The 115,343-nt window shown below is 38.6% G+C and carries 81 protein-coding genes and 4 tRNA genes (1 of these 85 running past the window's edge); 28 read left to right on the plus strand and 57 right to left on the minus strand.

Features of this window, described 5'->3' with window-relative positions; genetic code table 11:
- The first annotated feature begins 493 nt into the window (after nt 1–493).
- From ppk1 to ACWIB3_RS12845, 3 genes are all read left to right on the plus strand, one after another.
- Nucleotides 494–2,626: a polyphosphate kinase 1 gene (gene ppk1, locus ACWIB3_RS12835; protein WP_214648411.1), complete on the plus strand. Its 2,133-nt coding sequence runs from the start codon at nt 494–496 to the stop codon at nt 2,624–2,626.
- A gap of 55 nt (nt 2,627–2,681) precedes the next feature.
- Entirely contained in the window at nt 2,682–3,752 is a 1,071-nt protein-coding gene (locus ACWIB3_RS12840) for a PA0069 family radical SAM protein (RefSeq protein ID WP_185212226.1), read from the plus strand.
- A gap of 117 nt (nt 3,753–3,869) precedes the next feature.
- Nucleotides 3,870–4,262, plus strand: a complete 393-nt coding sequence (locus ACWIB3_RS12845) for a hypothetical protein (RefSeq protein ID WP_254527272.1) — start codon at nt 3,870–3,872, stop codon at nt 4,260–4,262.
- A 79-nt stretch (nt 4,263–4,341) separates the two neighbouring features.
- On the opposite strand, the gene ACWIB3_RS12850 is transcribed toward ACWIB3_RS12845, so the two are convergent.
- Genes ACWIB3_RS12850 through ACWIB3_RS12860 form a run of 3 tightly spaced genes read right to left on the minus strand, consistent with a single transcriptional unit; the run spans nt 4,342 to nt 8,023 of the window.
- Nucleotides 4,342–4,950 carry a hypothetical protein gene (locus tag ACWIB3_RS12850; protein WP_454291794.1) on the minus strand — a complete coding sequence of 203 codons (609 nt, stop codon included), beginning with the start codon at nt 4,948–4,950 and terminating at the stop codon, nt 4,342–4,344.
- A gap of 9 nt (nt 4,951–4,959) precedes the next feature.
- Nucleotides 4,960–5,586, minus strand: a complete 627-nt coding sequence (locus tag ACWIB3_RS12855; RefSeq protein ID WP_254527274.1) for a DUF502 domain-containing protein — start codon at nt 5,584–5,586, stop codon at nt 4,960–4,962.
- A gap of 1 nt (nt 5,587) precedes the next feature.
- Nucleotides 5,588–8,023 carry a bifunctional UDP-N-acetylmuramoyl-tripeptide:D-alanyl-D-alanine ligase/alanine racemase gene (locus ACWIB3_RS12860; protein WP_454291795.1) on the minus strand — a complete coding sequence of 812 codons (2,436 nt, stop codon included), beginning with the start codon at nt 8,021–8,023 and terminating at the stop codon, nt 5,588–5,590.
- A 69-nt stretch (nt 8,024–8,092) separates the two neighbouring features.
- Between ACWIB3_RS12860 and ACWIB3_RS12865 the strand changes: the two genes are divergently transcribed.
- The 3 genes from ACWIB3_RS12865 to ACWIB3_RS12875 all read left to right on the plus strand — a co-directional run bounded on the left by ACWIB3_RS12865 (nt 8,093) and on the right by ACWIB3_RS12875 (nt 8,811).
- Nucleotides 8,093–8,584, plus strand: coding sequence for a regulatory protein RecX (locus ACWIB3_RS12865; protein ID WP_185212230.1), 492 nt, complete (start codon nt 8,093–8,095; stop codon nt 8,582–8,584).
- 64 nt (nt 8,585–8,648) lie between these two features.
- Nucleotides 8,649–8,721: transfer RNA gene (locus tag ACWIB3_RS12870), tRNA-Gly, on the plus strand.
- Between the two features lie 5 nt (nt 8,722–8,726).
- Nucleotides 8,727–8,811: transfer RNA gene (locus ACWIB3_RS12875), tRNA-Leu, on the plus strand.
- A gap of 106 nt (nt 8,812–8,917) precedes the next feature.
- Here the strand turns inward: ACWIB3_RS12875 and ACWIB3_RS12880 are convergent.
- The gene (locus tag ACWIB3_RS12880; RefSeq protein ID WP_185212231.1) at nt 8,918–9,304 is read right to left on the minus strand and encodes a hypothetical protein; all 387 of its coding nucleotides are present in this window, start codon (nt 9,302–9,304) and stop codon (nt 8,918–8,920) included.
- A gap of 455 nt (nt 9,305–9,759) precedes the next feature.
- Here ACWIB3_RS12880 and katG point away from each other — a divergent pair, with 455 nt between their 5' ends.
- Nucleotides 9,760–12,039, plus strand: a complete 2,280-nt coding sequence (gene katG, locus ACWIB3_RS12885; RefSeq protein WP_454291796.1) for a catalase/peroxidase HPI — start codon at nt 9,760–9,762, stop codon at nt 12,037–12,039.
- A 209-nt stretch (nt 12,040–12,248) separates the two neighbouring features.
- Here katG and ACWIB3_RS12890 read toward each other — a convergent pair whose 3' ends face one another.
- The 4 genes from ACWIB3_RS12890 to ACWIB3_RS12905 form a co-directional block, all read right to left on the minus strand.
- Nucleotides 12,249–12,506 carry a hypothetical protein gene (locus tag ACWIB3_RS12890; protein ID WP_254527279.1) on the minus strand — a complete coding sequence of 86 codons (258 nt, stop codon included), beginning with the start codon at nt 12,504–12,506 and terminating at the stop codon, nt 12,249–12,251.
- Nucleotides 12,507–12,570: 64 nt separating this feature from the next.
- Nucleotides 12,571–13,833, minus strand: a complete 1,263-nt coding sequence (gene icd, locus ACWIB3_RS12895) for an NADP-dependent isocitrate dehydrogenase (RefSeq protein WP_313259379.1) — start codon at nt 13,831–13,833, stop codon at nt 12,571–12,573.
- A gap of 17 nt (nt 13,834–13,850) precedes the next feature.
- Nucleotides 13,851–15,986, minus strand: a complete 2,136-nt coding sequence (locus tag ACWIB3_RS12900; protein ID WP_185212235.1) for a cation:proton antiporter — start codon at nt 15,984–15,986, stop codon at nt 13,851–13,853.
- A 108-nt stretch (nt 15,987–16,094) separates the two neighbouring features.
- Entirely contained in the window at nt 16,095–17,312 is a 1,218-nt protein-coding gene (locus ACWIB3_RS12905; RefSeq protein WP_454291797.1) for an ABC transporter permease, read from the minus strand.
- Between the two features lie 92 nt (nt 17,313–17,404).
- Here ACWIB3_RS12905 and fmt point away from each other — a divergent pair, with 92 nt between their 5' ends.
- Nucleotides 17,405–18,337: a methionyl-tRNA formyltransferase gene (gene fmt, locus ACWIB3_RS12910; RefSeq protein ID WP_454291798.1), complete on the plus strand. Its 933-nt coding sequence runs from the start codon at nt 17,405–17,407 to the stop codon at nt 18,335–18,337.
- Here the strand turns inward: fmt and ACWIB3_RS12915 are convergent.
- Nucleotides 18,334–18,540: a helix-turn-helix domain-containing protein gene (locus tag ACWIB3_RS12915; protein ID WP_093096784.1), complete on the minus strand. Its 207-nt coding sequence runs from the start codon at nt 18,538–18,540 to the stop codon at nt 18,334–18,336. The two genes, fmt and ACWIB3_RS12915, sit on opposite strands and share 4 nt — an antisense overlap.
- Before the next feature lie 301 nt (nt 18,541–18,841).
- On the opposite strand from ACWIB3_RS12915, the gene ACWIB3_RS12920 reads away from it, so the two are divergent.
- Nucleotides 18,842–19,702: a sigma-70 family RNA polymerase sigma factor gene (locus ACWIB3_RS12920; protein WP_093096797.1), complete on the plus strand. Its 861-nt coding sequence runs from the start codon at nt 18,842–18,844 to the stop codon at nt 19,700–19,702.
- Nucleotides 19,703–19,837: 135 nt separating this feature from the next.
- On the opposite strand, the gene ACWIB3_RS12925 is transcribed toward ACWIB3_RS12920, so the two are convergent.
- From ACWIB3_RS12925 to ACWIB3_RS12950, 6 genes are all read right to left on the minus strand, one after another.
- Entirely contained in the window at nt 19,838–20,167 is a 330-nt protein-coding gene (locus ACWIB3_RS12925; RefSeq protein ID WP_093096800.1) for a helix-turn-helix domain-containing protein, read from the minus strand.
- A gap of 106 nt (nt 20,168–20,273) precedes the next feature.
- Nucleotides 20,274–21,644, minus strand: coding sequence for a UDP-N-acetylmuramate--L-alanine ligase (locus tag ACWIB3_RS12930; RefSeq protein ID WP_185212238.1), 1,371 nt, complete (start codon nt 21,642–21,644; stop codon nt 20,274–20,276).
- Nucleotides 21,645–22,487: a 50S ribosomal protein L11 methyltransferase gene (gene prmA / locus ACWIB3_RS12935; RefSeq protein ID WP_454291799.1), complete on the minus strand. Its 843-nt coding sequence runs from the start codon at nt 22,485–22,487 to the stop codon at nt 21,645–21,647.
- A 3-nt stretch (nt 22,488–22,490) separates the two neighbouring features.
- Nucleotides 22,491–23,258, minus strand: a complete 768-nt coding sequence (gene tpiA, locus ACWIB3_RS12940) for a triose-phosphate isomerase (RefSeq protein ID WP_185216414.1) — start codon at nt 23,256–23,258, stop codon at nt 22,491–22,493.
- A gap of 23 nt (nt 23,259–23,281) precedes the next feature.
- The gene (locus ACWIB3_RS12945) at nt 23,282–24,484 is read right to left on the minus strand and encodes a putative sugar nucleotidyl transferase (RefSeq protein ID WP_454291800.1); all 1,203 of its coding nucleotides are present in this window, start codon (nt 24,482–24,484) and stop codon (nt 23,282–23,284) included.
- A gap of 75 nt (nt 24,485–24,559) precedes the next feature.
- Nucleotides 24,560–24,808, minus strand: a complete 249-nt coding sequence (locus ACWIB3_RS12950; protein WP_093096812.1) for a type B 50S ribosomal protein L31 — start codon at nt 24,806–24,808, stop codon at nt 24,560–24,562.
- Between the two features lie 269 nt (nt 24,809–25,077).
- On the opposite strand from ACWIB3_RS12950, the gene lysS reads away from it, so the two are divergent.
- Nucleotides 25,078–26,796: a lysine--tRNA ligase gene (gene lysS, locus ACWIB3_RS12955; protein ID WP_454291801.1), complete on the plus strand. Its 1,719-nt coding sequence runs from the start codon at nt 25,078–25,080 to the stop codon at nt 26,794–26,796.
- 68 nt (nt 26,797–26,864) lie between these two features.
- Here the strand turns inward: lysS and ACWIB3_RS12960 are convergent, their stop codons facing one another.
- The gene (locus ACWIB3_RS12960; protein WP_454291802.1) at nt 26,865–27,851 is read right to left on the minus strand and encodes a hypothetical protein; all 987 of its coding nucleotides are present in this window, start codon (nt 27,849–27,851) and stop codon (nt 26,865–26,867) included.
- Nucleotides 27,852–28,055: 204 nt separating this feature from the next.
- Between ACWIB3_RS12960 and ACWIB3_RS12965 the strand changes: the two genes are divergently transcribed.
- Nucleotides 28,056–28,454 carry a hypothetical protein gene (locus ACWIB3_RS12965; protein ID WP_185212244.1) on the plus strand — a complete coding sequence of 133 codons (399 nt, stop codon included), beginning with the start codon at nt 28,056–28,058 and terminating at the stop codon, nt 28,452–28,454.
- 499 nt (nt 28,455–28,953) lie between these two features.
- On the opposite strand, the gene ACWIB3_RS12970 is transcribed toward ACWIB3_RS12965, so the two are convergent.
- Both ACWIB3_RS12970 and ACWIB3_RS12975 read right to left on the minus strand, forming a co-directional pair.
- A complete protein-coding gene (locus ACWIB3_RS12970) occupies nt 28,954–29,118 on the minus strand; it encodes a hypothetical protein (RefSeq protein WP_454291803.1) in 165 nt (54 codons plus the stop codon).
- Between the two features lie 96 nt (nt 29,119–29,214).
- A complete protein-coding gene (locus ACWIB3_RS12975; RefSeq protein WP_454291804.1) occupies nt 29,215–32,073 on the minus strand; it encodes a M16 family metallopeptidase in 2,859 nt (952 codons plus the stop codon).
- 122 nt (nt 32,074–32,195) lie between these two features.
- On the opposite strand from ACWIB3_RS12975, the gene xerD reads away from it, so the two are divergent.
- Entirely contained in the window at nt 32,196–33,089 is an 894-nt protein-coding gene (gene xerD / locus ACWIB3_RS12980) for a site-specific tyrosine recombinase XerD (RefSeq protein WP_313259404.1), read from the plus strand.
- A 98-nt stretch (nt 33,090–33,187) separates the two neighbouring features.
- Here xerD and ACWIB3_RS12985 read toward each other — a convergent pair whose 3' ends face one another.
- Nucleotides 33,188–33,373 (minus strand): hypothetical protein, encoded by a 186-nt coding sequence (locus ACWIB3_RS12985; RefSeq protein WP_254527292.1) that lies wholly within the window; start codon nt 33,371–33,373, stop codon nt 33,188–33,190.
- Nucleotides 33,374–33,543: 170 nt separating this feature from the next.
- On the opposite strand from ACWIB3_RS12985, the gene ACWIB3_RS12990 reads away from it, so the two are divergent.
- The 4 genes from ACWIB3_RS12990 (at nt 33,544) to ACWIB3_RS13005 (ending at nt 38,297) form a co-directional block, all read left to right on the plus strand.
- Nucleotides 33,544–35,853: a TonB-dependent receptor gene (locus tag ACWIB3_RS12990; protein ID WP_454291805.1), complete on the plus strand. Its 2,310-nt coding sequence runs from the start codon at nt 33,544–33,546 to the stop codon at nt 35,851–35,853.
- A 12-nt stretch (nt 35,854–35,865) separates the two neighbouring features.
- Nucleotides 35,866–36,498 (plus strand): hypothetical protein, encoded by a 633-nt coding sequence (locus ACWIB3_RS12995; protein ID WP_454291806.1) that lies wholly within the window; start codon nt 35,866–35,868, stop codon nt 36,496–36,498.
- Nucleotides 36,499–36,587: 89 nt separating this feature from the next.
- Nucleotides 36,588–36,659 (plus strand) — tRNA-Arg (locus ACWIB3_RS13000).
- A 1,317-nt stretch (nt 36,660–37,976) separates the two neighbouring features.
- Nucleotides 37,977–38,297: a hypothetical protein gene (locus tag ACWIB3_RS13005; RefSeq protein WP_454291807.1), complete on the plus strand. Its 321-nt coding sequence runs from the start codon at nt 37,977–37,979 to the stop codon at nt 38,295–38,297.
- A 563-nt stretch (nt 38,298–38,860) separates the two neighbouring features.
- Here ACWIB3_RS13005 and ACWIB3_RS13010 read toward each other — a convergent pair.
- Nucleotides 38,861–39,313 (minus strand): hypothetical protein, encoded by a 453-nt coding sequence (locus ACWIB3_RS13010; protein WP_454291808.1) that lies wholly within the window; start codon nt 39,311–39,313, stop codon nt 38,861–38,863.
- 173 nt (nt 39,314–39,486) lie between these two features.
- Nucleotides 39,487–40,320, minus strand: a complete 834-nt coding sequence (locus ACWIB3_RS13015; protein ID WP_454291809.1) for a hypothetical protein — start codon at nt 40,318–40,320, stop codon at nt 39,487–39,489.
- 397 nt (nt 40,321–40,717) lie between these two features.
- Between ACWIB3_RS13015 and ACWIB3_RS13020 the strand changes: the two genes are divergently transcribed.
- A complete protein-coding gene (locus tag ACWIB3_RS13020) occupies nt 40,718–46,789 on the plus strand; it encodes a hypothetical protein (protein ID WP_454291810.1) in 6,072 nt (2,023 codons plus the stop codon).
- A 116-nt stretch (nt 46,790–46,905) separates the two neighbouring features.
- On the opposite strand, the gene ACWIB3_RS13025 is transcribed toward ACWIB3_RS13020, so the two are convergent.
- Nucleotides 46,906–46,979: transfer RNA gene (locus ACWIB3_RS13025), tRNA-Ile, on the minus strand.
- Between the two features lie 86 nt (nt 46,980–47,065).
- On the opposite strand from ACWIB3_RS13025, the gene ACWIB3_RS13030 reads away from it, so the two are divergent.
- The 5 genes from ACWIB3_RS13030 (at nt 47,066) to ACWIB3_RS13050 (ending at nt 50,273) form a co-directional block, all read left to right on the plus strand.
- A complete protein-coding gene (locus ACWIB3_RS13030) occupies nt 47,066–47,698 on the plus strand; it encodes an HAD family hydrolase (RefSeq protein ID WP_454291811.1) in 633 nt (210 codons plus the stop codon).
- Nucleotides 47,699–47,780: 82 nt separating this feature from the next.
- Complete coding sequence (gene rpsU / locus ACWIB3_RS13035) at nt 47,781–47,972, plus strand: 30S ribosomal protein S21 (protein ID WP_093097788.1); 192 nt, start codon at nt 47,781–47,783, stop codon at nt 47,970–47,972.
- A 577-nt stretch (nt 47,973–48,549) separates the two neighbouring features.
- Nucleotides 48,550–48,693 carry a hypothetical protein gene (locus ACWIB3_RS13040; protein WP_454291812.1) on the plus strand — a complete coding sequence of 48 codons (144 nt, stop codon included), beginning with the start codon at nt 48,550–48,552 and terminating at the stop codon, nt 48,691–48,693.
- Between the two features lie 302 nt (nt 48,694–48,995).
- Nucleotides 48,996–49,982, plus strand: a complete 987-nt coding sequence (locus ACWIB3_RS13045) for a lipoate--protein ligase (RefSeq protein WP_454291813.1) — start codon at nt 48,996–48,998, stop codon at nt 49,980–49,982.
- Nucleotides 49,983–50,066: 84 nt separating this feature from the next.
- Entirely contained in the window at nt 50,067–50,273 is a 207-nt protein-coding gene (locus tag ACWIB3_RS13050; protein ID WP_454291814.1) for a hypothetical protein, read from the plus strand.
- A gap of 146 nt (nt 50,274–50,419) precedes the next feature.
- Here ACWIB3_RS13050 and ACWIB3_RS13055 read toward each other — a convergent pair whose 3' ends face one another.
- The 6 genes from ACWIB3_RS13055 to ACWIB3_RS13080 all read right to left on the minus strand — a co-directional run bounded on the left by ACWIB3_RS13055 (nt 50,420) and on the right by ACWIB3_RS13080 (nt 61,339).
- Nucleotides 50,420–52,945: a tetratricopeptide repeat protein gene (locus ACWIB3_RS13055; RefSeq protein ID WP_454291815.1), complete on the minus strand. Its 2,526-nt coding sequence runs from the start codon at nt 52,943–52,945 to the stop codon at nt 50,420–50,422.
- 297 nt (nt 52,946–53,242) lie between these two features.
- Entirely contained in the window at nt 53,243–54,376 is a 1,134-nt protein-coding gene (locus ACWIB3_RS13060) for a TlpA family protein disulfide reductase (protein WP_454291816.1), read from the minus strand.
- Nucleotides 54,377–55,102, minus strand: a complete 726-nt coding sequence (locus ACWIB3_RS13065; RefSeq protein ID WP_454291817.1) for a DUF4369 domain-containing protein — start codon at nt 55,100–55,102, stop codon at nt 54,377–54,379.
- 205 nt (nt 55,103–55,307) lie between these two features.
- Nucleotides 55,308–55,781: an LIC11966 family surface protein gene (locus ACWIB3_RS13070; protein WP_254527301.1), complete on the minus strand. Its 474-nt coding sequence runs from the start codon at nt 55,779–55,781 to the stop codon at nt 55,308–55,310.
- A gap of 215 nt (nt 55,782–55,996) precedes the next feature.
- Nucleotides 55,997–59,977, minus strand: coding sequence for a LamG-like jellyroll fold domain-containing protein (locus ACWIB3_RS13075; RefSeq protein ID WP_454291818.1), 3,981 nt, complete (start codon nt 59,975–59,977; stop codon nt 55,997–55,999).
- A gap of 240 nt (nt 59,978–60,217) precedes the next feature.
- Nucleotides 60,218–61,339, minus strand: coding sequence for a hypothetical protein (locus tag ACWIB3_RS13080; protein ID WP_254527304.1), 1,122 nt, complete (start codon nt 61,337–61,339; stop codon nt 60,218–60,220).
- A 212-nt stretch (nt 61,340–61,551) separates the two neighbouring features.
- On the opposite strand from ACWIB3_RS13080, the gene ACWIB3_RS13085 reads away from it, so the two are divergent.
- Nucleotides 61,552–62,847 carry a CitMHS family transporter gene (locus tag ACWIB3_RS13085; RefSeq protein ID WP_454291819.1) on the plus strand — a complete coding sequence of 432 codons (1,296 nt, stop codon included), beginning with the start codon at nt 61,552–61,554 and terminating at the stop codon, nt 62,845–62,847.
- A 108-nt stretch (nt 62,848–62,955) separates the two neighbouring features.
- On the opposite strand, the gene ACWIB3_RS13090 is transcribed toward ACWIB3_RS13085, so the two are convergent.
- The gene (locus tag ACWIB3_RS13090; RefSeq protein WP_454291820.1) at nt 62,956–63,480 is read right to left on the minus strand and encodes a hypothetical protein; all 525 of its coding nucleotides are present in this window, start codon (nt 63,478–63,480) and stop codon (nt 62,956–62,958) included.
- A 225-nt stretch (nt 63,481–63,705) separates the two neighbouring features.
- Between ACWIB3_RS13090 and ACWIB3_RS13095 the strand changes: the two genes are divergently transcribed.
- The gene (locus ACWIB3_RS13095) at nt 63,706–64,266 is read left to right on the plus strand and encodes a hypothetical protein (RefSeq protein ID WP_454291821.1); all 561 of its coding nucleotides are present in this window, start codon (nt 63,706–63,708) and stop codon (nt 64,264–64,266) included.
- Between the two features lie 82 nt (nt 64,267–64,348).
- Here the strand turns inward: ACWIB3_RS13095 and ACWIB3_RS13100 are convergent, their stop codons facing one another.
- From ACWIB3_RS13100 to ACWIB3_RS13220, 25 genes are all read right to left on the minus strand, one after another.
- Entirely contained in the window at nt 64,349–65,317 is a 969-nt protein-coding gene (locus tag ACWIB3_RS13100; protein ID WP_454291822.1) for a discoidin domain-containing protein, read from the minus strand.
- Nucleotides 65,318–65,328: 11 nt separating this feature from the next.
- Nucleotides 65,329–67,158: a RagB/SusD family nutrient uptake outer membrane protein gene (locus ACWIB3_RS13105; protein ID WP_454291823.1), complete on the minus strand. Its 1,830-nt coding sequence runs from the start codon at nt 67,156–67,158 to the stop codon at nt 65,329–65,331.
- Nucleotides 67,159–67,166: 8 nt separating this feature from the next.
- A complete protein-coding gene (locus ACWIB3_RS13110; protein ID WP_454291824.1) occupies nt 67,167–70,337 on the minus strand; it encodes a SusC/RagA family TonB-linked outer membrane protein in 3,171 nt (1,056 codons plus the stop codon).
- Between the two features lie 867 nt (nt 70,338–71,204).
- The gene (locus ACWIB3_RS13115; RefSeq protein WP_454291825.1) at nt 71,205–72,293 is read right to left on the minus strand and encodes a dipeptidase; all 1,089 of its coding nucleotides are present in this window, start codon (nt 72,291–72,293) and stop codon (nt 71,205–71,207) included.
- Between the two features lie 7 nt (nt 72,294–72,300).
- Complete coding sequence (locus ACWIB3_RS13120) at nt 72,301–73,407, minus strand: D-TA family PLP-dependent enzyme (RefSeq protein ID WP_454291826.1); 1,107 nt, start codon at nt 73,405–73,407, stop codon at nt 72,301–72,303.
- Nucleotides 73,408–73,409: 2 nt separating this feature from the next.
- A complete protein-coding gene (locus ACWIB3_RS13125) occupies nt 73,410–73,880 on the minus strand; it encodes a RidA family protein (RefSeq protein WP_185212326.1) in 471 nt (156 codons plus the stop codon).
- A gap of 27 nt (nt 73,881–73,907) precedes the next feature.
- Nucleotides 73,908–75,236 (minus strand): gluconate:H+ symporter, encoded by a 1,329-nt coding sequence (locus tag ACWIB3_RS13130; protein WP_454291827.1) that lies wholly within the window; start codon nt 75,234–75,236, stop codon nt 73,908–73,910.
- Between the two features lie 163 nt (nt 75,237–75,399).
- A complete protein-coding gene (locus tag ACWIB3_RS13135) occupies nt 75,400–76,788 on the minus strand; it encodes an ATP-binding protein (protein ID WP_454291828.1) in 1,389 nt (462 codons plus the stop codon).
- On the minus strand, nt 76,778–78,133 hold the full coding sequence (locus tag ACWIB3_RS13140; RefSeq protein ID WP_454291829.1) for a DUF6851 domain-containing protein: 1,356 nt from the start codon (nt 78,131–78,133) through the stop codon (nt 76,778–76,780). Before ACWIB3_RS13140 ends, ACWIB3_RS13135 begins: the two co-directional genes overlap by 11 nt.
- A 50-nt stretch (nt 78,134–78,183) precedes the next feature.
- Nucleotides 78,184–79,506, minus strand: a complete 1,323-nt coding sequence (locus ACWIB3_RS13145) for a contractile injection system tape measure protein (protein ID WP_454291830.1) — start codon at nt 79,504–79,506, stop codon at nt 78,184–78,186.
- Nucleotides 79,507–79,510: 4 nt separating this feature from the next.
- Nucleotides 79,511–85,846, minus strand: a complete 6,336-nt coding sequence (locus tag ACWIB3_RS13150; protein WP_454291831.1) for a hypothetical protein — start codon at nt 85,844–85,846, stop codon at nt 79,511–79,513.
- A gap of 15 nt (nt 85,847–85,861) precedes the next feature.
- Nucleotides 85,862–90,310 (minus strand): hypothetical protein, encoded by a 4,449-nt coding sequence (locus ACWIB3_RS13155; RefSeq protein ID WP_454291832.1) that lies wholly within the window; start codon nt 90,308–90,310, stop codon nt 85,862–85,864.
- A 27-nt stretch (nt 90,311–90,337) separates the two neighbouring features.
- The gene (locus tag ACWIB3_RS13160) at nt 90,338–90,763 is read right to left on the minus strand and encodes a GPW/gp25 family protein (RefSeq protein ID WP_093096902.1); all 426 of its coding nucleotides are present in this window, start codon (nt 90,761–90,763) and stop codon (nt 90,338–90,340) included.
- 11 nt (nt 90,764–90,774) lie between these two features.
- Nucleotides 90,775–91,068 carry a PAAR domain-containing protein gene (locus ACWIB3_RS13165; protein WP_185212334.1) on the minus strand — a complete coding sequence of 98 codons (294 nt, stop codon included), beginning with the start codon at nt 91,066–91,068 and terminating at the stop codon, nt 90,775–90,777.
- A gap of 16 nt (nt 91,069–91,084) precedes the next feature.
- The gene (gene vgrG / locus ACWIB3_RS13170) at nt 91,085–92,860 is read right to left on the minus strand and encodes a type VI secretion system tip protein VgrG (protein ID WP_454291833.1); all 1,776 of its coding nucleotides are present in this window, start codon (nt 92,858–92,860) and stop codon (nt 91,085–91,087) included.
- Nucleotides 92,860–93,582, minus strand: a complete 723-nt coding sequence (locus tag ACWIB3_RS13175; protein ID WP_185212336.1) for a CIS tube protein — start codon at nt 93,580–93,582, stop codon at nt 92,860–92,862. The genes vgrG and ACWIB3_RS13175 overlap by 1 nt, the downstream gene beginning before the upstream one ends.
- Nucleotides 93,572–93,742 carry a DUF5908 family protein gene (locus ACWIB3_RS13180; protein ID WP_185212337.1) on the minus strand — a complete coding sequence of 57 codons (171 nt, stop codon included), beginning with the start codon at nt 93,740–93,742 and terminating at the stop codon, nt 93,572–93,574. Before ACWIB3_RS13180 ends, ACWIB3_RS13175 begins: the two co-directional genes overlap by 11 nt.
- A 2-nt stretch (nt 93,743–93,744) precedes the next feature.
- The gene (locus ACWIB3_RS13185) at nt 93,745–94,203 is read right to left on the minus strand and encodes a phage tail protein (protein WP_454291834.1); all 459 of its coding nucleotides are present in this window, start codon (nt 94,201–94,203) and stop codon (nt 93,745–93,747) included.
- A 10-nt stretch (nt 94,204–94,213) separates the two neighbouring features.
- On the minus strand, nt 94,214–94,678 hold the full coding sequence (locus ACWIB3_RS13190; protein WP_093096915.1) for a phage tail protein: 465 nt from the start codon (nt 94,676–94,678) through the stop codon (nt 94,214–94,216).
- Between the two features lie 17 nt (nt 94,679–94,695).
- Nucleotides 94,696–95,619, minus strand: coding sequence for a hypothetical protein (locus ACWIB3_RS13195; RefSeq protein ID WP_185216552.1), 924 nt, complete (start codon nt 95,617–95,619; stop codon nt 94,696–94,698).
- Between the two features lie 44 nt (nt 95,620–95,663).
- Nucleotides 95,664–96,689, minus strand: a complete 1,026-nt coding sequence (locus tag ACWIB3_RS13200) for a hypothetical protein (RefSeq protein WP_185216554.1) — start codon at nt 96,687–96,689, stop codon at nt 95,664–95,666.
- A 35-nt stretch (nt 96,690–96,724) separates the two neighbouring features.
- Nucleotides 96,725–98,146 carry a phage tail sheath family protein gene (locus ACWIB3_RS13205; protein WP_185216556.1) on the minus strand — a complete coding sequence of 474 codons (1,422 nt, stop codon included), beginning with the start codon at nt 98,144–98,146 and terminating at the stop codon, nt 96,725–96,727.
- A 37-nt stretch (nt 98,147–98,183) separates the two neighbouring features.
- A complete protein-coding gene (locus tag ACWIB3_RS13210; RefSeq protein ID WP_454291835.1) occupies nt 98,184–99,506 on the minus strand; it encodes a hypothetical protein in 1,323 nt (440 codons plus the stop codon).
- Nucleotides 99,507–99,510: 4 nt separating this feature from the next.
- Nucleotides 99,511–100,107 carry a DUF4255 domain-containing protein gene (locus ACWIB3_RS13215; RefSeq protein WP_454291836.1) on the minus strand — a complete coding sequence of 199 codons (597 nt, stop codon included), beginning with the start codon at nt 100,105–100,107 and terminating at the stop codon, nt 99,511–99,513.
- Between the two features lie 1,083 nt (nt 100,108–101,190).
- Complete coding sequence (locus ACWIB3_RS13220; protein ID WP_214648416.1) at nt 101,191–101,904, minus strand: response regulator transcription factor; 714 nt, start codon at nt 101,902–101,904, stop codon at nt 101,191–101,193.
- A 499-nt stretch (nt 101,905–102,403) separates the two neighbouring features.
- Here ACWIB3_RS13220 and ACWIB3_RS13225 point away from each other — a divergent pair, with 499 nt between their 5' ends.
- On the plus strand, nt 102,404–102,946 hold the full coding sequence (locus ACWIB3_RS13225; protein WP_454291837.1) for a hypothetical protein: 543 nt from the start codon (nt 102,404–102,406) through the stop codon (nt 102,944–102,946).
- A 51-nt stretch (nt 102,947–102,997) separates the two neighbouring features.
- Here ACWIB3_RS13225 and ACWIB3_RS13230 read toward each other — a convergent pair whose 3' ends face one another.
- Both ACWIB3_RS13230 and ACWIB3_RS13235 read right to left on the minus strand, forming a co-directional pair.
- Nucleotides 102,998–104,509: a RagB/SusD family nutrient uptake outer membrane protein gene (locus ACWIB3_RS13230; RefSeq protein WP_454291838.1), complete on the minus strand. Its 1,512-nt coding sequence runs from the start codon at nt 104,507–104,509 to the stop codon at nt 102,998–103,000.
- 15 nt (nt 104,510–104,524) lie between these two features.
- Entirely contained in the window at nt 104,525–107,599 is a 3,075-nt protein-coding gene (locus ACWIB3_RS13235; protein ID WP_454291839.1) for a SusC/RagA family TonB-linked outer membrane protein, read from the minus strand.
- 398 nt (nt 107,600–107,997) lie between these two features.
- Here ACWIB3_RS13235 and ACWIB3_RS13240 point away from each other — a divergent pair, with 398 nt between their 5' ends.
- Both ACWIB3_RS13240 and ACWIB3_RS13245 read left to right on the plus strand, forming a co-directional pair.
- Nucleotides 107,998–110,172 carry a DPP IV N-terminal domain-containing protein gene (locus ACWIB3_RS13240; RefSeq protein WP_454291840.1) on the plus strand — a complete coding sequence of 725 codons (2,175 nt, stop codon included), beginning with the start codon at nt 107,998–108,000 and terminating at the stop codon, nt 110,170–110,172.
- 152 nt (nt 110,173–110,324) lie between these two features.
- Nucleotides 110,325–112,772, plus strand: a complete 2,448-nt coding sequence (locus tag ACWIB3_RS13245; protein ID WP_454291841.1) for a TonB-dependent receptor — start codon at nt 110,325–110,327, stop codon at nt 112,770–112,772.
- Here the strand turns inward: ACWIB3_RS13245 and ACWIB3_RS13250 are convergent.
- Nucleotides 112,769–113,578 (minus strand): AraC family transcriptional regulator, encoded by an 810-nt coding sequence (locus tag ACWIB3_RS13250; protein ID WP_454291842.1) that lies wholly within the window; start codon nt 113,576–113,578, stop codon nt 112,769–112,771. The two genes, ACWIB3_RS13245 and ACWIB3_RS13250, sit on opposite strands and share 4 nt — an antisense overlap.
- 303 nt (nt 113,579–113,881) lie before the next feature.
- On the opposite strand from ACWIB3_RS13250, the gene ACWIB3_RS13255 reads away from it, so the two are divergent.
- Nucleotides 113,882–115,343, plus strand: partial view of an alpha-L-fucosidase gene (locus ACWIB3_RS13255; RefSeq protein ID WP_454291843.1) — the 5' portion only. The gene runs 368 nt beyond the window's last position; 1,462 of the gene's 1,830 nt are visible here — the first part of the coding sequence; its start codon is at nt 113,882–113,884; its stop codon lies beyond the right edge, outside the window.

Here is a 115,343-nt window from a genome sequence, read left to right on the forward strand (position 1 = left end):
AAATAAAATATTTAACAAACAATAATTTAACCTAAAGATGTTTATTGGATGACAAAGGCCATTCTTAAATTCATTAAAGCAGGAAAATAGCTGTTGTTAAATTGCATTTTATTTATTGCGATTATAGTAGTAATGACAGCATCCAGGTTTTCTTGGATGCTCTTTTATTTTGTCAGTTTTATTTCTTCCTATGTTATTCGAAAATTATTGACCAATCCATCACGATGTTACCAAATAGTTTATTTATTAATTATTATTTACAGTTATTTTATCTAATTTTAACCGACAATTAATTGAAGGTAATTATTAATCCGTAAAATACATAAAAAGTTCAAGCTAAAATCTGGCAAATAGTTATAAAAATCAAGTTTAGAGAGGCTAAAGAGGTAGAGACCCTTAGATTAAATTAATATCTTTTGTCTTCCCTGATTATTTAATAATTTGATATTAATTTATTAACTTTTACCAAATAAAGCTCGAACATCTTTGAGCTATGATGATAGATAGAGAAATGGCAAGCAAGTTTATCCCGAGAGATATTAGTTGGTTAAGTTTTAATGGTCGAGTTTTACAAGAAGCTGCGGATCCAACAGTCCCCTTACATTTAAGAATTAAGTTTTTGGGAATCTTTTCCAATAATCTCGATGAATTTTTCAGGGTTCGGGTAGCCGCACTAAAAAGGGCAGCTGAAATAAACACGAAGGAGTCCAATGGCTATTTCTACAAAGCTCCAGCGATCATTCTGGAGAAGATTACGGAAATCGTGATCAAGCAACAGCGGAAGTTTGACAAAATCTGGAACCAAGTGCAGCGAGAAATGGCCAAACAAAAGGTCTATATCAAGTCTGCAGAGGACTTAAGTCCTACACAATTGGAGTTTGTCAAGAATTATTTTGATGAAGAGGTGGAAACCAATATTATTCCTTTGATATTGGATGAGAGTAAACCTATGCCGTACTTAAGGGACAAAAGTCTATACCTAGGGATTGCCATGTATAAAGATGATTGGCAATATGACACCAAATTTGCCATTATCGAACTTCCATCCCGTCAACTTGGTCGATTTGTAATCTTGCCTTCGGCAAAAAACCAAAAGGACATTATCCTGGTAGAGGATATTGTCAAGGTAAACCTACCGTATATATTCTCCTACTTTGGGTTTGATGAGTTTGTGGCAAACACCTTTAAGGTAACCAAAGATGCCGAGTTTGATTTAGATAACGATGTCAACACTTCTTTTGCGGATAAAATCAGTAAAGGAATCAAGACCAGAAGAAAGGGTAAACCGACCAGATTTGTTTTCGATCAGGAAATGGACCCTAAATTATTGGATCTATTGATCAAGAAATTGAACTTTAGCAAGAAGGACTCCATCATTCCAGGTCAGAAGATCCATAACTTTAAACACTTCATGGATTTCCCAGATGTGTTCAAGTCCTATCAGAAACCGGAAGAACGCCGATCATTTGAACATCCCGATTTCACGGGGCTGGACCGAGTAACCGACATTATACAGAAGAAAGATGTCCTACTCTCCTTCCCTTACCATGAGTTCCGTCCGATGATTGATCTATTGCGTGAAGCGGCGATGGACCCCGATGTAAAATCGATCAAGACTACCATCTATAGGATGGCCAGCAATTCCAAGATTGCCAATGCCCTAGTCAATGCGGCAAGAAATGGCAAGGAAGTTACGGTTATGCTGGAACTACGTGCAAGATTTGATGAAGAGCATAATCTGGAGTGGAAGGAGCGCTTTGAGATGGAGGGGGTGAAAGTTTTGGTAGGTGTGCCAAACAAGAAAGTACATGCCAAACTTTGTATCATCAAAAAAAGGGTGCAGAACAAGACCATCCAGTATGGTTTTGTGAGCACGGGCAATATCAATGAAAAGACCGCCAAACTATATGGAGATTATTGCCTGATGACCAGCAACAAGGGGGTAATGGCTGACATCAACAAGATTTTCAATGCTCTGCAAAAACCGAAGGTCCCAATAGAACAACAGATCCATCACAATAAACATCTGATGATCTGCCCTTTTGATATGCGATTGCAATTATCGGCCCTGATCGACAAGGAAATTGCAGAGGCAAAGGCAGGAAGGCCAGCACGAATTATCATAAAGATCAATTCACTGAGTGATAAGGAATCTATCAAAAAGATCTATGAGGCTTCTTCTGCGGGAGTTCAGGTGGATTTAATCGTTAGAGGGATATTCTGTGCAGTGAACCAGCGAAAATTTGCAGTTCCATACAATGCAATAAGCATTGTTGACGAGTTCCTGGAACATGCCCGCGTATTCTATTTTTATGCGGCAGGAAAGGAACTGACCTATATTTCTTCCGCTGACCTGATGACCAGAAACCTCGATCATCGTATTGAGGCTGCAGTTAAGATCAGCAGTAAAAAGCTAAAACATGAGCTTTTGGATATGCTCGAAATCCAATTGCGCGATAATGTCAAGGCTAGGGTCCTGAACAACAAACAGAACAATGAGTATGTCCGCAACGATGACCCAATCTGTAGGTCCCAGATCGAAATCCACAATTATTTAAAGGCAAAAACTGATGACCAAGAGATCAAACAAGTGGAAGCCACGGTATTAGAACCCGTAGAAGAATAAAAGACATTTTTTATTTTGCTAATATTTTTAGTATTTTAGTAAAAATATTGGTGAGATGGAACATGGATTTATTTCAGGGAGAGGTGCGCAAAAGAATATACACAATGTATTTTCTAAGCTTAGTTATACACAAGATCATACAGAAGGGATCGATGATTGGGAACAGGATATTCCGAATACCCAGTTTACCATCATCCACCCGAAGACCATAGTCAACAAGGTAAGCAGTCCTGATGTGGGGATGGAATATTCCGCCAATCCATATCAGGGCTGTGAACATGGTTGCATTTATTGCTATGCAAGAAACTCCCATCAATATTGGGGCTACAGTGCTGGACTAGATTTTGAAAGCAAGATTTTAGTCAAGTCCAACAGCCCAAAACTGTACCGTGATTTTATAACCCGAAAGAATTGGGACGGAACCCCTATTTCACTTTCTGGCAACACAGATTGTTACCAACCCTTAGAGCGCAAGTTTAAGCTCACCAGAGCTATCTTAAAAATTTCGCTGGAACATGGTCAACCTGTAGGGATCATTACCAAAAACAGCCTAGTATTGCGTGATCTGGACATCTTAATGGAGATGGCGCAGAAAAACCTCTGTATGGTCTTTGTTTCCATCAATTCCTTGACCAAGGAGACCCGTTCAAAAATGGAACCTCGGACGGCTACTGCCCAACAACGGCTCAAAGTGATCGAAACCCTTTCGAGCAATGGCATCCCTGTGGGAATCATGTGCGCTCCGGTCATACCTGGCCTTACTGACCATGAAATACCCAAGGTATTAAAAGCTGCTGCTGCTGCAGGTGCACAATGGGCAGGATATACCGTGGTCCGCTTAAATGGTGAAATTTCAAAGATCTTTGAAGAATGGCTGAACAAAGCCTATCCAGATCGTGCCAATAAGATTTGGCACAGCATTCAGGCATGCCATAACGGTAAAGTAAATGATAGTGAATTTGGAAACAGGATGAGAGGTACAGGACAGATTGCTGAAATTATCCGAGATAGTTTCAGACTTCATTGCAAGAAGAATAAATTGAACCAAAGTATGTTTGAATATGACCTCTCACACTTCAAAAAGCAACAAAATCCCCAATTAAACCTATTTGAAACATTAGGTTAAGGAATGTTAAAATAATGTTAAAATAATGTTGTAACAGCTATGTTGCGACCTGCTTGGCATATCCTTTGGACATAGTGTAGCGATAAACTATAGAAAAACGATAAAATAATTTGCACTATGAAAAAATCAATGAAATTACTGAGTCTATTGTTTGTGGTATTGTTCGCAGTTTCTGCATGTTCAAAGGACGATGATCCGGCAGATAACGACATATTTGTGGATGAATACAAAGGAAAAATCAGTTATGTTAACAAAAACGATAGTGAGAAAAACGTACCTTCAACAGATGGTAAAGTAACAGTCACCAAAGTTGGTGGTTCTAATTACTCCTTTATCTTTGATAGTGACATTCCAGATATCTTGAATGTTAAGATGCAAAAAGGGGATAACAATAAACTGTTCTTAGAAGACGGAAAACTTGGACTGATTTCCATTGATGCTGATCAGTTGACAATTGGATACACTACGGATGAAGGAGAAACTTGGACAGCCAATTGTAAAAGAGACTAAAACTTCGATATATACAGATTAATTTAACTTAAAAAGAGCAATCAGATTGATTGCTCTTTTTTTGTATGAGTAAATGTTATCAGTCTATTTTAAGCTTTATCAGTAGGGTAATTTTAAAAAGATTGGAATTGCTATTGATAAAGAGATTGTAATCATCTGCATACTCCAAGAACAACCTACTTTCCAATTGCTTGACCCTAGGATCATCAGCCTGATTGCTTAGGTAATGGTTTACGCGGTTACTGACCTCTAGACTTAGCTGCTGTGCCTTTACCTTTAACTTTAGTTTCATGGGAAAATTCTGCATGCTATTGTATCCATTGATCATTGCATTCTGCACAATCGGAAAAAGCAGCAACGCTGGTATTTTAGCCTCAACATCTTCAATAGCTATATCTACCATATGGTAATGTTCGGAACTGGAAAGTCCGGCATACAAGTCAATAAATTTTGAGAGCAATTTGCTTTCTTCATCTACCGAGTGTTTGGTGTTTTTTGAAATGGCCAATACCTCCTGTTGGTATTCCTGGTACTTGCTTTTCAGGATTCCATTCTCAGTCGATTGATTGTAATACAACTTCGAAAGTTCCCTTTCGGTCTGCGCATTCAAAAAACTAAGTTCAGCATCTGAATACAAGAGTTTGTATTCCAGATCCTTGATGTTTTTTGAATTATTTTTCCAAAACATGGTTTTCTATTAATTCTGTTCTTTCTTGGACTCCTTTTTACCTTCCAAACCGCTTACCCCTCCAGAAACCACTAATTTCATGGCATCAGTAGCGGAAATATTCAACTTGGTCACTTTCTCCGAGGAAACAACCACGACCTGTCCGGCTACGGAGTAGGAATAAGGAAAATAAACGATTACTTCACCAGGGAGGTTGATGATATGTAAATCTTTCTGGGTCAAGAAACCAATTTTTTTAAGGCCAAATTCGTTTACTTCAACCAAAACAGGTTCATTGAATTTTTTGGCATCTCCCACAAAGGCTTCCGTAAAATCCTTGATAGAAGAATATAAGGTATTGAACAATGGAATCTTACTGATCGTCCTGCTCAACCAATTCCGGATGGGTGCAGTAACCAATGTAGTAAAAATAAAACCTATCAATGTCAATAAAAGAATGACCGAGACAATCCCTAATCCTGGTATATAAAGCGGTTTCCCGGTTTCATCAACCAAAAAATGTTCTGTAATATTTAATGCGCCATCCAATGTCGCCACCAACCAAACAATCACGAAAATCGCTCCGGCAACAGGTGCTACGACCAGTGTTCCTTTAATGAGGTAATAAAAGAATTGTTGAAAAAATTTAGTTATCATTTTACTCGTAATAATAGACTCTTTTTACTCGACTTGAAATATTGACCAGCAGTTCATATGGAATAGTACCGATATCGGAGGCTGCTTGCACTATGCTTGGAAAAACCAGGACCTCATCTCCTACCTGAACATTTTGTCCGGTAACATCCAACATGCACATATCCATACAGATATTGCCGACTGTGGGTGCAAGGAAACCATTAATTTGCATTTTTCCAACTGAATTACCAAATCGGCGGGAATAACCATCCGCATAACCGATTTTTACCGTAGCGATTTTACTGTCCCTAGATATAACACCTTTTCGGTCATAACCAACGGTCTCCCCTGCCGGTAAATTCTTGATCTGGGTCACGGTAGTCTTGAGACTACTGACCTGTTCAAGGGTAGGCAAATTCTTATCCATATCCACACCGTAAAGCCCTATCCCCAAGCGGACCATATCCAGGTGTGCCTGTGGCCAACGGACAATCGCTGAAGTATTGGCTACGTGTTTTATAAAGGTATAGCCCAATCCACTTTCTAATTGCTTTGCTGCAGCTAGATAGGTTGAGATCTGTGATTCGGTAAAGGGATCTTGGCCTGGATCGCCTGATGCCACTAAATGGGTAAAGAACGACTGCACCCTGACCTGATTTTGACCATTGAGTTTTTCCAGCACTGCGGGAATCTCTGAAGGAAAGAAGCCAAGTCTGTGCATTCCGGTATCCAATTTCAGGTGAATTTTGAAATCGCTGATGTTCTGTTCCTTCAGGAATTCTAAAAACTCATCCAGAAAATCCATACTGTAGACTTCGGGTTCCAGATTATTCTGGATCAAAGATTGGAAGGTATCGCGATCTGGGCTTAAGACCATGATTGGTAATGCGATGCCAGCAGTCCTTAATTCTACGCCTTCATCTGCAAAGGCAACAGTCAGGTAATCGACCTTGCTGAATTGCAAGAGATTTGCCACTTCAAAACTTCCACTTCCATAAGAGAAAGCCTTTACCATGGCCATAAGCTTGACGTTCTTAGGGATCAATGAGCGATATAACATCAGGTTGTTTGAAATCGCATTCAAATTGATCTCAAGAACCGTCCCATGAGACCTTAAGGCCAACCTTTGTACTACACGTTCGAATTGATATTTTCGCGCACCCTTGATCAGGATACTTTCATTACTGAGATCCAATTCGGCCAAATGGTCCAGAAATTCTTCAGTACTGGAATAGTCCTTTATGAGATCTATTTCAATATCCTTAAACCATGGGTATCTGTTACCAACCCAAATGAACTTTTGGAGTTGGGAAGAATTCAGCAAGGCAATCAGTTTTTGCTGTAATTTTTCACTTTCAGCCAATCCTTCCATTTCAGAAAGGATTAGCGATTTGCTGCTGTGTTGGTTCTGTTGATTTAAAAACTCCAGGGAAATCTTTAAAGATGCGAGGTCATTGGAATAGGAATCATCGATAATCGAACTATTATTGATCCCTTTCTTTAATTGCAGCCGCATTTCCAGTGGCTTAAGGTTTTGGATCCTTTCGACGATGGTCTCTGGATCGTAACCCATAAAATACATGCAAGCTATACAGCTCATTATGTTTTCGATGGATGCGCGGTCGGTAAAAGGAACCTGGCATATGCAGATAACCTCACCTATCCTGATCTTTAGTTTACTGAGTTGGCTATGGGTCTCTTCATGGATCAATTTGATCTGATCCATATCCGTTCTTCCCCAGGTTACCAAGCGGATTTTGGGATCGATATCTTCTCTTTCGATATATTCAGATCCGGCTATCAAGGTTTCCACCTCGGAAAAAAGTTTCATTTTTTCCTTTAATTTCTCTTGCTTGCTTGAGAAATTCTGGGAATGCGCCACTCCAATATTAGTGAAAATTCCAATATTAGGTTGTATCATCTGTTGTAAGCTGGACATTTCACCAGGTTCACTGATTCCAGCTTCAATTAGGGCAAGATCATATTGTGGTCCCAAGTTCCATAAGGATAATGCGACCCCAAGTTGGGAATTATAGCTTTTGGGACTTTGGTAAACTTTCTTTTCTGGAATCAACAGCTGAAATAACCAAGCTTTGACTATAGATTTACCATTACTGCCGGTAATTCCAATTATCGGGTAATAGAATTGCCTTCTATGGTATGCAACCAGTTCTTGCATAAAATGCAATACATGATTGACCTGAATGATATTGACATCGTTTTTATCCTCCAGAAAGGCTACGAAATGGGAGACAACGAAGTTACGGATCCCTTTCTTATAGGCATCTGGAATAAAATCATGACCATCACGAGTGGCTTTTAGGGCAAAGAATAGAGATTCATCAGGATTGTTTACCTTACGGCTATCGTATACTAGTTCGCTGATTTTAGACGTTAAATCATTTGATATCAAAGGTTTTATATTTAATTCCTCGCAAATAAATTTAATAGTATACATGATTCTGCAAATAAAGAACGAAGTTCATCATTTTTTTTAAAAGTTCATCATTTTTTGAAGATTTGCATTATGGATGATCCTATTAAAAAACAGAGAACCTATACTCCCCTGGAAGCCAAACGGAAAGCCGAATCCTATTGTGCTTATCAAGAGCGATCACAACAGGAAGTTCGTGACAAATTATACCAATGGGGTTTACATAGTAAGGATGTTGAAAATATTATCAGCTACCTTATAGAAAATAATTTCCTCAATGAGGAGCGTTTTGCGAAGGCCTATGTCCTGGGGAAGTTTAGGATAAAAGGTTGGGGCCGCATCAAGATCATGCAGGGATTGAAATTGAAACAGGTTTCAGCTCCCTTGATCAAGATTGCGATGAAGGAGATCGACCCGAACGATTATTTTGAGAAATTGAGGTCGATCTTGGAGAAGAAATCGGCCTTAATTAAAGAGTCAGACCCCTATAAACATAGAAATAAACTCTATCAATATGCCTTGGGCCGAGGGTATGAAAATAATTTGATCTTAGAGATACTGAAAGACAATGGATTGGGGGATTAATGAAATATTTTTGAAAAAATAATTTTAGGATTTCAATTTTCTCTCTATATTTGCACCACGTCAAGCGAAAGTAGCTCAGTTGGTAGAGCACAACCTTGCCAAGGTTGGGGTCGCGAGTTCGAATCTCGTCTTTCGCTCAGTTGCCTAGGTGGTGGAACTGGTAGACACGCAGGACTTAAAATCCTGTTCCCGTTAAGGGAGTGCGGGTTCGATTCCCGCCCTAGGTACAGAAAAAAGCCGCTATAAGCGGCTTTTTTAGTATAACAGTATTTAGTACTTAGTATTTAGACCTGAACCTGCTATTCTTATTCCTCCTATTGTTTATGTAAGATGCTAGAATTTTTGCCAAGTCGAGTTGGTATCTATCCCCTTCTTTTGCCTGTTCTTTTCGATATTTTCCCAATCCTTATATTCAAAATGTATAGATTTTTTTAGATAATTGTTCCACCTCCAAAAACATAACGGATTAATTTTGTACAGTCGGTACAGCTTTTGATTTTCTTTTGCTGGAGATGTTTCTTTAATAAATTGATTAAATCCAAACATTGAAAACGCTGGGCTTTTAAATGAAAAATGCTGTGTCGTTGTATACGACCCATCTAAGTTAGCATATCTGAAATGCCCCTCATCCAATCGATGAGCGACATACTTATTGATTACAGGTAAATTGGGAATCAAGAGAATAGTGACAAGAACTATAACAATTGGTTTCTTTTTCATAGCATTTAATTTAGTTATATAGAGCAATATTAATCGGGGCTTATCATACTGTCATTGAAATACCATATAAAATAACGAAAAAGCGCTTATTATATTTTGATTTTGCAATGGAGTATTAACTAATTTTTAAACCTGATAGCTCTACTCTTGCCTGATCTTCTATCCTTACCTTAGACCTTCTATTGTACCTGAGACCTCTATCTTATCTGATCCTCTTGAGCATTTCCTAAGTGCGTTTTCCAAAGTTTAACTATATTAAAATTCATCTCAAACTATTAATTTTTTCATTGATGTTACATAGATAAAATCTATCAAGACGCATGATAATCTTAGGTTTTATTTATCTATCTTTAGTTAAATTTAAAGCAGAGGGCAGAGAATTTATGTCGATGCACCTTGATGTTCAATTAAATACGATTTAACTTAAATATTATATAGAAAATAAATTCAGAGATATGGAAAATGGAAATGACATCAGCAAATGCCCATTTCATAATGGAAGTGCTAAACAGAATCTGACGGTTGCGGGCGGAGGAACCACAATTTCAGATTGGTGGCCAAAAAAATTAAAGGTTAGTTTATTGCGTCAGCATTCAAGTCTATCTGATCCGATGGATCCAGATTTTGATTATGCTGAGGAATTCAAGAAATTGGATCTAGAGGCAGTAAAACAGGATCTTCATGCTTTGATGACCGATTCGCAGGATTGGTGGCCTGCCGACTTTGGTCATTACGGTGGTTTATTCATACGTATGGCATGGCACTCAGCGGGTACCTACAGAGTAGGTGACGGTCGCGGAGGTGCTGGAACAGGACAGCAGCGATTTGCTCCTTTGAACAGCTGGCCAGACAACGTGAGCTTGGATAAAGCAAGGCGATTATTGTGGCCAATCAAACAAAAATACGGCAAGAGACTTTCTTGGGCAGACTTATTGGTATTGACCGGAAATATAGCCTTGGAATCTATGGGATTCAAGACCATTGGTTTCGCAGGTGGTCGTGTGGATGCCTTTGAACCCGATGAGGATGTATACTGGGGATCTGAGGATACTTGGTTAGGTGGCGATGTAAGATATTCACATGGTTCAGAAGGAATCGTAGATAAAGACCATGGTGTGCTATCGGGGGAAGAAAAAGCGGATGGCGATGTGCATTCCAGGGACCTGGAGAATCCATTGGCGGCAGTTCAAATGGGATTGATCTATGTAAACCCAGAAGGTCCAGATGGTAATCCTGACCCGCTATTGGCTGCGAAAGATATCCGTGATACCTTTGGCCGTATGGCGATGAACGATGAAGAAACCATTGCGCTTATCGCAGGTGGTCACTCATTCGGAAAAACCCACGGTGCCGGTCCAGCAGACCATGTTGGCAAGGAACCGGAAGCTGCAGGTTTAGAAGATCAAGGTTTAGGTTGGAAAAGCACCTATAATTCAGGAGTTGGTGCAGATGCTATCACTTCTGGTCTGGAAGTAATCTGGACAGAAACGCCGACACAATGGAGTAATAATTTCTTTGAAAACCTTTTTGGGTATGAGTGGGAATTGACCAAAAGTCCTGCCGGTGCATTTCAATGGGTGGCAAAAGATGCTGATGATGTTATTCCTGATCCATTTGATCCTAATAAAAAACGTAAGCCAACGATGTTGACGACGGATCTTTCCTTGAGGGTTGATCCTGCTTACGAAAAAATATCACGTAGGTTTTTAGAAAATCCAGATGAATTTGCTGATGCATTTGCAAAAGCATGGTTTAAGTTGACCCATAGGGATATGGGGCCACGCTCCCGCTATCTAGGCCCGGATGTACCTGCTGAAGAATTCCTATGGCAGGATCCAATTCCTGAACTTAATCATGAAACGGTTAACGAAGCGGATGTAGAAGACCTTAAAAACAAGGTATTATCTTCAGGTTTAAGTGTTTCTGAATTAGTTTCCACAGCTTGGGCTTCAGCCTCCACTTTCCGTGGTTCTGACAAACGCGGTGGTGCCAATGGTGCACGTGTTCGTTTAGCGCCTCAAAAGGACTGGGCAGTAAACAATCCAGCGCAATTGAATAAGGTATTGGGCGTATTGGAAAATATAAAAGACCAATTCAACCAAGCACAAACCACAGGCAAGAAGCTGTCCATTGCGGATTTGATTGTTATTGCAGGTAATGGAGGGATTGAAAAAGCAGCTAGAGATGCTGGAAACGATGTTAAAGTTCCATTTACTCCAGGTCGTATGGATGCTTCGCAAGAGGAGACCGACGTGGAATCTGTAGGGTTCTTAGAGCCTATCGCTGATGGTTTCAGAAATTACAAGAAAAGAAAATACACTTCAAGTACTGAAGAATTATTGATCGACAAAGCTCAATTATTGAATCTTACAGCTCCTGAATTAACCGTTCTTTTAGCAGGTATGCGTGTATTGGATACTAATTTCGACGGTTCTAAAGATGGTGTTTTCACTGATCGTCCAGGTCAATTGACCAACGACTTCTTGGTGAACTTGCTTGACATGAATACTTCCTGGAAAGCAGCATCTGAGGACAAAGAGCTATACATTGGTTCGGACCGCAAGACTGGCCAACCGAAATGGACAGGAACTAGAGCCGATCTAGTCTTTGGATCCAACTCTGAGCTCCGCGTCGTAGCTGAGGTTTATGCAAGTGCTGATGCACAAGAGAAATTCGTTAGGGATTTTGTGAAAGCATGGACCAAAGTGATGAATGCAGATAGGTTTGAGATATAGTACAGAGATTTGAGATGTGAGATATGAGATAGAAACCGGAAATTTAAGACGACACAGGGATTGAAACATGTCTTTGTTTTAATGTCATATGTCTTATGTCTATTTTATAGATATAGTTGACACGGTTAATATCTCAATACTCAAATCTCATATCTCAATACTGCTTCTATAAAATAGAAAAGAGTGGAATCCTTCCACTCTTTTCTATTTTATAGAAGCATCAGTTTCCATGCCTCTTCTACCCTTCCTTGATTAAGGAATTCTTTGGCTTTGAGGAGTTGGTGTGTTATGCGGGTGCTTTCATCGCCGATAAAGGCGTTTAATAGTTCCTGGATTTCGGGTTCGTATTTGAAGCTGTCGATTTCTCCGTCCGTGGGGATTGCTTCAATACTGGCCAATTGTTCAAGTTCCTGCACATTGAAGACGCCTGAAGAGCTGATAAAATTTGGGATATCTGATTTTTGCATAAATAATGGTTCAAAAAAAGCTGAACCTTGTAAAGTTCAGCTTTTATGCATGAAATGCAAAGTATTAAATCTTTTCGATGATCTTATCTGCGAATTCCGATGTTTTGAGAAGTGTTGCTCCTTCCATCAAGTTATAGAAATCTACGGTAACCGTTTTATCCTTGATGGTTTTTGCCAATGCATCAACAATGGCATCTGCAGCTTCTATCCAGCCCATGTATTCCAGCATCATAACCCCACTAAGGATTACAGATGAAGGATTCATGGTATTGGTATTTGCGAACCTTGGTGCAGTACCATGTGTCGCTTCAAAGATGGCATGGCCGGTCTTGAAATTAATATTCGCTCCGGGGGCAATTCCAATTCCTCCTACCATGGCAGCCAAAGCATCTGAAATATAATCTCCGTTCAGGTTCAGGGTGGCAATCACATCATAATCTTGTGGTGCCAACAGGATCTGCTGAAGGAAGTTATCGGCAATAATATCTTTGATGATCAGTTTACCGGCTTGTTCAGCTGCTTTCTGCTCCGCATTTGCAGCATCCTGACCATCCTTAGCCTTGGTCTGTTCCCATTGGTTCCAAGTATAGACTTTGTCGGAAAACTCTTTTTCTGCCAATTCATAACCCCAGTTTTTAAAGGCCCCTTCAGTATATTTCATGATATTGCCTTTATGGACCAGCGTTACGGATTTACGTCCTTCTGCCAATGCAAACTCAATTGCCGCGCGGATAAGTCGCTTTGATCCTTCTTCAGAGACAAACTTCAATCCTACCCCAGTACTGTTGCTGAAGCTGTAATCGACGTTTAAGTCATTCTTTAGAAAATCTTGGATCCTTTTGGATTCAGCGGTACCCGCAGCAAATTCAATTCCTGCATAGATATCCTCTGTATTCTCCCTGAAAACTACCATGTCCACTTTTTCGGGATGTTTAACCGGCGAAGGAACGCCTTCATACCATTTTGTGGGGCGTTGGCAGACATATAGATCTAACTCTTTTCTCAATGCTACATTCAAGGAACGAATACCTCCTCCAATTGGAGTGGTTAATGGTCCTTTGATCCCTACCAAGTATTCCTTGAAAACATCCAAGGTTTCTTCTGGCAACCAGCTTCCGGTTTCATTGAAAGCTTTTTCTCCAGCAAGGACCTCTTTCCAATTTATTTTACGCTTTCCAGCATATAGCTTTTGAACTGCTGCATCAAAAACCCTTACTGAAGCTTTCCAAATATCAGGACCGATTCCATCGCCGATAATAAAAGGTATGGTAACCTGATCGGGAACTAATAATTTACCTGTTGAATCTATACTGATCTTATCTGACATAATAATCTGATTTATTGTTATTTATCTTTACTAAACATATTTCCAATTTCACGGCTGATCCTTCTAAAGATCGGCGCAGTTTGGATATCTTCGTATTCATCAATATGTTGGTCCTCAAGACGAGAAGGAAAGATCAATAGTAAGTTCTGATTTTTATAGTACTTCCCTACTCTCTTTGCAAGTCCGTCCAATGAATCTCGATAGGAAACATCACCATATCTAGCAGAAACAAAGACTAACATCGAGTCTGCATTGCTAAATGTTGCCAATCCATAGATATTGTCCCAATCTTCATAGTGTTCAAAAGTTGCAGGAACACTAGATTTCAGGGAATCCAACATCTGGATGATGGCCTGATGACTTCTATGATTACATACGAAGGTAATAGGCAGGGTCAATTCGGATGCCAACTTGGTCATTTTCTCCATCCAATAAGCGAATCCTACTTCAGATTCAGCTAATGGCGGAACGAAAACGGTGATGGACTTATTGGTAATGAACGGTTTCTCGATCCTGCACATCATTAAGGTAGAATCTGTTCGGTTCAGGATACTTTCGGTTTTTTCACCGACGATCTTTTCAACAAAGCTCGTTGCACTTGGCCAACCTAAGATCAGACAGTCTGCAAAAGCTTCTTTGGATGCCCTACTGATCCCATTTGCAATATTGAAATCGACCTTGGTCTGCAATTCGACCTCCGTTTCTGAACCTGAGGCGTATCTCGCCATTTTATCCAGGTTCTGCCTTGCTTGATGCAGGTTTCTTTCGGCCAATTCATCGTTCGGCACGACACTTAGGATATTCAATGGATGCGGAGATTTCTTTGATTTGACCAAGGTGGCAAAATCTAGGATGGCTTCCATATTATTCAGGTTCGCAATAGGGATGACGATCTGCTCGTCATGCTCTTCCACATGCTCGATATGTTCTTCATGTTGTCTTCCTTCCAATACAATTTTCTTGGAAGCATTTTCAGTGACTATAGATGCTATGATACAGCTGACAAGAATCAGCATAATCGTACCGTTCAGGACATTCTCATCAATAATATCGTTATTATATCCGACCATAATAATAGCTAGGGTCGCTGCCGCATGGGCATTACTTAAGCCAAAGATCAGGTTCCTCTCGTTGGTAGAATATTTGAAAGCCCATTGGGTCGCCGTAGCTGCCAAGAACTTACCTACGATACCTACCAAAGTCAATGCACCGGCTACATAAAACACGGTCAATCCCGTGCTATTGGTAATCACACCAATATCGACGATCATCCCTACGGAAATCAAGAAGAATGGGATAAATATTGCGTTACCAATAAACTCGATCCGGTTCATCAAAGCGGATGAATGGGGAATCAGTTTATTTAATGCCAATCCGGCAACGAATGCTCCGATGATAGGTTCAAGGTTTGCCATCTCGGCAAGGAAAGCAGCAAAGAACACCACGGTAAGCACGAAAATATAATGTCCAGTTTTTTCACTTTCCACCTTTTCAAAGAACCATTTCGCGATTTTCGGAATGACGCCGAACATGATAAATAGGAAAATCGCAAAGGAAATACCTAGGGTTACCCAGAATTCATTGTTGATATCACCCTGTGAAGCACCTTTGATGACAGCCAAAATGATCAACACCGCGGTATCCGTTAAGATGGTTCCCCCAATGGTAATAGCAACGGCCTCGTTTTTAGAAATACCGTAACGGTTAACAATAGGATAAGAAACCAAAGTATGGGTGGCAAACATGCTCGCAATCAAAATACTGGTGAGCAGGCTATAGTCCAAGACATAATAACAGACCGGAAATCCAATGGAAATTGGGATAATAAAGGTGAAAAGACCGAACATGGCAGACTTGTGCTTGGTCTTTTTGAATTCGTTCATGTCTAGCTCTAAACCTGCAATAAACATGATGTAAAGTAATCCTATGGTAGAAAAAAGGTCTACAGCGGAATTCTTTTCCAACCAGTTCAGTCCATGCGGGCCAATGATCATCCCTGAGATAATCAGTCCTATAATACCTGGGACTTTGATGGGTCTCAGTAATATGGGTGACAATAAAATAATGAAGAGTACTAGAGAAAATATAAGCACCGGATTAGTTAGTGGTGCTTCGAACGCGTGGATTAAGTGGTCAAAAATTTTGTCGCTCATATAATTATTTCTGTAAGTCAATACAATTGAAAACTGAGATTGTTTTCATCGGAAAGATAATGAAAATTAAGGTAAATAATGATTAGGGCCAGTAATTTGGCAAGAATGTTACTTGAATTGTATGGTCTTTATCGGTGATATCCGCGAGATCAACATAGATGGAATAAACAAAGTGACCAAGGCAATGCCAATGAGTGAAACATTTAGCCATAAAACTGCCATCCATGATATTTCCATGGGCACAAAGGAAACATAATAGATGCTTGGATCGAGCTTGAAAAAATGCGTACTGGTCTGGAATGCGTATAAACCTAAGGCTACCAGATTGCCAAGGACAAGTCCGTAACCGATAAGGTATAATGAATTGTACAGAAATACAGTCCTGATCTTTGTGTTTCTCATCCCTAATGCCTTAAGCATCCCTATCATCGGTGATCTTTCCAAAATGGAGATCAATAATGCTGAGGTCATGTTGATGACTGCCACCACCACCATCAGAACAAAAATAATATTGTCGTTCATGTCGAGCATATTCAGCCAATTGAAGATATCCTGCATTTGCATGACAACATTGGTAGCATATAGACTTACCCCCAAATTATTGTTTAGCTCATCTGTAGTTTTAAAGAGTTGGTTAAAGTCCTTAACACGGACTTCATAACCACCAGCTTGATGATCCTCGAGATTGTTCAACCTTCTGATCAAGGGTAGCGAACCGATCACATATATTTTATCAAGTTCCTCGGAGTTGGTGGAGAAGATTCCTTTGACAACAAATTTTCGTTTCCTCACCGGCTCTTGGATGAAGTACATGATAAAGCTTTCACCAACTTTCAGATGGAGCCTATTGGCCATCAAGGAAGAAATCAAGAGTTGATTATCGGCATCTTCGGCAGAGAAGTTTATGGTATCGCCTTCAAGGATTGTTTTGGACAGAAAGTCTTGGTCATAGTCTTTATCGATCCCTTTCATCAGGACTCCTTCAACTTCCCCCTTCACATTCATGATACCGGCCTTGGTAGCAAAAGGATAAACCTCTAAAACATTGGGATTTTGTTTGATTCGAGCTAATTGCTTTTCGTCCATTGAAATTGGGGAATTGACATAGGAGTCATTTTGTTCATTCTTGAGGATAATGATATCACCAAAAAAGCCCCTTTGTTTTTCCGTAATTTCGCTTTTGAATCCATTAAGGATTGCTACAGCAAGAATAATAGCCATAATAGCCAAGGCCAAAGCCCCAATAGTGACGCGCACGATTAATTTGGAAAACGTACGGTTTCCTTCAAGTGTGATCCTCTTGGCTAAGAAATATGGAAAATTCAAGCTTAAATTAAATTTGTAACTTCGCAAAGTTAATAAAATTTGTCGTCCAACAATAAGGATGTCTTAGCATCCTTAAGGTAATTTATTCATATATGCGAATTATATTTATGGGCACCCCAGACTTTGCAGTTGCTTCGTTGAAAGCATTGATCGATGCGGGTGAAGAAGTGGTTGCAGTAGTTACGGGTCCTGATAAGCCTGCGGGAAGAGGTCAGAAAATCCATGAATCCGCTGTAAAGCAATTTGCGGTATCACAAAACATCCCTGTGCTTCAGCCGCAAAAATTAAAAGACCCCACCTTTTTGGAAGAATTAAAATCCTACAGTGCAGATTTGCAAGTGGTGGTTGCTTTCAGAATGTTACCTGAATTGGTCTGGAACATGCCGGAGAAGGGAACAATCAATGTACATGCATCATTACTACCAAATTATCGCGGAGCAGCTCCAATTAATCACGCAATTATTAACGGTGAAAAAAGTTCAGGTGTCACGACCTTCTTATTGCAGCATGAAATTGATACTGGGAACATCCTATATTCGACAGAAGTCCCTATTTCCGATACCGATAATGCCGGAGACCTTCATGACAAATTGATGTTTGCTGGAGCAGAATTACTGATAAAAACCGTAAATGCCATAAAAACAGGCAACATCAACCCAATCCCACAGGATGATTTAGGGGAGAATTCAGAATTAAAGCATGCTCCAAAAATCTTTAAAGAGGATTGCCTGATCGACTGGAATAAAAGTACAGAAGAAGTTTATAATTTAATCAGGGGTCTCAGTCCATATCCCGCGGCATTTACCCAGTTAGATGGCAAGGTCTTAAAGATTTATTCAGCTGAAAAAGAAATTACGGGACACAATGATTTACCTGGTTCTTACCTATCGGATGGAAAAACGAGTTTGAAATTTGCAACTGGAGACGGTTATCTAAAACTTACTGAAGTACAAATTGAAGGAAAGAAGAGAATGTTAGTTAGTGATTTTCTTAGGGGCTTTCGCTTGGACAAATTGACAGATTAATCTTCTACATACTTAAAAATATCACCAGGCTGACAGTCTAAGGCTTTGCAAATCGCATCCAATGTACTGATTCGTATTGCTTTAGCCTTTTGGTTTTTAATTATGGAAAGGTTGGAAAGTGTGATACCAACTTTTGCGCTCAATTCATTCAGAGACATTTTTCTCTGAGACATGATTTCGTCTAAATGAACAATTATAGGCATAACAGATCTATTTTTGCTTTTGAATAATATTATTGATGAAAACAATTCATGTTTCGATTTGTTTTATAACGAGAAAAAGGAAAATGAAATACGCAAAAAAAATTAGTTAAATGTGTGTTAAATACTTGTAAATCGGCGAGATTGACAGGTTTTTGGAATGATTTTTGATGTTAGTATAACATCAACTCACCACAGATAACTAACTCATAATGAGTTAATAAATTACAATAAGATTAGAAATAATTGGGATAAATTCGTTATGTTTGCAAACATTTCAGAAAAGAAAGGTTTATTTATTTAGATGAGACAGCTCAAAATTACACAATCCATCACCAACCGTGAATCGCAATCACTAGACAAGTATTTGCATGAAATCGGCAAGGTAGATTTAATTTCGGCAGAAGAAGAGGTTATTCTAGCTCAAAGAATTCGTGAAGGCGATCAGGTTGCTTTGGAGAAATTAACAAAAACCAACTTACGTTTCGTAGTATCCGTTGCAAAACAATACCAGAATCAAGGTTTGACCTTAGGGGACTTGATCAACGAAGGGAACTTAGGCTTAATAAAAGCAGCAAAGAGATTCGATGAGACAAAAGGGTTTAAGTTTATTTCTTATGCAGTTTGGTGGATTCGTCAATCAATTTTACAGGCAATTGCTGAGCAATCTCGTATCGTTCGTTTACCATTGAACCAAGTAGGGTCCTTAAGCAAAATCAGCAAGGCCTTTTCAAAATTGGAGCAAGAATATGAGCGTGAACCATCTCCAGAAGAATTAGCGGATATTTTGGAAACCACGGTTGACAAAGTTTCGGATACATTAAGTAATTCTGGACGTCACGTATCTATGGATGCACCATTTGTACAAGGTGAAGAAAACACCCTATTGGACGTTTTGGAAAACAGCGACCCTGACACTGACAGTTCATTAATCGATGAGTCATTATCGGAAGAAATCAAAAGATCGTTGGCTACTTTAACAGAGCGCGAAAGAGAAATCATTGTATTGTTCTTCGGATTAGGATCAAACCATCAATTGTCATTGGAAGAGATTGGAGAGAAATTCAGCTTGACTAGGGAGCGTGTGCGTCAAATTAAAGACAAGGCGTTACAGCGTCTGAGACACACCTCTAGAAGCAAGATCCTAAAATCATATTTAGGATAATAAGAGACTTTATGATTTAACAATAGGGATGCGCAAGTAAAATTGCGCATTTTTTTTGTTTAATATTTTTTCACTGAAAATAAAAAAAAGCCTAGCACGCAATGTACAAGGCTTTTTCCTTTAGAAATAATTTTGTTATTTCTTATGTAATTGTTCGTATAAGTCAATTACCTTTTTTTGCAAATCGATAACTTCTACTTCACGTGCTTGAAGACGTTTTTGAAGCTCGTTTACTTCATTCTGAATTTGTTTGTCTTCTTCAGGGTCTGAAGTAGACAACAATTGTACAAGAGATAATCCAAACAATTTAGAAATTTGGTTTAATCTCGATAAATTGACATCAGTAATTCCAGTTTCAATCTTAGAAAAAGCGGGAATCGAAATATCTAGCCTTTTTGCTACATCCTCCTGACTCCATCCTTTTTGATGTCTAAGTAATCTAATTTTTTTTCCTAATGCATTCATGGGTAAAATGTAAAATATTTATTTATTAAGTAATTATCAAATTTAAACAAATAAAGTAAATTTCAAAATCCCATTATTAAAATTTTAAAAAAATTCAGAAAGAATGTTAAAAATTTCTCAAAAATTTATCTGCAAAACTACTCATATTTACTCCATTGTAGTTGTTTGAACTCATAAACAGCAAATTATACCCATTAGACTTAAAAGTCTCCAAAAAATCCTCTAAATCAGACATTTGCGTGATCACATGGAAGGAAGGATGGTTAAAAGCTTCAGTTAAACGCCAAATTAAGTTATCTAAAGCAATATTTTTTTCCTTTATAAGTGATGTATTAACGAATACGACAGCGAAATCCGATTCATTCATCGAATTTGCGTATTCCGTAATAAACTCAGAGTCAAGACTGTCGTAGGCATTTAATTCAATGACAGTTACCAATGCCTGATTCGGGAATTGTTCCTTAACGGCATGGATACTGGACCGCAGTTTACTTGGCGTGTGCGCAAAGTCCTGATATACTACACTTCCGTTCTGGCTGGCGACAAACTCAAGGTACCGGATTGAGCTCTTAAAATCCTGGATTGCGCCATAAAACTCATCTCGCTTCACTCCTAGCCACTCACAAACCGTGAAAGCCCCAGCAATATTGGATAGATTATGTTTTCCGAAAACCTTTAGGGGAATATTCTCATCGGCGACATGGATGTATGTTACGCCTTTGTTAATGGTATACTCTGGCAATTTATAACCATGGCGATTTATTTTGATATCCATGGTCTTTTCGACCACTTCTCTGGTGTTTTTATCGTCCTTGTTATATATTAGCGTGCCTTTAGGTACAATCGTACGTATAAAGTCCTCAAACTGCTTAAAATATTCTTCTTCTGTGATAACGGTTTTAAAGTGATCCCAATCAATACCACTGATCAAGGCAATATTGGGCTTATATTTTAAGAATTTGGATTGTTTATTAACTGCTGAAGCATAATACTCATCCCCTTCAATAATCATTAAATTATTTTCAGGATTCAATTGCAGAAGGTCATCAAATCCTTCCAACTGAGCCCCTACCAGATAATCGAAATTACGTCCCAGTTTTTTCAGGACATGCATGATCATACTGGTAATGGTTGTTTTACCATACGTACCGGCGATGACAACACGTGTTTTCTCGGCACTCTGTTCATAGACAAATTCAGGGAAAGAGTAGATCCTGATCCCTAAATCCTTAGCTTTTTGTAGTTCAGGATTGTTTTCATCGGCATGCATCCCCAAAATTACAGCATCAATATCCTCTGTAATCTTTTCTGGGAACCAACCAAGCTCTTTCGGCAACAAACCAGCTTCACGAAGCTGAGATTTCGAAGGCTCTACGATTTGATCATCAGAACCCGTTACTTGATGGCCTTGTTCAGCTAAATTAATAGCTAAATTATGCATGATACTTCCGCCTATGGCAATAAAATGAATGCGCATTTAGTTTGCTTTAATGAATTTGGCTGCACACCAGGTATCCAGCACTTTTTTTTCTACAAATTGAAAACCTAAGCTTTCAGCTTTGTTCTTTAAGATATCTAAATCCTCACCATCATAAAAACCGGAGATGTACAACTCTCCAGGATTTTCAAGGTCAGCAAAATATACATCAAATTGATCCAACAAGATGTTTCTATTGATGTTTGCCAATATAGTATTAAATTTCTTGCCTTCTATTGCCTCTTTAGAGCCCAATTTAGCTTCAATATTGTCTACATGGTTCAGCAGCTTGTTTTCCAACACACTTTCCACACAGATGGGATCAAAATCAACGGCAAGAATATTCGATGCCCCTCTTTTAGAAGCCAGGATCGCCAAGATCCCAGTTCCGCAGCCCATATCTAAAACAGCCTTCCCATCAAAATCGTTTTCCAAGATGTACGAAAGCATCATGGAGGTAGTTTGATGATGGCCTGTTCCGAAAGACATTTTCGGATCAATGATGATCTGATACGGATATTCAGGCTTATCCTCATGGAAAGTAGCCCGAACATAACATTGATCATCGACTACAATAGGACTAAAATTGCTTTCCCAAACTTGGTTCCAGTTCTTGTTCTCCAATTCTTTCACCTCATAGGAAATGTCATAGCCTTCTGTTTCGGCGACCAAAACAGTCTCAAAAGCCTGGATATCCAGGTTGGCAGCTGGAATATAAGCAACAAAACCTTGGTCTTGATCCTCGAAAGTATCAAAACCAAGGTTTGCCAATTCAGCTATAAGCAAATCCTTTTGCCATTCCTCAATATTGGAGGATGTAAAAGCAACTGCTGTATACTTCATATTTTAAGCGTTAAAAACGTTAATAATTTGCAAGAAATCACGTGATTTCAATGATGCACCACCGATCAATCCACCGTCGATATCAGGCTGAGAGAATAGGCTCTGTGCGTTTGATGGATTGGCACTACCACCATAAAGAATGCTAGTATTGTCAGCAACCTCTTGACCAAACTGATCAGCTAAGGTTTTACGGATAAAAGCATGGACTTCTTGAGCTTGCTCAGGGCTAGCTGTCAATCCAGTTCCGATTGCCCAAACCGGTTCATAGGCCAAAACGATGTTTTTAAAAGCTTCTGCATCTAAATGAAAAAGGGCTTTGCTCAATTGTGATTTGATCACATCAAAATATGAACCCGACTCGCGCTCATCCTTCGTTTCACCGATACAGAAAATAGGCTTTAGATCATGCTTAAGTGCGGCATCAACTTTCTCTGCCAAAAGCTCATCTGTTTCACCAAAATAAGCACGGCGTTCAGAGTGTCCCAAAATCACGTATTCTGCACCAGTAGATTTCACCTGCGATGCAGAGATCTCACCAGTATAAGCACCAGATTCGTGTTGACTAATGTTTTGGGCACCGATAGATACATTCTTGGTAGAAGCACTTAATTTAGAAATTGCTGCCAAATGGATAAATGGGCTACATACAACGACTTCTTGATTTCCGATCACCTCGTCCTTCACCATATTCACGATTTCTGAGAACAAGCTAATTCCTTGCTCATAATCCATGTTCATTTTCCAGTTTCCAGCTACAATATTTTTACGCATAGTGTTTTGTATTTATTATATGTTTAAGATTGATTTTCCACATGTAGGTATTTGACATCATCAAATATATATTTGAAAATGGAGAGATTGCTTTGCAGACTATCCGAACCTGTAACTTGTTCCCTTCGCTCCATCATATTGATAAATTTCTCAAAAGTATAAGCAGTCGATTCTCTGTCGGTCAACCAACTGAAATCAGGCACAAATTTGGGAATAAATTTTGACATTGCAATCTGTGAGCCGACGCCAATTACGGACCCTGTTGTAAATGAAGAATTTATGGCACACATCGCATAGTCACCCATAAATAATCCACATTTATATTCACTGGTCTCACGGTAGCTAAGATCCTCATAATCAAACAACCGTACAAACTGCCAATTGTTTTTCAGATTCGAATTGGAGGAGCCGGCTCCTATGTTACAGCCTTCGCCGATCACAGAGCAACCTAAATAACCTTCATGTCCTTTGGCACTGTTTCCCCAGATCACCGTATTATTGATTTCTCCGCAAACGGTGCTTCCCGGACCTATACTGGTATTTGGATATATCCTCGCTCCCGACTTCACCCTGGCAGCATCACCAATAGCCACATAACCCTTCAAAAACGCCCCTTCTTCAATCTTTGCATCCTTTCCTATATAAATAGGCCCTTCCAAGCTATTTAAGCTTACTCCTTCCACCTGAGCACCCTCTTCAATAAATATCCAAGAACCAAAAACCATGTTAGTCTCACTGATAGCAGCAGATTGGCGACCAGCGGTCAATAAATTATAGTCGAAAAGTATTTGGGATTTATTTTGAAGGAATATATCTTCCAGAAAGTTTATACAGTGTATTTCAGAAGATGACTTGATGGGATTGTAACTTTCAAATAGGTTTTCAAGGTCCAGACTAGGTTCGCTGGTCTTGATGGCGATCCATGAAGTTTCATCGACCAGCACATCTCCTTTTTCCATTGCTTTCAATTCTTTGACCAAGCTTTCAGAAGGCAGGACATTTGCCCTGATAAAAAGAAATTCAGGAGAATCCTGATGTTCAAAGGGGTATTTTCCGGATAGATGATCAGCAGTAAAATAAGTTACAGGAGATTGGAAAATATGCTCCCATTTTTCATTCAATGTACAAATACCTGTTCTGATATTGCCAACCGGACGGGTTGAAGCAAAAGGAAAGAGACGCTTACGCCAGTGCGCGTTATCAAATAAAACTATGGTTAGCGACATGAAATAAATGTACATAAAAAATCCCGACAAATAAACTTTATCGGGATAATATCAGTTTCTTTATAGTAAAGAATATTACTTTTTGTTGTAACGGCTACGGAATTTATCAATACGTCCAGCTGTATCAACCAATTTCATCTTACCAGTGTAGAATGGGTGTGATGTGTGAGAAATCTCTAACTTTACCAATGGGTACTCGTTACCATCTTCCCAAGTAATAGTTTCTTTTGTATCAACACAAGATTTAGTAACGAAAGCGTAGTCATTAGACATGTCTTTAAATACAACTAATCTGTAGTTTGATGGATGCAAATCTTTTTTCATTTTATCTTATGATTACTATATAATTCAACAATTGAGGTGCAAAGATAATTTATTTTTCATTCAAATACAAAAAACATAAACAAATTCATTTCCACACCTGTGAATAAGTTCTACTTGCCTTTGAATCAGCAAATACATTTCCGAGGATTTTCATCAGCAGAATTACAAAAGTAAACAAATCCCGTCAAATACAAGCCTTTTTTCTTCATAAGCATCATTAAATAGTTCTAATTTCATACTTTTGCACAACATTATAAGTTGTACGTAAAATGAGCATCGGATTATCTGAACAAGAACAACAAAGAAGGCTAAACCTGAAAGCCTTGATCGACCTAGGCATTGACCCCTTCCCTGCTGAAGAGTTCAAAGTAAATGCTACGGCTGAAGATATTTTAGAAAACTACGAAAGAGATAAGATCAACTATAAGAGCATCAGTTTTGCCGGACGTATCATGAGTCGCCGTGTGATGGGGAGTGCCTCATTCCTGGAACTTCAAGATTCGACCGGACGTATTCAAGCTTACGTAAAACGTGATGACATCTGCCCTGACGAAGACAAGACCTTATATAATACCGTATTCAAAAAGTTATTGGATATCGGTGATATCATTGGTATCACTGGTTTTGTGTTCACTACCCAAACGGGAGAAATCAGTATCCACGTCCAAACCTTAAAGGTACTTACCAAAGCTTTGAGACCTCTTCCTATCGTTAAGGAAGCAGACGGAAAGACTTTTGATGCCTTTACAGATCCAGAACAACGCTATAGAATGCGCTATGTTGACCTGATCGTAAATTCCCATAATAAAGAGATTTTTGTTAAGCGTACGAAGCTTTTCAACGCCATGCGTGAATACTTCAACAACGCTGGATATATGGAAGTAGAGACTCCGATCTTACAGGCAATCCCTGGTGGAGCGGCTGCACGTCCATTCATTACCCATCACAATGCATTGGATATCCCATTGTATCTGCGTATCGCCAATGAACTTTATCTGAAAAGATTGATCGTTGGAGGTTTTGATGGAGTCTATGAGTTCTCCAAAAACTTCAGAAATGAAGGTATGGACAGAACACATAACCCGGAGTTTACCGCTATGGAAATCTATGTAGCCTATAAAGACTACAACTGGATGATGGATTTCACAGAAAATCTATTAGAGCACTGTGCAATCGCGGTAAACGGTACTACAGAAGCTACATTTGGCGAGCATCGGGTTGATTTCAAAGCGCCTTATCCTAGGGTGAGCATGACGGATGCTATCAAACAGTTCACCGGTTTTGATATCACAGGAAAATCGGAGGATGAAATCCGCCAGGCAGCAAAAGGCATGGGAATCGATGTAAATGACACGATGGGTAAAGGAAAGTTGATCGATGAAATCTTCGGAGAGAAATGTGAAGGGAACTTTATCCAGCCTACATTTATCACAGACTACCCTATCGAAATGTCTCCATTGACAAAAAAACATAGAGACAATCCAGAATTGACAGAACGTTTTGAACTGATGGTCTGCGGTAAGGAAATTGCCAATGCATATTCTGAGCTTAACGATCCTATTGATCAAAGAGAACGTTTCGAGCATCAACTAAAACTATCTGAGAAAGGTGATGACGAAGCCATGTTCATTGACCAGGATTTCTTGCGTTCATTGGAATACGGTATGCCTCCTACCTCAGGATTAGGTATAGGAATGGACAGATTGATCATGTTCCTGACCAACAACCCTTCGATCCAAGAAGTGCTATTCTTCCCTCAGATGCGTCCTGAAAAAGTTGCTAAAGTTGCTTCAACAGCTGATTATGTAGAACAAGGAATTCCTGAAGCATGGGTTCCCGTACTTCAAAAAATGGGATTCACGACCATTGAACTTCTCAAAGAAGCTAACCCAAACAAAGTTTTCAATGACTTGGGCGGAATGCGTAAAAAAATGAAATTAGATATTACCATGCCAACAAAAGACGAAGTCTTGGCTTGGTTCGAATAAACATAACAAAACAATAAAAAAGCTCCAATGAATAATCATTGGAGCTTTTTTTTAATCCTATATGCTGATTAGTTAACAACTAATTGCTTTGTCATATAATCATACTTATACTCCTGAAAATATTTACTGAAACTACCCAATTTTACAGCTGTAAAATATAATGGATAATTCAATTCCAAAATACTTTCCTTTTTAATCTTTGTCCAACGTTTAAATAAACTATTGATTTTTTCAGCTCCTGTCGCCTTCTCAATCAACGTTTCTTTCATGCCACTATTACGATGATAAACAACGAATCTTGTTTCATCTAAAACTTTCATTTCTTGGGCAGATAATTTAATATCCTTTACGCATTTTTCATATGCATTAACAAATTCCGCTTGAGGAAAGTCTGATTGCAGGACATAATAAGAAACCAGACCATAATAGACCCAATTAACATAATACAGATCAGGATTGTTGATTTTTATTTTGTCATAATCAGATTGCAAGATCAATTCATTTTGATCAGGTAAATCCATTCGTGGGTTTACAGTCAAACTTTTATCAAAACCAAATACGCTGTTCTTTACTTCTTTGTAACCCAACATCTCCTTATAGAATAGATCTCTTTCCTTCACATTAACAAAATAGCCCTTAAACATATTGAAATCATTAAAATATAGTCCAGAACCAGCAGTTGATTCCAAATATTTTACCGCTCTATCTTTATTTTCTATCATAAGGTCCTGAAACTGCTTGAAACTTTCAAATTTTTCATTCTCGAAAGCAAGATTCATCTGAGAGATACTGAAACTTATTGGTTGCTTTTTATACGCATCAAAATAATCCAAGTCAAATCCATTTTGTTGACTTTTTAAATTGAATATCCTTCCTGGATAAATCTGGTCTGCATTAAGCTCATCAACCAAAAATTCATCATTTTTATCATCAACAGCAATAGAAACAAATTTATACTGCTCTTCATCTTCCTGTATAGGAATATTATTTTCTTTTGAGCACGAAATAAATACGAATAATGAAAAAGCAATGATTTTAATAGAATGTGATTTCATAATTTTTATCAAACAGTTAATAAATGTAAATATATGTTTTATGACAATCGAAACAGTCAAAAGATTAATGAAAAATGGGTTTTTTATTAAAATAATTTTTCAGGTTCAAATCATAGCTAAAAATTAAGGTATTCCATCTAATCAAAACAATTGAAATATTTTACCGTTTACTTATTTTAGACAATATGGCTAAAAACAAAATCTATGAAAAAGCTCAATTTTATATACTTCATCCCACTTTTGGCTGCCTGCGCAAGCAACCAGGGCAGCAGCACAAAACCTCCAAAAATCATGGGGAACTGGCAATGGATTGAAACCTCTGGCGGATTTGCCGGAATCACGAAAACACCCGAATCCACTCGGGAAATCAAGCACCTGCAAATAACAAAAGACAGCGTGTACTACTACGAAAATGGTGAACTGACTTCCACCCTGCCCTATAAACTCACCCTGACCAAGTCCATGCTCAATAACAAGGACAGCTGGCTGCTCAATGAAGCCCCACATAAGGTATTTGTTTACCGACAAGATAGCACCCTTGTCCTACAAGAAGACTGCTTTGATTGCTATTCACATAAATACGTGAAGATGAAGGAGAAATAAGGTGGTTAGACATTAGACACAAGACATTAGACATAAGACAACAAGACGTCGGAACGGCTAGAGCAGCAAAACTATTATCGCACTCCCAATTCTTTAAAAAAAAATGTAATCCTCAATCTTCGATTGAGGAACTGTACGCCAAAATGGCTAACATAAAATTTCATAAAGAAGTATGCTGTGTTTATTCTGAGAATTTTCGTGCTTACCAATTACAAGTTGGTTAGAACTATGTTTCTAGCTAAGCAATCCCAAGTTTAATTTCCAGAAAAATATCTTTTTTACGGCATACTGCCCTAGAAGGGCAGTATTATTTTAGCAATGGTATCGAACAATATAAGGTTAATGCAAAAACGCTGTTCGATTAATCGAACAGCGTTTTTGCGCGACCTCCAGGCTAACGTGCCATGTCTGCTAAAATAATGGAACCCCAAAAGGGGTTCTTTACCTACCAAATTTGACACCTTTCAAACCCCATATTACTGCAATCTTGGTCTATCCTCTAATCCTTAGGTTCCTGGTTCATTCCATGATCTTGGTCTATCCTCCAATCCCTTCCATCTTGGTTCATTCCTAGATCTTGGCCTATCCTCCAATCCCTTCCATCTTGGTTCATTCCTAGATCTTGGCCTATCCTCCAATCCCTTCCATCCTGGTTCAAATCCATGATCTTGGTCTATCCTCCAATCCCTTCCATCCTGGTTCAAATCCATTTACTGTCTAAAAACAAAAAGCCCCCGTTTTAAGGCGGGGGCTATTGTTTTTATTTAGTGGCATCCGGAAGGAGAATAAACTTATAGAAGTCTTCTTCTTTCAGGTACTTATTTGCGGCTTCTTTGACAGACTCCACGGTTACTTTATCTAGTTCTTCCAGATAACGGGTAACATTGGTTGGATCCGTTTGATTCTGAACTGAACCAAGTATTTCACTTGCCCAGAAACCATTTTCCCTTAGGCTTAATTCCAACTGACGCTTTTCTTCAATCTTGAACTTATCCAGATCAACCTGTGATGGACCATTGGCTTTTAACTTTTTGATCTCATCCATGGATGAGTTGATCAAGGAAGGGTATTTGTCCACACTTGTTCCAAAAACGATCAGGAAGGAATATCTTGGTTTAGGGAATTTACTGTAGGAGAACCTTGCTCCAGTTCCATAAACACCACTTTCTTCCTCGCGAAGGCGCTCGATCAATTTATTGGTTAGAATAGTCTCCACAGCGCTTGCATTGATGTTCTCCTGCTCATTATAGGTATAATCTCCATATAAGGTCAAACGAACCATGGCCTTCGCCTCTTTACCTTTATTTACGATCTTCTCAACTCCTTTATTTTTTTCATAAAGGTTCAGGTCCTTAGGCTTTTCATCACGGTTTGTTGTTGGCAATGAAGCAACATATTCTTCTAAATATGGTTTGATTTCTTCCTCAGTGAAGGAACCAACAATCACAAAAGTAAAATCAGAAGCATCGGCAAATCTATCTTTATAGATCTCTAACGCTCTAGCTTGGTTCACTTTATCAAGTTCGTTAATACCATAAGGAACACGACGGATGCTATTTCCATAAAGCGTACGCTGTATAGCATCACTGTAAACGAAGTTTGGATCGTTTTCACGGTTTGCCATCATGTCCTTTTGCTTGCTAATGGTACTTTGGAACACATCATCCTCAATTCTAGGCTCGGTAAAGTATCCATAGACCATTTCGAAGGCAGTTTTCAAACTCTCCTTGTCTGTAGCACCTCTCAATCCTTCAGAACGCTCCGTAATGTACGGACTGATGTTGACTTCCTTGCCGGTCAAGCTTTTCTGCAATTCCACGGTATTCAATTGTCCGATACCGGAACTGTTCACTAAATTTCCAGCAAAAGTTGCAGACATATAATCAGCATCTGAATATAATGAAGTACCACCTGGGCTATAAGCAGAGATCATGATCTGATCATTCTTGAATTTGGTTGGTTTCAATAAAACCTTAACGCCATTGCTCAAGGTCAATTCCTTGGTTTCAATGCCGTCGATAGATTTTTCAGATTTAATCGAACCCTTCACTGGCGTCTTAGATAACATTGGTAAATCAGAAACCTTATCATCATACGGTTTTAGATCTTCCTTTTCGATAGCTGCAAACCATGAATTTACAGCGGCTTCTTCAGGAAGTTTGTCTTTCTCTGCATCCGGAGCCAAGATCAAAACATCTCGGTTTATATCCTGATAGAATTCCTTTCCAACAGCTTCCACTTCTTTTAGTGTCAATGTCGGCAATAATTGTTTCGTGATTTCATAGCGATCTTCATTGCTCAATGCAGGACCATCCTTCAAGAAATGGTTCAGATAAGCATTTACATAGCTTTCTGACTTTCTTTTGTCACGCTCCACATAAGAAGTCTCATTATTTTTCGCAATCGAGCTGACAGCGCGTTTAAATTCAGTTTCTGTAAAACCAAACCTTTGGAAACGGTCAAGTTCTCTGACCACTGCTTTAAATCCTTCTTCGAACTGTCCAGGTTTAGAAACGAAAAATGCACCTAAATTATCCAATCCGCCAAGGAATCCCGAGATATCCACACCACCTTGAATGAAAGGAGGATTAGCAGATTGGCTTAATTCACTATAACGTGCATTGATCATTTGGTTGAAAACATCTTTCAACAATTCTCTCCTATAGTCTTTGACCGTACTTGCCTTTTCCTCTGGGTGCTTGATCATGATCTGACCAACCGTATAGGTCATTTCTGGATCTGTTACCTTAATGAATTGGTTCTTGTTTAATAGATCAACCTTGTATTCTGTACGCGGTTTGATGGTCTTAGGAACCTTCATGTCCGAGAACAATCTTTTCACTTCCGCCTCCATCTGCTGAGGATCTACATCCCCTACAATAATTAAGGATTGCAGATCAGGACGGTACCATTCAGCATGGAAATTACGGATAACTTCCGGATCAAAGTTCATGATCACCTGCTCCGTTCCAATAGGAAGACGATCTGCATAGCGCGAGCCATTCAACATCACTTTGATGTACTGATCACGCATACGCTGCTGAGCACCTCTACCACCACGCATCTCCTCCATGATTACGCCACGCTCCTTATTGATCTCGTCGGTTTCCAATAAGGCATCCTGTGCCCAATCACGCATTACCTGTAATCCATTTTTTAACAATTCAGGATCATCAGAAGGAATAGGCAATTGATAGACAGTTTCATCAAAACTGGTATAGGCATTCAAGTCCGATCCAAAACGGACACCTGCTTTTTGCAAATAGTCAATCAAATCATTCTTAGGGAAATGTTTAAGACCATTAAAGTTCATGTGCTCCATAAAGTGCGCCAATCCCAATTCCTTTTCATTTTCCAGGATAGAACCGACTTTCATCGCCAAGTACATGGTCACACGTTTTTCCGGTTCCGAGTTTTTGCGTATATAGTATTGAAATCCATTTGCTAACTTGCCTTTAATAACATCTTTATCAAATGGCAATTTAGCGTCCCATTTCAGGGAGTCATTCATCAAGATGACCTTCGCCTCTGGGTTAAAGTTTGTTGGCACATAAGCACTAGCCATTTCTGTTGCAAAAGGCAATAAAAATGCTAATGCCAAGGGTTTTAGAAGTTTCATAATTTCAAAAAAAATTTACTAGAATGGTTACTAAATTATATTTGGAAAGCAATCTACAATAAATTTATTTAGCTTTAAAACAAATCTTCTATTCAAACTATAGAATTATATATTTTTAACAAATGGATTGGGAACTGACAAAAAGGGATTTTAAACGTTACTTATTATTGGAAAGAGGATTGAGTGACAATAGTATTGCCGCCTATTTAAATGACGTCCAAAAACTTCAGAGTTTTGCCGAATTACAACAAATTGAACTGAAGCAATTCCAAACCCAACATATACAGCAATTTCTGCAATGGATCAATGAATTCGCCGTTTCTGAATACACCCAAGCCCGACTCCTTTCTGGCATTAAGACTTTCTTCGGATTCCTTCAGATTGAACATGGCTTTCCAAATAATCCAGCTGAATTGATCGAGTCCCCTCGCCTTTCCAGAAAAATCCCTGCTGTTCTCAGCATCCAAGAAATCGACGAACTTATCGCTGCCATCGATCTTTCATCTCCAGAAGGCATGCGGAACAAAACCATTCTCGAAATCCTTTACGGATGTGGACTTCGGGTCTCCGAACTTTGCAACCTCAAAATATCGAATCTCTTCCTTGATGTGGAGTTCATAAAAGTGGAAGGAAAGGGAAATAAAGAAAGACTGATCCCTATTGGTCAGCAAGCGATCAAGTTCCTAAAGCTTTATTTGGAAGAGATCCGTGTACATCAGGTAATCAAACCTGGCAAAGAAGATTATGTTTTCTTAAATCGCAGGGGCGCACCATTGTCCCGAGTCATGATCTATTTGATCATTAAAGATCTCGCCAATAAAATTGGTCTGAGCAAAGAGATCAGCCCCCACACCTTTCGCCATAGTTTTGCCTCCCATCTTGTGGAAGGTGGTGCAGACTTAAGGGCAGTACAGGATATGCTTGGCCATGAGAGCATTACGACTACCGAAATTTATACTCACATCGACAAAGAATACCTACAAAGTGTAATTACCCAGTTTCACCCTAGGTCATAATGCAACAAAGTTTAATTTAATTTGCAACAGCATTGCATTTAACTTATCTTTGCACTGTGATTAGATTATTGAGGTCGTATAAACAGGTAATATCATCCTTATGGATTGGCATCATGTTCCTTTCCATCAGCCTGATCGTTTTGCACCGCCATGATCATTCCCATGAAAACCAAGATGCCTGCGAAGTAAACCATAAACATCAGCACGATCATTCCCACGGAGAGGACTGTCACTATTGTTTTCTTTTCTTTCAGCAAGGCATACAGATTGAAAACCCCTTCCATTGGGAATCTAATCCGAAAGGTTTTCTATTAAATAGCATTCAAAGCATCCTAGTTTTTGAAGCTCCAATATTGGAACCCAAATCCAGCAAAAGCCTCCGGGCCCCTCCCCATGCGTATTTTACCACAAACGTGTAATATATAGCATTTAATACCCTTTTTTATAACAATACATGTTGAAATATGCATGGACTGTGCTCATCCTATTTCTAATAAATAGCGCTGTAGCTCAGGACAACTCCAATCAATATATAAAAGGTATTGTCATGGACGAGCAGGATCAGCCGATATTTGCAGCAAATATCAGTATCCAAAACTCCGACATCAGTACCTCATCCGATATTCATGGAAACTTTAAGATCAAAGTTGGCCAAGGACATCAGCATCTTACGCTAAAAGTTACGGCCTTAGGCTATGAAAGCTTTGAACAACCCATCCATGTGGACAACGATACAGTGCTGAAAATCAAGCTAAAAAGCTTTACCGAGAAAATCGATGCTGTAAATGTTTCTGCACAGGTTGAAGAACAGCGTGCAGCCGTAAGGGCTAAGCTCGATAAGGAACAGATCGAAGAAAGCAAAGGTAAGTTAGCCGCTGAAGTCTTTTCTCAGCTATCGGGTGTTTCCATCCTTAATTCAGGCCATTCAGTGGCAAAACCGGTCATTCATGGTTTGCATTCCAACAGGATTATTCTCTTGAACAACGGCGTGAAACAGGAAGGACAGCAATGGGGAATGGAACATGCTCCTGAAATGGATCCCTTTACTGCAGATGAATTTGAAGTCATCAAAGGTGCGCAGGCAGTTCGCTATGGCGCTGATGCATTGGGTGGAGTTTTGATCGCGAAAGCACAGCAAATTGACCCTAACAAATTCCACGGCCGAGCCGATCTTATTGCCCAGTCCATTGGACGCGGTGGATCTGCCAACTTACAATTACAAGGCGGAATTAAATCCATCGAAGGCTTAGCTTGGAAACTTCAAGGTTCAGGTAAAAAACTTGGCGATAGCAGGACTCCAAATTATATATTGGGAAATACCGGCGTTGAAGAGATCAATTTCTCCGGAACGGTACAGTACCGCAAGGAAAACAATTTCTTGGAAGCATATTACAGCAGATTTTCAACTGAACTGGGGGTTTTCTATGGAGCCCATATAGGAAGTATCGAAGATATCTATGCGCGGATAGAAAATGGGGAACCATTTGAAAAATACGATTTCAGCTATAAGATCAATGCCCCTAAACAAGATGTAACCCATCAATTAGGGAAATTAAAATATCAATACAAACTGAACAGCGGACTTCAACTGGAAGCCCAATATTCTTTCCAGCAGAACCATAGGAAGGAATTTGATATGCGCAGAGCAGTTGCAGACAATATTCCCATGTCGGATATGGTATTGACCACACAACAACTCGAAGTGATGCTGAAGGCTAGATCGCATAGTTTTGGGATCGATCTAGGTAATCAGGTAAACAATAATACCGCCGGAACGGGCACCACTCCTATCATCCCTAACTTCGATAATTATTCCCTGGGCATTTTCGGGATCCATCAATTCCAATTCGACAAATGGCTATTGGAAGCAGGTTGGCGCTACGACTATCGGTATTTCGACGCAGCAGGATATCGTTATAAATATACCGATAAAGAACAGTCAGTCCCTCAGCAATATTTGTTGGAGGATACGCGAAGCTTCCATAACTTCTCTGGCTCCATTGCTGCAGCGTACAACATCAATCCTACTTGGCAATACAAAAGCAGCATTGGTCTTGCTTGGCGTGCTCCTACGGCCAACGAACTGTACAGCGATGGTGTACACCACGGTGCCGGCATCTATGAAATCGGAAACTTGGACCTCAAAGCAGAGCAAGGATTAAAATGGGTTCATTCCATTTCCCATAAATCTGAAACTTTAGCCTTGACAGCAGATGTCTTTGGACAATATATCCATAATTATATCTATGCTGCTCCTAATCCGGATTCTGTGCGCCAGACCATCCGTGGTACCTTTCCAGTATTTAGTTACGGACAGGACAAAGCGCTATTCTATGGTGCAGACCTTCAATTGCAATGGAAGTTTATGCCAATCCTTCAATACACCCTGCAAGCTAGCCTAGTGCGGGCCAAGAACATCAGTACCGATACTTTCTTGCCCTATATCCCATCAGACAGGATACAGAATGCCGTACAGTGGTATTATGCTGGTCCTGAAAAAGGATATATCAAACTGAGCCATGAGTATGTAGCCAAACAAAATAGGTATACTGAAGGAACGGATTACGTTGCTCCCCCAGCCGCATACCACTTATTTCATGCATATATTACACATCCACTAACTATTAATAAGCAACAGCTCCAACTTTCCTTGGCCGTTGAAAATCTTTTCAACACAAGCTACAAAGACTATATGGACCGATTTAGGTACTATGCTCACCGACCAGGAAGGAATTTTATTCTATCACTTAACTATAAATTCTAAAAAATTCACATCATGAAATCAAACATTTTTATTTTATTCATATTTGCTTCTTTCTTCACTTTCCAATCTTGTTCGAAAGACGACCCTACTCCTGAAGTAGACCAAGAAGAAGTAAGCGCAGCAACTTTGACCTTTACCGAAGTGGAAGCTGAAAAACACGATGACCATTACCACTACCATGATATCACGAACCCTGAGATCGAAAAAGTGGAGTTTACAGGCGAGAAATTCCTTCCACCAGTTGGCGCTCATGTTCATTTGGAAGTAGGTAAATCATACCGATTCAACCTCATGGTTAAGGATTTCGCAGGTCGCGAAAGTCAGCAGACCTTCATCGACCGTGCCGATCAGCATTTTGCATTCCTTTTAGGAGCGCCAGCAGGTACCCTTGCAGCTGAATACAGCGACAAGACAGCCGATGGAAAAGCCGCTAACGTCGGTATTACAGGATATATCACCGTTTTGAAAGCTTCAGACAGCTTTACGTTCCGTTATTTGATGCGTCACTTAAACCCGGGTGTTAAGAATACGATCAACCCAAAAACTGATATCTTCAATCCAGATTTCAACAAATTCGGAGGTGCAAACGACCTAGATCTTAAAGTGGAATTCCACCTTGTAGCTGAAGGCCACGAAGGTCATTAATATATTGAGAGGCTCAAAATCAATAGCTTGCTAAAATCAGCAGGCTATTGTTATATAAAACCCATAAAAAGTATTATTTTTGGCGAGCCGCCTCCGTAGTTCAATGGATAGAATGTTAGATTCCGGTTCTGATGATGTAGGTTCGATTCCTACCGGAGGTACTGAAAAAAGCCGCTTAAAGCGGCTTTTTTAGTGTTTAGTAGGGAGTATTTAGTATTTAGACTCCTGCCAAACGAAAACTTTTCCAAATTGATAAAAATTGGAAACAGGACCTTAACCTTTATCTTTTTATATTTAGCCAATACTTGCAGCCTTAATTCTGACCTCATTCGAGACATATATTGAAAATTCGCAAAATGAGCAATAGTATTCCAATACTATTCCCGAATCATTCTCGAACATGCCTCGAATAAAACCCCTACTATATTCCTAAATTTTCAGTCAAAAAAATAGGGTTATTTTATCATTTTATGAGCAGATTCTTCTAATATTTTAAAAACAAATCTTCTCAATGGCAAGAATATTCTCCAAAAACTAGAGGTATAAAAAAGGACCAACTTGGTCCAACATGTCTAAATACTAATTCTTCTAATCCAAAACCACAAGCGGGACTGACATCTTTGTAGAAGGTTGAATCGATTGAAGGAGAACCCCTAGAGGGGGTGACATCTTTGTAGAAAGGTATAGCGTTCAAAGGATAACCCACAGCGTGGGTGAAATGTTTTTCAATTCCCTTTTTGTGTCACACTGATGGTTTCCCGATTGTCTCGGAACTATCCATACCTAATTTGAAAATAGTTTGTTCATCTTACGATTCACAATGATAACAATTCTAAAAAATAATAAAAAATAGATTCTTCGCTGCGCTCTGAATCCCTCTCAGAGACATTTACTATTCTGGACGAATCGTGAATAATATGTACGGAATTGTCTCAAAACCTGCTTGTCATTATCCATCGAGGATGGATGACCTGTTTGCAAATTCAATCGTTGTTTGTATGGTTCCGAGAACCTTCGTGCCTCAGGTTGACACCAGGAAGGGAAAGTTATTTTTGTGATTTACTGCCCTAGAAGGGCAGAATTATTTTAGAAATGGTATCAAACAAAATAGGGCTAATGCAAAAAGATGTTCGATTAATCGAACATCTTTTTGCACTACCTCCAGGCTAACGTGCCATGTATGCTAAAATAATTGAACCCCGATAGGGTTCTATATCAAAAAATATTAATGCCGAATTATACTTACGCTTCTTTTATTGTTGCTTAGTTCCAACAAAAAACCCTCAACCATTTAATGGAGAGGGAGTTTGTTCTGTGCGCCCACCTGTTCCTATTTGATTTTTTATATTATTTTAATACACTTTAGTGTATTGAAATACAGTTTGTTATGAATTTTTTTTAATGTTTTAAATCTACTTTAACTGGCTTTAATATAAATTCTGCCCCCTGTATAATCCCCTATATTAAAGTTCGTTACAATGAGATTTAATTTTGATATTAGAAAAGACAGAATGTCAAAAATTGGAATAGCGCCAATTAGATTGGTAGTGAAACATGAGAAGATTCGTATTAGTAAAAATATTGATGTTAAAGCAGGAATTGACAATTGGGATAACGAAACAGAGACCATAGTTTATTCAAAAGGCCATCCTTATGCCAAGGAATATAGGGACTGGAATAAAACAATTTTTGAAACTAAAGATAAGGTTGAAAAGATTTTTGAGTTCTTCAAATACAATAATTTTGAATTTTCAGAAAAGCAGTTTTTGAACGCTTTGAGTCAAATAATAGATTTGTAGCTATTGATTTCTTTGATGCCTTTGAAGAATTCATTAATATATCTAAGTTAACTAAAGCGGAAAGTACAGTAAAGAAGATGACTACTTGCAAGCATAAAATCTATCAATTTAAAGAGTTTACTAAGTTTCCTGTGCGTTTTGATACAATAGATTATCAATTTGAAGTTGTTAAACTATTTTGAAAAAAGTAAAAGGGAGAATATATCATTGTCTTATGATTATTTAGTAGATTTTGAAGATTTCTCAATATTAGAGCTTATAGAATTAGATAAGAATGAAATTGATGAATTTTTGAAGCTCATAAGAAAATCAAGAATTAATACCAATTCAAATATTAGCTCTTAAAATATGTTCACCTTTTTGAAGGTAATGTCCACCTGCCATATCTTCTTTTGAATGAAAAACTACTTTATTTAGTTGTGTGTTGTGCATTAGTTTTGTGTTATTGCTGTGGTCTGTATTTGGGTGACCGCTAACGATTTAATTGGTGTAATTATCTTTATTACTGTAACGGTAAAATAAAAGAAATAATTTACTTTATTTTAATTAAATTTAACACAGTTTTAAACCGCTAACCCGGATAATATTTTTATGTAAATATGTTCTTTATCTAACATGGTAGAAGTTTCGGTTGTTAATATTTTAATTTTATAATCAGTTTTAACGACTAAATCATGAATTGCATTACTTACTCTATTATCAGTATCTAAGAAAAACAAAATTTTGTAAAAATCTTTTGTATTGTTGATAACACTATCCCCACTTCGTTTTACCTTTCCATTGTTAAGTTTTTTTAAGTCTGATATTATTGAGTTTTTCTGATCGGATCCAAACTTACTACCGAGGTTTATTGGATTTATACATTTTACTTCTGCTACAAGTTTTAATTCTTCTTTGATAATATAAATATCAAAACCATTACTATTCGGTTTTGTGGTTATTATTTGATTTACCAATTTTTCGCTATCAACTTTATCTAGGTTAAAAATGTCTGTCAACCACTCAACAGCATACATGGACGTTTTGTATGTTAGTGTATTATTTATATCAGCTAATACCGTTTTTAATTCTAAAATATCATTTATTGAAAGACTTTGATAATAGTCCTTTTCGATACCTGTAATTCGACATAAATGATTATTTATTCGAGCTTGTAGGTTTCAATCTCTATCTTATTTCATTGTATATTTTATTTTGTTGAATTATGGAAAATAGAATTGTTTGCCATAAAATGTTTCACAATGTCTTGAAAAATATAGTTATCCGCTATAGAAAACAATAACATCTCTGTATAGAATAGTTTGTGTTTTTTTTCTAAATCGCCATCCCATAATTTGTTGCTTATATCTATAATTAATCTATTAAGGCGTTTGTAAGCATCGTGTTTATCAAAGTAGATAATCTGATCTCTATTACTTATAAATTTATTTTTACCTAATAGCTCTTGATGATTGTCAGTAAAAAAATTATTAGCATGTTTGATATGAATTAATGTATTCATATCAAATGAAGTCATTTTTGAGTTTCTACCTTCGGGGATAGGGAAGTATTTATTTCCTGCATCGGTTTTAAGAATTATCCAGTTTAAAGAATAAGCGACCCTTGAATCGTAGATTATAAATTCTTCTGGAAACATAAAAGAAGCAACTTTTGAAATACTTGCTATTTTGTCAAAACCTGCGTCTTTCATCTGTAAAAATTGATCTACCAAGGGTTTCACTTTATCTTCTTTTAAATTTATCCCACCCCAGTCTTTAATTATCCAATAACAAACTTGATGAAATTTAGATTCAATAGAATTATCTGACTCTACATTCGCTAAATATTGATTTAATGTACGTTTGATATTTAATTCTTTTTCATAGTTAGAAAGCAAATTCCAATTTTCAAGCTCATCATTATTTATTATTTCAAAATCGACTAATTTTTCAATTTTCGCATTCCAATTATATAACTCGTGAAGCTTCTCTTTGAGAGGAAATAAGTATTCTACTATTTTATTTACTTCTAATAAAGCGTCCATAATTTATGATCAGTTGAGTATTAAATTTTCGTAATATAAATTATTCCTTTCACATATTTTAATTAAATTTAACACAGTTTAAACCGTTATTATTAACTAATTCCTACTTGTCTTATTTGGTAAGAAATTATATTGGGGGTTATCAAGCCGCACAAAAACGCCGTAAAGACCGCGAATTAGACTTTGATGATGTGCTACATTATCGACGTATGATTGTAGCAATAACAGAAACAGATCGACTAATGAAAGAAATAGATAAGGTATTGGAGGTTTAGGCATTTTATCCTGCCACTTTATCGAATTCGCAGCTAGTTAGCTGTAAATCTAAATGAAAAACAGTGGAAAAATTAACGAATAGATCGTCGACAAAAAAACACATATATAAATAGATAAATTAATGAGTCAAAGTACAGTATCAGCAACTGGAGAAAGAGCAGCAATAGGTGGTTATTTACCACAATTTGACGAATTCGCTTGGTTTGTTTATTTGAATCTAATAAATGAAAAATTAGAGTGGATAAGGATTTCTGACCCCATTGCTGAAAAACTCGACGACATACAATATTTAACAACTTCAGAACTGCACGCTTATCAAGTAAAATGGACAATTGCTGATGCTACAATGTCTTTTGCAAATTTTATAGAATTAATTCCTCTTATCACATCAAGTTGGAAAAGTTTAAAAACAAACAATCCGAACAAGAAAGTAATACCACACTTAATAACCAACAAGCCTGTTTCTTCACATGATAGCTTGAAAGATAGAGATACTAAAATCGGTTCATTTGAAAATTTTCTTGCAGAGGTTTGGACAAAATTAAAATCCAATCGAGTGGTTGATGCAAAATGGAATCCAATCATCGCTGAGTTTAAAAAAGTAGCAAAGCTTAATAATAACGAATTTGATGAGTTTGTTCGTGTTTTTGATTTTCGGCCAAACTATGAACAGAAAAAATTCAGTGTAAATAACACCAGATTTTCTAAAGAGGATGAAGACCTTCAACAAATTAGCCGCTTTATTATTGAGAAAGTAGCAAGTCCAGAAATAAGCATTCAATTTAGCCGACAAGAAATAATCAAGGAATTAGGTTGGGCAGAAAGATTTAAAACGGTTTTCAATCACGAATTAATCGTTGATAGACAAAGATACCAGCCAATTCAGTCTACAATTGATTTACTGAACTCAAAATTAACTGAATACAGAAGTGGATATTTATTTTTACAAGGAAGTCCGGGTTCTGGAAAATCAACTTTATTAAATCAATGGTCAAAAGGTTTAAAAAAAAGAATTGTAAGATACTACGCTTTTGATTTTGTTAACCCTTCTTCTCATCTGAATTTTCACGAGAGAGGAAATGCTACTCATCTTTTTTTTGATTTAGTTTTTCAATTAAAAGAAGCAGGAATATACAAGAGGGATATTCTCCCATACAAAGATTTACTCTTTCTAAAAGATGTATTCAATGAACAATTAAAATTTGTCGGGGAAGATTTTGCGACAAGCGGTCAGCAAACCATAATAATTATTGATGGTTTAGACCATGTGCCAAGAGAATACAAATCAACCACTAATAGTTTCTTACGTGAACTGCCTTTACCTACTTCACTTCCAGAAGGCGTTTTTATTATTTTAGGAAGTCAATCTTACGACCTTGACGACATTCAACATGAAATTAAAATTGAATTTCAGAAAGGCGACAGAACCATTCCAATTGATTCTCTAAAAAAAGAGGAAGTCTATAAATACATAAGCAATCTCAATGTTTCAATTCAACTTAGTGACGCTCAAAAATTACTAGTATTTGAAAAGTCACAAGGGCATCCGCTATACTTATCTTATTTAATAGAAAAAATCGTTGAATCAGATTCTATTGACGATACAATAAACACTTTTGAAACCATTGATGGAAGTATTGATACCTACTATCGAAAAATATGGAATCCAATTCAACAAGAAGAAAACTTAATTCATTTTTTGGGATTAATAGTAAGGATTAATGGTTCAATAAACATTCAGTTTGTCCAAGAATGGGGAATTGAACGAAGTGTTTTAAAGTCATTCAAAGAAAATGCTAAAGTATTGTTTAATGAAACTAAAAATACTTTAGCATTCTTTCATAATTCATTCAAGCAGTTTCTTCTTTATCATACATCATTAAATTATCTAACAAACGAATTTGACCAAGAGGAAAATCTTAAATACCACAGCCAACTTGCTGATTTTTATTTAAAATCAAAGGTTGAAAAATCATGGAAACAAAATCACCACCTTTTTCAAGCACAGCAATATGATAAATTCGTTTCAGAGGTTACGCCAGACAATTTTACTGCTCAACTATTGGATTTTAGACCTGTTGAAGAAATAAAACAAGACGCAAAGTTAGGAATTGAAGTAGCCCGACAAACTAAAGACATCAATATACTTATAAGGTATTTATTTTCATTAGCAGAAATAGAAAGGCGACAGTTTAATATTGACCCCGCCTCATTTACAGAAGAATATTTAATCATTGGAAAACCTGATATTGCACGAAATTATCTGCGTACAGGAAACATTCTTCATTGCAGCAATGCTTATGCGTTCAAGGCTTCTAGTTTATTTATTCAATTCGGATTTAACTCCGAAAGTGCAACTCTGTTTAATTTGGCATATCCTGAAATCATTGACGATTCAGGAATTACCATTGACGATTCACATCGGTATGTAGAAATCAGAGATTCATTAGAAAAATGGATTTATACTGCGCCATATTTTGAATCAACGGAAAACATTTTATCAAAAATTGAGAATATCAATTTTTCAGAAAATACGCGTTCAAATAGGTTTGAGGAAAAAGAAGCGGATTTGCACTTGTGCTTAATCGCTAATCTTGGTTATAGTTTAATTGATCAAAACAAATGGGATGAGTTAAAAACCGTCTTAGAGAAAATAGGAACGAATGAATCCAGAGGAAGAAACGCACTATTTCAACTTATTCAATATGCCATTGAACAATGTTTAGAATTAAATGACAATATCCGTGCAAATGAATATCTGTCATTTTTAACAACTCATTTTACAAAGAAAACGGCTAAACCTATTGGCAAAATTTACATTGCTGATTTAGTTTTTAAAGTTACCCAAAATGTTGATGAAACACTTAGTTGGATTGATGGTATTGGGCAGCCTTTGAATTTAGGTAAAGACTCACTAGGTTATGATGGTTCTCTAGACCAGTTTATTCCATTAATTAAACTCAATAAGCTGCTTAACTTATCTGGGAAAGGAGTTTCTATTACTTCTGCAATACCGTCAGCTATAAAAGATTCTGATGAAGAAGTATTGGTAGAATTTGAGAGAATGTTGTGTATTACAACTCAAATTTTAGCTGATGGAATAGTAAAGAATCAAATTTCTGGTGATGTTACGAAAAGAGCATTTCCGATTATAAGATTTTACTACAAGGATGTTTCTCACCGAAATAGTTACTGGTATAAACTGACACAAGCTAAAGGACAATATTTTGATTTTTTAATTTCTGCTGTATCACAACACGGCATAGAAAATATAGAGGCATTAGGAGATCTTTTATTTAAGGAATTTGCTGCAAAACCTAAGTATTGGAGTACAAGTGAGCAAAGAAAAATCATAAAATCTTTATTAAACAATGGATTCAATTCTGAAAAAGCAAAAAAACTGTTAAGTAGCTTAGAAACTTCTATGTTAGAAGATCGCGATATTGATGGTCGTGTTTCCGAATGTGTGGCTCATTCAAAAGTATGGCTTATTTTAGGAGAGTTGGAAATTGGTGAAAAATGGCTTAAACAAGCTATTCAGGAAACTATTGGAGTTGGATATAGAAAGGATTATCAGTTTAGTACATGGATTGAATGGTTAAGAAAAATTAATCTTAAAGATCCTTCAAAAGCTACTGAGAGAATTAAATGGTTTTTATCACATCTACAACATATAAAGGAAACGACAGAAGGAAAAGCTTATTGGTACGCATCTGAAGAATTACTAGATGTATCGTTTGAACATAATTTTAGTGATGGGCTTGAGCAAACTATTTGGCAATTGGAAAACGATTTAATTGATTTTAAAGATTCAATTACTTTGTTTATCAAACACTTTGTCAATCGTGTAAAAGATGAAGATGAATTCAGAAGTATAATTCAACTTTATAATGGTTTGTATTTACTCCTTACTGAGTCAGCCAACGCTTCTTTACTAAAAGCGATTTTAAACAAAGGATACGAAATATTACTGGAAAAGTTATTTGATAATTATTTACCTGTTATTATTTCAGCCATAAACATCAAGTCATACGAAGAAAATAGGCATTTTTTGCTTTCTGAAATTGAAAATTTCTGTTCGAAAAACGGAATCAAAATCAATGACTATTATTCTGATTTCAGCGTTCCCGAAAAAAATAGAAAGGACAATTCATCATCATTATCTAACTCATTAACACTAAAAGAAAGTCACGAAAGAATTGATGAGAGTGAAGTTTTAAAACGAGTAGAAAATTTTGACGACTTCAAAAAAATTCTTCAACAAGAAGACCAAGGAAATTCATATTTTAATTGGGCAAAAGTCATTGACAAAATAGCTTCGTCATTAACTTCCTCGCAGATTTATGAACTTTCCAATACTGTTAGTGTGGGAGGTAGAAAATCTGACTTTTATGCAAAACTTAGTGAAGTTGCTATTGAAATTGGTAATTGCGACTTGGCTGAAAGTTTAGCTAATAAAAGCCTTGAATTGTCCAGCGAATCTGGTTGGGTGAAATTTTATGATGGAGGAACAAGAATCAATGCTTTTAATGCTTTGAAAAAAGTAAACTCTGCACTTGCATCTTCAAAAGCGTTTGAAGTATTTGCACATGATATTTCAAGTGGCAATTATCCAAGTTCTTATATTGAACATCTTGACGATATCGCTCCGTTGTTAACGGAAAACTATGTTGAGGAAGATGTTTGGGTTGAAGTATTTGGCTATCTGCAAAGGTTAATGTCTAATAGTAGACCTGCAGAAAACCTACCTTTACTTAAATCAATTGAGAAGCCAATTTCTGAATCCTTGGTGGATTATTTATTGTATTTGTCAAAGAATCCAGTTTCATTAATTCGGGAAGAATCTATTCTTCTATTAGCAAAATACATCAATCAAAATAATGACTACGTATTAGCTCAAATATTAAAAGGAAGGATGGATGATTACATTTCTATGGATGTGATAATATCATTAAGAGAGCTGAATTCTTCAAAGATTAAAGATGTTAAATCAATAATTCAAAACTTAGCTTTGTCAAAAGATTATTTGCTACGAAAAAGCGCAAAACAAATTTTAAATGAGTTAGGTGAATGTATCCCTGCTTCTACAAATATTGACTTACCAAGCGTATATTCTTTACACCTTCCTGAACCACAAACATTAGAGATTAATAAAGAGGTTGACCATTATTATCCAAATGTTGATATAAATAATCCTAATGATCTAATAAGTCCATTTAAGTATTTGATAAGCATATTATCAAAAGAATCTGGAATCCCCGAGTCTAATCTTATTTATAGAGTATACTCAATTATGCAAGAAATCGGCAATAAAGATGAATGGACTGTTGAATATGAAAAAAAATTGAGAAATCACTTAGAAGAGATTTATTTGAAGTATTCTTACCCAAGACCAAGAGTTATTACTTCACGTAGAGCAATAATGCATGTAATTAATGAATTAATTGATTCAAACACGATTGATGACGCAAATCTTCAAGACATTTTCATTTCACAGGATTATGCAGTTTCCCATTTCATTGAAATAGAAAAGCCAAATTTCATACAAACAATTAAAGAAAGTGAATTTGGCGGAGTTGGCAACAATTGGTTAGACAGAATTGATGAATCAAAAAGATTATTCGAATCATTATTGAGTTATAATAAAACCTTCAAAATTATCGCAGAATACAGCCAAGTGAAAAATTTAGACTGGGGTTCTCCTACGGAAGAATATATGTGTCAACTTGCAGTTAATGATAAATTGGACAAGAGCGAGAATTATGTTTTTGGTTCGGTTTTTCACCAATTAAGTAGTAATTATCACAATATAAGTGTAGATGGACATTTTATCATTGTTTTAAGAGATCACAGGTTTAATAGATTTGATATAAAATCTAAGTGGATTGCAATTAATCCTGTCTTAGCAAGATATTTGGGCTGGATACCTGACCAAACAAAATTATTTGCTTGGAAAAACTCAAAAGACGAGTTGATGGCTGAATCTATATATTGGTCAAATGGTAATATCCAAATGACTCCAAGAAAAGACTCAGAAGTTGGAGAAGGTTGGTTTGTCGTTGTTTCGGAGGCCGCATACAGTCAAATTAACTTATTATCACAAAACTTATTCTTACAAAAGAAATTGGTGAGAACTAAATATGAAGACTCAAAGTTAAAGACAACAGAGATTACCCAAATAAATAAATTATAATTCTGGAATTGATCAAACAGTTGTTAATAAAATCAACTGTTACAATCACCGCCCCCTAAATAGCCCGCTAGTAAAAAATAAAAACCTGTAAGCTAACAACTTACAGGTTTTCTCTGTGCGCCCACCTGGGCTCGAACCAGGGACCAAAAGATTATGAGTCTTCTACTCTAACCGACTGAGCTATAGGCGCAGTTTTTGTGCTGTTAAAATGGGTATAGGATACCCGTTTTGACGATGCAATTATCGATATTTGAGACGAGAAAACAAAATTTTTATATGCAAAAAGTTAAAAATGTTATTCTGGATTATGGAAATGTAATCTTTATGATTGACTTTCCTAAAGTGCGTCAAGCCTTTATGGATTTAGGGATTAAAAACGTAGATGAATTTTTTGGACATCATGGTCAGGACTCTTTGTTTGACGCTTTTGACAAAGGTGAGATTTCTGTTCCGGAGTTTCGGGATGGCGTCCGTAGGAAGGCCGACCGATACGATCTGAGCGATGAACAGATAGATACTGCCTGGAATTCCTTGTTGATTGGTGTACCTGAGGGAAAGCATGAAATCTTGGAGAATCTAAGGGACAATTACCGTACTTTCCTTTGTAGCAATAATAATGAACTGCATTATGCTTATTGCATGAACCATATCCAGGAGAAATATGGAGTCCCTAGTAATGATGTATTTTTTGAACGGACCTATTATTCCCATTTGGAGGGGTTACGGAAGCCAGATGTCGCGATTTTTGAACGTGTATTGGAGCAGAATAATCTAATTCCCGAAGAATCGCTGTTTGTAGATGACAGCCCGCAGCATTTGGAGGGAGCTAAAAAGCTTGGTATCCAGACAGTTCTATGCAGCGCAGAGCGGCCATTGGAGCAGATCGTTGCTGACTTGAAATTATATTAGAATTACCTTGCGTAATGTCATTGCTTTACTTATCTTTGCAGACCAAGAATTTTCACGACGGAAGGAGGTATACAAAAAAGCTATGATTATTGTAAATGTAAAAGAAGGAGAATCTCTAGATAGAGCATTAAAACGTTTCAAGAAGAAATTCGAGAAGACTGGTGTTTTAAGAGAATTACGTTCGCGTCAAGCTTATGAGAAAAAATCTGTTGCTCGTCGTATCCAAGTTAAGAAGGCTATTTATAAGCAATCTTTAAATCAAGATAATGCGTAATGATATAAAAAAAGCTGCTCAAGGGCAGCTTTTTTTATTGTATATAGTTGAGGGTTTTCCAGCGAACATCATCTTTGATTTAACCTAAAATACTTCTGCTCCCCTGCAGGATTTAAGTCACAAATAAGCTATCCTTTTCCATTGTCACCAGAGGAATACAAGATCTCAGAGAGGGATTCAGAGCGCAGCGAAGAATCTATTATTTTATTTTTTGGATCGTTGTCATTGTAAATCGTAAGATGAACAATCTATTTCAAGTGATTGTGGATAGTTCCGAGACCCTTCGGGAGACCCTCAGGGTGACACAAAAATGGTATGGAAAAATATTTCACCCACGCTGTGGGTTATCCGTTGAAGGGTTCACATTTCTACAAACATTTCACCCACGCTGTGGGTTGGCCGTTATTATCCATCATTAACCTACAAAGATTTCATCCATGCTGTGGGTTTTTAATGCCGAAATACATAAATCTTCCTTCCAAAGGAAGCCCTTTAGCCTCCGGCTCATTTCCAGTGGCGGAAAAATGGATAGAATGCCGTCGACCTGTGCGATGGGATTGGCCTTGGAATGCTTTCAATGGATCATCCCATCAAAAGGGATGATCTTTTGGAAGATATTCCCGACAACAAGGCATTCTATCCATGTGATGTGGATGGTGCGAAAAGCCACCTTAAATGGGCCGAAGGTTTTACGGATTCGAGTTGTTTTTGGTATCCGTGAGCTCCTTCGTCGGTTTGGTTACTTTTGCGCTTCAAAAGTAACGAAGAGAATAAATTAATTTTCAAGCATTGATAATCATTAAAGCAAACCATTTCAAATAAAGAGAGGATAGTTCCGAGACCCTTCGGCGTAGCCTTCAGGGTGACACAAAAAAGGTTATAGAAAAATATTTCACCCCTTCCAGGGGTTATCTAAACAAACTTATACCTCCTCAATCATTTCATAAAAAATTGGGAGCTTGCCGTCAGGAAAATCCCAATCCTTAAAATTTTCAGTAGCTTTGATTTTATCCTATAAAAAATATGTTAATTATCGATTCTACTTCTAATGATGCTTATTTTAATATAGCGCTAGAAGAATATTTACTATACAAATACCCCACTGAGCCTATTTTCCTCTTATACATCAATGCTCCTGCAATTATTGTTGGTAAGTTCCAGAATACATTGGCAGAGATCAATCTAGAATATGTCCAGGAAAATGGTATAAAAGTGGTACGGAGGATGTCTGGTGGAGGTGCGGTATACCACGACTTGGGCAACCTGAATTTTTCTTTCCATACTAAGTTAATTGAGGAAGAGTTTATGGACTTTGCGAAGTTTACTCAGCCAGTTCTCAACGTATTACATCAATTTGGGATACCTGGCCGCTTGGAAGGTCGGAATGACTTATTGGTGGATGGCAAGAAATTCAGTGGTAATGCAAAGCTCGCCAAGGCTGGGAAGATGATCCAGCATGGCACCATACTGTTTGATTCGGAGATGAGTATCTTGGCAGATGCGTTGAAGATAAATCCATTAAAGTTTCAGGATAAGGCTGTAAAATCCAATCGCTCTCGGGTAATAAACCTAAAGGAATATTTGCCCGATCATGTGGGCATAGAACATATAAAGCAAGCATTAATCGATCAGATGATGATTGATAATCCGCAGGCGAAGGTTTATGAGTTGACGGATGAGGATGTGAAAGCGGTGGAAAAGTTAATAGTAGAAAAATATGGTACTTGGGACTGGAACTTTGGTTTTTCACCTATGTACAACTTTAAGAATGCAATCAAAGTCCCTTCTGGTTTTATAGAGCTACACATGGATGTCTTACAGGGTGGAGTGATCAATGCGGTTAAGATCTTCGGAGATTTCTTTGCCTCCAAGCCCATTGAAGAATTGGAAAATAAGCTTGTCGGAATAAATCACAATGAAGATGATATTCGGCGCTTGTTAAATTCTGTTGATCTTACATCTTATTTTGGTAAGGTGACGGTGGATGAAATCATCTCTATATTTAGGTAGATGGAGTGCTAGGCTGTGGCGATGAGAATTTAAGATTCAGGTCAACACATCCCAATCTATAATCATAACAGCAAAAATATTTATATGGAAATAAAGGTAATAACGGGCAGCGTCGATGTTCATGCCAATGAAAAAAATACTGGTGGAATAAAAATAGAGGCAAAGATAAAAGCCTACATTGAGGAAAATAATATCAAGGACATAAAGAATGTGCTTCCTGTTCAGGTTCAATGGGTAAAAGATACCAATGCATATTACACGCTTTTTTATTCCGTTACATTAATCCTTTAATAGAAAATTTGAGGGCAATGTATTAACATAACTTAATGTCTTGAATCCTAATAAAAAAAGAAAGCCTTTCAGGACATCCTGAAAGACTTTTTCTATTGTTTATGGTCTTATTAAGACTCTTAAGCCCGTAAATAAACCTTTTCCTTTTACTTCTTTTTCAATTTCTGCAAACGATCTTTTGCTTCAGGGATGATATCATCATCGCCTTCGTAATTTTCAATAACACTCTCCAATGTACTTCTTGCCTGTACAGCATCGCCTTTGCGGGCATAGGTGTCAGCAAGGAGAATAAAGCTCTTTGCAACCCAATAATCATTGTTATCCATGTTATTGATTACATCAAAGGCTGATTCCTGTGCTTTTGTGTATTGTTTCTTGGCATATTGCAATTCAGCTACACGGTACCTAGCTTCTGCACTGGCTGTAGCCTTACTTTTCAGTGCTGCCAGATTCAGCTCCTTCAAAGCAGACTCTGCATTCCCTTCTTTCTCATAAGCTTTGGCGCTATAAAGATGGGCGGTTGCAATTTCTGCTTCGGTTGCCTTATTGTAATTCTTGATCAGTTCCACATAATTCTGCATCTGCTCATAGTCACCGATTTCATAATAACAGATCATCAGGTTGGTAATGGCATAGCCATAGTTATCCTTATAATCTGAATTGAGTTCCAGTTTTTTGAGGTGCACGATAGCTTCGTTGTATTCCTTCAGTTTCAGGTACAGCGCAGCAACAGTCATCAAGGTTTTCTCGGTGTACTGGCTTGTCCAGTCGTTCAAGATGATGTTTAGGTCATGCAAGGCTTCCTCAGGTCGGTTCGTATGGTACAAACTCACCCCTCTGATGTATCGAGCATGTTTCTCTTGCCTAGGTTTCGGAAATTTATCAAAATAGGCATTGATGGCTTCCACAGCTGGACCATATTGCCCTCTGTTGAATAAGGTATTACCGGCTTGAAAAGCTAGGTTATCCTGCTCCGCTGGACTCAGGTCAGTGATATTCGTACTGGTAGCATATTGGATATAACTGGTGGCATCACCTTGATCAAGATATATATTTTCTATGGATAGCAAGGCTTGTGAGGCCTCACTGGTTTTAGAGTAATCCTTTACAATTTTCTGAAAGGTAGCCATCGCAGCTTCGGAATCGTCTTTATTGTATTGGACAAGCCCAATGGTCATCAATGCTCTCGGAACATAGCTACTACGAGGATATTTTTCGATCATCTTCTGCAAACCTTCGATTGCAACATCGTAATCACCTTTCACAAAATAGATATATGGGATTTCAAAGGCCACATCATCTGCATAATTGGAACCAGGGAATTTCTCCACTACTGAACGCAAAGTATTGAGCTTGGCTTCATTGTCGCCCTGCAATCCTTGGATAATACCATGTTGGAACAAGGCATAATCCTGATTTGGTGCCTTTTCATCGATCAATTGATCGTAGTATTCATTGGCTTTTCCATAGTTTCGCATGGACAGATAAGAATCGCCTAATCGTGCAATCACATCAAATCGGGTGTTTTTATCCAATCCCCCTCCTTCATATGCAAGAAAGCGTTCAAAGTACTGCGCCGCCACACTATATCTGTTGATACGGAATGCTGAGTATGCCAAGGCATAATTTGCATAATTGTACACAGAGGTTTGTTTGGCAACGGGCAACTGAAGGAATTTGGTAAAGTTATCGACCGCTTCACCGTATTTACGGACCTCGTACATGGCTTCTGCCTTCCAATAGGTAGCTAATGCTGCCATTTCTGTATCAAACGGGTATTTCTCGGAACGCATGAACATGGAAATACTGTTCTCGAAGGCACGCTCATTGTAAAACTCCAACCCTCTGTAATAGGTTATCTTCTGGTAGACCCTATCGGCAACCTCTTCCCTATTGTCGAATGATTCCAATAGGTAGACAGCAACCTGAAAATTGCTGGAACCCGCCAAAACCTTAGCCATTCTTACTTCTGTAGTCTCTGAACCTTTCTCCTCTTTGTCAAGATTGTCATAGGTCATTTGAATAAATTGCTGAAGGGGAACTAAAGAGGCTTGGACAGAGTCCAGGTCATATAAGATTTTAGCGTAGTTATATAGCGCATCTGCCTTTAGATCTTCGTCGAAACTAAGTCTTGAAGCTTTATAGAAAGCGTCACGAGCGCCTTGTTTATCTCCGCTTTCTTGAGCCATATAGCCTAAGGCGATAATGGAACTTTGATAAAATGCATCTCCCGGCTCTACTTTCTTCAGAATGGAAGTCGCTCTTTCAAATTCCTTACCCCTATAGGCAATAATACCGATCCTGTTGTTGTCAATATTGCTGCCCTTAGCATTAGGATACTTCTGTGGCAGAGGAAAGTGATATGGCTCCTTGAAACCATTCTTCTTAAAATACATACCAGCAGCAATCTGGCGAAGTTCGACCTCTAAAGCTTTCCGGTCGATGTTCATCTCAGGACTCCGGCGCATCTTTACAGCATCTGCCAACATTGGACGGTAATCCCTAACCACCTCAATGGAATCCATATCCTGTGGTTTAGTTCTTTCCAATGGTTTGGTAGGCACCTGCTCCTTTTTCTCTTCTTGCGCATAGCCTGCAACCAGCATAACGGAAAAGGTTCCGGTAAGTATATATTTTAAGTAATTATTGCGAATCCTCTGTTTAAGTATCATTGTTCGTTCGTATTTCATAGCTTTCCCAAACATTCTTTCCTGATGGAAATAATAATGATTTATGTTCTCCCCCTAAAGTGTGATACCCAAAACTAAAAAATTCCTATCACATTCAGGTGGATTGTAAGGAAATAGGCAAACTCAATGCCAATATATTTAGAACGATTAATTATTAATAGAGTATTATTTTGATGTCCTTTCAAGAGTAGATTTCATGTTTAACCTTGCTGAACCTTACTCATTACCAAGCCTTTATTTCCAAAGCATTATCATCACCCCCATTTCTCTAACAACACTTTATTCAATCAATTTATATTTCCTGAGGACACTTTCAATCTCATTAAATTCAATTTGCTGTTCCACTAATTTGAAGTCCTTGGTTCTTAACAAGGCATATCTCGGAATTTCAATAATATTTAATCCTTTTTTGAAGATTTCTGAATTATCTGAATCCAAATAGTAATTTGGATATTTTACAACTCCTTTTTTTAAATAATCAAGCCAATGGTCTTTATTGGATGAAATGGCAAGCCCCACAATGGTAAAATCTTTAGTGTCTTTGTTTGCGGAATAGAGGGAATCAATTGTAGGATGCTGAGCCAAACAAGGTCCACACCAAGGCGCCCATACATCAATTAAGAGATAATCGTGTTTTAATTTCAATGATTCAAAGGAAGGAGTTTCTTGAAACGGCAAGGTGGAGAATACCGGAAAGTTACTTGGGTCATTCTGGAATTCTACTCTTTGGACATATTCTTCATATCTGTTTTTTAGCAAACTTAATTCTTCATCGCTAAAGGAACTTTTACTAAAGGAAGAAACAGTTTTTTCAATCTCTGCTCTCAGATCAAAAGAGGATGGCCTCAAAAGAGTAAGCAGTTTTGTATAGGCGGAATGGGAATCAACACTCTCTTCAATAAGCTTCAAAAGCTTTATGTTCTTCACGTGATTGATAGAATCAATAATATCCCTGTCGAGTCCAATAGAATAGTTTTTTATTTCACTAGCAGCTTCCTGCTCCTCTTTATGGAACAATTGGAGCATGTGATTTTCAGGACCTCCTTCGACTGAAAAAACTTGGCCTAAATCCCAATTCACTACAATATTACTGCTGTCAATAAGGAAGTATGGCGATTGAATAATTTTAACGTCCTGACCTACTCCATCGGCATTAACCATTAACCTAGCGAATTGAGGTCGTTTAAAATCAAAATTCCTTTTCAACTCTCCTTCGTAGCTGGTTTTTGATTTATTTACTAAGTCTATAGTATCGGTTCTATTAAAGATCAACTTTACATTATCATTAAAATCCTTTAATTCTTGGATATTCACCTTAAGTTGGACGGTTTTCTCATTTATTTCTTGAGAATAGCAGTGATTAATAAAAATCAAAAAGCAAATGCTGCTAAGAACTAATTTGTGAAACTTCATTTAATTTGGTTTAGTCAAGAGCAATCTCTTATAGAGATTTACGCCATAAAAACTATTTTTAATATCATCAGATAACTTATTATAATAATCAATGTACCTGGAATAGGAAAAATCTGGAGCCGCTGGCAGCAAATAAGTCATTTCATAAGTATCTTGATGTTCCTTTGAAGCATCGTAATACAATGCAGCCAACTTTTCATTTATTTGTTGCAGTTCATCTTCATATGAATTCCGCTCAGCGTCTGTAATTTCCCCCTTTAGTAAATCTTGAACTTCTAGTTTTTGATCATTTAGATCACCTTTTCTCATTCCTAGATTTTTCCAAAGATTGAAGAATGGAGACTGTGTTTCTATCCTGATATCACCATAACTGTATCTTCCTTTTCCTTCCTCATAAACGGCTACAACGACTTGATAGTCGCTTTCATCAATTAAAAGAAGAAAACCACCTCCTTTAAAATTCACCATGGCGACAGAGGGAATATCTACCTGTCCAGTAAATTGAAACTGATCATTGGAAACCATCGCTGAATCAATTCTTTCTAGATTTATAAAATCTAAGGTAATTAAATCCCCATTTTCAATAGTATATCCAGCCTGACGAAAAACCGAATTATCAATTTTTCCGTTAATCTGAAATTTCAACTGTGAAAAACTAGGCTTAATAGAAACAAGAACAAAAAGTAAAGTGAAATAATAGAAACGTGATTTGAAAAGTTGATTCATATATTAGACATAAAAAGGTTTAGATGCATTTTGGATTATCCTATTCAAGATAGGAAATAAAATTTATTCCATATATAACTGGGGATATCTTTTTGGGACAAATGGAATATTAATGCTTGGAGAATTTGATTAAAAATCTTAAAACCTATAAAAAAATAGCCCCAACCTTCAGGTCAGGGCTATTTTTATTTGACTTAATAATAACCTACTTATTGTATTTTGCTTCGAAGGCATCTGAAGCCTTGTTCACATTATTCGCAGCATCTTCAAACGCTTTATTGATATCATCCAACAACTTAGTTTCCGTAGCTGGATCTTCAACATTGTTCTTACGGATTTCGATCAATTTAGGATAAGAATCCGTTACGATTTTCTGGTAACCTTTTAAGCCATCCACGACAGCTTTCTGAAATTCACCGTCTCCGTTAAAATCACCAAGATCTTCTACTTTCTTGATATCAGCACTTAAAGCTTTTTCCCATTCGCCACGTACGGTTTCTGCTTTGGCATAATCCGCAGAGGTCATTGCTGAGTTCATATTGGCAATATGTGACTCATTCTCATTGATCACTGTAATGATTGAATTGTTGTACTCCGCTGCATTCTTCGAGCTAGATCCACAACTTCCTAGGGTCAATGCGCCTAATACGGCTAGGCATGCAAAAGATTTTCTTATCATAATATGCTTTTTTATTTTTTACTTGTTTTCAAATCCAATATTGAAACATAATTTCAAATTGTTATTACAAAATTATTCCAAAACCAAGTGCATACCTATAGCTGAAATCAGGGATTTTTTAATAATACTTTAATTATTCAACCGCCAATCCATCAACAACCCCAGAAACCTTAATAATATGGCTTCAAAATCAATCTTTTTGCCACTGATTTTTGCTAGTAAGCAATAGAATCCAATTGAAAGTTCATATCCTTCCAATTACTCATGGCAAATACCAAGTCAGCATCTGCTTGAACCTGTATGCTCTTCATGAGTTTCGATTTAACAGCTTTTGTAGCATCCATTACGGTTGCTTCAACCGATACCTCGGAGATCATTTTTGGGTTAGCAAATCGACAGAAGCTTAAGTCGGGTGCCAAGGTCATGTCCACATCTTCGGTTTCATGCAATTGCAATCCTTTTATGCTAATACTTCGGATTTCATTTTCAATGACCCTAGAAAAGGTCAGTCCCAATGGTTTATTCCTTTGGCTCTTTAACCTAATCTGTGTAGCATCTGCATTGACCATCAAGATATCACGTTCATCCTTCTTGGTTTCTATGTTTTCTAGCTTTATCATCGCCCCATCCGGCATGATACTATTGTATGTATAGCTGCCATTTGCAGTGCCTTTGATATTACGGGTCAAGCTCTGTCCAAATGGCAATAGATAAGCTCCGGGGATAAGATAACAAGGATGACTGTTTGGAATATCACTATACAGCTTTCCATCAAAGTTACCGGTCTTTCTACCTTCAGCATCGGTAACTTCTATATCTGCCGGACTCAACAAAAAGTCTAAAATAAAAGTGCTCAAACCAAAAGGTCCAGAAAACGGCATATCATGATCCGCCAGATTATAGGCTCCATTGCTCATCATAGCTAAGGTAATTCCGTTACTTAAAGTAAAGCCCGCCTTCTTGTTGTAGCTATATCGCAATTCTCCATCTTCTAAAGAAAAAGTTAGGAAACAATCTTCATTATCATGGTTATTGCAATCCCATACTTTGAGCTGCACGCCATCCAAACTATTAATCGTTGTTTTTCCATCAGCAGAAAGCTGCGCTCCGGGATGATTGTCAGGATATATAAATTTATAAGGGAAGATACAATGTGAATCACTTAACTTATCAAAATAGCCACTATCCCAAACCTCACCCGAAGGAACAAAAAACAGCAAAGGTGAATTATTCCGATCACATCCTTTCAGGAAGGTGGTTTCAATCTGCCTTATGGCAGTTTCAATATTCTTTCCTGCCCTTCTTCCACAATCATGAAAATAAAGCAAAGATTCCTTGCTCAACAACTTGCCATGTATACCGGTGAGTTCAGTCATAATATCTGCCTGAGGAATGGTCGAGATATTCAGGTTCTCATTGAACAGGTTATCGGCAACCTTGGCCGACATCGATGTACAAAATCCTGTAGCTAATCCACCATCTCCCTTCCCTTTCAGGAAGTAATAATAAAAGGCGTAAAATGCAGCGGTAAGGATAGGATGTCCAAATATGGGATCGATCGTCTCATGCCAAACTTCTGAACTTCCAAAGGTTGCCTTAAAGGTATCCCAACTTGGCTTACCGATGTTAGGATTATGGAACCCTAGATTGTTATGACCATATTTAAAGCGAATTTCAAGAATCCCCTTCACCTTGGCAACACGGATATTACTGCGCATACCATCAGGATTCTGGACCTGTAAGGATTTTTCAACTCCCACCTGCATTCCTTCATCGACTCCTACCATGGTAAAACTCAGTTTTGTTCCAGCGTTCGAAACCGTGGTAGGTAGACTCTGACCATTGACCAAGATCGCTGCTCCATCCAAAAATGCTTTCCCTGTGACCTCCACCAAAGAACCCGGAATCAGTCCGTTTACAAACTCATCCAGTTGAGGTTTGATCCGAACAATAATGCGATTACTTTCCTTATTATCTGAGGCTCTCCTAAAAAATATCACCTTAGAGCCACCCTTTGCATCAGCCGGCATGGTCACCTCCATTGTACCATCAGGAAGCAAGTTTTTTGACAAGGTTACAGTTCCATCATAAATAAAGGTATCAGAGTTCGTAAAGACATTTCCTTTGAGGATTATTTTATCGCCGGGAAAAACTTCATAGGTGCTTGCGGAAGTAATAAATGGCAAGGTCATCTGTTCATCCCAATCAGCTTGAGTGAATTGAAAAAAATCATTTTCCCCATCCTGTCCATTATATTGCCCCAAAGGTCCATCATAACCACGTTGTCCTTTCGCTCCCGTATCACCAGCCCTGGCACCATGGCAATCCTCTCCATTTCCCGGTCTGCCACCCTGTCCACCATCACCACCTTCAGCTCCGGGACCTCCAAAACCTGCCTGTCCACCTTGATTTTTCCATTTAAAACTTTGTTGGGTAACAGATTGTTCCAAAGTTCCTATAAGTACGCCGATGGAAATATTACCGGCATTTCCTCCCACCCCACCAATTCCTCCATTTCCACCGTTGCCACCGTCCCCACCACGGCCTCCATTCCCACCTTCACTATAGCAAGAACCCCAAAACCACGCTTTCCCAAATCGTCCGCCTTCTCCATTGCCACCATTCCCACCGCGTTGCCCTTGGCCTCCTTGAATACCGTTTTCACCATTCAAATCTATATTTGGAAGATTCTTCAAATCCTTTACCCATAATTTTAAATTGGGTGCATTTCTACCTGCCGCTCCATTTTGCCCAACCATACCATCAGCTCCTCGACCACCTTGCCTTCCGGTATGGTTATCATAGTCCCGACTCCGCGGTGAACGGTTATAATTCGGTAAACCATTCAAATAAGGATCATCCGTGCGTGCCGGGGTAAATCCACCTGGTCTTTTCCAAATAATCCACGCATCTGGCCCACAGATCAACTCTTCCGCATATATCGTCAGGGTCTCCACATCAGCTGAAACCTCCAAATGCACATTGGTTAAATCAATCTTTTTGGCAATGATGACCGTCTCCCTTTGCCCGATTACTGATGGGCCTCCCATGACCTGATAACCTTCCGTCAAAGTAGGCCATAATGAAGGGTTTATTGCTTCAAAGGTTTTCTTGAAATCGGTCTTGTTCTTTAATTCTATTTTTCCATCGGTTTCCTTAAAAAGATCCTTCCATTTCATCCCGGTAGACTGTGGATTGGCAGCACCTAAATTCAAACCCCTCCTTCTGTTCCCTCCTCGCCCCAGTATATTAGGTACAGTTGTTTTCTTGATATCAAAATGTTTGAAGCTCTTGGCATTCCCCAGTTTATTATTCAACATATCCACTTTGGAGGTAATGGTTGCCGAATTGAAGGCTTCTGACACAGCCTCCCATCTAACCGAGTCTAAAAAAGATCTCTTTCTGCCAATCAATACATCGCCTGGCTTAATACTTTTACTGCCTTCCAGCTTCAAGGTACCCAAATCATCGATAGACTTAATCCCTAAGGACTGCATGACCTGCTTGATCCTTTTTAATTGACTTCTTCCTTCATTAAAATCTATATGGACTAGGATATTTTGAATATCTAATGCTGCTTTAATCTTTTGCGAAATGATGCCCACCTCTTTTGCCCTTTCCTGCAGCAAGCTTGAGCTAATCGCACCATTTTCCATTTCTATTTTAGCAATGCTCCCTTGGAAAGAATTGGCAGAACCATTAAAGGATCCCCCTAAACGGAATTGCTGTTTGCCCCAATTATTTATTTTGCCCATATTGGCATCAGTGGCCACGACTTTCCCATTGACTTCCAATTCGGCCTTTCCATCGGCATATTTTAACACGCGGATGGTACTAGCCCTGCCTGCTGGCATTGGTTCGGAACTCATTAAGCTTTTCACGCCTTGATCACTTTCCATTTCTGTGATCAAATTTCCGTTAGGATCCAAATAAAGTGAGATCGGTTTCCCCTCACTCTCAAATATCATCTGTTTATTTCCATTTACCTGGTCTGGAGTTACCTCCAAAGTCAAGGTAAATTCATTGAGCTGATCATCCGGTATTTCTAATTCCATGTCCACGTGCGAATCGGAAAGCTTCATCGCCGTCCCTTCCAAACCAACTTCTCCCACCGTCTTCCAATTCAGATTTTTGAGCACTCCGGTATCAGGAAGTATCTGACCTTCCTTAACCTTAAATGAAAACAAGTTTTCCATGATAATTTTGTTTAAATAATAGAAAGAACCAAATTATCTATTGATAAAAATGGAACCTTAAAACTACTAGTTAAACAGTAGCAAAAGCTTGGTTATGAGTGAATAGCAACCGTAAATGAGTGAAGTGGCAAAAATACTTAGGGAAGAAGGCAACAAACTGAAAAACAGCATATTACCGCTAATAATCTATTAATAATCAAGAAGAAACTAATGAAAAGATTCAAGTAAATAAACATGATTTTATTCCAACAAAACTACATCCTTTCGAGGCTTCAACAATAAAATACTTTCTTCATTCAAATTCATTTTCAACTCCTCATTTTCGTGCTTATCCAAATGTTGGTATTGAAGTTTAAATTGTTTGCTATTATTTCCAAACCGCCATTCCATAATCTTGCATTTACAGGCTGCATTGTCCTGAGTATTTTTGATTTCCGACAAACGTCCATCATCTGCCAGCTTTTTATATAGATTACGGATAGCAATGATTTCATCCCTATTCTCTGATTCAAAGCTCCAGGTAGCAGATAATGCAACCATACTTCTATTCAAACTATCCATCCTTGCCAAGGAATGACTTGGCGATAGGACTTCCCCATTTTTCTTTCGCTTCACATAACTATGGATTGACACAACTGTCGGCGAATTGTAGACCATATGACCATAATGATTGATATTAGCTCCATGCCGAATAAATTCAAACCTCCCGTCATGGTACTTCACTTCCACGATATTGTTTACAAATTGACGAAATCGTCCCGGTTCATTGGATCTAGCTTGAGGTGCTCCAGTATAGTACAGCCAAATCCCAGATAAAGCCTTTATTTCAGCTGATGTAGGTTGGTAAGCAGTTTCAATATTCTTATTTCTGCCTAATTGAAGTACAGTAATTCCAAATATCAGGATAAGGACAAAACTCGATACAAGTAAGGTGATTAGCGTTTTAGGCTTCAGCCCCAAATTTCTTTGAAGCAAAGACCAGCGAGTAGCTGTTGCACATTGAAATTCTCGAATTGCTCCAGCCCCCTTGCCCGTCAGATAAATTAAACATGCATCGATCAGATATGGTCGAGGCTTATTGACGATCCCAAAGTACGCATCTTTCAATTGACCACCGGTAATATCATATTTTCGATTAGGATAGCTAAGGTTAGGCTGCACATCTTCTTCATATTCCTCATGCAATAGGTCCGAGGAAGTATACGGCAATTGTTTACTGATTTCACTCAAGACCTTGGCCAATTTTACATAATTTTCCCGATTGGTATTTTTATTGATGATATTGCCTGTATCTTTTTCATACTTTTCAATTACCCGTTCAATTAATTCAATCAAATCCTCCTTGTTAGATAAAACCACCATAAATTTTTTGATAATTAAGCCCTTAGTTCTTTCGGAAATATTTCGGAAAGCGTTATACAGCTTTAGAAACCATTCCGAATTCCTTATCTCCTATTAATTCCTGAATAGATCACTAATTTGCAACCCAATTGTAAAGATAATTATTTTATCAATGATTAATTTTTGTTGCTTAAAATATATCTCCCTAGATAATCAATTAAAATAAATCTTATATGCTAAGTATTATTGGCTTGATAACAATCCTGGTAATTGTTATTCTTTTGATGGGTAAGCGATTTTCTCCCATTGTTGTTCTGAGTATTGTCCCGCTTGCGGCTGCAATGCTGGCGGGGTTTTCCCAAAGTGAAATTGCAACCTTCTATACTGAAGGAATCAATAAGGTTACTGGGATTGCTGTCATGTTTATTTTTGCGATCCTCTTTTTTGGGATCTTGCAGGATATCGGGTTTTTCGACCCCCTAATAAATTTTGTTCTGAGAAAAACGGGTTCCAATCCGATAGCCATCACTTGCGGTACGGTAATAATAGCTGCCATAGCCCATATTGACGGGTCCGGAGCATCAACCTTCCTCTTAACGATTCCTCCCTTGCTCCCTATCTATCAACGCCTAAAAATGAGCCCCCATTTGCTACTCCTCTTGGTTGGTTTAAGTGCTGGAGTCATGAACCTGATCCCTTGGGCAGGCCCAATGGGCCGAGCCGGCATTGTTCTGGAAATGGACCCCTTTGATTTATGGAAACCTTTGATTCCAATACAGATAATGGGCTTTTTGTTGGTCCTGATGATGGCCTTTTATTTTGGTTGGCGAGAGAAAGTGAAGAACAATGGAAAGTTGGTTGATCTAACACTTGAAGAAGAAAACCCAGAAATAATGGAACATACAACACATATTGACAAAAAACATATTAAACCACTTTGGTTAAACAGTCTGATTGCTCTATTTATCTTCATATTATTGTTCTCTGGAATATTGCCACCGGGTTTAATATTTATGTTGGGCTGCAGTATCATTCTCTTCTTAAACTTTCCGAAAAAAGATCAACAGATGCAACGGATAAAGGCTCATGCCCCCAATGCCTTATTAATGGCTTCCATAATTATTGTTGCAGGATCTTTTATGGGTATCCTCAGCGAAAGTGGTATGCTTGAATCCATTGCCAATGATCTCGTAAAAGTATTACCAAAACAGGCGGTTCCCAATCTACACTATATCATCGCATTTCTCGGTGTTCCAATTGAACTCTTGCTCAGTACAGACGCGACCTATTTCGCTTTATTTCCTGTCATCGAACAGATCGTTTCGGAATATGGAGTCGATAGCAGCAGGGCAATCCAGTTTATGATGGTAGGAAATATTGTAGGTACATTTATTTGCCCATTTGCACCAGCTGTTTGGTTGGCAGTGGGATTAGCCAATGTGGAATTGGGAAAATATATTAAATATGCTTTCTTCTGGGTATGGGCTTTTGGCATCGTCTTATTGTTCATTATGTATTTATGGATGTAATTCAGAAAAGGTTCAACATCATAATCCCATGATATAATACAAAAAATGGATCTATATCGGTTTCTAATCCGATATAGATCCATCCTAACGGCAATCCAAGAATACCTTTTATCCCACCCTCAATCCATATTTATTAATCATTTTATTCAACCAAGCATCTTTTTCTTCAAAAGTGGAAAGCGTACCTTCTTCATCATTTTGCTCCAAACTTTCTATGATTTCATCAACGTATTTCAAATCAAGCGCTTTGGCCACCTTACGGATTTCATCGTCCTGCCATTCGTTTTCCCACCAAAAAGAAACCTCATCTAACCATACACCATCCCAGGTATAGGCATGTGGATTTTCTATTCCTACCTCCAAATCATAAAGAATAAATCCTGATCGCAAAACATCATAAGCCAATATCTGTGAACTATTGAATTGTAAAATTGGCATAAATCTTTCCACATGATAGATTTCTCGTCCTTCCTCACTTAATTCAAAAATCGAGTCAGCTTTATGATAATCATATTTCATCAATTCATCTATCTCCGGATCTGAAATATTCCCATTGAAAATTTCTGAAACTAATGCTGGTAATTTAAGCGATTTGATCAATTCTAAGGATTCCTTTTCCAATCTGTTTTCCATAGTAAACTAGCTAGTGTGTTAATATTAAATCGTTATCAAGCATAAAATAATCATTTATGTTCAATTTATTGGATTTTAAGTAAATATTAACGGCCATCTCAGCGCGTCAATACGACTTCTTCCATCAAGATTAGCAAAATGTTAGGCAATTAAAAACACATTAAATTTTTAATAAACATTTAACTAATAGGAAATATTAATATAATTTTGCATAAACTTTTTCAAATGAAACAAATACTTACCCTTATTTTATTCTTTATCAGTTCTTTAAACTATGCCCAAAATCTATCCCTTGAGCAAATTATTATGCTCAAAAAGATGCATGCCGACAAAAGCATAAGTTATCTTCAAAAGAAAGATTGGAAAATAGTCAGCTTAACAAATGACAATAACAACACTTTAATAATCTTGAACTATACAGCATCCAATGCCTCCGAGTACCTGGCCAATAAAGTTGGAGGATTCGCCAAAAGCCACTTTACCAAGAAAAATGAAGAGACAAGAATCTATCTTTTAATCACGCCTCAAAAAGTTATAAAAAGTATCTCTATTGATATCTATAACCCTCAAATCTTTAAAAATTACCGTTTAAAATTAAAATCTAACAACTACTATTTATCGGACAACTACTTTAGGGGGGATAAGATGATACAACTTTATAAGGGAAAATCTAGTGTGATCCAGACTGTGACAACAAAAGTGAGAATGGCTAACTATCAAAAAATTAATCTATGGAAATTCAGCATTCTGTCCAAGGATTACTACAACGAAAACTTTACAGACTAAAGGGATAAAAAATGGCCGTTTATTGCTAAACGACCATAACCTAATTAATCTAATAATTATCTAAACTTAACTAACGCTTTTCTTAATACCCAATCACATCAATTTCAGCAAGATGAGTGGAAGCTTGATTGTTGAAATTGTCCTTAATATTGATCTTGATCTTTTTCAGGTATTGAGCTGGAACTGCAAATTTCTGCATCTCGATTTCTGTCCTTTCCATAACTTGATCAGCAGCAAGGGTTTTCCAACTGGTTCCATCGGTGCTACCTAAAATATCAAAGGTTTTAAATCCATTGGAATCATTCTGCCTTCTAGTCAAACCAATTTGAGTAACATACAGGTCTTCCTTGAAATCAACCTCTACCCAATGCGGGAATTTTGGTTGACCACCCTGCCATTGCGTATGCCAGAACGTATTGATACTGTTATCAATCACAAATTTTACCTTACCATTTGATTCCCCCTCTCCAGTCAGCTCCTCAGAATCTGCCTTAGCCTCCCATTTTGCTTTTGGAAGGACCTTCTCCACTACCGCTGCATAATAGAGAATGGTTTTCCCAGTAGGGAAAAAGGAATATCCTTGATCATTCGAAGCCGTTAGAGCCAACATATATTCCTTACTCAGATCAAACTTCTTAGGATTGTAGGTCAGTGTCAGATATTCAGAACTGGTCTTCCCCTTAGGGATCACGACAGACTCCTTATCGATATTGAAACTTCCTGCCGGAAATGGCAATAGCAACTCCTGTCCATTGATTTCACGGATCTTATTGACACTGTCCAAGGCTTTTTGGTCTTGGGCAAAGCTTATACGTAGATCTTCAGCTGGTAAACCTACCCCACCATAATTAACCCTAAACTGGTCTTTTCTTTCATCGACCTGAGGAAAAAGCACAAGGTCTTGTCTGCCATCAGTAGCCTTCTGTACATTTAACTTCGCTTCTTCTCGGGTATCGTTCAATTCTTCATAGGTTGGGATGTCTTCCTTACAGGAAACCATGGCCAATAACCCTATGCAGATTGCAATAAATGATTTATTATTCTTTTTCATAAATTTCATGATTAATAGCCTGGAATCTGTACCAATTGTTTATTACGGTCAATTTCCATTTGATGCCAAGGCATAAAGTAATTTTTGTCCTCCCATGGTGCTCTCAATACTGCCGGCACACGTTTATGGAAATCAGGACTGTTGATAGCCGAACCTTTGGTCATATCCATTCCTTCATAATTTCCACCTTGTCTGTAACCATCTTGGTCAGCAACTTTCCATCTTCTTACATCAAAAAAGCGCTTTCCTTCAAAACATAACTCTACTCTACGCTCCGTACGGATCTCTTGTCTTACTCGCGCTTGTGATAGACCTGATGTCAAGGCTGGAAGTCCACCTCTTGTTCTAACTTTATTCAAGTAAACCAATACATCTGGATGGTTAGGTTGTGCTTCATTCAATGCCTCAGCATAGTTTAGATATAGCTCCGATAACCTGATCAACATGGCTGCACGGTTAGTGGCATTCGATGGGTCCACAGAAAATGACGGGTGAATATTCTTTCTAGCGGTATATCCTGTTTTAGGCCAATCCCTAGGGGCACCATTTTTACCTGAGTTACCTGTTGCGAAAAACTCTACCCATTTCATCCCTGATTTTGGAGCTCCCGGAATCAATGATCCATTAAATGTGATATAGGAATAGAATCTTGGTTCACGGTCCATATACATTTTATTGGTTCCTTCTGCATAGTATCTAGTCTCTGCACTTGAATAGGTATTTTCATTATATGTGCTGCTTTGTTGGATCGTTTGTCCATTTTGCATCCTGAAATCATCCACCAACTCTTGAACAACGGCTAATCCATTGTAAGCTGTACCCGAGATCGCTCTTGGCGAAGCATGGATTTCCCACTGATAGCGGTTGGTGTTTGGACGCATCCAAATTCCTTCTTTTTGATATCCGTCCCAAAATACATCTCTAGTGGAAAGAAATGCTGTTTCAAAATCGTTGGCACCCGTTTTTACAAATAAGGCCTTACCATTGGCTTCTGCTAAATCTATTGCCGCTTTTGCTTGGGTAGCTGCCTTTTGCCAACGTGAAGCATCATAAGTAGGATTGATCAATTGCTTTCCATCTAAGTTTCTCCAATTGGCCATAGCCGTATTACCGTTATAAAGCGGACTGGCATGGAACAATAGGATTTCAGATTTTACTGCTTCGGCGACCATTTTATTGATTCGACCTAATTGTGTACCATCAGCTGTCGTTGTTCCCATTTGGAAATGTTCAACCGGAAGGTCTTTGATCGATTCATCGATCTGCGCAATAACAAATGCAACCGACTCATCCCAAGAACTTCTAGGAATCTGGTAATTATCTCCTGCTGCATCTTCGCTGATCAAAGGAAGGATTACTGCCGGACCATGCATTTTCATGACCGACCAGTAATAAAAAGCTCTTAAGAATTTCGCCTCCGCTTTGTATTCTTTCACCAATGTAGCACCATTCTCTGCTGTCAGTAGTTCCTTACAGCGGTCAACATTATCTATGAAAATCTGAGCCTGTCTGATTTTATTGTAATAAGTGACATACATGGTATTTACATTATCAGCTGATAACGCTCCTGAATTCGCAGGGAATTCCTGCCAATTGGATACATCCATTTCATCAGTGATCGCTGACCAGAAGAACGAGTATGGCTGGTTCCAAACATCTTGGATCGGAGAATACAATCCTCCCCAATAATTTTCCGTTTGAGCACGGTTGGAAAAAATGGTTTCAATATTCAATAGGTTGTCCGGTTGCGCATCGAAGAACTTATCGTTGCAACTGTTCATGGACATCGTCGTTGCTGCAAGCAACAACATGCAGGTAATTTTTTTATAATTGATTTTCATGGCTATTCTTATTTAAAATTTAGTCTTATCCCCATATTGTAAACTCGTGTAATGGGATAAGCTGCTCCTCTACCATCTCCCATTTCTGGATCCCAGAAATCCCAGTTTGAAATAGTGAACAAATTGGTTCCATTCAGATAGATCCGGAACTTAGAAACACCAATTTTATCCAACCAAGATCTGTCTGTAAAGTTGTAACCAAATTCGGCTTGCTTCAAGCGAATGAAATCCGAACGGTGCAACCAATATGTACTTCCATAATAGTTGGTCGTAACGGTTTCATTCGTCGATAATCTTGGGTATAAAGTTTCTTTATCAGGGTTGTTCGGATCCCAACGGTCTAATAGATTGGTGTACATGTTTCCGTAAGTCGCACCTTGCGAGAACGGGGTCACCGCGAAACCACTCGCATAGTTAAGATCAACCAAACCAGAACCTTGGAAGAATAAGCTCATATCAAATCCCTTAAATCCTCCACCTAAGGTAATACCATAAGTCAGTAATGGAGTTGATCCATAACCAATGGCCGTTTGATCATTGGAATTAATGATACCATCACCATTTAAATCCTTGTATCTGATATCCCCTACGCGTACATCACCAGCTTGAGATGCAGAGTTTGCAATTTCCTCATCAGTCTTGAACAATCCTTGATCAATGTATCCGAAACGCTGAGAGATACGGTGACCTTCTCTGTTCAGGTACGGGAATGCCCATGGTGGTAGATTATCTTTCACAGCACGGTTAGAGTTGTAGTTCATCGTACCTCTTGCCATAAAGAAACCATTGGTCATTTGCTTGTTGTACTCCAAGGTCAAGTCGATACCCTTATTGGCTGTTTCACCGATATTTTTGTAAGGAACGTTTCCAGAATTAAATCCCGATACATAAGGAATATCCAATCCTTGCATCAAGATACCTTCTCTATCTTCCTTAAATAACTCAGCAATGAATTGCAATTCGCTATTGAATAGATTGATCTCGAAACCGATATTATGTCTGTAGGAAGTTTCCCAAGTTACATCGCCACGCATCAAGGATTCTACATACCCCGTAAATCCTCTTTGAGATCCTGGAATACCGAAATTATAGGAACCACCTTCTTGAGCAAATCTTGTTAGGTACAAGAAACGGTTTCCAGTATTCGAGTTTCCTGAAGAACCATAGGAATAACGTAATTTCAAGTGATCGATATGTTCTTTCAATGGTTCAAAGAATTCCTCATTCGAGATTACCCATCCTAAACCTACGGAAGAGAACAGACCAAAACGGTTATTTGGCGTAAAGTTGTCAGATCCGGAATAAGAGAAGTTGGATTCAAAAAGGTATTTTCTGTTGTAAGCATAAGTTGCTCTTCCCACCAATGCTCTATTTCTGTAAGGAATAGCCGCTTGATACGAACCTACATTGGATGCCGCATCGGAAAAATCCGTTTGGTTGAACAACAATAAACCGCCAACTTCATGGTCTCCAAATGCACGGTTATAGTTCAAAGAAGCTTCTGCATATAGACGGCGGGTTGATGATCTTCCCAATCCAAAGTTTAGGTCTGGAGATCCTGCATCCGTCAAGTTCAAGATCAGATTGCCTTCATCATCTCTGCCCTCAGCAAAATAAGATGGCAGGTTTCTCACCCTAGAAAGAACGGATTGAACCGTTGCATCAAATGCGAATAATCCATTAGCACTCAAACCTTCAGTTACAAACCCTAATTGCTGGGTCAATCTCAGGTTGGAACGAACCACGTTATCATATCTGTTATTGATACCCGATTGGGTCAAAGCCTTAAATGGGTTTTCTGTTGCACCCTTCACAAATGGCCATGAGCCATCCGAATATTGAACTGGAATTACATGTGGTGAGGTCTGAGTCGCCAAAGCGAAAATATAGTCCCTACCCCTTGCCGGTTCATTATAGTTTTTCAAGAAACCATTGATACCAAAATCAATCTTGGTATTTGGGGTTACATTGACGGTCAAATTACTGGTGAAATTAAATCGATCCTCTTTCAATGCTGAATTGTAGGTGTCGATATCTTCAGTCCTGAACTGACCGGTTTCGTTGTAATAGCCTAAAGACAAATAATATTGGGCGATATCTGCACCACCGGTAATATTAACGTTTGCCCTGTTATTGGTTGCATTGTTCTTAAAAAGCACATCATACCAATCCACATTTGGATATAGATCCGGATCGGCACCAGTTCTGTGCAATTCTATTCTTTCAGGTGTGTAGAAAGGTTGTTTACCACGCATAGTCAAACCTTCGTTGAACAATTCCATAAAGGTCGGTCCATCTACGAAATCAGGCAGGTACGTAAATCCTGTGATACCCTGTTGCAGTTCGGCAGAAATGGAAGGTTTACCAGCCTTACCTTTACGGGTATTGATGATAATAACCCCATTCGCACCTCTCGTACCGTAAACGGCAGTGGCGGTTGCATCCTTCAGGATGGTGAAGCTTTCGATGTCCTCTGGATCGATATTGTTGATATCACGATCTGGTACTCCGTCGACGATCAATAATGGTGACTGAGGTGAACTTGCGAAAGTAGATACCCCGCGAACAAACAGGTTTGCACCACCAGAACCAGGACCTCCACTGCGTTGCGTCGCAACAACCCCAGCCAAACGACCCGCAATAGCTGTCGTTAAGTTAGCAACTGGAACCTTGAGCTCTTCTCGCTTGATTGTCGCCTGCGAGCCCACATTACTTTCTTTCTTTTGCGTACCGAATCCGACAACAACAACTTCATCGATTCCTGCCAGATCCTCATTTAAAGTTACTGTAATGTCCTTTTCATTTTCTGTCAGCGGCACTTCTAGGAATTCAAAGCCTACCAATTTGAAAACAAGGGTAGCATCTGATGGTACTTCAGCAACGAACCTTCCATTGGCATCGGTAGAAGTCAGCGCCTTGGTCTGTCCCTTTACGGAGATGGTTACCCCCTGCAAAAGATTACCATTGGCATCCTTCACCGTTCCTGTGTAAACGGTCTGCTGTCGATCGATCATGGTTACGGCTGGAAATAATTCCGAAATGTTTGTGGCACCTAAAACATCAATTGGACACATCGATGAAATCAATAAGGTTGCTACGGAAACCTGACCCCATTTTGGGACAAGCTTAAAAACATTGGACATAGGTTTTTTAATAGGTTGACCCTTTTTCATGTTCATAGTTAGCGGTTAGTAAAATTGATTATTGGGGTAATGATAAGAGTTAATTAGAGGAAAAAAAACAGCAATCGTTTGCGTAAATTTTTAACGAATTCAGGAATTTTCATTAAAAAATTAAATCAATAAAAACACATAACCCCATTTTTACTGTGCTAAAACCATTATTTTGGGTATTTACTAATATTAACCCTACGTTAATAACAATTTTGTTACACAATTCATTATGTATAACATGAACCTGAAAATCAATAAAAATTTGAGTTGTGCAATCGGGACAAATTCGAGATTCATTCGACCCATATTCGGAAAATTCGGAATATGTCTCGAATAAGGTCAAAGTCAGGTCAGACTAAAATCGATAAAACAGAGAGGAGGAAAATTGAAGGAAAAATAGAGGTCAAAATATGAAAATGCTAGGGGTTTATTAAAATTTTTAGTTTGAACCAGGATGGAAAGGATGAGAGGATGGATCAAGATTTGGATTATTTTTTTTGCAAGAAAGTCCCTGTTACGATAAGTTAGCTAGAATTAACAAAAAAAGGCATTCGATTAATCGAATACCTTTTTTTCGTTACCTTATATTGTTCAATACCTTTCTAAAATATTTCAGCCATTCTAGGGCAGATTGTCATAAATTGCCCATTTATGGTAACGCTTTTTCGTTTATACCATCTGGCCCATACAATTTGTCTCTATCAACCTTGAAAACTAATAACTGGGAGGGAAAAATAATAATCTTGGCCAATCCTCCAATCCTCGTGGTGAGCAAAGTCGAACCCCATCCTCGTTCATTCCCAGTTCTTGGTCCATCCTCTAATCCCTTTAATCCTGGTTGATTCCCAGTTCTTGGTCCATCCTCTAATCCCTTTAATCCTGGTTCAAACTCCCCCTCATAAACCTCAACCAATTGCCGTTTGCAATCTTCTGTATATCTTCCTTCGCATAGCCTCTATTTCTTAGGATCGGGAATACTTTTTGGATATCGGCAATGGTTTCCAGATCATAGGGACATTGTTCTCTTCCAAATGCGCCATCCAAATCACTGCCTACTGCTACATGGTTGGTATTGCCAGCAATCTGACAGATATGGTCGATATTGTTGGCCATGATCTCCATATTGCAACCTGTTCCTTTTGGAGTAGATGTTCCCCGTATCCAATTTGGGACCATCATCCAGGCGTCCAGTGCAACGCCAATAACCGCATTTCTGTCAACCAGAGCCTTGATCATATCATCAGAAAATTGACGGTTATGATCAACAAATGTCCGGCAGTTGTTGTGACTGGCCCATATAGGACCTTTATATCGATCTAAAGCATCCCAAAATGCATCGTCATTGAGATGGGTTGCATCAAGGATCATATGGAGGTTGTCCATTTCCTGGAGCAAGGCAATTCCATCCTGATTTAACTTTCCACTGGAATCCGTACCATTGGCATACCGACCTGGTCCATAATGGGCGGGACCAAGTGCACGAAGGCCATAATCATATGCCTTTTCAAGATAGGACAGGTTAACGATGGAATCAGCACCTTCCAGGCTAAGGATATAACCGATGGCTTTTTTCACATCTTCAATATTATCATTCCAATGCGCGACATGGGCATCTAGTTCCGCTTTTGTCCGGATCATTTTTAGCTGCCCATCCTCTTCCATCGCTTTGTACCAAGCTAATTGCCCTTGAGTTTGTGCCCATGCCTGTTCGGGAGATAACCAACCTGGAAGAACACTTCCGTGCTCTACATACCTTGCAATCTGGGTGGCAACGACCAGAACTATGTTCCCTTTTCGAAGTTCATCGAAAGTGACGGTCGCTTTGCCGCGATCTGGGTTATCGACCATGCCCTCTTCCCTCCGGTTCAACTCTGAAATGGGGATCCGGAGATCTCGATTCCATTCCATCGCATTCATGCTTAGATCAAGGTGACCATCGATCAAAAAAGGCTGTACTTCCATAATATCCTTAAATATTTAACATTCTATTCCTCGCAACAACTTGCCAATTCTTAACCTTTTGATGGTCTGCGATGACCGAGACTTTATCATACAAGGCCACGGTTGGGCAGATATGCAAAGGAATGGCATAGAGTTCCGTACCTACTGGATACTCATTGCTATCATTGACGTTGAGCACCATATGTTCCTCACTCTGTAATATCGGAACGGCATCATCGGCATACAAAAACTTAACCCTTGGCAATGGAGATTCCGAAGCGACAGCCTTGTAACCTAAGTCTATACATATGCGATGCTCATTGATCACGGATATCACTCGGGTCAAAAGTACTGCGGCGACTTCAAAAGCTTGTTCGGGTATTTTCTGGGAGTAACCCCAATCCCAAAACACAAAGGTTCCAGGGCTACAGGCCACATTAGGACGTTCAGCATGCCGTGTAAACGAAGGCGAACCGCCCACTACTATTTTCAATGGATAAGTACATTTTTCCTGAAAATAATCAAATGCAAGCTTGAGTAAATCATACCCTGAATCTGCCTCCTTTTCACGTATGGAAGCATCAACATTGTTAATCTGCCCATCATAGCCATGTATGCCCTCCAAAAGCAAGCTGTCTTGTTCGGCAATGCAGTTCCAGAGCATTTCAATGTCTTTTATGGAAGCTCCAGTCCTACCCATCCCTACGTCAAGATCCAGGTAGAAGCTGGTTTTTATTCCCTGCACTTTTGCCTGAAAATTGACTATTTTAATAGATTCTACATTATCCAATAAACAGGAAAAATGGGTGTTCGGATACTCTTGGATCAATTTCAGAAACCGTGAGATATTTGGTCCCACGGGCTGATAGGCCAAAAGGACATCCTTAGCATTACTCAATGCCAGCATTTCCGCTTCAGCAATGGTAGAACATTTAAACTGCTCAATACCTTCCTCAATCATCATCTTGCTCACTTCAAGCATTTTATGGGTCTTTGCATGAGGGCGCAACCTTGACGTATCATTGGCGACCATTCTTTTGAGCAAGCGAATATTACGGGTTACCCGATCAGGATACAGTAAAAGAGCAGGGGAAGCGATACAATCTGAATTTTTTACTTCAAACCAATTTTCCATGATTAGCCTTCATGTAATTCAAACATAGCTTCAATCTCCACCGGGATATTGTCTGGCAGCGAGCCAAAGCCGACTGCTGATCGCACTCCAATACCATTTTCCTCGCCCCAAACCGAAGCAAACAATTCACTACAACCATTGATTACATAGGGATGTCTTTCAAAATCAGGCGTGGCATTGACCATTCCTAAAACTTTGATAACGCGTTTTACTTTATTCAGCGAACCTAAATTGGCTTTTATCGTAGCCAGCATAGCCAGACCGACCTGTCTAGCAGCTACCTTACCAGCTTCCATGTCCATATCTTCACCAACGCGCCCGATGATCAAGGTTCCGTCATTTTGAACCGTACCATGACCAGATAAGTAAAGATATTTTCCATCGACCAAACATGGTTTGTACACCCCAAGTGGCTTTGGTGCTGGAGGTAATGTTAAACCTAATTTTTCAAATTGTTCATCTGCATTCCACATGATTTATTATTTTTTGATTAGTAATTTTTATATAAATAAAGATAAGATCATTACACCGATCAGACCAACGGTGGAGACAATAGCCTCCATCATGGACCATGATCGAAAGGTATCTTTTACCGATATTCCTAAATATTCTTTAAACATCCAAAATCCGGAGTCATTTACATGTGAAAACATGAGACTTCCCGCACCGATCGAAAGGACCATCAGGTTTGGATTGATATCAGTAGCCTGCAACAAAGGCAATAGCACACTTGCCGCAGTGAGTGCTGCAACTGTTGCCGAGCCTATGCATCCACGGATTATGGCCGTAATGATCCATGCTAAGATTAACGGATGGATAGGTAAGCCTTGCAGGGCCTCAGCCAATTTTAAGCTGACACCACTGGCCTCCATTACCTCTTTGAACACCCCAGAACCAGCAATTATCAAGAGGATCATCGCAATGTCCTTGACCGCATCTGCATACACCGACATTACCTCTTTGATGGGTCTGCCCTGAAAGATCCCTAAAGAAAACATAGCGTAGATAACGGCAATGAGCATAACGATATTTGCCGAGCCTAAAAATGCAATGATTTCATGCATGAAGGTAGATTCCTTTGGTACTACATATGGTAAAACGGTAAAGAGAACAATCATGACCACCGGCAATAAAGCGGTAAAGAAGCTATTGAAAGCCCCAGGTTTAGGATAGTCCTCGTCCTCTGGTTTTGGATCTACCTGTTGAAAGATTTCAGATTTACCAGCCTTGATATTCTTGAGGGTTTTGCTGAACAAAGGACCGCCAATAATTATGGCAGGTATAGCAATGAGCAATCCATAGATCAATGTCAATCCCATATTGGCATTGAACAGGACCACCAAGGCTACTGGAGAGGGATGCGGAGGAATAAATCCATGGGTTACCGACAAAGCTGCCAACATCGGCAGACCGATGTAGACCAATGGTAATTTGTATTTATAGACTATTGAAAAAATTAGGGGAACCAAAAGCACAAAGCCTACGCCATAGAACAAAGGAATACCGACAATAAAACCTGTAAAGGCCATTCCCCATTGCAGATGCTTGACCCCAAACAGGCGAACCATAACGGTTGCAATATTTTCTGCTGCGCCACTATGGGCTATCAACTTTCCGAGCATGGCACCTAATACAATGATCAGGGTAAGCCCGCCCATGATAGATCCTATCCCCTTTTCAACAGTTCCCGGAATCTTTGCCAATGGAATTCCCAGGACGATAGCGGCTAAGATCGAAACGATCAGGAAGGCCAAAAAAGTGTTGATTTTAAAATAGGTAATGAAAATGATTAGCAACAATAGGCTAAGAAGTACGATTGTAAATACCATTTAGTTTATATTGAAGGTTAGGAAGCTTTCATAGCGAAAGCCTAAGGTAATTGCTATCCCTAAAATAGTAATACCTAGGCGAATAAGAGAGGGATTTTAAAAATAAATATTTCAGGGTTCTAAGGGGCATGAAGTTAATATTGCCCCATATTCAGAGTAGCTGTTAATGGAAAGGTTTGCCTTCTTTCAATAATTCTTTACGGATTCCGTCCAATACATCGGAGAGATATATGGATTTTTGATCTTTTTCGGGAGTAGATTTTTCAATGGCTTTGATACAGGAATAGTGTACCGCATTGACGATAGAGCCTCCCGATACAACATAATTTTTCACGAGTTCCGGAATATCTACCTTTTCGTTCTTGTCATTAAAGAACAAGGCCTCTTCTGGAAAACTCAATTTCCATATTTTGGCGCGGTCTGCCGCGTCGGGAACAGTGAATTTCAAAATGGCATTGAACCTGCGCATAAAGGCATCATCAATATTATTTTTCATATTGGTAGCTAGGATTACCATGCCATTATACTCCTCAATACGTTGCAGCAGGTAAGAAACCTCTTGATTGGCATATTTATCATGGGCATCCCGAACATTGGTCCTTTTTCCAAATAAGGAATCCGCCTCATCAAAAAACAGGATCCAACCTTTGTCCTCGGCCTTTGCAAATATCTGTTCCAGATTTTTTTCGGTCTCCCCAATATATTTCGACATCACCATCGAGAGATCGATTTTGTACACATCCTTCCCGACTTCTTTGCCCAATAACCCGACGGTAAGCGTTTTACCGGTCCCTGAAGGACCATATAGCAGGGCTTTATAACCATTGTTTATCCTACCCCCCATTCCCCATTCGTTAATCAGGATGTTGTTATATTTTAACCAGCTCTTCAATTCCTGGATCTGCTCTTGGAGCTCATCATTGATGACTAAATCTTTCCATTCCAATTTGGTACGGATTAATTTAGCTGGAAAATTAACACTGAACTTAGGCTGGGTAGACTCGCCATAGATAAATGCATCGAGGTATTCTTTGGAAATCAAGATCTTTCCACTCATCTCAGGCTCTCCTGCCGGCACATCATCTAACCATAGGATTTTTTTACTGTCAAAAATATGGTCAGCCCAAAACAGCTTATGGATTGCGGTCTTTTTATCAAAATCATCATCGCCTAAAAGAAAGACAGCAGTTTCACCCGTAGGGATAAATCCTCTAAAATCCTTTCCCCTTACCCCACCTATTTTTTGAAAATCTCCCGAGCGCTGTAGTTTAAAGTTGATGGCATTATCAAAGAGGTCGGCTTGCATATGAGGAGCCATCCCAATCAGTAATAGACAAGCTTCTTGTTCATTGAGTTGATGATGCTTGATAAATTCTTGCAGCTTTTTGGACCAGGTCCTATAAAGGGGTTTAGGCTTTTCAAATTCAGTTTCACCGGGGAACCAATTGCTCAAACGGTACAAGATCAACTGCTCTAGGAATTTGAGTTCTGCCGGGGCGTTGATATCAAGAAAGCTAATGCTTAGATCTGTATTTGCCTTTTTACTTTTCATTGAAATAGACTTTTGCTTTTTCCCAAACGGTCATGGCTACTTTCAAACCAAGCTTATGCCCCTCGGCAGTGGCCTTGGGAAAATGAATTCCCCCATAGATACAGGCAAGTCCCGCTTGCTCAGCAGCGAAAGAATAGGTCGGCCATTCCAGCACGATATCCATACATGGAGTTACCGCAGGTTCAATTTTTGAAGAACCCATTTTTATGGTTGTCCTGCCTCCAAAGGCATCATTCCCTGTAAAGTTCTTCAGGATAACCGCAGCTGCGCGGCTAAAGCAACTGTGAGCAGAAATATATTCTGGAGTCGCTGGCGTTTTCAGATAAGGATTCCATTGATCCCCCTTAATCGTCTCTGTTCCTTTACAACTGCCTCCCCAAGCATGTACATGCAGGCCATTGAATAAGTTCCTGATGGCCGTAATAGGTCTGACAGATTGATATTGATGTTTGCATTCCCAACTAGCAATTGATGCATCCAACAATGCATTGCTGAGCACAAAGAAAAGCTTGATGCATTGGGAGTTCCTGTAGAATTCCTTTTGAGCAACGAACTGCGCTATCTCACACCAATGCCCAGGAGTCGTAAAGGAACCTCTGGCGTCTTCCCAGTAAGTAGCAATGACTTTTTGTTCATCCGTCAATGCAGCATTGATATCCAAGATTTCCCGGGCTTGTTGCTTGAACTCAGGTTGTTCCTTCGTAAAAGGTGCGTCAGGTCTAAATTGCCAGCTAAATGGAAGGGCAAAGGATTGTACCAAGCCCCAATGTGGAACATGGAATCGTTGGAACCTGATTTTGGCTCCTTCCTTAATTTTCTGAAGGGGTTGCCAATAACTGAGATTATTCAGGTGTTCGGGAGGATTGATAGGTTTATAACCTGTATAGTCAGAAAATCTTGGCATATGCAGGCTTCCATAAGGATTGCTTCCATCCCCATATCGCTGTTCAATGGTTAATTTTGCCATAAGGTTGCCAATCCCTTCCGGCTTGGAAATGTCCAGGGTTTTATGGTCAGGATCGTAATCCAACTGGCACATAAAATCACGGAAAATATCCTTTTCTTCAGCTGGCAATTTTAACCAGAATAGGTTCACCAGAATCCGGTAAGCAGCATAACTGAAGGACTTACGGATATTATCCTTGGCACAATTTGATTTTGGGATTTTTATATATTTAGCTGTACTTGTGCTATAGGCACAGTTATCATATACAGACCATGCATCGTACATTGCTGTATGCATCATTGCCAATGCTCTCGCAGCCAATGGAGCAGAGGTTTTGGTCAACTTGATGGCCTCCAGCATAAGTTGATTCCATATTAACACTAGCGGTTTTTCTGACATGATATTATACTATAAATTCATTCAATAATTCGTTCATAAGCCTCTAAAATTCACCTCCATTCTACATGGATAAGCTGTTTTAGCCATGGGAACTTGATCATATTCAAATTCCACGGCAGGTAATCCAGCAACATATCGATAGGACCTTTTTCCACTTGTATCGTAATCTTTTCCATTCCCAGCTCTATTTTGCCTTTTCTCTGTAAAAAGCCTTCCCTTAATCCATCAACAGAAGTCTTTTTCAATATCTCCCAATTGGCGATACAGGCTTCCATCATAGCAATGACTTCCTCCTTTTCATCCTTGCTCATTTCTATAGATGTAGGAATTGCGGCTTTTATCGGATATGAGCATAGCAGTTTTGGAACTGTCAATTCATACTCCTTAGGCTGTTCCTTTCCAGTTGCTGCAAAATGTAATAGGTAGATAGCTTTTTCCTTAGCATCCAGAGAGATGAAATCTTTGTCTTTGACCAATCCCAATTGTTTGAATAATGAGTTTAAAAAGGGATGTAATAAAACCAACCCTACATGGTCCTGAAAAATAGCTTCTTTAATCTCGGTTATATCTTTAAATTCTTCAAAACTACGTACCTGATCAATCACCGGATTGGCAAAGGAATTGTAAGCCACTTTAATTTGCTCTATGCGATTTTTGAATTCAGCTGAGTTTGAATTAAAGAATTCTTTAGAAACGACCTGAAGCAAATCCAGCCAGAACTTCTCTCGCCAAACTATTTTGTTTCCAGCATTAATTTCCTTGTATTTGGATACAAAAGCGAAAAAATCCTTTACTATTTTATCCAATGATTTTTCCTGTTTTGGAGCTATTACTTTAATCAATCTATTCAAAAAGCTATCTGAATGTTGCCTCACTAATCGAATTCGGAAATTGGGACTACGTTCTACCTCCAGTATGAAATGATTCAAGGTTTCCATCTTACTAGAAAGGGATTCTAGAACATGTTCTTGCCAAGCATCTATCGGAAATTCAACATTCCAATCCAAATAGCCCTGTCGCAAATAAGAAATCCATTTATGAAAGTCCGAGAGAGTGGTATGCTGAATATTCACTCGATGGTTTAATGCTCTTTCTTTTAGTATCTGTTCTTCTAATTGCTGTTTTATGTTTTCTACTAATCTCCCATTGGATTTAATATGATCTAAATCCATTAGCTTAATAATACCCAGATCAATGGTCAAGGAATCTAGTGATAACACTTCATCATCGTTGGATAAACCCGACAGGATTTCATCCATCAAAGGCACAAAAAACTCCCAATATTGATTACTTAGTTTTTGCTGAATGCTAAAACTAGCTTCTCCTTGTGATAATAGGAGCTCAATACGCTGTTTTCTGATGATATGCAGCATGATTTCACTTCTTATTTCCTAATAGCAGATTCTTGATTTCAAGTACATTGATTGCGGGTTGATATTTCTTTAATTCCGTTCCATCCCAATGATTATAGATCGCAGCTACATCAATTTTCGCTTTCCGCAACCTTTCAAAAGCGGCATTGAGTAGGGAAAGATCGGTTTTGTTCTTTTTCTTATGGTTGACCTGATCCAAGGCATAACAGACTACGGATTCCAAGACACGGTGCATCTGAGGTTTATTCAGGACCACGTAGTTCTTTGCCGTAGTTTTTTTGTTTTCAATGATTTGCGTAACTATAGCTTCCAGTTGGTTTATGGCCAGATTAGGATCGCTCATGTAATTTTGGACACTTTGAACAACCAGGTTTTTCTGGAGTTTCTCAGCAACTTGTTCTACTGCTGATCGATAGTGCATCATGCGTCTTTCTTTCAGTAGATTCAATTCTTTAGTATTACCTCGCTTTACCGTATTTAATACAGGAGCAATAGTTTTTTCTTCTTCCTTATTCTCTTTCTGGACCTTGCGGATGTAATCATAATTGGGTTGATTGTTTTGATCGCAACTGATGAATTGGTATTCACCAGGATAGGAAACCCGCCAGCAAAATGAAGCATTTACCTGGTCTAAGAAACTTTGTTGCATGCTGTAACTGTTTTCTTGGTTAACTTCACGATACAGGCAAGGATTATAGGTTTCAACTTGACTATTACATGGTTTACAAGTTTCGCAATCCACTAAATCTTCATAATTACGATGGAATAGGAAATTCAAGAAATCATCGCTGGAGAAATTTTCTATACAGGTTTTTTTCTTGGCAAGCCATTTCCTCCAGTTTTTGTATTTTGATTCAAAACAGCAATAATCATGAGGCGCTAGCCACAATATCCTCAACATTACATGGGCTGGTGCCAAACGGTATAAGATATCCTCCATTAGCATTCTTCCCGTTTTAGAGCGGAACCTTTTCGGCCATGCAGGTAGAGCTACGGTTGCAATAAAGGAATAGGGATCTATCGCTGGGACAAAGCAAATATCCGATTGATCGGAACATGGATCTTCTTGGTCAGCTTTCCAAGTAAAACCACAATAGGAATAGGTTTCATTACAGTAAAGGCTTTGTCGAATTTCACAGTCTTCTTCACATCGAGGTCTGAGTAATATATGTTCGACAACCTGTAAACCTTCGGCATTAATGAGTTCTTTTGCCCGATCGACAGCCTTGCACATCTCTTGCGAAGTTTCATAGCACTGAGGATTAAAGGCAATCTGTCTTCCATTAATAGAAAACTGTTCCCTATATTCCGGAAGGTTGAAATCCATTGCAATTCCAAATGAATTGCAGCTGCAATCCAGGATGGATTGATAATTTTCGAAATTGCTGAGCATATAGCTGGTCAAGCTGTACAACCGCATGGCCATATAGCAATTATCAATTGGGCAGGAAGTTTTCCAAGCCACATAACAGGTAGGCTCCTCCTCCACTGGATCTGAACAGCCACAGTTTACAGTATTCTCCTCTTTACATGAATTAAAGCCAGGCAGTTTTATTTCTATCTGATATTGATAGCCTTCATTATTTTGATTTTTGCTTCGGGTAATAGGAAAAAAGCAGAGAAAAAGTTCCAATTGCTCTTTAAATGATTCGACAGTCCAACCTTGGTTATAAGATTGGAGTATTACCTGTCCATTTTTGTCCTTTATAAAAACAAATTCCTTTTCAATGACATATTCATTTCCTAATGCCTGGAATTCCTCCAGATAATCAAAAAGAAGGTCACAATATTCTTGGTTATCATTTGCTCCAAACCTTTTGGTTGCAAAAGGTTTCCCGCCTTCATCGTGAAAAATCAAAGCATTATCTTCATTAGAAATAGAATAGGCATTTCTTTCATGAAAGCGTTTGAATTGATCATATAGATCAAGGACAACCTGATTTCTCTTTTTGGCCGTATCGTATGTGCATGGGTGGATCAAGAAGTCTGCACCGCAATTAATATAGAATGAAAAGCAGCAATCTTCCTTCCGCTGATATTTTCGGAAACCGATATTGGATTGAACGGCACAGATCAGGTTCTCGACACCTGCCAGTCCCCATGCCTCTTCCTCAGTGAAAAAGCGTTGGGTACTTTCCGCCAATACCTCGCGGATATAGATCCGGAAGTCACCTTTTCCATCATCATTAAAATCACAGTCAACATATAAATTGCCTGCATACTTTAAGAGCATCAAGAAAAAGAGAAAATCCTGCATAGCTGCCTCCGCAGTGGGATAGTCTTTGACACTATGCCAACCTTGGGGATTCTTTGCAGAATGAAAAGTCTCAAAATAGTACAGTTCATCATTCCTTTTTATCGGATAGGCCCGCACTAATTGCATCAGCATTTGTGGAATGCTGCCTTCTCCAAATGCATTAATCTCTTCTTGAGTTACCATAGGAATATAGACCAGGGCGGCTGTATTAGTATTCCTTTTCTCTTCGAAACTGATGAGAGTTCCGTAATTCTGCTCTACCGCCGCTACTTCCAAAATATGGAAATAGTTATTTTCAAAAGCTTCAAGCGCCTGTTCCTTGGTAGAAAAGGTATCAAAGCTTTCGAATAGCACCAACTCTTCATTGATATGTCCGGCAGACTTGTATAGGATATTATGAGCCCGAACCTGATAGGTATATGCCTTGGTTTTTTGCTTATTTGCTCCTGACACTTCTCTTACCACCGCAGACCCTAGACATAACTGTAGATAGTTTGGTTTTCTCTTAAACAACCTGGACAATTTCATTTTGGATAAAACCGCTTCTTCCTTAGATAGAAATTGTTGCTGATAATAGGCCAAGACATGATCTTTATCCACAAGCCGGTAAATATATCGGGCAGAATTTTCTGTAGACTCTTTCCTTATGGAGGTTCTAAAGTTCTGGGATTTATTGCTATTGGCATATTGAGCAATGCTCTTCTGCGAATCTAAAGCTCGATTGATGCTTTCCTCCTGAAATTCCGGAGTATCCAAATTGACCGTAGGCAATTTACTGCTTCTGTTTTGTTGGGTCAGGATAATTCCATTCTTACTTTTACCAACCCTTAATGTTGGGGTAGCTTGTTGGAAAGCATGTGAAGCTTTAATAGCTTCTTCCTTATATGGATATTCCTTGCTACTACTGAACTTATAATTGGAGTCTTGGTCAAAGCCTAATTCATAATTAAATTTCCATCCCTTTGGAAATGAATTTGTGGACAACCTATAGGTGGCCTTTTGAAAAGAGCTGATAATGAGATCACGTAGTTCTCTAGCTTCCTCTTCGGTTTCAAATTCTGTATAACAGATGGCTTCGACCTGCTCTTGATAGACAATTTGAAGTTGCCATTTGGAATCAATGGCGGATCGGTAAAAGGCGTAGTTTTTTGAATTTCCAGCAAGTTTCAATACTAAGTATGCATTGGCTTTCGCTTCTTTGTTACTTGAAAATTCTTTTACCGCATAAAATTTAAAGGAATTGGCATGGTCCAAAATATCGTAGGTAAATTTATCGGGTTTACCAACAATGGTATTACTGATATTGATCTTAAAGGCTTTGATGTCCAAATAATTTGGATCATCCTTATCAAGATCATTGAAAGTAAGCTGAGTTATTTTAGGTTGTTTCGAATCTTCTTCAGACCAGATATTGCTGTCATTCAATTTGCTCATATTCTTTCGAGCAGCCTCCATGGCACTGACATCGGAATCAAAAGCTTCCACATAGTTCCTAAGAATACTACCGTTATGGTCCAGCAATTGTACCTTATGCGCATAACTACTGATATAAATATCTTCTACAGGCTGTTTGGAAAACATCCGATTCAGTTTAGTCCTTACCTCATCGGCCTCTTGAGAGGTTGCATATTGTTTGTAGAATGGAACACTTGAACGATCGTCATATTGCAGCACAATGCTGTACATCTTTTCGTGAGGGATATACTTTGTCCTTAACCTTTCTGGTTGGGCAAGCGAATCGAAAACCATCTGTGCAGCTTCTTCAGCCTCCTTCGGAGAATCAAACTTTTCTGACAGTTTGAAATAGGTATCCTCTGCTATGCTTAATTCAACGAGGTAATATTCATCCAACTGCTCAACAACAAAATTGCACAGGCTGTGCAATTGCTTATTGGGGATCCCTGCAAGATATTTGGCTTCCTTCTCAAAACCAGAAATATTATCATTGTTCCATTCATCTTTTAAGTAATCGTATGCCCTGCCTCGATTGGAACTGATCTCATCATAATGGCTGAGAAAATCCTCTTTAGCTTGAATCAACTGGTTAGGTTGCTGATTGAATTGCATGAGCACATCATCCGTAAACCTTTCTGCAAATCGACTTAAGAGATGGTTTAAGAATGTATTCCTGCGTTCTGAATACAGATTATCATCTTCCAGTATCAAGGCAAGATAGGACTTGAAAGAAGCCATGTTTAATTCAATATCAAAGGAAACATGGTTTTCATCAATGATAAAACTCCTATAATTTTCTTCAAAGGAACCCACATAGGCGACTGAACTGAGATGCAGATTTGCAGCAGAAATGGAAGGAAAGCTTATTTTACTGATCAGAGCGTAATCATCTGAAGTGCCTTTGAGATAATAGTAGATCTTTCCTTCAGGATCATGGACAAAGCCATATTCATAGCTATTGTTGCTAAAATCCTCAATTAACTGCTTGATTGCTATCTGTTGCTTGATCAATGAACTATATTGGAACTGTTGCAAGGCTGGAATATCAATTGCATGGTCAATGATCAATTGGTCCAATTGACTTTTTTTAATCACGCGAATTAGGCTATCACCAACTGCTCCTAAGACTTCATTCTGATCTGTTCCGACAGCAAACCGAAGTAATTTGCTCAACTCCGGTTTCCCGGTCAATTGATTGAGGAAATAGGTTCTTCGTTGACCATCCTCTGCCGAGTTCATGGAAAATAAGGCTCGAATGTTTTTCAGCTGGGCCAAATAGCCGGCCAATAGCTGGTCAAAGAACAGTAAATAGCCCTTTAACTGGAGTGCCTGTGCTTTCCTCAAGTTTGAGACATCATCTGGCAGTCCACCTTCGGCGATGCCATATACCCTTGGAAAATCATCCTGTAACAGGAAATATTCATCTAAGTTCTCATGGAAGGTACCAGATGGAATGGCTTGGTCTAAATAAGCCGATGGCAATTGGTACAATACTTTGCCTGAATTTGCGAAATTGAGATTAAACAGTCCATCAAATTTTTTACTATCAAAATCAATCGGGATTCCGTTTTTCGTGAATTGAATACCAGAACAGGCTACCGAAAAATTAGTGATGTGATTTTCGGGGACATTAAACTTCCATGCATTTATATCACTAAACCGTCCTGTTTCGCAATTTCTTAGGGCTAGCTTATTTACTGATTTCACACCCGCAGAGGCTAAAATTACCTGATACAGGTCTGAAATATGGATTTCCTTTTTCAGTTTTAAGGCTGACAGCTCCTCTGTATCGATGAAGCCATGGCTTTCCGCAGGATTATAAGGTCTACCCGCAAAAATATCTTCTATATCCTTTTGACGGTCCAAGAGTTCCTGTAGGGTGTAGAATTTTGGTACAGGTGAAATAAAATCCCTTAGCCTTTGCACGACATCCTGATAAGATTTTTCGATATCTGCGTCATTTTGCAATTCTATCACGGCACAGACACCAATATCTATCTTGCAAAGCATGGTAATATCCACAAAGTCTTCACAGAAGTTTCTATGGGCCATCAATCTGTCTTTGACGGTTTTATTCAATGCATCTAAATAGGCATTAGCTGTTAATTCATCAGGAAAATCCTTATTCACATCCTTTTCAGGCTCAATAAAAATATGGTATAGCCCATTGAGATATTGAACGCAATCATTGTTTTGGTAATTGGTTGACTGCTGATCATATCTTGGCCTACAAAAGTCAGTTTGATCGGTAGCGACTTCTAACCAAGCATTCTTTACGCCTTCAATATCGATCAGGAACTTTCTATAATCCATTATGGTCAATGGATTACAGCTCAGGATCTCAGCAGCAGTAAAGAAATTATTATCAACTCCGGTTTCCTTAGGATCCCTGCTGAACAAATCAATGCTTGGTAGATTAGTTCTATAGCCTAAATCAAGAAGCGAGTAGCACAGTACTTCCAGGATGGTAATACCAGGGTCATGGACATTATGATCTGTCCAGATTTTTCCAGAGAGTTTACCAAGATATGCTATTCCTTCTGTTCTTAGTTTTTCAAAATCTAAGTACGCAGGGAAACCAGCATTGTCCTTGTTTATCGTTTTCTTATTTTCTCCTTGGCTTGCCATGATCTTGCATTTTACCTATGCATAATTCCTATTACAATAATTTTCAATTGGGATGGCCGGATTGCGGCATGGTTCTGCCTCTTTGCGAGATGCCCATCTTTCACAATCTGCCTGTTCAATCTTGACATCGATATTTCCAGCAATCAGGATGGACCTCGGGCTGATTGGACAGACAACCTTATTGAAAGAACCCAATACAGAGCCTGCTTCATCGGCGTGTTTCATCCATAATTCCACGATATAATCGAGATAATCCCTAGACTCCAAGAAATCTACGATATCAGATTCGTAGATACATTGGCCAAAGGTCAGTTTATCAAATTCACCGATTGCCCAGGGAGCGAGAAATTCACGCAGATCTTGTTTCAATTTTTCTCTATAGAAAGATTCATCCATACCTTTCAGCAGTTTCACCTTCAAACAGAAGTTGACTCCTTCATACCTTGGGTTCATGATTCGAACCTTGACAAATGGGGAACTTCTTTCCTGTAGGTATTCTTGGATACTTTCAAGTAGACTTACCGGAACCCTAGGTTCAAACAATTGGGAAGCTTTCAACTTATTCATATCGGGAATAACCGCCATAATAATGTAGCCAGGGGCCATCGGGATATCGTTGACATAGTGATGAGCATCCAATGCGAAACTATGGTTCACACATTTCACTTTATATAATTGAGGAAATGCTTCCAAGACCAATCGCTCGTAATCAAATTTTTGAATTGCCCTACCCTTATGTTTTAAGAGCTCGGATACCCGGATATAGAAATGCCCTTCGGCCTCAGGCACCCTTCCAGCAAAAGAATCATAAGGTTGAGAAACAGATTTGATGGCGACATCAGCATCCTTCATCTTTGAAATCGAACCTGCTGGCAAACCTTTATCCAACCTTAACTTGTCATTCAAAGCTTCATTGGTAAAGGTAGCCTTAATGGCTTGGGTAAATAGCCCAATGGTTTCACTGACCGATTTGCTGTTTTTGGCGATTCCAGCTTTTATCCAGTGCAATCCTTTCGGAAGGACTGTGTTTTCATTGCTGATATTGGCAGGAATGGAAAACTTAATGATTCCAGAACTGGTCAGACCATCGGTATCATCTTCCAACACTTCAAATCCATTCCTTAGCGGTTTCCATTCATTGTTGTCCAAATAATGCCATGAAACCGGTTCTCTTTCTGATTCGGAATCGGCAGTTGCCTCCGCCATTTGAAAAAGTATATTCACATTGCTGCCTGGTACCAGATCCTTGAAAGCAAGAAATAAATTTCCTTCATCACAAAAGGTCGGCAATAAGCTGGGTTGATGTTCTAACTGCTCGAGCTTATAGGTACCAGGAAAAGGATAGAGATGAATGAGTTCTATATCCTCCATACTTGCCGTAGCAGAGTAGTCAATTTCCATCTTTTTGATGATTGGTGTCCAAGGTTCATTCGGGATAACTGCCTGAAAGAGATCATTATTATCGATGATATTTCGGATCTGTAGGATCTGGTTCTTCAGAAATGAAACATCACCTGTTAAATTCTTATTGGAAAGCTCTCCAAACATTGGAGGTAGAACTGTTCGACGGATCGAATCGGCTTCGGCCTCATTGATTTTACCGGCACCAATATCTCCCATTTTAGATTTAATACCATCAGATGGATTATTGACATCATCCTCCACTCTTGTGGAAACGGTTTTCGCAGTTTCGATGCTCTCCAAAATATCATTGGTGCTGAAAACTATTAGGTTGCCGGCACCATCATAGTAAATGGCATCTTCTAATTTGCTGTCGGGGAGTTTGCCCAATGCCATCATCTGCCTAGCTAGAACATAGGAATAGACCTTATGGCAGAAATCCTGCCCCTGTAGGTTAATTTTTAAAAAGCCTTCAGAGGTCCCGACTTCATATTGTTCTATTGGGGAACTGTTTTTTGAAAACTTCTGATTGAGTTCAAAAAAGGTACTCCTCAAAAAAATTGTCTGATCGAACTCACTGCTTCCAGAGCAGGTTGAACTATTATTGTTTTCAAATAGCTTCCTATCGTTATAAGTTTCCCCTTGAATGGTAACTGCCTTAGTTGTAGGAGAGCCATGCGATTTTTCCTTTATCCATTTGCCGTTTTCTAAAACGGCTAAATTGATCAAGAACTTGTTTTCATCAAGACCAAATAGCCCACCTTCTTTTAAATATCCTTTATAATAATCCCTGAAGTCGGTTGGTTTTTCTTTCCAATCTAACTTAATATGGATTTCGTTCCATTTCTTGGTAAATACCTCTTGACTTCCAATAAAGAAATCTGGACCCAACAAATTTAAGTTGGTCGGATTATTAAGGTTTGGCGGGTTCTTTATATCAAAATCAATAATCTCAGGGCGAGTACCAAAGGGATAGATCGGACTATTGATGTTCTGCAAACTCTCGCTATTCTGAACCACAAAATTCTTAAGGCCACATACATTGACCTTGATCTTAGTACCTTTTGTATTAGAAATCTTAACGCTCCGGAAAAATTGATACAGGGAAACTAACTGGATTTCATCTTCAGCTTTTCTTTCGCAACAGGATTCTCGACTTGTCCACTTAACATCTTGCTCTATTTTCACCCGATCATCAAGGTTGATTTTCATCAGTGGTAATGCGGTATCAAAACCTTCTTGGAACAGTTCCTCATCATAGTTCACTATTCCCTCTTGATCCGGACTCATTGCCAAGGAAATGTTGATTTCAAAAGAACTGGAACCACTAAGGTTAGACATGGCTATTTCAACCCCTTGGTCGGGAACTAACCAGCCTTTCTTTCCAGTCAATGCGATATTGAATGCTTTGATCGGTTTAAAAATATCTTTTAGAACAGCAATTTCCTCTGTTGAAGAAATAAGTTCTCTATATTCTAAATCGGTAATGGTTTTCTCAAATAAAGCCTCTTCTAATGGATAATAACTGGAAATCTGCTTCCCAATGGGGCTGTCTTTCCATAATACCGCCTCAAGCTTTTCCTTAAGTGACTTACTGATCCCTTTTTTGACAGCTTGTGCTATGAGATCACGGTTGATCGGGTAGAATTTATCATTGATGACTGTCCGTACTCGTTCATAAAATGCAGAGACATCATTTTCATTTTCACATACATTCTGATGCAGTTTACAGGCCAAGGTAATTTCAATTTTCCGAGTGCCTTCACTCAAAAAGAGAACGGGGGAGGCAAGAACAAAACCTAACCTTGCATTTGGATAGGGTTTCAAAAACTTGCTTTCAGGATCTACGTATTTACTGAGTGCCGAACCTAAGGTTGGCCAGCTTGAATTTTGAATATCCTCAAATGGTTTTTCAACGCCATCAGCCATTTTAGCATTGCTGGACATATACACACCTTCCAAATAACTGTTGCTTGCATGCACTTTGTTATTGAGGAAAAGCGTGCGTTGTTCGACAACTTTGGCTTTATTGACCACAATCTGATCATCCAAAGCAAATTGGATCTCTACCTTATTGGCATCCTTGCTATCCTTAACTATGATTCCTTCCTTCAAAAGATACTTTTGAATATGCTTTTGTATTTCAAAAACCAGATGCACTTGATCAGGAATAGCAGGTTTTGCACGCAGCAACAAGACTTCTTTATAAAAGAAATCAAGGTGTTTTTTCGTAAAGGAATTTAAATCCTGTTGCAGATATCTGAAAAGCCTCAAAAAAGAGAACAATAAGGCCAAATGTGGACTCAATTTCTCTTTGAATTCATCATTTAACGAAAGGAAACTGGGCTCTAGGCTAGTTTCAGCTGATGCATGAAGAGAATCGATGACAGTAATAAAAGATTCGCCGATAGCAAGAATTTCATTCTTCAGGGCAATCATCCTCAATCTTTTACTCTTTCCAGAAGCCTGTATGGATTGGGTGGTTTTTACAGCATATAAATCTGTTAAGTCTAAATTCCATTCATCCGATTCCAGGAAACACATAAGGTTTATCGGCTTGGTCCCAAAAAACTTAACTGCTGAATTGACCTGAACTATAAAGACCTTCAAGCTGTCAGCTAGTTTATCTTTTATGATTTTATCCAATGACAACATTACAGGCAAATCGGAGCCTTCGAGCTTAGAGTTCCAGAAATAGATTTTGTAGATAATAGATCGAAAAACATAGTTTACGATCAATTGAAGGCTGGATTTTGAAGGTGTTTTTTCAAAAAGCAAGTTATAGAAAGCAAGCTTTTCCCTTATTGTGTCGGCATCATATTTTAAAATGGATGTAATGGTAAAAGGCAAACTGTTCTGAAAAAAGGATTGCCAATCCGATACATTGAGGTCAGCATCATAATAGTTGATATGTCTAGAGAGTTTTTCAAAATAATCCAACAGGTCTGCTAAGCTCCTTGCATCGATTTGGGCATTCGCCCCCAACAGATCATCCATAACCCGCTGCCTTTGGCTGACACCTGGATCGTTTTGAAATGGATGTATAAGCTCTTTACATTGCATGACTTCTGACTTTTAGGAATATCCAACTTAAATTGATTTTAATGCTTCATTTAAATAGTAATCATAGACATAGTTAAACCTGGAGTTAGTTCCTGGAACGAAATACTGAATGCTGATCGTAAAGCGACCCTCAATAAGTTCCATGGAATCACTACTTGTTATTTCTATCTGTTCCACTCGGATCCTCGGTTCATAGAACAGGATGGCATTGGTCACCCTATCCTTTAGGTAGCCAATCACTGAACTGTTCAGCGATTCAAAGACATAGTCAGTCAGGTCACAGCCATATTTAGGTTGCATGACCCTTTCGCCCAGAGCTGTTGACAATAGAATATTCAAGCTTTGATCGATATCCTCAATTCCGGAAACCAATTCCACCGAATTGGAAACCTTATTGAATTCAGGCGGGAAAGACCAGCCTGTTCCTAAAAATGAATTGAAAGAATTTTCCATGTCCTTTATTTTTATCCTCCTATCTGAACTGTTGTAAATCCCATTACAATGGTGCCACCATGTGCAGTCATGTCACCTTGTCTTGCTGCAGGTTTTCCACCGATCATGACGGTCATGGAACCTTGAACAATACTGTCTGGCGGACCAGTACAGACTAACAAATCACCAACAACAGCAGCAGGAACGCCTCCAATGAGGACCGTTGGTACGCCTGGACCTATAATTGGACCACCAACGTGCGGCACTGGCCCAGGATTCACCATGGGACAGGTATGCAAATCGTTTATTCTTGCTGCTGAAGCCATAACCAGTTCTATATTTCTAATTTATCTTTACCAAAGACCCTTTGATTTCGGTTACTCCATCTGAATTAATCTTTGTCATTGCTGAATTGATATTCACATTGGTATCTGATTTCAGGGTCATGGTTTTTCCTATAATTTCCATTTTGGTGCCGGCGCTGATCTTCAGTTCAGCACCAGCTTTTATTTCGATGTTTTTTGGACTTTCCATTATGATCCCATTGCTATCCATCGTTATTTTATTGCTGTTTTGATCCTTGATTTCTATTTTCTTGCCGTCTTCATCAAGGATTATACTATTCCCAGCTGGTGTATCTATGTTGATTGTCTTGGTGGCATCATTGAAATGCACACGCATATTGCTTCTGGTGAAAATTCCTTTTTCATCATTGGCATCAGCTCCTTTAAGTGGAGCTGGTTTTGCACTACTGTTCAACATGCCTAACATGATGGCATGCCTTGGATCGTTATTGATGAAACCTACGATAATCTCATCGTCAATTTCTGGTCTAAAAAAAGTACCACGATCACTTCCTGCATCCAAGCTTGCCACCCGAACCCAAGTGCCATTTGAATTGTTTTCTATGATTGGAATCTTGACCAAGATTCGGTCTTCACCATCTGGATCATTTTCCAACTGCAGGACCTTCCCTATCTGTAGCCCTTGAATTGAACCTAACAGGCCAGCAGCAGGAAAATCATCAATATCTTGATATAAAGAAGAATACCTTGCAGGATCTAAACCAAATTGAATATTGGTATACCAAGTACCATCACCTACTTCTTGTCTTACCGCGGTCACAAAGGCCTTGCCGTTAAATCGGTCACCGACACCGGCGATCTTCACCATATCCCCAGGTTTTATTTCAGCAAAACCTGTAAATCTTGCCCTGCCCCTGATTTTCGCTAATCTACTGCGCAGCATTGTCCCTTCTGCCCAAGCCTTTAGTTCTTGTTCCAAAAGGTTACCGCTATGATGGAGTAAGAACTTTTCCAATTTATTGGCAGAAGCAAGATCAGAACTGTTCACATTTCCCAATTGCGTAAATCCTGAAACTTCATCAACCTCTGCGGTAAACAATCCTTGGTTTTTATAATCCCAGGAATGAGCCTCTACTTTTGACCATTGACTGCGAAGGTCCATCTCCGCTTCAAACTCCATTATTGAGGATCCATAGGTAACCTGTAATACAGGATCAGTATCTGTTTTGGGAGATTCTATTTTCAACTCAGCATCATTCACAAACAGTAATTGTCCATTGGCCTCGGCACGCAAAGCAATAAAATCCCAATCACTGAGGTGATGCTGAATCAGTTCTTTATGTTTCAAGGGAGTAGCTTCAACATCACTCTTTAAATCTGCATAAGCACTGATGATGCTATCCATTACTTCACTGTCTTTTTGGTCTAGATAATATTTGCTTTTCCTTCCCAAGGTCATTCGCATTGCGGCATCTTTACATTCGATCTGCAATTGCGTATCTCCATTTTCTTTAACCTTTACCTGTTGTTTCGTTATGATGCCTTTAAATGCTTGTTTATTGTCGCTATCAAAACCCAACTTGATTTCAATCGCTCTGCCGGGTAAAAAATCCTCCTTGTTGCTGATTTCAAAACTGCCTAATGCGGCATCCCCATCTTTTAACAAAATCTTTGCAGTGGGTATCCGATTGACTTCCTTATCAATGGATATACTGAGTATTTCGTAAGAAGAATCCATTTTAGACCCACCCAATGATATTTCATACGAAATAGTATCATGTTGGGACGGATTCGGTATGATGAGCTCTTCCATTAGTTTTCGTTTTTATTAAAAGGAGGAAAATAAATATCATTTCCTGGTTGTAACCTTCTTATTGAGGTCAAACCATTAGCTTTCGCAACCTGTAAAAAGTACTTCGGATCATTGTAAATACCATAGGTCATCAGATCCAATCGATCACCTTGTTTGATTACTCGGTGATGGGTCAAATCTGGAGATGAGGGATTGTCCTCTGCCATGCGCTGTTCGCGAGACTGGTAATCCAGAAAAGTTGCGGATAACCTTGCCCGCAATGGTGTACCATCAGGCTTAAATAAGGTAAAATTCACATCCAGATTTGCTAATACACAGCGGAATCGAATCTCTGAACCCCAGATAATCAACAAGAAATTGGGGCGGTGGATGTCACCTTGGTAATTATAGGCACAGTCCATGAAGATTTTCAATTGCTCATTGACGGGTTTGGTTTTGTATTCCTCCCAATAGCCTTCCATGGTTCCGGTACCATCCAAAATAAAATCAAGCTTCAGTTCCTCTGGCGCAGTAGATTTAAATTTCACTTCTGAAGAGCCAGACCCGTGGGGTCTTTGTACATCGTGTTCAATTTTAAAGTTCTTTGAAAAAGCCTCAGGATTGATCGGGGCTACGAATGCTGGCTTATTGGTTTGCTCCACACCCTTAACCTGAAACTGCCTATCTGTAAAAGAATAGATCAACAGTTTCTCCAATTTCCCCGAACTATAATTAGCGCTCATTTTTGTCCTTAATAATATCCAAAACTTTATCTACGCAAATCTTGATCAGCTCCTCTGAAGCAGTGACACCATTATCCTGAGAACCTCCATTTCCTTCAGGGGAAGCAAGATCCTGAACAACCGTCGCCTTAATGACCAACTCCCTAACTTCAACTGGCATAACTATGATTTTTGAAAAATTAATCGGTTATAATTCAGCTCTAGCGTCTCGATCAGTACTTCCGCCCTCCCGGCATTCAGTTCTGAAAGTTTCCAGCTCCTTGGCCATACATTGTTAATTTTCCAATGCATAATGGATTGATGTTCCTCATCCAATAGATTGATGACCACGGTTTCCAAGGTTTCATAAACCTGGTCGTCGAAAGCCTTTTTCAACCAATCCGTAATCGCTGATGAACCTGGTGAAATCAATCCCCTTTTTAGTACCAAGGGACCATATTTATGCCGTCCAGGGACAACATGCTCAAACCTGTTTTCACCACCTTCCTTTATGGTCTCAATATCAATCGAAGAGTCCAAACCAGTTACAGACTGGAATTTAATATCCACAGCCTTATTCCCTTTCAATGTAAAATTCACTGAAAAATGAAAATTGACCGTTTGATATAAATTGTCAGCCATGGCTTATAACTTATTTTTTAGCTTCTACAATGGATAAACCCTCATGCACCAATTCCATGGTTTCAATGGCCACTTCGTTGGCATCGGCTTTCAAATTAGTGGATTGTACCTTTGAAGGCCAAGCTCTAGAGAGTGTCCAGGAGATAATCGGTTGATGTTCTTCATCCAGTAATCGAATGGTAACATCCCTCCTAAATTTCTCCTTGCCTTCCTGGAACATCATGGTCTTTTTCCACTGTTCAAAGTATTCAAAATCCCCAAAGAAAGTACCGCGTTTCAGCGTCACATTCGGGTATTTGGTCAATCCAGGCTGTTTTGTCTTGTTATAGGTAGGGCTACTGCCTTCACGGTATTCAATAACCTCAGTTTCAAAGTCAAGTCCACTAACTTCTGTAAAACCAATTCTAGTACCACCCCAATCCAATTGAAAATGGAACTTCGGTAGTGGGTAGTTTTTTTTAGGATCGTTTGACATAACAAATGATTTATTGATTATTTACACTTATTTGCAGGATTCACCTCATTGATTGCATTCTCAAGACTTTGCTTGCATGCAAAAAGTGCATCCCTTTTCTCTTTTGCGGAATCCAATTCCTTTTTCAGCACATCAACACGCTGCTTGGTCTGATTATAGTCTGATTCCAATTGATGGTAATATTCATCAGAATCGATCGGCAGGTGGATATGTGGCTCTATACAACAGCATTCATGGGAATCAGAACTGCTTTCAATTTTGGCCTGCTCTGCATAAGCTGTACTTTCGGTACCCGATTGGTTACAATGGAATTTATCCTTCCAATATTGAATGGTCCTTTTCAGACCATACTCTTCACAGATATTGATGTGCAGACCGTAGGCTAATTCTACTACGGCAACAACCTGTGGAATCATGATGTCTCGGGTTAAGATCACAGCATCTAATTTCTGGCCATAGTCTTCAAGGACTTTCATGATCCCAATTCCTGGTGCCAACTCTGGTCGTTTCAAGCAATTGATACATAGGATTAACTTGTCATAGTTTGACTTCAATCTATCCACACGGATATAAAGATCCTCGACCATACAGAATAAGATCTCTATGGCTTTATTGGTTTTGTCCGTAACGATGCAGACCTTTTGTAGCAAGAGGATAAATAGTTCCAGTTGGCGACACAGGGCATCTGCATTTTCATCTGTAGCTTCCCAGTCAGCAAACCATGCCTTGAGTCGATCTCTTTCCTCAATGCTCAGGTTATATTCCAGTTCCTTATTGCTGGCGTAGGCATTTGCTGCCTTCCAATCTGAGGTTACTTGGACCAGATCACCCATCCATGCATCATAGCAACAATCTCCTCCTGGCTCATTACCGTTTGGTTTTTGATCGCAGCAATCAAAAATATCCCGCTCAGAATTGCTTATTTCATTATAGCTTAACATAATTGTCTATTTTAAAATTTACCATATTGAAAATGTTTCCTCAATCAATCACAGCTTGAGCCACCTTCATTATCACGGATGCAATAGATTTCAGTGACCTCCCTACAGATGTCGCAGATATCACATTTACACTTCTTGAATCTGTTATTCTCCTCATTATTCCCTTCATTGCAACCACAGTCGCCGATGCAACTGCATTTATGGCAGCATAGATAATCCTTGACTTCAACCAAGGTTTCCAATTCATTGCGTTTACCATAAAGGGTATAACTGGATTGCGTATGGGATTTAATCGCCAATGTCAGATCATCTTGAGATTTCTTTAATCCCGCGGTCGCCGTATTGATCTGCGCTTGGATTAGATCATCAAAAGTTTTGGCATTGCCAGCAAAATCCTGTTGGAATTTCTCTAAGGATTTAATATTTGAAAAGGACTGTATACCAATGATATCAGCCACTGAATTGCAGATAATATCAATTTCTAGGCTCAGGTCAACCGGTCTTTCAACCAGTTTGTTCAAAATCCGACAGGCATCTTGGCATTCATTTGGCCGATTATCCGATTCATTTCGTTTTTCAGCATCATTACAGTTATCATTTGAGCATCCCAAAATCTTTAGTTGCCCAGAATTACAACTATCATTCATAGCAGCATCCAATTTTGCTGCCGATTCCCGAAGATTTCCGAAAGCAACCTTTGCATTCTTGGCCGTCATCAACACCGCTTTCAACCCTGCCACCAATGCATCATTCTGGCTGATGCTTGCCGCAACATTCTTTTTTATTTCTTCCGATGACTGTATCAATTCTACCCCGACCTTCAATTCCAGGTTTCGGAGCATTTGGTAATTCTTTTCTGTTTTGACAAAAACACATTTCTTCTTTTCGTACATCATCAGGGTCCCATCACTGGTGACCTCACTTTCACTCAACTCACCTAACTTCCCTTTCAGTCTATTGCAGTAATCTTCCTTTATCTGATGGAGATTTTTCTGAGTTATTGTCTTTGCCTCATTACCATTACAATTCCCGTTTTTCGGGTTTCGCATATTTGAGCTTTCAATGGTCATAACAATGGTTTTTTAAAATTTACAATAAACTTGGCTTAGGACTCTGCCAGCATTTTATGCATGAAACGAAGGATAATAAATTCGGCCGGACGAACAACCGCCATACCGATCTCTACGATCATCCTGCCTTCCCAGATATCCAATTCCGTCATGGTTTCCCCAAGCCCGATATGAACAAAGAATGCTTCTTTGGTCGATGCGCCCATTAATGCACCAGCTTTCCATTGCTGAGTCAGGTAATTCTCGATCATCGATTTAACCCGCACCCAGGTATTGCGATCATTGGGTTCAAATACAAATTGCTCAGTAGCATTTTTAACAGATTCCTCCACCATGGAAAAGAATCGCCGCACTGGAACATAACGCCATTCATTATCATTTCCCGCTAATGTGCGAGCTCCCCAAACAATGGCAGGACCTCTTCCAGGAAATGAGCGGATAACATTAATGGATTTACCAGCGGTCGTATCTACATTAAGGTTCATCTGTTCCTTTTGATTGATCAGGAATTCTGGCCGGATCGCATTGGCAACATTGACATTTGCAGGTGCTTTCCAGACTCCCCTTGCATTATCAACCTGAGCATATACCCCCACCATGGCAGCAGAAACTGGCATAAGCATCTGAATATTGGTTATGGCACTCTTTGCCTGAAAGTATTTCTCATTATTGATAGCCAGTAATTCTTTAAGGGTGCTAGCTCCGGCCACTCCGGTAATGCTGACCAGTTCATCGTTATCCTTACTTGGATCCCCAGCTACCTTATAGTTATAATCAACTCCAGTAAACAATTTTGGAAAATATACTGCCGCATATTTATAGAATTCTGTCGTTCCAGAGAGTATACTTCTCAATAAATCGATATCTAGACTCCACTGTGTCAGATTAGCCGGATCATGATAGACATCCAAAACGGTAAAACGGTCCTGTAACTCTACACATTGGTTGATAGCCTCTGTATGCACATTGTAATAATCAGAGGCTGTACTCAAATTGGTCGAGTCCGGAAAAACCAACAAGGTCACCTCATTGATCTTTGCAATCTCTTTCAGCCCATCCGTCAGATTACTGGCAACAATAGAACCTCCACTGTCTACATAGTTTCCTACAGAACAGATCCAGCATGGACCTCCACCATTCGCAAAAAATAGCTGCATACTATAATGCATCAGGAATTTAGATCTTTTTGTATCATCGATCTTCCCATTGACATCTGCATTAGGTCCAAAGACAACAGATAAGCTTTCCTTCTCCGGATCTGGATATCCAAAATATTGTTCATACTGAAGCATGGACTCAATCCGCCAGGGTTTATTCCTAAGATCATCTGTTTCTTTCCATTTTGCTATTTCAGTATATCCAATAAATGCTGGAATAGCCGTTTCTACCGAAGCAATCGAAGGTGGAAGATGTGGAATCTCCTCTATATACACTCCGGGGGTTTTATATTCTTGCATAACAATAGATTTTGATTTATTATTCTTTTAATTATGGTCAAGGTGCCAGTGGAAATAAATCTGATTCTGGAACCATTATATCACTGTATATCTTTTTATTCTCAATATGGATTTCCTGAGTCCCTGTAGGATTAGGAAGATAAAATAAACTACTATCCGGTAACCTAAATAAAGTAGTGTTAGCGGTCAATGGTCGCGGTTCTTTAGCAATTAACACGGCATCAATGGTTTGCAAAAGGTCAGAATAAAGACCATTCTGTAAAGCACGATTTCTGTTATTGATATACCTCCAAAATGAAGCCTTGCTGGAGATATTAATTTCAAATACCGGTGCTGCTGGATCAGTGACATTAAATTGATTTTTTCGGGTAATCAGTTTACCTGATGCATCAAATAGCTTATAGCCACTTATATTCCCTTTTACTTTAATGAGAATCACCCCAATGCTGCTACTTAACTCTTGCTTATCGGAGTAAAAAACAACTTTATGGGATTTAGCAAAAGAGCCCGTTCCACTAACTTCCAGATTATAGAGCAACTCATTGCTAATCTTTTCCTCTGGTAGCATCTTCAATAGTTTAGGATCAAAAGCTAAATGAACCTTTGCAAATGGATTGGAAGCTTTAAAATGTAGTTCTTGGATAATATTCCCCAAATGATCCTTGAGTATAAAATCTGCTTTGCTGATATTATTGGCATTTACGAAGAAATAACTAAAGTTAGCCCCGCATAATAACCGATCATTTTCATTGGCAAATGACTTTCCAGCTTTACTTAGCCACTGCTTGTTATTGGCCGTATCTACATAAAATGCCCTTATATCATTAGGACCAAACTTTGCCAATTCCCCTTGCTCATATTCAATAGCGGCATCATGATTGGCCACTTCAGTATGTAGATATGGAAAGTTTCGGGAGCCAGATAAGGAGGAATCATTGCAGAATAAATAAGTGGAATTGATATTTCGTTCTACTTTTTGATTGCTAATTGAATCAAATCTTGAGGTTTTTCTCTTGATCAAGATTGGAATATGAAGGTCATCCTCTAACTTATGTATAGGTTCAAAAGTACTCACTCCACTTGCTAATTTCTTGAGTTTAACTTCTATCAAAACCTTTAATCCAGAATAACTTGGTATTAACTTTAAACCATAGTTCTTGAACATTTCCTGACAGCTTTCCGAAACTTCATAGGACAGATCATTATTGATCTCTTCTGCAAAAGATTCATATTTCTGAAAGAGAAAATCAAGTCGATCTGCTTGTGCGCTCAAATCAAAAACGTTATTTCCCGTTCTATCGGTCAGATAGAATTCGTGGAGGAGTTTTACCTCAAATAACGGTTTGTACAGCGTTCTCATGGCGTCAATTTATTTTACTGAGCTTAGTTTCGATTTCTTCAATTAAAGGAGCATTCCTTACTTTCACATGTTCAGACAGGCTTATCAACCGGAGCTTATACATCGCGAATGGCACTTGCCTACCCCCCAAGGATCCCCATAGGTAATTGATCTGTTCAAAAGATAAGGTGAAGAGCTCCATATTAAAATGGAAGGGTTCAGTTTTGTCAGGATCAATTGGATTAATATTTACAGGATTGGATGATGAAAAACTGCTTTTACTTTGCAGAAAACGGATCACCATGGATAGCCTTTTCAGGGCCAATAAATAACCGTCTCCAGCATAATTGCATGTAATCAATACATAAAGATTGATATAGATAGCAGGATTTTCATAATAGGCTGAACCATCTGGCATCCGTCGCAACGGCGATTGATTCTTCAGGGTATTCTCCTCCTCAATATTGACCAGACTGATTACAATATTATCGGGCAAACCATTGCCAGCAGAAGTTTCAGACAAACCAATATTATCGATGATGACTCCGGCCGCATTATCTCCTTTAGAACTTAAATAAGCCAGCAGTTCAGTCTTAAACAATATAAGGGCTTGATCTATCATGATGATTGGTTATTGATGGAAGCTAGAGTGCTTGTTCCTAGATACTGTAATTCTTGAATAAATTTCTGCATAAAACCTTTCCACATCAATAGCTAGCAATAGTCATTTCATTGAAGGCAGGTGTCATTCCTTTATTTTCTAAATGTCAACTTGAGGTTTCCCCGAAGCGTCTTGGAACAATCCATGCCTCATTTTAAAAAAAACTAGCGGGGATGAAATATGTGTAGATGGAAGATTGGTAATAATGGCTAACCCCAGCAGAGGTGAAATGTCATTAAATTAGGTTTTTTGGTGTCATGTTGAGGAACGAAACATCTCGGAGAAATGCGAGCTTTCGAAATTAAATTTATCATTTAATGAACCTCAAGCAGGGTTGAAATATTTTTCAATAAATCTTCCTGAAGAAAGAAAATAGTTTGCTCATCTTACGATTCGCAATGACACAATTTTGCTAAAAAAAAAACAAAAAATAGATTCTTCGTTTCACTCTGAATCCCTCTTTAGCGCATTTTGATTCTGAACGATGAGTGAGGAATCTGTACGATTCTCCCCCTCATGACCTTGTCATTCTCCATCGAAGATGGAGGACCTGTACGCCAATGCAATTATTCCCAGAATTAGGTATGTAATAATCCGAGATCCTTCCTCCGTACCAATTACAAGTTTGTTAAATCTGTGTTTCTAGCCATTCAAGCTCATATTTATTTATCTGAAGAATATTTTTTATCCGCTATATATCCCCTGCGGGGATAAATTATTTTAGCATGGATGTAAACTATATTGGGTTAATGCAAAAACGATGTTCGATTAATCGAACATCGTTTTTGCGCGACTTCCAGGCTAGCGTGCCATGCCAGCTAAAATAATGGAACCCCAAAGGGGGTTCTATATTTAATAAATAAAAGTGCTAATTTATTTTTATTGCCAACATGCTGTCATTACCTTCCGATAAATTTAGCCCAATTTTTTTATTCTCAGGATGACCCCAGGGTGCTAACCGAAGGTGCAGGAAAGTCCGCCAATGGAATTATTCCGAAAATAAGGGTTGTATTATTCCCAGATCCTTCCTCCGTCAGGACTGCCCTAAACCATATTGAACAATATCGCAAACTTGGTCAGATGACATAGATTATTAATCTCCAATTTGTTGGTAATATTCTTTCGATGGTTGTTCACGGTATGGATGGAAATAAACAACAACTCCGAGATATCCTGGCTAGACTTACCTTCAACAATCAACTTGATGACTTCCTTTTCACGTTTGCTCAGCAACATCACACGGTTACAATACTTTTGGAAATAGGATTCATCATTTAAGGAAAGTGGTTTATTCTCTGCCTTATTCAACTCAAAAGCATATCGAAATAATATCCCAGGCTGGCTTTCATCACCAAGGGCAAATAATTTACTGGTAGCAAAATGCCATTTATAATCGCCAATCTGCTGTGGCCTTGCACGCTGAAAAAAGAAATAGACCTTATTCAATTCTTTTTGCCGGATAGCATGGAAAAGCTCCGGCATTAAAGGGACAATATCTTCAGGAGGAAAGAAGAAATCAAAATAAGCTAACCAGATCTGTTCAGTTTCTGGGTTAGCATGATTCATGCCATCCGTTCTACATTTATAAAAGAAGGAATTCGTTGGCTCTTTATGATTCTCAACAACTAAGTTTCCTACATCAAAATCACCTATTTCCACCTTTAGGAATTTCTGCTGCAGAATCTGGCCAACCATATCAATAATATGACCGTTGAAATCGTAATATTGGCTTGATTGTGTATCCTGTGTTAGATTCATCGGATGCGTATTAAAAGTTAGCGAAACGTCTAAAATCAAAATCAGTAATTAACCAATATTGATTCATTTTGAATTAAATCTAATGCTTAATGGCAATAATTTAAATGGCAATGAGTAGGATATAACTTTGAATGAGTAAGGCCTATTAAATAATTAGTGAACGGCTTTTTTGATTTTTCAAACTGCTTATGAAATATCTTATAACTAAAGACTTATAATTTCAGAAAGCAAAAATATATAAAAATGAGATAGATTATATATCGCTTACCTAAAAAAATCAATAAATTATCATTATAAATAAAAATAAGCGTACAACAAACTTTTAATTGAGCTAAAAATATCTAATTGCTTTCATACAAACCAACTGTTAAAAAATGCTAACTTTTTAATAATAAACAAGTTATTATGTTAAAAACGTTAAAGAAATTTCTTTTTCAATTACTTTGGAATAATTTTACTGTATAGAAATATTTATCGTTGTAATATAATTTATTTTCATATGAACTATCCGTTATTTTCAACACAGATTCTCTGCTGCGTCCTGAATATCAGTTACGCCCAAGACTCTTTACCTGCAAAAACTCATTCAATCGGAATAGGTCCGATGCTGGGTTATGATTTTTCCCATCATGGTGCTTCCTATGGAGTAGGAATGATCTATGAATACCGACCTTTAAATAAAATAAGTTTCTTTTCAACCTTAAATTATGAGGTCACCGTTCGGGGTATATCCAAAAATGTTCTTTTAACGATGCCTGAAATCTGGAAACATGAGGTTTTTTCCCTGAATGGAGGAATTCGATATTATCTTTCGAAGAACCTATATATTGCCGGATCTTTAGGGTTAGCTTATGAAGGCAGCACCCTACAAAAAGCAGATGGACAAAGGATAGGTCCTGATTTCAAGCCTGCTTTATATCGTTCTTTGTTTGCCGGCTACCAAATCCCATTGATCAATAAGGATATCATCGAGATTGAAACTGGTTTTTCTGGAACAAAAACCTCCAATCGGGGCAGTATGGTCGCACGGTATAAGTTTTAAAAATAAAGAAAGCCGTCAATCGACGGCTTTCTAAATAAACATCTATAACACTTAATAGCCCTTATTTTGCACTAGTTTATTATTATTCCTGATTTCTGCTGTAGGCTTTGGAAACAATAACTCCCGCTCGGTCAAAACTGGACCATAGGAGAATTTGTGACCTACGTAATTGTCGAATTTCTTGGTACTCACATTGAAAGCCTTCCTTAAACGCACCATATCAAACCAAGTGACATTCTCATAGCAGAGCTCATGCCAACGCTCTTTCCAGATAGCTTCTCGAAGTTGATCCTTGGATAAACCGCTCAAGTTTGGAAGTTCTGCCCTTTTTCTGATCGCATTTACCGCATCATATACCTTTTGGTTAGGTCCAGACACTTCATTTGCTGCCTCAGCATACATCAACAACACATCAGCATATCGAAGGATAGACCAATTCAGGTCACTGTTTGTCGTACTTGTCTGCGCCGCCTCATCAAAATGCTTATAAAGGAAATATCCCCCTAAATTGACTTCTTTGCTACGATCAGACTCATGGGTATATTTGGTAAAGAAAAACTGCTTTTCAGCTCGTCGTAAGTCATTTGCATCATAGGATTCCACAAAATCCTTGGTAGCATAGATTCCACCTGTTTCATCTGAATACGCAGATATATTCTTGTTGTAAGGAATGATGGCGACTTGCCAATTGGAGGCAATGACCTGCGTCTTATATTGAATGCTAAAGATATTCTCTACCCCATTTTTCTTTTTGGGATCATGTAGATCGGCATAGGTAGGGAACAATTGATATTGCTTGGAGTTGATGACTTCTTCAGATGCTTTGGCTGAAAGGTCAAAATAAGCTGCCCCTTTGTTCAATGGATAACCGGCCATGGTCAAGTAAACCTTTGCCATCAAGGATTTAATAATTCCCATATTTACTTTCCCACTTTGATCACTCCATGGCAAACCGGAGTTCTCTGCAACTTTCAGATCACTTACTATTAATTCATAGACCTTCTCTACGGTTGCCTGTTCTGGGTAAAGCTGCTCTGATGTCAGACTTACAGCTTCCGTTACCAAAGGGATTTCCCCAAACATCTGCACCAGATTAAAATAGAAAAATGCCCTTAAGAAATGAGCTTCGCCTAAGATCCGTTTCTTTTCAGCTTCATCCATCGTGATTTGAGGAATATACGTAATTGAAAGGTTTGCATTTCCGATACCTTTATAATAGGTCGTCCAATAGTCTAGGCCATAACCATTGTCTGAAGTGTTTCTGAGGTCCTTTACGTAGTAACTGTTTACCGCCTGACCTAAATCTGTTCCCGCCAATCCCGTAGCAAATTCAAGCATCATCCAGGTTCCCCCACCAAATCCACTTACCATTGGGTTTCTTAAATTGGCGTAAATAGCACTTACGGAACTACGGGCATGTTCAGGTTTGGTGAAATAGTTCTCCACCGTAAAATTACTGGGATCGGATTCGTCCAAAAAACCCGAACAGCCTACTATACCTGCCGTTAATATTACGGCTGTAGTTATTTGAATCGTTCTCTTGATATATTTAATGTATTTCATGATTTTCCTGTTTTATTATAATCCAATGTTTAATCCGAATGTAAATACCCTTGGTCTTGGATAATCATATAGACCAAATCCCTGATCAAATGCAGAGCCTGAATTAGAAACCTCTGGATCATAACCCGAATATTTCGTGATCACAAAGAAGTTCTGTACGGAAGCAAAAAAGCGTAGTCGATCCAATTTCATTCTTGAAACTACATCTGGATTCAATGTATAAGAAAGCATTAGGTTTCTACCTCTGATAAAGGAGGCATCTGAAACTTTATGGCTATCGTTATTTGTTGTATAATAGGCATTGATAGGTCGTACCTGTGCAATCGGAGTGTTTTGGTTACTCTCTGTCCAAGCGTTCAATACCGTCTTATAACTGTTTGCTATCCCCTGTCTGTCCTCAGCAGAGTGAATACTGCGATCAATCACGTCATTACCAAACATATATTGCAAATCGATCAATAAGGATAGATTTTTATATTTGAAGGTGTTGGAGAATGTTCCATAACCATCTGGAATCCCTCTACCAATAATGGTTTTATCATTATCATTGATGACGCCATCTCCATTGATATCCTGATATCGCACATCACCCGGAAGCATATTATATTTCTTGGCTTCAGCTTCGTCTGCGCTGGACCAGGTCCCTAGATGTTGGAAACCCCAAAAAGATCCAACCGGCTCGCCTTCTCTGATAATGGTCGCACCACTATAGATATCTGCACCACCAATCAATCTCAAAACTTGGTTTCTGTTGTAGGAGAAATTGAACAATCCTGACCAACTGAAAACATCATTGCCGATATTGGCCACGTTGACGCCAAATTCTATCCCATCATTTTTCATACTTCCAATATTCCTGAAAATGGTTCCATACCCACTGGACAATGGAATCGGGGCATCGAGTAGCATATCGTTAACCTGACGGTGATATACATCCAATTCGAAGTTCAACTTGTTTTGGAACAAACCTAATTCAAGTCCCAGATCGACTTGCTCCGTCCGCTCCCATTTTAAAGTTGGGTTGGCAATTCTGCCAGTTCCTACACCGACCATACGATCACCACCTTGAATGATTTCATAATTCCCCATACCGGCTAATGCGCGGTAGGCTGGGATTTCAGAGTTACCTGTTGCTCCATAGCTCATCCTTAACTTCAAATTGGAGATGCTCTCCGAATCTTTTAAGAAGTTCTCTTCATTGATTTTCCATGCCACTGCTGCAGAAGGGAAAAAGGCATATTGGTTATCCTGTCCAAATTTGGAAGATCCATCCACACGACCAGTAAAGGTGAATAGGTATTTGTTCAACAAGGTATAGTTGATCCTCGTGAAGTAAGAGTTCAAACCATTGGCATTCGCACCTGAAGAAGGTGCATTCATGGTAGCCCCTGCTCCCAAATTATTGAATTGATAGTAGAAATCCGTGTACTTGCTGGAACTGGCATAGGAACCAAAATAATCGGTATGCTGCCATGAAAAACCTAACATAGCATTAATGGAATGAATATTTCCAAAATCTTTTAAGTAGGTAAAATAGTTCTCAAATTGCCAGGAGTTGAATCGTTTATTGTCCACATTGGCAGAACCATCACTTGAAATATATTGCAGACCTGCAGCTGCTGCATAATCTTTCCGTTGATTGATGATATTCGTACCAATCGAGGTACGGAACTCTAACCCATCCATTAATTTTATATTGGCATACATATTACCAATAAAGGGTTGGGTAGATAGGTAATAAAGTCTTTCATCAGCTACACGGATTGGGTTATCCCCACCTTCCATACCTGGATAATCGCGGTTACTTGCCCATCTACCATCTGCATATCGAACAGGTATCAATGGCAATGCCTCAAGTACCTGACGCATCATGGTAATTCCTCCACCGCCCAATTCATCAACTTGCTTATCCTTTTGATCCGTATAGCTCAATACACCACCTACCTTTAACCAATCTTTGATCTCAGTATCAAATACAAATCTTGCTGAATATCTTTTCTGCCATGAGCCATATGCAACGCCTTGTTCATTTCTGTAATTCACAAATCCACCATAAGAACCTTTTTCATTTCCATTGGTAAAAGCCAATTGATGGTTCTGTGTAATAGCATTTCGGAAAGCCTCCTTCTGCCAATCCGTATTGTAAAGCGGTTTGCCATTGGAATCAAAAAGTAATGGGTTGGTCCGTTTGGTTTTAGGATCGGTATATTTTGTACCTGTAGCCCAACCTACAGGGTCAAATTTCTTGGCATTCTCATAGGCTAATTCTTCAACAGCTAAGAATTCTTCTGAACTCAAAACCGGCAATAATTTTGGAGCATACCCTACCCCAACCTCTGCATCATATGTAGCTCTTCCACCTCCAGAAGTACCACGCTTAGTAGTTACAATAACAACCCCATTGGCACCACGGGCACCATAGATAGCTGTTGATGAGGCGTCCTTCAATACCTCCACGGAAGCAATATCATTTGGATTGATATAATCAATCGGTGAACTACCATTCTGTAATCCATCTCTACTCATGATTACACCATCTATTACGTACAATGGATTATTGGTGGTGGAGATGGAACTCGACCCCCGGATCCTGATATTGGCCCGACCGCCTGGACGGCCAGAGCTGGTGGAAACATTTACACCCGTTATTTTTCCTCCTAGGGCTTGGTTCAGATTGGATGCTGGTCTTTCACGCAATGCCTCGCCTTGAACGGTACCAACTGCACCGGTCAGATCACTTTTCTTGACTACCCCATACCCTACAGCTACCACTACTTCTTCAATGGATTCAGAGGAGGTACTCATCTGAACATTGATTTCCGTTCGGTTGTTAACTGATTCGCTATGGGTAATATAACCTATAAATGTAAAGGTCAGGTTAGCATTTGAACTGGTCTTGATTTCATAAACACCATTGGTATCAGTGCTTGTACTGGCATTGCCAGAGCTACTCTTGATCGAAACACCTGCTAAGGGCTCGTTGTTAGTCGAGGTAACTCGTCCAGTAATCGTGAGTTCCTGGGCATATGTCATTTTTGCTAACAAGAAAAATAACAATAAAGGAACACATCGGATGTAGGTTCTCATCATGGTTTTAAGTTTAAAAGGTTTATATTATGTGTTATTTGTTTCTTAAAAAAAACAGGAATACCAGCTCCTAAAACTCTTAACCAAAAACCAATACACGCCCACCTCGCCCTATTTAAAGGCAAATAAATCCCATCGAGTAGAAATCCACTCAAAGCCCACGATTACCCTGGATCTTATATGTAACTTTTGTATCTAATTATTCTGAGTTCGATCTTAATTAGTGTTTACAGGTTATATGGTTAATTGTCTGAGCAATATGTGGTTGTCCCAGTTCAACTTAAAACTAAGATAGTCCTCTCTTTCCGATTATGTGTCCTGTACTATCCTGACTTTTTCCATTTTCTCCCTTCCTTTCCTAACAATTCCTTAATTTCGTCATCATTAAATTTGATTAAACAATGAAAAAGCTACTGGTATTACTATTATTAAGCTCTTCAGTTGCTTATGGTCAAAGAGGTTTCACAATCGATGAAACGGTTTATGGACCAAGCAAGTTTGCTCCTAAAACACTGACTGCAGCAAAATGGATCAAAGATGCAGATGCATTCTCCAACCTGGACAGTACTTACCAAAACCTATTGGCTCGCGAAGCAAAGAATAATTGGAATCCTGTTCAATTGGCTTCAACCAACGATATCCTACAAGCCTTAAAGGAAATAGCCGCAAATGATAAATTCTCATTACGCTCCTTTCCAAATAATTACAAATGGATTGATAAGGAAAACATCAACCTGGTTATCAATGGTGAAAAAAACAGCTATAACATCAATTTCAATGTAAACAGCAAAAAAGCTAAGCTCAATGCGACCCTTCCAAGTAACAGGGATGCTGAGGAATTTAGCCATGCAAATAAAAACACGGCCTACCTGATCGGTAATAATATTGAAATCCTTAAAGCCGATGGCAGCAAAATAACCGTCACCAAAGACACAGTTGATGGCATAGTAAATGGGAGCTCTGTCGTTCACCGTAATGAATTTGGTATTGCCAAAGGAATGTGGTGGTCGCTAGATGACAAAAAGCTGCTTTATTATCGCAAGGATGAAACCATGGTCAGCAAATATCCATTACCGCAATGGGATACCCGAGTGGCCAGCATTAAGGACATCCGCTATCCTATGGCTGGTATGAAAAGTGAGGAAGTTACATTGAACATCTTCAATACAGAAACTGGAGAGTATGTTCAATTGCAAACTGGGGAACCAAAAGAACAATACCTAACAATTGTAACATGGGATCCTTCAAATGAGTTTGTATATGTTGGGGTATTAAACCGAGGACAGGACCATCTAAAATTGAATAAATATGATGCAAGAAGCGGAGCTCTTGTGCAAACTTTATTCGAAGAATCTTCAACTTCTTGGGTTGAACCTCAGGTAGCATTGGAATTCCTGCCAAATAACCCGAATCAGTTTTTATACCAGACCGATAAAGATGGCTTTAACCAACTTTACCTTTATACCACAGATGGTAAACTGATCAAAAACTTAGGTTATCAAGATGTCATAGTAACAGATTTTCAAGGATTTGATGCGAAAGGAAGTAAAGGATATTACATTGGCGCCAGTAATCAGGGAATGGAACGCCATTTATTTGAAGTCGATCTGATATCTGGAAAAACTACCCAATTGACCAGTATCAATGGTACGCATAATGCAACTGTTAGTAGCTCTGGAAAGTATATTTTGGATCAATACAGCAATTTGGATATCCCTAATATCGTTCAGGTTATTGACAAAAAATCTAACAAGGCCGAAAAACTGGTTACAGCAACTAATCCATTCACTGGAAAGGTTAATTTACCTAAAATTGAGTTCAAAACCCTGACCTCAGCAGATGGTAAAACACCTTTGAATGCTAGAATCACCTATCCTGTCAATTTCGATCCCAATAAGAAATATCCTGTGATGGTTTATTTATATGGTGGATCGCATGCGCAATTGGTTACGGACAAATGGCTAGGTGGCGTGGGTTATTTCGATTTATACATGGCACAGCAAGGATACCTTGTCTTTACGATGGACAATAGAGGTTCCGATGCACGCGGTCGTGACTTTACCCGCATAACCCATCGCAATCTAGGTGAAGCCGAAATGGCTGATCAATTGAAAGGTATTGAATACCTTAAATCCCAACCTTATGTAGATGCAGAAAACTTGGGAATATTTGGCTGGAGCTTTGGTGGATTTATGACGAGCTCATTGATGACCAAACATAACGATATCTTTAAAGCTGCAGTAGCAGGTGGACCGGTAATCGATTGGAAATATTATGAAGTGATGTATGGCGAGCGTTATATGGATACTCCACAGGAAAATCCTGAAGGGTATGAAAAAACCTCTATGCTAGACAAGGCTGATCGATTGAATGGTCACTTATTGATTATCCATGGTGCTCAAGATCCTGTAGTAGTTCAACAACATAGCATGGAATTTATCCAAAAATGTATTGAAGCCGGTAAACAGGTTGATTACTTCCTATACCCAACACACGAACATAATGTAGTTGGAAAGGATAGAATCCACATGTACGATAAAATTGCAAAATACTTCAATCTATATCTTAAGAAATAGATTGGATCAAGCCCATTAAAAATCCCTAATACCTAATCGTATTGGGGATTTTTCAATTAATAAAAAGTCGATTTGAAAATATAATGGTATAATTTCCAATCCAATCCATATCCTGATTTTACTTTTCTATTTTTGAAAAAAAACTTAAACCATTGAAAAGGATTATTGCCATACTTTGCTTCATTTTCTCTGTTCAATTTAGCATCGCCCAAACATCAAAAATCTCCGGAACAGTTAAAGATTCACTATCATCAGCTCCAATAGCCTATGCCAGTATAGGATTATTAGATGTCAACAAAAAGGTAATCGATGGAATGATTACCGATACAACCGGTAGATTTCAGTTCACGGACCTGAAAAATGGTCCATACATATTACAGATCAAGTTTATTGGCTACAGTCAAAAGAACAGTTCAATTGAAATAAAGGGTCAAAAATCCATTGATTTAGGAAACATCTTAATTTCTAGTGCTCAGCAAAGTTTAGAACAGGTAACTGTTACGGCAAATATCGCTGCCCAGAAACATAGCAGTGATCGACAGACCTATCAAGCCAGCCAATATAAAAATGCTGTCGGCGGAACTGCTTTAGATATCGTCAAAAACCTTCCTTCAGCATCTGTCGATGCCAATGGAAACATCAGTATGCGTGGGAATTCAGGTGTTATCGTACTAATCAATGGTAAACCAACCTTTTTAGATCCTGCTACCATACTCGGGCAGATTGCTGCCAATGATGTTTCAGAAGTGGAATATATCACAAGCCCTACTGCACAGTATGATCCAGATGGAAAAGGTGGTATTATCAATTTAAAAACAAAGAAATCAGCAGCAAATGGATTCGCATGGATCTTAAACCTTCAGACTGGCTTACCTAGCATCGACGATTATGACAATATCGAAAGTCAAAAACGATTCGGAGGTGATATTTCTTTCCAATTGAAAAAAGATAAGCTGGAACTCAATGGATCTGCCAACTACCTTCGAAATGATAATGCCGGCTTCAGGGATGGTGATGTAAATACCATCATTGGAGACAAACAAACCTTCTTCCCTTCAAAAGGAGAACGTAGTTTTGACAAATACAATTTCGGATTAAGATTAAACGCTGCATATGAACTATCTGAAAAACACAACCTGAATTTAGGGGTTCTGGCTTCAAGAAGATTCCAAGATAGGCTCGCTGATATTCATTATAATAACAGAACTATCCAGCCTTCCAGCGGCGATCAAATCTCCAGCTTAGATTACTTCAATTCCAATCTACAGAACAAACAAGGTGAGTTTTACTTAGTGGACTTTTCTTATCAATATAAAATAAATCCAAGGCACTCCCTACAATTAGGAGCCATCTATGAATTTGCCAACATCTATGGATCCACAAAAAATGGGAATATTGAAAACAACGTCGATACGGTGCAATGGTCCCATAATATCTATACAAATCCATTGCATGGTTTGCGGCTCTCCCTACAACATCAATGGAAATTCGACAATGCAGAATTGATTTCAGGTTACCAACTAAGGAATGATAGGCAAAAGGGAAATTTTGAATACTTTTATAAGGAAAAGGGTGGTCAATACCTTCAAATAAACCCAGAATTCACGGGCCGTTTAAATGCAACCAACCGAGTACATGCCCTGTTTAGCCAATATGATCGGAAATTCAACAACACACAACTTTCCCTTGGCCTTCGTTATGAGTATTATCAAAGAGATCTCCTGCTATTGGACAATAATCAAGAATATCCCTATTCCATCCACCAACTCTACCCAAGCTTTAATCTGATGCATGATCTGGGAGCTGGTTGGTCATGGAAATTAGCAGCTGCAAGAAGGGTGCAAAGAAACAATAACTTTGAGCTGAACCCTATTCCTGAGCGTGAACACTCGGAAACATTGGAACAAGGTGATCCGGAATTATTACCTGAATTCACTACTAATGCGGAAACGGGACTTGTGAAAAAATTAAATGCAGGTAGTTTATTCTTGAATGCTTACTACCAATATACTAAAAATCCAATCCAACGTGTAAACTCTGTTTATGCAGACACGATCTTACGCCGTGTATTTACCAATGCAGACTATGCTTCAAGATATGGTATGGAAATCGGTGGCGAGGGAAAGCCATTGACATGGTTAAAGGTCAATGCTGGTGCTAATATTTATAACTACAAGGTTTCAGGAAAGGTACTGGACTATCAAGAAACCCGAACAAACCAAGACTGGGTGTACTCCATCAATGCTGGGATACAAGCAGATTTTGCTCCAACTTGGAGCACCGGTTTACAGGTCAATTACCTATCCGAAAGACCAACAGTTCAAGGAAAGGATTCAAGGTTCCTTACTCCACATTTCAACCTCAGTAAGGGATTCTTAAAAGGTGCCATTACAGCTCAATTGCTATGGCAGTTTATCGAACTGAATAAGAAATGGGGAGTTAATGAACAAAGAATTACGACCTATTCAAATGATTTCTATACCACGACAAATTACATCTATGAAAAGAATGTCTTTTTGATCAATCTGAATTTCAACCTACATAAATTGAATCAGATCATTAAACTACCAAAAAGTGAGTTCGGTGAGAAGGAATTTTAAGGATCTTGTTTCTTGAATTCCGTGGGTGTAATTCCTGTATAGCGTTTAAAGTACTTTGAAAAATTAGATTTATCAGAGAAGCCTAGCATGAAAGCAATTTCTGAAATGCTGTTTGATGTGTAAAACAATAGCCTTTTGGCTTCTTTGATAATATATCCCGCCAATACCTCGGATGCCGTAAGGTTAACATGCTTCTTACAGGCAGCACTTAAATTTTGTGGACTGGTATTTAATTGGGAAGCATAATGAGCAACATGGTTGACCACTTTTGCCTCTTTGTTAAGCAATTCGCAAAACTTTATATACAGGTTGTTCTGGATGAACTTTGAAGAAATCTGTTGATCAGCATTCTCCAAAACCTTTGCCAACATGGCTTTAAACAACCCTTCCTGTACGATTTTATTATTCTCTGTCGCCAACAATCCTAAGATCTGTTCTATGGCAAGTTTCTCTTTTAAGGAGATTTGGTCAAATTGGACAACCTCTTCCACTAACCTACTGATTTCAAAATCTAAGCTTTGCTCCACAAATAATTTCTTCAGCAAAAGCACATAGCCATCTACGGGATTTTCCAATTCCCAATGATGTACATTATCCCTTCGGATTACCAAGATACAGGGTACTTTCACCTCTCCTTCCCTCCCATCAATATAATGTCTACCGCTGGTCGAAGAAAGGAAAACCAATTCTAAATAACCATTATGTTTATGAGGACTCGTTCGATTTTTAGCTCGATCAAATGCAGCTACTTTTATCAGTCGCTGAGGCTCTAGTTTATCCTTAATGGTTATTTTCTTTCCTTGCATCTTGTGAAACTATTATATTTCCGCTATTCCATCAAATATATTGGAATTCCTTAATTTTTTTAGACATCTAAAAACGATAACCAGAAAATTTAGAAATTCAAAAAAATGAAAAAACTTTTAGACAATGCTCTAGACTTCGCTTTGGTCTTATTCGAGACATATTCGGAAAATTCGGAATATGCCTCGAATAAGACTAAAGTCATCTCAGAAAAATTTGTGAATTTTCAGCTTTATTTAAGCTATTAAAGAATTTATCCGTATCATTATTTGTCAAGTAGAAACTTAAACTTTTTAATATACTTTATGCGCCGCACACTAATCACATTGGCATTAGGGATTTTGATGACACATGTTAATGGGCAAGAAAACAAAAAAGACGTTGAAAGCCCAAAAATGGAATGGTTCGATGATGCTAAATTAGGAATTTTTATTCATTGGGGAATATACTCTGTGGATGGAATATCGGAATCTTGGGCATTTTTCAATAATTATTTGAGTCATGATAACTATATGAAACAACTCCAGGGATTTACTGCTAACAAATACGATCCAAAAGAGTGGGTTCAATTAATTAAAGATTCTGGTGCTAAGTATTCCGTTATTACCACAAAACACCATGATGGAGTAGCCTTATGGGACAGTAAAATGGACCAACCAACTACTATTGCCAAAGACGCTGCTGCAAAAAAAGATGTATTGACTCCATTTGTGAAGGAACTAAAAGCTTCGGGCTTAAAAACCGGACTTTACTTCTCTTTACCAGATTGGAGCCACCCGAATTACGATATCATTACAAGAACCCAAAAAAGGTATGATATCAAGGATGAGCCTAATCGATGGACCAAATTTCAAGATTATTATCAAGGACAGTTAAAGGAATTGTCAGTTGCTTATAAACCCGACCTTATTTGGTTTGATGGAGACTGGGAGCATTCTTCTGAAGAATGGAAAGCCAAGGAAACTTTAGATTTACTTCGTAAGTATAATAATAACATCATTATCAATTCCCGATTGAATAACCATGGGGATTACGCTACTCCAGAACAAGGTATTCCAGTTCAACGCCCTGACCATAGATATTGGGAATTGTGCTATACCATGAATGACTCTTGGGGATACCAGCATTTTGACAAACATTACAAGAGTCCAAATATGATCGTAAGAACCTTGATTGAATGTTTGGCAATGGGTGGAAACTTGTTGTTAGATATCGGCCCAAAGGCTGACGGAACAATTCCTGAAGAACAGGTTGCAATTCTGAAGGAATTAGCAAGATGGACCAAGAAATATTCCGAAGCAATCTATGGTACTAGAGCTGGTCTATCGCAAGATTTAGTAAATGAAAAGAACAGTTTTTCTAAAGATGGTAAAACCTTATTTATCTACCTGGATCAGGTTAAGGATTATGTAGAGATGCAAGGTTTTGATGATAAACCTTTGGAAATAAAGATGCTAGGGACAAACGAAAACGTTCCTTTTGAGTATGAATTTGGCAAATTGAAGTTGCAGATTCCTACAGCTAATTTTGACCCAGTTGCTTCCGTAGTTGCTGTAAAATTCAATAAAAAGCCATCTATTAATCCTCACATCCTACCAGAACCAGTTGGCATTACTGACTTTCTCTATGCGAAAACCCCGCAAGAGTCTATCCGTAAAATTGTGGATATGACCTCAATTGGTGCAAACCTATTCAAAGGTTCTATCAATGATGATGGCAGCAAATTAGCTGAATCCTTTAATTTCCATAGCGAGGAAACTAAGAATT

It is taken from the genome of Sphingobacterium sp. NPDC055431 (assembly GCF_053644255.1).

What these genes read in the sequence shown, in the direction of transcription:
- fmt (WP_454291798.1), top strand. Translation starts at nt 17,405, where the DNA reads ATGCGAATTATATTTATGGGCACCCCAGACTTTGCAGTTGCTTCGTTG.
- ACWIB3_RS13020 (WP_454291810.1), top strand. Translation starts at nt 40,718, where the DNA reads ATGAGTCAAAGTACAGTATCAGCAACTGGAGAAAGAGCAGCAATAGGT.
- ACWIB3_RS13090 (WP_454291820.1), bottom strand. Translation starts at nt 63,480, where the DNA reads ATGGAAAACAGATTGGAAAAGGAATCCTTAGAATTGATCAAATCGCTT.
- ACWIB3_RS13230 (WP_454291838.1), bottom strand. Translation starts at nt 104,509, where the DNA reads ATGAAATACATTAAATATATCAAGAGAACGATTCAAATAACTACAGCC.
- ACWIB3_RS13205 (WP_185216556.1), bottom strand. Translation starts at nt 98,146, where the DNA reads ATGCAAGAATATAAAACCCCCGGAGTGTATATAGAGGAGATTCCACAT.
- ACWIB3_RS13135 (WP_454291828.1), bottom strand. Translation starts at nt 76,788, where the DNA reads ATGAAAAGTAAAAAGGCAAATACAGATCTAAGCATTAGCTTTCTTGAT.
- ACWIB3_RS13125 (WP_185212326.1), bottom strand. Translation starts at nt 73,880, where the DNA reads ATGTGGAATGCAGATGAACAATTTGAAAAATTAGGTTTAACATTACCT.
- ACWIB3_RS12990 (WP_454291805.1), top strand. Translation starts at nt 33,544, where the DNA reads ATGTTGAAATATGCATGGACTGTGCTCATCCTATTTCTAATAAATAGC.
- ACWIB3_RS13100 (WP_454291822.1), bottom strand. Translation starts at nt 65,317, where the DNA reads ATGAAAAAGAATAATAAATCATTTATTGCAATCTGCATAGGGTTATTG.
- ACWIB3_RS13180 (WP_185212337.1), bottom strand. Translation starts at nt 93,742, where the DNA reads ATGCCAGTTGAAGTTAGGGAGTTGGTCATTAAGGCGACGGTTGTTCAG.
- ACWIB3_RS13195 (WP_185216552.1), bottom strand. Translation starts at nt 95,619, where the DNA reads ATGTTAAGCTATAATGAAATAAGCAATTCTGAGCGGGATATTTTTGAT.
- ACWIB3_RS13140 (WP_454291829.1), bottom strand. Translation starts at nt 78,133, where the DNA reads ATGTCAGAAAAACCGCTAGTGTTAATATGGAATCAACTTATGCTGGAG.
- ACWIB3_RS12865 (WP_185212230.1), top strand. Translation starts at nt 8,093, where the DNA reads ATGGATGATCCTATTAAAAAACAGAGAACCTATACTCCCCTGGAAGCC.
- ACWIB3_RS13015 (WP_454291809.1), bottom strand. Translation starts at nt 40,320, where the DNA reads ATGGACGCTTTATTAGAAGTAAATAAAATAGTAGAATACTTATTTCCT.
- xerD (WP_313259404.1), top strand. Translation starts at nt 32,196, where the DNA reads ATGGATTGGGAACTGACAAAAAGGGATTTTAAACGTTACTTATTATTG.
- ACWIB3_RS12850 (WP_454291794.1), bottom strand. Translation starts at nt 4,950, where the DNA reads ATGTTTTGGAAAAATAATTCAAAAAACATCAAGGATCTGGAATACAAA.
- ACWIB3_RS12965 (WP_185212244.1), top strand. Translation starts at nt 28,056, where the DNA reads ATGAAAAAGCTCAATTTTATATACTTCATCCCACTTTTGGCTGCCTGC.
- ACWIB3_RS12960 (WP_454291802.1), bottom strand. Translation starts at nt 27,851, where the DNA reads ATGAAATCACATTCTATTAAAATCATTGCTTTTTCATTATTCGTATTT.
- ACWIB3_RS13010 (WP_454291808.1), bottom strand. Translation starts at nt 39,313, where the DNA reads ATGTATGCTGTTGAGTGGTTGACAGACATTTTTAACCTAGATAAAGTT.
- ACWIB3_RS13220 (WP_214648416.1), bottom strand. Translation starts at nt 101,904, where the DNA reads ATGAATCTAACACAGGATACACAATCAAGCCAATATTACGATTTCAAC.
- ACWIB3_RS12920 (WP_093096797.1), top strand. Translation starts at nt 18,842, where the DNA reads ATGAGACAGCTCAAAATTACACAATCCATCACCAACCGTGAATCGCAA.
- ACWIB3_RS13005 (WP_454291807.1), top strand. Translation starts at nt 37,977, where the DNA reads ATGAGATTTAATTTTGATATTAGAAAAGACAGAATGTCAAAAATTGGA.
- ACWIB3_RS12970 (WP_454291803.1), bottom strand. Translation starts at nt 29,118, where the DNA reads ATGGATTTGAACCAGGATGGAAGGGATTGGAGGATAGGCCAAGATCTA.
- ACWIB3_RS13165 (WP_185212334.1), bottom strand. Translation starts at nt 91,068, where the DNA reads ATGGCTTCAGCAGCAAGAATAAACGATTTGCATACCTGTCCCATGGTG.
- tpiA (WP_185216414.1), bottom strand. Translation starts at nt 23,258, where the DNA reads ATGCGTAAAAATATTGTAGCTGGAAACTGGAAAATGAACATGGATTAT.
- ACWIB3_RS13175 (WP_185212336.1), bottom strand. Translation starts at nt 93,582, where the DNA reads ATGAGCGCTAATTATAGTTCGGGGAAATTGGAGAAACTGTTGATCTAT.
- ACWIB3_RS13075 (WP_454291818.1), bottom strand. Translation starts at nt 59,977, where the DNA reads ATGGAAAACTTGTTTTCATTTAAGGTTAAGGAAGGTCAGATACTTCCT.
- ACWIB3_RS13095 (WP_454291821.1), top strand. Translation starts at nt 63,706, where the DNA reads ATGAAACAAATACTTACCCTTATTTTATTCTTTATCAGTTCTTTAAAC.
- ACWIB3_RS13160 (WP_093096902.1), bottom strand. Translation starts at nt 90,763, where the DNA reads ATGGAAAATTCTTTCAATTCATTTTTAGGAACAGGCTGGTCTTTCCCG.
- ACWIB3_RS13110 (WP_454291824.1), bottom strand. Translation starts at nt 70,337, where the DNA reads ATGAACATGAAAAAGGGTCAACCTATTAAAAAACCTATGTCCAATGTT.
- ACWIB3_RS13210 (WP_454291835.1), bottom strand. Translation starts at nt 99,506, where the DNA reads ATGAGAACGCTGTACAAACCGTTATTTGAGGTAAAACTCCTCCACGAA.
- ACWIB3_RS13235 (WP_454291839.1), bottom strand. Translation starts at nt 107,599, where the DNA reads ATGATGAGAACCTACATCCGATGTGTTCCTTTATTGTTATTTTTCTTG.
- ACWIB3_RS12950 (WP_093096812.1), bottom strand. Translation starts at nt 24,808, where the DNA reads ATGAAAAAAGATTTGCATCCATCAAACTACAGATTAGTTGTATTTAAA.
- ACWIB3_RS13085 (WP_454291819.1), top strand. Translation starts at nt 61,552, where the DNA reads ATGCTAAGTATTATTGGCTTGATAACAATCCTGGTAATTGTTATTCTT.
- ACWIB3_RS13225 (WP_454291837.1), top strand. Translation starts at nt 102,404, where the DNA reads ATGAACTATCCGTTATTTTCAACACAGATTCTCTGCTGCGTCCTGAAT.
- ACWIB3_RS13215 (WP_454291836.1), bottom strand. Translation starts at nt 100,107, where the DNA reads ATGATAGATCAAGCCCTTATATTGTTTAAGACTGAACTGCTGGCTTAT.
- ACWIB3_RS12900 (WP_185212235.1), bottom strand. Translation starts at nt 15,986, where the DNA reads ATGAGCGACAAAATTTTTGACCACTTAATCCACGCGTTCGAAGCACCA.
- ACWIB3_RS12845 (WP_254527272.1), top strand. Translation starts at nt 3,870, where the DNA reads ATGAAAAAATCAATGAAATTACTGAGTCTATTGTTTGTGGTATTGTTC.
- ppk1 (WP_214648411.1), top strand. Translation starts at nt 494, where the DNA reads ATGATGATAGATAGAGAAATGGCAAGCAAGTTTATCCCGAGAGATATT.
- ACWIB3_RS12945 (WP_454291800.1), bottom strand. Translation starts at nt 24,484, where the DNA reads ATGTCGCTAACCATAGTTTTATTTGATAACGCGCACTGGCGTAAGCGT.
- ACWIB3_RS13250 (WP_454291842.1), bottom strand. Translation starts at nt 113,578, where the DNA reads ATGCAAGGAAAGAAAATAACCATTAAGGATAAACTAGAGCCTCAGCGA.
- ACWIB3_RS13120 (WP_454291826.1), bottom strand. Translation starts at nt 73,407, where the DNA reads ATGGAAAATTGGTTTGAAGTAAAAAATTCAGATTGTATCGCTTCCCCT.
- katG (WP_454291796.1), top strand. Translation starts at nt 9,760, where the DNA reads ATGGAAAATGGAAATGACATCAGCAAATGCCCATTTCATAATGGAAGT.
- ACWIB3_RS13070 (WP_254527301.1), bottom strand. Translation starts at nt 55,781, where the DNA reads ATGATAAGAAAATCTTTTGCATGCCTAGCCGTATTAGGCGCATTGACC.
- ACWIB3_RS12915 (WP_093096784.1), bottom strand. Translation starts at nt 18,540, where the DNA reads ATGCCTATAATTGTTCATTTAGACGAAATCATGTCTCAGAGAAAAATG.
- ACWIB3_RS13240 (WP_454291840.1), top strand. Translation starts at nt 107,998, where the DNA reads ATGAAAAAGCTACTGGTATTACTATTATTAAGCTCTTCAGTTGCTTAT.
- ACWIB3_RS12975 (WP_454291804.1), bottom strand. Translation starts at nt 32,073, where the DNA reads ATGAAACTTCTAAAACCCTTGGCATTAGCATTTTTATTGCCTTTTGCA.
- ACWIB3_RS13130 (WP_454291827.1), bottom strand. Translation starts at nt 75,236, where the DNA reads ATGGTATTTACAATCGTACTTCTTAGCCTATTGTTGCTAATCATTTTC.
- ACWIB3_RS13145 (WP_454291830.1), bottom strand. Translation starts at nt 79,506, where the DNA reads ATGCTGCATATCATCAGAAAACAGCGTATTGAGCTCCTATTATCACAA.
- ACWIB3_RS13060 (WP_454291816.1), bottom strand. Translation starts at nt 54,376, where the DNA reads ATGAAGTTTCACAAATTAGTTCTTAGCAGCATTTGCTTTTTGATTTTT.
- ACWIB3_RS13190 (WP_093096915.1), bottom strand. Translation starts at nt 94,678, where the DNA reads ATGTCAAACGATCCTAAAAAAAACTACCCACTACCGAAGTTCCATTTT.
- vgrG (WP_454291833.1), bottom strand. Translation starts at nt 92,860, where the DNA reads ATGGAAGAGCTCATCATACCGAATCCGTCCCAACATGATACTATTTCG.
- ACWIB3_RS13040 (WP_454291812.1), top strand. Translation starts at nt 48,550, where the DNA reads ATGGATCATCCCATCAAAAGGGATGATCTTTTGGAAGATATTCCCGAC.
- ACWIB3_RS13030 (WP_454291811.1), top strand. Translation starts at nt 47,066, where the DNA reads ATGCAAAAAGTTAAAAATGTTATTCTGGATTATGGAAATGTAATCTTT.
- icd (WP_313259379.1), bottom strand. Translation starts at nt 13,833, where the DNA reads ATGTCAGATAAGATCAGTATAGATTCAACAGGTAAATTATTAGTTCCC.
- ACWIB3_RS13045 (WP_454291813.1), top strand. Translation starts at nt 48,996, where the DNA reads ATGTTAATTATCGATTCTACTTCTAATGATGCTTATTTTAATATAGCG.
- lysS (WP_454291801.1), top strand. Translation starts at nt 25,078, where the DNA reads ATGAGCATCGGATTATCTGAACAAGAACAACAAAGAAGGCTAAACCTG.
- ACWIB3_RS12860 (WP_454291795.1), bottom strand. Translation starts at nt 8,023, where the DNA reads ATGTATACTATTAAATTTATTTGCGAGGAATTAAATATAAAACCTTTG.
- ACWIB3_RS13055 (WP_454291815.1), bottom strand. Translation starts at nt 52,945, where the DNA reads ATGATACTTAAACAGAGGATTCGCAATAATTACTTAAAATATATACTT.
- ACWIB3_RS12855 (WP_254527274.1), bottom strand. Translation starts at nt 5,586, where the DNA reads ATGATAACTAAATTTTTTCAACAATTCTTTTATTACCTCATTAAAGGA.
- ACWIB3_RS13105 (WP_454291823.1), bottom strand. Translation starts at nt 67,158, where the DNA reads ATGAAAATCAATTATAAAAAAATTACCTGCATGTTGTTGCTTGCAGCA.
- ACWIB3_RS13050 (WP_454291814.1), top strand. Translation starts at nt 50,067, where the DNA reads ATGGAAATAAAGGTAATAACGGGCAGCGTCGATGTTCATGCCAATGAA.
- ACWIB3_RS12930 (WP_185212238.1), bottom strand. Translation starts at nt 21,644, where the DNA reads ATGCGCATTCATTTTATTGCCATAGGCGGAAGTATCATGCATAATTTA.
- ACWIB3_RS12925 (WP_093096800.1), bottom strand. Translation starts at nt 20,167, where the DNA reads ATGAATGCATTAGGAAAAAAAATTAGATTACTTAGACATCAAAAAGGA.
- ACWIB3_RS13080 (WP_254527304.1), bottom strand. Translation starts at nt 61,339, where the DNA reads ATGGTGGTTTTATCTAACAAGGAGGATTTGATTGAATTAATTGAACGG.
- ACWIB3_RS13155 (WP_454291832.1), bottom strand. Translation starts at nt 90,310, where the DNA reads ATGCAATGTAAAGAGCTTATACATCCATTTCAAAACGATCCAGGTGTC.
- ACWIB3_RS12985 (WP_254527292.1), bottom strand. Translation starts at nt 33,373, where the DNA reads ATGGAAGGGGTTTTCAATCTGTATGCCTTGCTGAAAGAAAAGAAAACA.
- rpsU (WP_093097788.1), top strand. Translation starts at nt 47,781, where the DNA reads ATGATTATTGTAAATGTAAAAGAAGGAGAATCTCTAGATAGAGCATTA.
- prmA (WP_454291799.1), bottom strand. Translation starts at nt 22,487, where the DNA reads ATGAAGTATACAGCAGTTGCTTTTACATCCTCCAATATTGAGGAATGG.
- ACWIB3_RS13185 (WP_454291834.1), bottom strand. Translation starts at nt 94,203, where the DNA reads ATGGCTGACAATTTATATCAAACGGTCAATTTTCATTTTTCAGTGAAT.
- ACWIB3_RS13200 (WP_185216554.1), bottom strand. Translation starts at nt 96,689, where the DNA reads ATGACCATTGAAAGCTCAAATATGCGAAACCCGAAAAACGGGAATTGT.
- ACWIB3_RS13150 (WP_454291831.1), bottom strand. Translation starts at nt 85,846, where the DNA reads ATGGCAAGCCAAGGAGAAAATAAGAAAACGATAAACAAGGACAATGCT.
- ACWIB3_RS12840 (WP_185212226.1), top strand. Translation starts at nt 2,682, where the DNA reads ATGGAACATGGATTTATTTCAGGGAGAGGTGCGCAAAAGAATATACAC.
- ACWIB3_RS12995 (WP_454291806.1), top strand. Translation starts at nt 35,866, where the DNA reads ATGAAATCAAACATTTTTATTTTATTCATATTTGCTTCTTTCTTCACT.
- ACWIB3_RS13115 (WP_454291825.1), bottom strand. Translation starts at nt 72,293, where the DNA reads ATGGAAGTACAGCCTTTTTTGATCGATGGTCACCTTGATCTAAGCATG.
- ACWIB3_RS12880 (WP_185212231.1), bottom strand. Translation starts at nt 9,304, where the DNA reads ATGAAAAAGAAACCAATTGTTATAGTTCTTGTCACTATTCTCTTGATT.
- ACWIB3_RS13065 (WP_454291817.1), bottom strand. Translation starts at nt 55,102, where the DNA reads ATGAATCAACTTTTCAAATCACGTTTCTATTATTTCACTTTACTTTTT.
- ACWIB3_RS12890 (WP_254527279.1), bottom strand. Translation starts at nt 12,506, where the DNA reads ATGCAAAAATCAGATATCCCAAATTTTATCAGCTCTTCAGGCGTCTTC.